This is a genomic window from Leifsonia sp. RCC_180 (genome assembly GCF_058138205.1).
Genome location: NZ_CP200340.1, coordinates 1,181,584 through 1,295,090, shown reverse-complemented (window position 1 = coordinate 1,295,090; position 113,507 = coordinate 1,181,584). Strand labels below are relative to the sequence as shown.

At 69.9% G+C, this 113,507-nt stretch carries 110 protein-coding genes and 2 riboswitches (2 of these 112 only partly in view); of the genes, 67 read left to right on the top strand and 43 right to left on the bottom strand.

The annotated features are described in order from the left end of the window. The 3 genes from AB7E03_RS06370 to AB7E03_RS06360 form a co-directional block, all read right to left on the bottom strand. A protein-coding gene (locus AB7E03_RS06370; protein ID WP_489940310.1) for a hypothetical protein crosses the window boundary here: on the bottom strand, positions 1-779 show its 5' portion. The gene continues 64 nt to the left of window position 1, outside the view; 779 of the gene's 843 nt are visible here — the first part of the coding sequence; it begins with the start codon at positions 777-779; its stop codon lies off the left edge, out of view. A gap of 189 nt (positions 780-968) precedes the next feature. Then, the gene (locus AB7E03_RS06365) at positions 969-1,322 is read right to left on the bottom strand and encodes an antibiotic biosynthesis monooxygenase family protein (protein ID WP_489940308.1); all 354 of its coding nucleotides are present in this window, start codon (positions 1,320-1,322) and stop codon (positions 969-971) included. Between the two features lie 9 nt (positions 1,323-1,331). Continuing rightward, complete coding sequence (locus AB7E03_RS06360) at positions 1,332-1,883, bottom strand: sugar O-acetyltransferase (RefSeq protein WP_489940306.1); 552 nt, start codon at positions 1,881-1,883, stop codon at positions 1,332-1,334. Between the two features lie 110 nt (positions 1,884-1,993). Here AB7E03_RS06360 and AB7E03_RS06355 point away from each other — a divergent pair, with 110 nt between their 5' ends. Continuing rightward, the gene (locus tag AB7E03_RS06355; protein ID WP_489940304.1) at positions 1,994-2,455 is read left to right on the top strand and encodes a DUF8821 family protein; all 462 of its coding nucleotides are present in this window, start codon (positions 1,994-1,996) and stop codon (positions 2,453-2,455) included. A gap of 15 nt (positions 2,456-2,470) precedes the next feature. Here AB7E03_RS06355 and AB7E03_RS06350 read toward each other — a convergent pair whose 3' ends face one another. The 4 genes from AB7E03_RS06350 to AB7E03_RS06335 form a co-directional block, all read right to left on the bottom strand. Beyond that, a complete protein-coding gene (locus tag AB7E03_RS06350; RefSeq protein WP_489940302.1) occupies positions 2,471-3,148 on the bottom strand; it encodes an alpha/beta hydrolase family protein in 678 nt (225 codons plus the stop codon). A 311-nt stretch (positions 3,149-3,459) separates the two neighbouring features. Then, positions 3,460-4,146 (bottom strand): MgtC/SapB family protein, encoded by a 687-nt coding sequence (locus AB7E03_RS06345; protein ID WP_489940300.1) that lies wholly within the window; start codon positions 4,144-4,146, stop codon positions 3,460-3,462. 48 nt (positions 4,147-4,194) lie between these two features. Continuing rightward, positions 4,195-5,607 (bottom strand): MFS transporter, encoded by a 1,413-nt coding sequence (locus AB7E03_RS06340; RefSeq protein WP_489940298.1) that lies wholly within the window; start codon positions 5,605-5,607, stop codon positions 4,195-4,197. 48 nt (positions 5,608-5,655) lie between these two features. Beyond that, positions 5,656-5,901, bottom strand: coding sequence for a hypothetical protein (locus tag AB7E03_RS06335; RefSeq protein WP_489940296.1), 246 nt, complete (start codon positions 5,899-5,901; stop codon positions 5,656-5,658). An 85-nt stretch (positions 5,902-5,986) separates the two neighbouring features. Here AB7E03_RS06335 and AB7E03_RS06330 point away from each other — a divergent pair, with 85 nt between their 5' ends. Together AB7E03_RS06330 and AB7E03_RS06325 are read left to right on the top strand one after the other, a co-directional pair. After that, the gene (locus AB7E03_RS06330; RefSeq protein ID WP_489940294.1) at positions 5,987-6,364 is read left to right on the top strand and encodes a DUF7882 family protein; all 378 of its coding nucleotides are present in this window, start codon (positions 5,987-5,989) and stop codon (positions 6,362-6,364) included. 1 nt (position 6,365) lies between these two features. After that, on the top strand, positions 6,366-6,689 hold the full coding sequence (locus AB7E03_RS06325) for a DUF7882 family protein (protein ID WP_489940292.1): 324 nt from the start codon (positions 6,366-6,368) through the stop codon (positions 6,687-6,689). 23 nt (positions 6,690-6,712) lie between these two features. On the opposite strand, the gene AB7E03_RS06320 is transcribed toward AB7E03_RS06325, so the two are convergent. The 4 genes from AB7E03_RS06320 to AB7E03_RS06305 are packed head-to-tail and all read right to left on the bottom strand — an operon-like array spanning position 6,713 to position 11,851. Then, positions 6,713-7,648 carry an NADP-dependent oxidoreductase gene (locus tag AB7E03_RS06320; protein ID WP_489940290.1) on the bottom strand — a complete coding sequence of 312 codons (936 nt, stop codon included), beginning with the start codon at positions 7,646-7,648 and terminating at the stop codon, positions 6,713-6,715. Positions 7,649-7,694: 46 nt separating this feature from the next. Beyond that, positions 7,695-8,888: an NYN domain-containing protein gene (locus tag AB7E03_RS06315; protein WP_489940288.1), complete on the bottom strand. Its 1,194-nt coding sequence runs from the start codon at positions 8,886-8,888 to the stop codon at positions 7,695-7,697. A 24-nt stretch (positions 8,889-8,912) separates the two neighbouring features. After that, positions 8,913-10,328, bottom strand: coding sequence for an aspartate aminotransferase family protein (locus tag AB7E03_RS06310; protein WP_489940286.1), 1,416 nt, complete (start codon positions 10,326-10,328; stop codon positions 8,913-8,915). A 26-nt stretch (positions 10,329-10,354) separates the two neighbouring features. Continuing rightward, on the bottom strand, positions 10,355-11,851 hold the full coding sequence (locus AB7E03_RS06305; RefSeq protein ID WP_489940284.1) for a CoA-acylating methylmalonate-semialdehyde dehydrogenase: 1,497 nt from the start codon (positions 11,849-11,851) through the stop codon (positions 10,355-10,357). A gap of 151 nt (positions 11,852-12,002) precedes the next feature. On the opposite strand from AB7E03_RS06305, the gene AB7E03_RS06300 reads away from it, so the two are divergent. Then, positions 12,003-13,610, top strand: coding sequence for a PucR family transcriptional regulator (locus tag AB7E03_RS06300; protein ID WP_489940282.1), 1,608 nt, complete (start codon positions 12,003-12,005; stop codon positions 13,608-13,610). A 74-nt stretch (positions 13,611-13,684) separates the two neighbouring features. Here the strand turns inward: AB7E03_RS06300 and AB7E03_RS06295 are convergent, their stop codons facing one another. Further along, a complete protein-coding gene (locus AB7E03_RS06295; RefSeq protein WP_489940280.1) occupies positions 13,685-15,100 on the bottom strand; it encodes an NAD(P)/FAD-dependent oxidoreductase in 1,416 nt (471 codons plus the stop codon). A 154-nt stretch (positions 15,101-15,254) separates the two neighbouring features. Between AB7E03_RS06295 and AB7E03_RS06290 the strand changes: the two genes are divergently transcribed. The 5 genes from AB7E03_RS06290 (at position 15,255) to AB7E03_RS06270 (ending at position 21,762) form a co-directional block, all read left to right on the top strand. Then, complete coding sequence (locus AB7E03_RS06290) at positions 15,255-16,286, top strand: LacI family DNA-binding transcriptional regulator (RefSeq protein ID WP_489940278.1); 1,032 nt, start codon at positions 15,255-15,257, stop codon at positions 16,284-16,286. Between the two features lie 272 nt (positions 16,287-16,558). Then, positions 16,559-17,863 (top strand): ABC transporter substrate-binding protein, encoded by a 1,305-nt coding sequence (locus tag AB7E03_RS06285; protein WP_489940276.1) that lies wholly within the window; start codon positions 16,559-16,561, stop codon positions 17,861-17,863. A 92-nt stretch (positions 17,864-17,955) separates the two neighbouring features. After that, on the top strand, positions 17,956-18,939 hold the full coding sequence (locus AB7E03_RS06280; RefSeq protein WP_489940274.1) for a carbohydrate ABC transporter permease: 984 nt from the start codon (positions 17,956-17,958) through the stop codon (positions 18,937-18,939). After that, on the top strand, positions 18,932-19,771 hold the full coding sequence (locus AB7E03_RS06275) for a carbohydrate ABC transporter permease (RefSeq protein WP_489940272.1): 840 nt from the start codon (positions 18,932-18,934) through the stop codon (positions 19,769-19,771). Before AB7E03_RS06280 ends, AB7E03_RS06275 begins: the two co-directional genes overlap by 8 nt. Before the next feature lie 62 nt (positions 19,772-19,833). After that, a complete protein-coding gene (locus AB7E03_RS06270) occupies positions 19,834-21,762 on the top strand; it encodes a glycoside hydrolase 5 family protein (protein WP_489940270.1) in 1,929 nt (642 codons plus the stop codon). Between the two features lie 88 nt (positions 21,763-21,850). On the opposite strand, the gene AB7E03_RS06265 is transcribed toward AB7E03_RS06270, so the two are convergent. From AB7E03_RS06265 to AB7E03_RS06245, 5 genes are all read right to left on the bottom strand, one after another. Beyond that, positions 21,851-22,210 (bottom strand): DUF488 domain-containing protein, encoded by a 360-nt coding sequence (locus AB7E03_RS06265; protein ID WP_489940268.1) that lies wholly within the window; start codon positions 22,208-22,210, stop codon positions 21,851-21,853. A 61-nt stretch (positions 22,211-22,271) separates the two neighbouring features. Then, on the bottom strand, positions 22,272-23,201 hold the full coding sequence (locus tag AB7E03_RS06260) for a PfkB family carbohydrate kinase (RefSeq protein WP_489940266.1): 930 nt from the start codon (positions 23,199-23,201) through the stop codon (positions 22,272-22,274). Further along, positions 23,194-24,228 (bottom strand): ADP-ribosylglycohydrolase family protein, encoded by a 1,035-nt coding sequence (locus AB7E03_RS06255; protein WP_489940264.1) that lies wholly within the window; start codon positions 24,226-24,228, stop codon positions 23,194-23,196. The genes AB7E03_RS06260 and AB7E03_RS06255 overlap by 8 nt, the downstream gene beginning before the upstream one ends. Continuing rightward, positions 24,225-24,647 (bottom strand): iron chaperone, encoded by a 423-nt coding sequence (locus tag AB7E03_RS06250; RefSeq protein ID WP_489940262.1) that lies wholly within the window; start codon positions 24,645-24,647, stop codon positions 24,225-24,227. The genes AB7E03_RS06255 and AB7E03_RS06250 overlap by 4 nt, the downstream gene beginning before the upstream one ends. Before the next feature lie 70 nt (positions 24,648-24,717). Further along, positions 24,718-26,199 (bottom strand): MDR family MFS transporter, encoded by a 1,482-nt coding sequence (locus AB7E03_RS06245; RefSeq protein ID WP_489942871.1) that lies wholly within the window; start codon positions 26,197-26,199, stop codon positions 24,718-24,720. Positions 26,200-26,402: 203 nt separating this feature from the next. Here AB7E03_RS06245 and AB7E03_RS06240 point away from each other — a divergent pair, with 203 nt between their 5' ends. Further along, positions 26,403-26,864, top strand: a complete 462-nt coding sequence (locus AB7E03_RS06240) for an SRPBCC domain-containing protein (protein ID WP_489940260.1) — start codon at positions 26,403-26,405, stop codon at positions 26,862-26,864. Further along, the gene (locus AB7E03_RS06235; protein ID WP_489940258.1) at positions 26,861-27,178 is read left to right on the top strand and encodes an ArsR/SmtB family transcription factor; all 318 of its coding nucleotides are present in this window, start codon (positions 26,861-26,863) and stop codon (positions 27,176-27,178) included. The genes AB7E03_RS06240 and AB7E03_RS06235 overlap by 4 nt, the downstream gene beginning before the upstream one ends. Positions 27,179-27,239: 61 nt before the next feature. Here AB7E03_RS06235 and AB7E03_RS06230 read toward each other — a convergent pair whose 3' ends face one another. The 7 genes from AB7E03_RS06230 to AB7E03_RS06200 all read right to left on the bottom strand — a co-directional run bounded on the left by AB7E03_RS06230 (position 27,240) and on the right by AB7E03_RS06200 (position 33,656). Continuing rightward, positions 27,240-27,458: a hypothetical protein gene (locus AB7E03_RS06230; RefSeq protein WP_489940256.1), complete on the bottom strand. Its 219-nt coding sequence runs from the start codon at positions 27,456-27,458 to the stop codon at positions 27,240-27,242. Positions 27,459-27,500: 42 nt separating this feature from the next. Then, entirely contained in the window at positions 27,501-27,908 is a 408-nt protein-coding gene (locus tag AB7E03_RS06225) for a hypothetical protein (RefSeq protein WP_489940254.1), read from the bottom strand. A 170-nt stretch (positions 27,909-28,078) separates the two neighbouring features. Next, entirely contained in the window at positions 28,079-29,221 is a 1,143-nt protein-coding gene (locus tag AB7E03_RS06220; protein ID WP_489940252.1) for a cysteine desulfurase family protein, read from the bottom strand. Further along, positions 29,218-30,072 (bottom strand): carboxylating nicotinate-nucleotide diphosphorylase, encoded by an 855-nt coding sequence (gene nadC, locus AB7E03_RS06215; protein ID WP_489940250.1) that lies wholly within the window; start codon positions 30,070-30,072, stop codon positions 29,218-29,220. Before nadC ends, AB7E03_RS06220 begins: the two co-directional genes overlap by 4 nt. Then, entirely contained in the window at positions 30,066-31,634 is a 1,569-nt protein-coding gene (nadB, locus tag AB7E03_RS06210) for an L-aspartate oxidase (protein ID WP_489940248.1), read from the bottom strand. Before nadB ends, nadC begins: the two co-directional genes overlap by 7 nt. A gap of 1 nt (position 31,635) precedes the next feature. After that, the gene (nadA, locus tag AB7E03_RS06205) at positions 31,636-32,931 is read right to left on the bottom strand and encodes a quinolinate synthase NadA (protein WP_489940246.1); all 1,296 of its coding nucleotides are present in this window, start codon (positions 32,929-32,931) and stop codon (positions 31,636-31,638) included. After that, on the bottom strand, positions 32,928-33,656 hold the full coding sequence (locus AB7E03_RS06200; protein ID WP_489940244.1) for an NUDIX hydrolase: 729 nt from the start codon (positions 33,654-33,656) through the stop codon (positions 32,928-32,930). The genes nadA and AB7E03_RS06200 overlap by 4 nt, the downstream gene beginning before the upstream one ends. A 234-nt stretch (positions 33,657-33,890) precedes the next feature. Continuing rightward, positions 33,891-33,988, top strand: a riboswitch (glycine riboswitch). 1 nt (position 33,989) lies between these two features. Further along, positions 33,990-34,090: riboswitch (glycine riboswitch) on the top strand. 65 nt (positions 34,091-34,155) lie between these two features. Between AB7E03_RS06200 and gcvT the strand changes: the two genes are divergently transcribed. The 3 genes from gcvT to gcvP are packed head-to-tail and all read left to right on the top strand — an operon-like array spanning position 34,156 to position 38,657. Further along, positions 34,156-35,349 carry a glycine cleavage system aminomethyltransferase GcvT gene (gcvT, locus tag AB7E03_RS06195; protein ID WP_489940242.1) on the top strand — a complete coding sequence of 398 codons (1,194 nt, stop codon included), beginning with the start codon at positions 34,156-34,158 and terminating at the stop codon, positions 35,347-35,349. A gap of 2 nt (positions 35,350-35,351) precedes the next feature. Then, positions 35,352-35,726 carry a glycine cleavage system protein GcvH gene (gcvH, locus tag AB7E03_RS06190; RefSeq protein WP_441781793.1) on the top strand — a complete coding sequence of 125 codons (375 nt, stop codon included), beginning with the start codon at positions 35,352-35,354 and terminating at the stop codon, positions 35,724-35,726. A gap of 15 nt (positions 35,727-35,741) precedes the next feature. Further along, positions 35,742-38,657, top strand: a complete 2,916-nt coding sequence (gcvP, locus tag AB7E03_RS06185; protein WP_489940239.1) for an aminomethyl-transferring glycine dehydrogenase — start codon at positions 35,742-35,744, stop codon at positions 38,655-38,657. Positions 38,658-38,766: 109 nt separating this feature from the next. Here the strand turns inward: gcvP and AB7E03_RS06180 are convergent, their stop codons facing one another. Continuing rightward, entirely contained in the window at positions 38,767-39,561 is a 795-nt protein-coding gene (locus AB7E03_RS06180) for a CPBP family intramembrane glutamic endopeptidase (protein WP_489940237.1), read from the bottom strand. 231 nt (positions 39,562-39,792) lie between these two features. On the opposite strand from AB7E03_RS06180, the gene AB7E03_RS06175 reads away from it, so the two are divergent. From AB7E03_RS06175 to AB7E03_RS06165, 3 genes are all read left to right on the top strand, one after another. Beyond that, a complete protein-coding gene (locus AB7E03_RS06175) occupies positions 39,793-41,583 on the top strand; it encodes an ABC transporter family substrate-binding protein (RefSeq protein WP_489940235.1) in 1,791 nt (596 codons plus the stop codon). Positions 41,584-41,780: 197 nt separating this feature from the next. Next, on the top strand, positions 41,781-43,313 hold the full coding sequence (locus AB7E03_RS06170; protein WP_489940233.1) for an ABC transporter permease: 1,533 nt from the start codon (positions 41,781-41,783) through the stop codon (positions 43,311-43,313). Beyond that, positions 43,313-44,323 (top strand): ABC transporter permease, encoded by a 1,011-nt coding sequence (locus tag AB7E03_RS06165; RefSeq protein ID WP_489940231.1) that lies wholly within the window; start codon positions 43,313-43,315, stop codon positions 44,321-44,323. Before AB7E03_RS06170 ends, AB7E03_RS06165 begins: the two co-directional genes overlap by 1 nt. 32 nt (positions 44,324-44,355) lie before the next feature. On the opposite strand, the gene AB7E03_RS06160 is transcribed toward AB7E03_RS06165, so the two are convergent. Next, on the bottom strand, positions 44,356-44,982 hold the full coding sequence (locus tag AB7E03_RS06160; RefSeq protein ID WP_489940229.1) for a PH domain-containing protein: 627 nt from the start codon (positions 44,980-44,982) through the stop codon (positions 44,356-44,358). A 68-nt stretch (positions 44,983-45,050) separates the two neighbouring features. Between AB7E03_RS06160 and AB7E03_RS06155 the strand changes: the two genes are divergently transcribed. The 3 genes from AB7E03_RS06155 to AB7E03_RS06145 all read left to right on the top strand — a co-directional run bounded on the left by AB7E03_RS06155 (position 45,051) and on the right by AB7E03_RS06145 (position 49,557). Next, positions 45,051-46,910, top strand: coding sequence for an ABC transporter ATP-binding protein (locus AB7E03_RS06155; RefSeq protein ID WP_489940226.1), 1,860 nt, complete (start codon positions 45,051-45,053; stop codon positions 46,908-46,910). Positions 46,911-47,005: 95 nt separating this feature from the next. Next, positions 47,006-48,931 (top strand): translational GTPase TypA, encoded by a 1,926-nt coding sequence (typA, locus tag AB7E03_RS06150; RefSeq protein ID WP_489940224.1) that lies wholly within the window; start codon positions 47,006-47,008, stop codon positions 48,929-48,931. 158 nt (positions 48,932-49,089) lie between these two features. After that, entirely contained in the window at positions 49,090-49,557 is a 468-nt protein-coding gene (locus AB7E03_RS06145; RefSeq protein ID WP_489940222.1) for a hypothetical protein, read from the top strand. A gap of 24 nt (positions 49,558-49,581) precedes the next feature. Here AB7E03_RS06145 and efeB read toward each other — a convergent pair whose 3' ends face one another. The 3 genes from efeB to efeU are packed head-to-tail and all read right to left on the bottom strand — an operon-like array spanning position 49,582 to position 53,071. Next, positions 49,582-50,928 carry an iron uptake transporter deferrochelatase/peroxidase subunit gene (gene efeB, locus AB7E03_RS06140; protein ID WP_489940220.1) on the bottom strand — a complete coding sequence of 449 codons (1,347 nt, stop codon included), beginning with the start codon at positions 50,926-50,928 and terminating at the stop codon, positions 49,582-49,584. 14 nt (positions 50,929-50,942) lie between these two features. Next, positions 50,943-52,160 (bottom strand): iron uptake system protein EfeO, encoded by a 1,218-nt coding sequence (efeO, locus tag AB7E03_RS06135; RefSeq protein WP_489940218.1) that lies wholly within the window; start codon positions 52,158-52,160, stop codon positions 50,943-50,945. Positions 52,161-52,198: 38 nt separating this feature from the next. Further along, positions 52,199-53,071 (bottom strand): iron uptake transporter permease EfeU, encoded by an 873-nt coding sequence (gene efeU / locus AB7E03_RS06130; RefSeq protein WP_489940216.1) that lies wholly within the window; start codon positions 53,069-53,071, stop codon positions 52,199-52,201. Positions 53,072-53,171: 100 nt separating this feature from the next. Here efeU and AB7E03_RS06125 point away from each other — a divergent pair, with 100 nt between their 5' ends. The 4 genes from AB7E03_RS06125 to AB7E03_RS06110 all read left to right on the top strand — a co-directional run bounded on the left by AB7E03_RS06125 (position 53,172) and on the right by AB7E03_RS06110 (position 56,548). Next, on the top strand, positions 53,172-53,552 hold the full coding sequence (locus AB7E03_RS06125; RefSeq protein WP_489940214.1) for a hypothetical protein: 381 nt from the start codon (positions 53,172-53,174) through the stop codon (positions 53,550-53,552). Positions 53,553-53,586: 34 nt separating this feature from the next. Next, a complete protein-coding gene (fdxA, locus tag AB7E03_RS06120) occupies positions 53,587-53,907 on the top strand; it encodes a ferredoxin (RefSeq protein ID WP_441781807.1) in 321 nt (106 codons plus the stop codon). 18 nt (positions 53,908-53,925) lie between these two features. Next, positions 53,926-55,044 carry a succinyldiaminopimelate transaminase gene (gene dapC, locus AB7E03_RS06115; protein ID WP_489940212.1) on the top strand — a complete coding sequence of 373 codons (1,119 nt, stop codon included), beginning with the start codon at positions 53,926-53,928 and terminating at the stop codon, positions 55,042-55,044. 247 nt (positions 55,045-55,291) lie between these two features. Continuing rightward, on the top strand, positions 55,292-56,548 hold the full coding sequence (locus AB7E03_RS06110) for a citrate synthase (protein ID WP_489942870.1): 1,257 nt from the start codon (positions 55,292-55,294) through the stop codon (positions 56,546-56,548). A gap of 44 nt (positions 56,549-56,592) precedes the next feature. Here the strand turns inward: AB7E03_RS06110 and AB7E03_RS06105 are convergent, their stop codons facing one another. After that, complete coding sequence (locus tag AB7E03_RS06105; protein ID WP_489940210.1) at positions 56,593-59,199, bottom strand: penicillin acylase family protein; 2,607 nt, start codon at positions 59,197-59,199, stop codon at positions 56,593-56,595. Positions 59,200-59,276: 77 nt separating this feature from the next. Further along, positions 59,277-59,900 (bottom strand): SACE_7040 family transcriptional regulator, encoded by a 624-nt coding sequence (locus AB7E03_RS06100; protein ID WP_489940208.1) that lies wholly within the window; start codon positions 59,898-59,900, stop codon positions 59,277-59,279. 120 nt (positions 59,901-60,020) lie between these two features. Between AB7E03_RS06100 and AB7E03_RS06095 the strand changes: the two genes are divergently transcribed. From AB7E03_RS06095 to AB7E03_RS06060, 8 genes are all read left to right on the top strand, one after another. Beyond that, positions 60,021-61,628 (top strand): carboxyl transferase domain-containing protein, encoded by a 1,608-nt coding sequence (locus tag AB7E03_RS06095; protein ID WP_489940206.1) that lies wholly within the window; start codon positions 60,021-60,023, stop codon positions 61,626-61,628. A 20-nt stretch (positions 61,629-61,648) separates the two neighbouring features. Next, positions 61,649-63,811, top strand: coding sequence for an acetyl/propionyl/methylcrotonyl-CoA carboxylase subunit alpha (locus AB7E03_RS06090; RefSeq protein ID WP_489942869.1), 2,163 nt, complete (start codon positions 61,649-61,651; stop codon positions 63,809-63,811). Then, a complete protein-coding gene (locus AB7E03_RS06085; protein ID WP_489940204.1) occupies positions 63,808-65,040 on the top strand; it encodes an acyl-CoA dehydrogenase family protein in 1,233 nt (410 codons plus the stop codon). The genes AB7E03_RS06090 and AB7E03_RS06085 overlap by 4 nt, the downstream gene beginning before the upstream one ends. Positions 65,041-65,146: 106 nt before the next feature. Further along, complete coding sequence (locus tag AB7E03_RS06080; protein WP_489940202.1) at positions 65,147-65,917, top strand: CoA transferase subunit A; 771 nt, start codon at positions 65,147-65,149, stop codon at positions 65,915-65,917. Beyond that, the gene (locus tag AB7E03_RS06075) at positions 65,914-66,561 is read left to right on the top strand and encodes a CoA transferase subunit B (protein WP_489940200.1); all 648 of its coding nucleotides are present in this window, start codon (positions 65,914-65,916) and stop codon (positions 66,559-66,561) included. Before AB7E03_RS06080 ends, AB7E03_RS06075 begins: the two co-directional genes overlap by 4 nt. Beyond that, on the top strand, positions 66,558-67,106 hold the full coding sequence (locus AB7E03_RS06070; RefSeq protein WP_489940198.1) for a MaoC family dehydratase: 549 nt from the start codon (positions 66,558-66,560) through the stop codon (positions 67,104-67,106). Before AB7E03_RS06075 ends, AB7E03_RS06070 begins: the two co-directional genes overlap by 4 nt. Further along, positions 67,103-67,924 (top strand): HpcH/HpaI aldolase/citrate lyase family protein, encoded by an 822-nt coding sequence (locus AB7E03_RS06065; protein ID WP_489940196.1) that lies wholly within the window; start codon positions 67,103-67,105, stop codon positions 67,922-67,924. The genes AB7E03_RS06070 and AB7E03_RS06065 overlap by 4 nt, the downstream gene beginning before the upstream one ends. A 147-nt stretch (positions 67,925-68,071) precedes the next feature. Next, entirely contained in the window at positions 68,072-69,232 is a 1,161-nt protein-coding gene (locus AB7E03_RS06060; RefSeq protein WP_489940194.1) for an aldo/keto reductase, read from the top strand. A gap of 47 nt (positions 69,233-69,279) precedes the next feature. Here the strand turns inward: AB7E03_RS06060 and AB7E03_RS06055 are convergent, their stop codons facing one another. Next, positions 69,280-69,864 carry a TetR/AcrR family transcriptional regulator gene (locus AB7E03_RS06055; protein ID WP_441781819.1) on the bottom strand — a complete coding sequence of 195 codons (585 nt, stop codon included), beginning with the start codon at positions 69,862-69,864 and terminating at the stop codon, positions 69,280-69,282. Between the two features lie 184 nt (positions 69,865-70,048). On the opposite strand from AB7E03_RS06055, the gene AB7E03_RS06050 reads away from it, so the two are divergent. Further along, entirely contained in the window at positions 70,049-71,407 is a 1,359-nt protein-coding gene (locus AB7E03_RS06050; protein ID WP_489940191.1) for a M16 family metallopeptidase, read from the top strand. A 35-nt stretch (positions 71,408-71,442) separates the two neighbouring features. After that, the gene (locus tag AB7E03_RS06045; RefSeq protein ID WP_441781821.1) at positions 71,443-72,045 is read left to right on the top strand and encodes a histidine phosphatase family protein; all 603 of its coding nucleotides are present in this window, start codon (positions 71,443-71,445) and stop codon (positions 72,043-72,045) included. Positions 72,046-72,073: 28 nt separating this feature from the next. On the opposite strand, the gene AB7E03_RS06040 is transcribed toward AB7E03_RS06045, so the two are convergent. After that, entirely contained in the window at positions 72,074-72,568 is a 495-nt protein-coding gene (locus tag AB7E03_RS06040; RefSeq protein ID WP_489940189.1) for a GNAT family N-acetyltransferase, read from the bottom strand. Positions 72,569-72,620: 52 nt separating this feature from the next. Here AB7E03_RS06040 and dapB point away from each other — a divergent pair, with 52 nt between their 5' ends. After that, positions 72,621-73,427, top strand: coding sequence for a 4-hydroxy-tetrahydrodipicolinate reductase (gene dapB / locus AB7E03_RS06035; RefSeq protein WP_489940187.1), 807 nt, complete (start codon positions 72,621-72,623; stop codon positions 73,425-73,427). Between the two features lie 16 nt (positions 73,428-73,443). Continuing rightward, positions 73,444-73,911 carry a tetratricopeptide repeat protein gene (locus tag AB7E03_RS06030; RefSeq protein WP_489940185.1) on the top strand — a complete coding sequence of 156 codons (468 nt, stop codon included), beginning with the start codon at positions 73,444-73,446 and terminating at the stop codon, positions 73,909-73,911. Positions 73,912-73,937: 26 nt separating this feature from the next. On the opposite strand, the gene AB7E03_RS06025 is transcribed toward AB7E03_RS06030, so the two are convergent. The 4 genes from AB7E03_RS06025 to AB7E03_RS06010 form a co-directional block, all read right to left on the bottom strand. Then, positions 73,938-74,834: a TIGR01777 family oxidoreductase gene (locus AB7E03_RS06025; protein WP_489940183.1), complete on the bottom strand. Its 897-nt coding sequence runs from the start codon at positions 74,832-74,834 to the stop codon at positions 73,938-73,940. A gap of 18 nt (positions 74,835-74,852) precedes the next feature. Continuing rightward, positions 74,853-75,278, bottom strand: a complete 426-nt coding sequence (locus AB7E03_RS06020; RefSeq protein WP_489940181.1) for an OsmC family peroxiredoxin — start codon at positions 75,276-75,278, stop codon at positions 74,853-74,855. Positions 75,279-75,390: 112 nt separating this feature from the next. Next, positions 75,391-75,897: a DUF4395 family protein gene (locus AB7E03_RS06015; RefSeq protein ID WP_489940179.1), complete on the bottom strand. Its 507-nt coding sequence runs from the start codon at positions 75,895-75,897 to the stop codon at positions 75,391-75,393. Further along, the gene (locus AB7E03_RS06010; protein ID WP_489940177.1) at positions 75,884-76,324 is read right to left on the bottom strand and encodes a TlpA family protein disulfide reductase; all 441 of its coding nucleotides are present in this window, start codon (positions 76,322-76,324) and stop codon (positions 75,884-75,886) included. Before AB7E03_RS06010 ends, AB7E03_RS06015 begins: the two co-directional genes overlap by 14 nt. A gap of 78 nt (positions 76,325-76,402) precedes the next feature. On the opposite strand from AB7E03_RS06010, the gene dapA reads away from it, so the two are divergent. The 13 genes from dapA to dapF all read left to right on the top strand — a co-directional run bounded on the left by dapA (position 76,403) and on the right by dapF (position 90,116). Next, positions 76,403-77,380 (top strand): 4-hydroxy-tetrahydrodipicolinate synthase, encoded by a 978-nt coding sequence (gene dapA / locus AB7E03_RS06005; RefSeq protein WP_441781829.1) that lies wholly within the window; start codon positions 76,403-76,405, stop codon positions 77,378-77,380. A gap of 74 nt (positions 77,381-77,454) precedes the next feature. Beyond that, the gene (locus AB7E03_RS06000) at positions 77,455-79,131 is read left to right on the top strand and encodes a ribonuclease J (RefSeq protein ID WP_489940174.1); all 1,677 of its coding nucleotides are present in this window, start codon (positions 77,455-77,457) and stop codon (positions 79,129-79,131) included. 86 nt (positions 79,132-79,217) lie between these two features. Next, positions 79,218-79,709, top strand: coding sequence for a GNAT family N-acetyltransferase (locus tag AB7E03_RS05995; protein WP_489940172.1), 492 nt, complete (start codon positions 79,218-79,220; stop codon positions 79,707-79,709). Between the two features lie 70 nt (positions 79,710-79,779). Continuing rightward, positions 79,780-82,623 carry an FtsK/SpoIIIE family DNA translocase gene (locus tag AB7E03_RS05990; RefSeq protein ID WP_489940170.1) on the top strand — a complete coding sequence of 948 codons (2,844 nt, stop codon included), beginning with the start codon at positions 79,780-79,782 and terminating at the stop codon, positions 82,621-82,623. Positions 82,624-82,632: 9 nt separating this feature from the next. Then, positions 82,633-83,256 (top strand): CDP-diacylglycerol--glycerol-3-phosphate 3-phosphatidyltransferase, encoded by a 624-nt coding sequence (pgsA, locus tag AB7E03_RS05985; protein WP_441781833.1) that lies wholly within the window; start codon positions 82,633-82,635, stop codon positions 83,254-83,256. Then, positions 83,243-83,749, top strand: a complete 507-nt coding sequence (locus tag AB7E03_RS05980) for a CinA family protein (protein WP_489940168.1) — start codon at positions 83,243-83,245, stop codon at positions 83,747-83,749. Before pgsA ends, AB7E03_RS05980 begins: the two co-directional genes overlap by 14 nt. Positions 83,750-83,907: 158 nt before the next feature. Continuing rightward, positions 83,908-84,219 carry a helix-turn-helix domain-containing protein gene (locus AB7E03_RS05975; RefSeq protein WP_441781835.1) on the top strand — a complete coding sequence of 104 codons (312 nt, stop codon included), beginning with the start codon at positions 83,908-83,910 and terminating at the stop codon, positions 84,217-84,219. Between the two features lie 82 nt (positions 84,220-84,301). Beyond that, complete coding sequence (locus AB7E03_RS05970; RefSeq protein WP_489940166.1) at positions 84,302-84,526, top strand: DUF3046 domain-containing protein; 225 nt, start codon at positions 84,302-84,304, stop codon at positions 84,524-84,526. Positions 84,527-84,697: 171 nt separating this feature from the next. Then, positions 84,698-85,771: a recombinase RecA gene (recA, locus tag AB7E03_RS05965; protein WP_441781837.1), complete on the top strand. Its 1,074-nt coding sequence runs from the start codon at positions 84,698-84,700 to the stop codon at positions 85,769-85,771. Positions 85,772-85,802: 31 nt separating this feature from the next. Continuing rightward, the gene (locus AB7E03_RS05960) at positions 85,803-86,582 is read left to right on the top strand and encodes a regulatory protein RecX (protein WP_489940164.1); all 780 of its coding nucleotides are present in this window, start codon (positions 85,803-85,805) and stop codon (positions 86,580-86,582) included. Between the two features lie 60 nt (positions 86,583-86,642). Further along, a complete protein-coding gene (gene miaB, locus AB7E03_RS05955) occupies positions 86,643-88,271 on the top strand; it encodes a tRNA (N6-isopentenyl adenosine(37)-C2)-methylthiotransferase MiaB (RefSeq protein ID WP_489940162.1) in 1,629 nt (542 codons plus the stop codon). A 5-nt stretch (positions 88,272-88,276) separates the two neighbouring features. Further along, positions 88,277-89,227, top strand: a complete 951-nt coding sequence (gene miaA / locus AB7E03_RS05950) for a tRNA (adenosine(37)-N6)-dimethylallyltransferase MiaA (protein WP_489940160.1) — start codon at positions 88,277-88,279, stop codon at positions 89,225-89,227. 10 nt (positions 89,228-89,237) lie between these two features. Then, a complete protein-coding gene (gene dapF, locus AB7E03_RS05945; RefSeq protein ID WP_489940158.1) occupies positions 89,238-90,116 on the top strand; it encodes a diaminopimelate epimerase in 879 nt (292 codons plus the stop codon). Positions 90,117-90,140: 24 nt separating this feature from the next. On the opposite strand, the gene AB7E03_RS05940 is transcribed toward dapF, so the two are convergent. After that, positions 90,141-90,758 (bottom strand): class I SAM-dependent methyltransferase, encoded by a 618-nt coding sequence (locus AB7E03_RS05940; protein ID WP_489940156.1) that lies wholly within the window; start codon positions 90,756-90,758, stop codon positions 90,141-90,143. Positions 90,759-90,813: 55 nt separating this feature from the next. On the opposite strand from AB7E03_RS05940, the gene hflX reads away from it, so the two are divergent. From hflX to AB7E03_RS05920, 4 genes are all read left to right on the top strand, one after another. Beyond that, positions 90,814-92,349 carry a GTPase HflX gene (gene hflX / locus AB7E03_RS05935; protein WP_489940154.1) on the top strand — a complete coding sequence of 512 codons (1,536 nt, stop codon included), beginning with the start codon at positions 90,814-90,816 and terminating at the stop codon, positions 92,347-92,349. A 224-nt stretch (positions 92,350-92,573) separates the two neighbouring features. Further along, positions 92,574-93,584 carry a methylenetetrahydrofolate reductase gene (locus AB7E03_RS05930; RefSeq protein WP_489940152.1) on the top strand — a complete coding sequence of 337 codons (1,011 nt, stop codon included), beginning with the start codon at positions 92,574-92,576 and terminating at the stop codon, positions 93,582-93,584. Then, positions 93,581-95,941, top strand: a complete 2,361-nt coding sequence (gene metE / locus AB7E03_RS05925; protein WP_489940150.1) for a 5-methyltetrahydropteroyltriglutamate--homocysteine S-methyltransferase — start codon at positions 93,581-93,583, stop codon at positions 95,939-95,941. The genes AB7E03_RS05930 and metE overlap by 4 nt, the downstream gene beginning before the upstream one ends. A 77-nt stretch (positions 95,942-96,018) precedes the next feature. After that, positions 96,019-96,369, top strand: a complete 351-nt coding sequence (locus AB7E03_RS05920; protein WP_489940148.1) for a metallopeptidase family protein — start codon at positions 96,019-96,021, stop codon at positions 96,367-96,369. Between the two features lie 77 nt (positions 96,370-96,446). Here AB7E03_RS05920 and lexA read toward each other — a convergent pair whose 3' ends face one another. Then, positions 96,447-97,127 carry a transcriptional repressor LexA gene (lexA, locus tag AB7E03_RS05915; protein ID WP_489940146.1) on the bottom strand — a complete coding sequence of 227 codons (681 nt, stop codon included), beginning with the start codon at positions 97,125-97,127 and terminating at the stop codon, positions 96,447-96,449. Positions 97,128-97,373: 246 nt separating this feature from the next. On the opposite strand from lexA, the gene AB7E03_RS05910 reads away from it, so the two are divergent. The 11 genes from AB7E03_RS05910 (at position 97,374) to AB7E03_RS05860 (ending at position 107,351) form a co-directional block, all read left to right on the top strand. Continuing rightward, positions 97,374-97,754, top strand: coding sequence for a LysM peptidoglycan-binding domain-containing protein (locus tag AB7E03_RS05910; protein ID WP_489940144.1), 381 nt, complete (start codon positions 97,374-97,376; stop codon positions 97,752-97,754). A gap of 72 nt (positions 97,755-97,826) precedes the next feature. Next, complete coding sequence (locus AB7E03_RS05905) at positions 97,827-98,984, top strand: histidinol-phosphate transaminase (protein WP_489940142.1); 1,158 nt, start codon at positions 97,827-97,829, stop codon at positions 98,982-98,984. Continuing rightward, complete coding sequence (gene hisB / locus AB7E03_RS05900) at positions 98,981-99,583, top strand: imidazoleglycerol-phosphate dehydratase HisB (RefSeq protein ID WP_489940140.1); 603 nt, start codon at positions 98,981-98,983, stop codon at positions 99,581-99,583. The genes AB7E03_RS05905 and hisB overlap by 4 nt, the downstream gene beginning before the upstream one ends. Continuing rightward, a complete protein-coding gene (hisH, locus tag AB7E03_RS05895; protein ID WP_489940138.1) occupies positions 99,580-100,221 on the top strand; it encodes an imidazole glycerol phosphate synthase subunit HisH in 642 nt (213 codons plus the stop codon). Before hisB ends, hisH begins: the two co-directional genes overlap by 4 nt. A gap of 68 nt (positions 100,222-100,289) precedes the next feature. Further along, positions 100,290-101,036 carry a bifunctional 1-(5-phosphoribosyl)-5-((5-phosphoribosylamino)methylideneamino)imidazole-4-carboxamide isomerase/phosphoribosylanthranilate isomerase PriA gene (gene priA, locus AB7E03_RS05890; RefSeq protein WP_489940136.1) on the top strand — a complete coding sequence of 249 codons (747 nt, stop codon included), beginning with the start codon at positions 100,290-100,292 and terminating at the stop codon, positions 101,034-101,036. Then, entirely contained in the window at positions 101,020-101,886 is an 867-nt protein-coding gene (locus AB7E03_RS05885) for an SseB family protein (protein ID WP_489940134.1), read from the top strand. Before priA ends, AB7E03_RS05885 begins: the two co-directional genes overlap by 17 nt. A 47-nt stretch (positions 101,887-101,933) precedes the next feature. After that, on the top strand, positions 101,934-102,152 hold the full coding sequence (locus AB7E03_RS05880; RefSeq protein WP_489940132.1) for an SCO4848 family membrane protein: 219 nt from the start codon (positions 101,934-101,936) through the stop codon (positions 102,150-102,152). Positions 102,153-102,156: 4 nt separating this feature from the next. Beyond that, positions 102,157-102,723, top strand: a complete 567-nt coding sequence (locus AB7E03_RS05875; RefSeq protein WP_489940130.1) for an HhH-GPD-type base excision DNA repair protein — start codon at positions 102,157-102,159, stop codon at positions 102,721-102,723. 119 nt (positions 102,724-102,842) lie between these two features. Continuing rightward, positions 102,843-106,421 carry a TM0106 family RecB-like putative nuclease gene (locus AB7E03_RS05870; protein ID WP_489940128.1) on the top strand — a complete coding sequence of 1,193 codons (3,579 nt, stop codon included), beginning with the start codon at positions 102,843-102,845 and terminating at the stop codon, positions 106,419-106,421. Between the two features lie 47 nt (positions 106,422-106,468). Further along, positions 106,469-106,876: a helix-turn-helix transcriptional regulator gene (locus AB7E03_RS05865; protein WP_489940126.1), complete on the top strand. Its 408-nt coding sequence runs from the start codon at positions 106,469-106,471 to the stop codon at positions 106,874-106,876. Between the two features lie 52 nt (positions 106,877-106,928). Beyond that, complete coding sequence (locus AB7E03_RS05860; protein WP_489940124.1) at positions 106,929-107,351, top strand: VOC family protein; 423 nt, start codon at positions 106,929-106,931, stop codon at positions 107,349-107,351. 104 nt (positions 107,352-107,455) lie between these two features. On the opposite strand, the gene AB7E03_RS05855 is transcribed toward AB7E03_RS05860, so the two are convergent. Genes AB7E03_RS05855 through AB7E03_RS05845 form a run of 3 tightly spaced genes read right to left on the bottom strand, consistent with a single transcriptional unit; the run spans position 107,456 to position 110,042 of the window. Then, entirely contained in the window at positions 107,456-108,406 is a 951-nt protein-coding gene (locus tag AB7E03_RS05855) for a ferredoxin family protein (RefSeq protein ID WP_489940122.1), read from the bottom strand. Next, the gene (locus tag AB7E03_RS05850) at positions 108,403-109,791 is read right to left on the bottom strand and encodes a cupin domain-containing protein (RefSeq protein ID WP_489940120.1); all 1,389 of its coding nucleotides are present in this window, start codon (positions 109,789-109,791) and stop codon (positions 108,403-108,405) included. Before AB7E03_RS05850 ends, AB7E03_RS05855 begins: the two co-directional genes overlap by 4 nt. Further along, positions 109,791-110,042 (bottom strand): BatC protein, encoded by a 252-nt coding sequence (locus AB7E03_RS05845; RefSeq protein ID WP_489940118.1) that lies wholly within the window; start codon positions 110,040-110,042, stop codon positions 109,791-109,793. The genes AB7E03_RS05850 and AB7E03_RS05845 overlap by 1 nt, the downstream gene beginning before the upstream one ends. Positions 110,043-110,251: 209 nt before the next feature. Between AB7E03_RS05845 and AB7E03_RS05840 the strand changes: the two genes are divergently transcribed. Genes AB7E03_RS05840 through AB7E03_RS05830 form a run of 3 tightly spaced genes read left to right on the top strand, consistent with a single transcriptional unit; the run spans position 110,252 to position 112,898 of the window. After that, complete coding sequence (locus AB7E03_RS05840) at positions 110,252-111,199, top strand: MetQ/NlpA family ABC transporter substrate-binding protein (protein WP_489940116.1); 948 nt, start codon at positions 110,252-110,254, stop codon at positions 111,197-111,199. Continuing rightward, positions 111,199-112,242, top strand: coding sequence for a methionine ABC transporter ATP-binding protein (locus AB7E03_RS05835; RefSeq protein WP_489940114.1), 1,044 nt, complete (start codon positions 111,199-111,201; stop codon positions 112,240-112,242). The genes AB7E03_RS05840 and AB7E03_RS05835 overlap by 1 nt, the downstream gene beginning before the upstream one ends. Then, the gene (locus AB7E03_RS05830) at positions 112,239-112,898 is read left to right on the top strand and encodes a methionine ABC transporter permease (protein ID WP_441781864.1); all 660 of its coding nucleotides are present in this window, start codon (positions 112,239-112,241) and stop codon (positions 112,896-112,898) included. Before AB7E03_RS05835 ends, AB7E03_RS05830 begins: the two co-directional genes overlap by 4 nt. Before the next feature lie 13 nt (positions 112,899-112,911). On the opposite strand, the gene AB7E03_RS05825 is transcribed toward AB7E03_RS05830, so the two are convergent. Next, positions 112,912-113,507, bottom strand: the 3' end of a protein-coding gene (locus AB7E03_RS05825) for a citrate synthase (protein ID WP_489940112.1). Its footprint extends 655 nt past the window's final position; 596 of the gene's 1,251 nt are visible here — the last part of the coding sequence; its start codon lies off the right edge, out of view; its stop codon occupies positions 112,912-112,914.

The following is a 113,507-nucleotide window of genomic DNA, read 5'->3' as shown; positions in this document are numbered from 1 at the left end:
AGCAGGGCCGACGCATCCTGCTCGACCGCCGCATCCCTCATCGTCCGCGCCGCCGATTCGAGCGCGTCGAGCTGAGCGATCAGTGCCTGAGCCGGTGTCAGTCCGCCGGCCAGCACGTGCTCGGCAGCCCACTCGGCGGGCAGCGCGAGGTAGGCCCGCAAGGTGTCGGGAAGGTAGACGGTCGCCGCCACCCGCACGATCACTTCCGGCTCGCCCGACCCGGCCACCCGCGGAAGGGTGTCGGCGAGGAGCTCACCGATCCGGCCGACGGCCGCCACGGCCTCGTCCGGGATACGGCGCCCGACGCGCGCGGCGAGGGTCAGCAGGTCGCGTGCGAGGTTGGCATCGTCGACGTGGATCTCGGAGCCGGGCGGCAGGATGCCCAGCGTCTGCAGCGCACGCGCCGATACCGCCGACTCTTCGGCGGCGCGAACGGCCAGGCTGGCGACGAGCTGCGCAAACGCCGTCAGCCATTGACCGAGCGGGATAGTGCGGGTCGAGAGCGAGACCGTTCCGTAATGCTGCTCGACCTCTGCAGTCCATCGAGGTCCCGGCTCCCACCGGAGGGACAGCGCCTCGGTCTGGCCGGACAGCCGCACCCGGGTGATGGCGCCGGGGCGGTGGGCGATCCGGTCGGACAGGGAGCGAGTGCGCTCGACCGAGAGGGCGCTGGAGGCGACGTCGGCCGGGAGCGAACGCGTGACGCTGTCGATGAGTTCACGCAGGAGCGACTCCGCGTCGGAGTCCGTCACCGCCCTGCTCAGCCTGTCCAGCTCCATACGTGTGCTCCATGCCTGACCCGCTCATCCAAGCACGTCCGACGCGTTTGGAGAACACTGGCTGTGTCCTTCTCGGCCGCCGCTCGGAAGCCCGGTCGAGATTCGGCACGAATGTCGACTTTCGGGGCGCGAGTGTCGACATTCGTGCCGAATCCGCATCCTGAAACAGGAGCGCGGCGGGAGCGCGCGTCAGCCGGGCAGGCGCGCCGACTCCGGCACGTGCTCCAGGCCGAGCCCGGGCTGGCCGTAGGTGCTGAGCACCTGGCCGATGACCACGCGGTAGGGGCCGATCCATCTTTCGTGGAGACGCTTCGCCTCGCGGTGCGTGTCCATCCCGATCAGCTCGTGCAGCGCCTCCAGGCTGCTCCAGTAGTAGACCTCGGAGTGCAGGCCGGTCTCCGGGTTGTGCCACGACTCTTCGCCGAGGAAGCCGGGGATGACGCGGGCTCGCTCGGCGATCTCATCGTTGAGGCGGTGGAAGTCGTCGTCGTACGGCTTCGTCTCGAAGATGAAGGTGGAGGTGTACACGGCCGGGCTGCTCATGACGCGATCCTAGTCAGCGTCGGCCCAGGTGCGGCGGACGGCCGCCTTCGTCCCGGCGACGAGGCTCTGCGGCGGCACGTCGTCGGCCACGACCGCGCCGGCGGCGATGACCGAGTCGCGGCCGATGGTCACCCCGGGCAGGATGGTCGCGCCCGCGCCGATCCACACGTTCTCTTCGACGTGGATGGGGCCGCCGGTCAGCCACACGCGCCGGTCGTCGGTGTCTACCGGGTGGCCGACGGTGATGAAAGTCACCTTCGGCGCAACCATGACGCGCTCGGCCAGCCGGATGCCCGCGTAGTCGAGGAACGTGCAGTTCTGGTTGATGAACACCCGATCGGCGAGGTGCAGGTTGCGGCCGTGGTCGGTGAAGAACGGAGGGTAGATGGTCGTCCGCTGCGGCAGGGGAGCGCCGAGGATCTGCTCGAACAGGGCCGCCTTGCCGGCGTCGTCGTCGAACGGCAGCACGTTGAGCCGCGACGTCAGCGCGGTCACCTCCAGCACCCGCTCGGACATCGCCTGGAACTCGGGACTGTGGATGCGCATGAGCAGCTCGGACACCCCACCGATCCTGGACCGCCGCCGGCGCGGGGGATAGCGGACACGCCCGCGCGACCCCGATCGGCGCCGCACGGTACGGTTGGTCCGAACACCGCATCCCGGGAGGTCCCATGCCGTACGTCGTCGACTTCGAGAACGTCTCCACCACCGGGCTGGAGTCCTCTCCGGTCCCGGACGCCCTTGCCGGCCTGCGCGCGAACGAGGCGCGCTACTACCGCAACAAGTACGACCACACGTTCACGGTCGGGACGGCTGCGGAGGAGGCGGATGCGGTCGAGCGCGTGGCGCACATCCTCAAAGAGGAGCGCGACATCGTCATCGCGTCCCGGCCGCTCGAGGCGACGGACTTCGAGGTCGACGGCATCCACATGACCTACGTCTTCTACGCGTCCGGCCTGTCCATCAACGTGATGTACACGTTGGCCGAGGGCGGGAAGCGCGCGGTCGGGTTCAAACTCTCCGACGGGATGGATGTGCCCGACGAGCTGTCGACCTTCAAGTTCGCCCGCCAGAAGTCGAAGCTCGCGGGCACCATCCGCGGTTCGTACTTCGTCATCAAGGGCGAGTACTGACGGCGACTGACCGTCTTAGACCAGAGCGAGGACGAACTCGGCGACCGTCGACGTGACGAGGTCGCGGACGCCGGCCGCGCCGAGTGGCGACGCCTTGGGCACCTTCATGCCGTGATCGGCCCCAGGAACCTCGACGATCCGGATGCGGTCCGACGGCCCGACCGCCGGGCTGACGACCGCCGCACTGACGGCCTCCGCACTGACGGCCTCCGCACTCCCGAACGTGTCGCCTCCGCCCTGCACCACCAGCACCGGGACGACCGGCGCCAGCAGCTCCGCCAACCGCGACTTGTCGGGACTCCCCGGAGGGTGGAGCGGGAACGCGAGGCACACCACTCCCGTCGCCCCGATCTCGTCCGCGGTGCGGCAGGCGACGCGGGCGCCCGCGCTGCGGCCGCCCGTCACCAGCGGCAGGCCACCCGCGAGGTCGCGAACCGCCGGTGCGGTCTCGCGCCAAGCGATGTCGAGGGTCGCAGGCCTCGCCGCGACCCGCTTCCCGGCAACCCGCCACGGCTGTTCGTAGCGCACGACGGTGATGCCCTGTGCGGGCAGCCGGGACGCGAGAACGGACAGGTCCACGGCGTCGATGCCCCCGCCCGCACCGTGTCCGAGCCACAGCACGGCACGGGCGCCGTCGGCGGCGGCTACCGTCAGCCGCCCCGGCCCGACGGAGGTGGGAATGTCGACCTGCATGCGCCCGACGCTACTCGACTCCGCCCTCCGCCTCTTGATTCCGGCGCCGCGCGGGCGGACCATGGAAGTGGCGAAGCGGGCGCCACGGGTCGGATGGGGATGATCACGATGGTCGCGGACTCACAGGTGTGCAGAGTGTGCGGAGGGCCGATCTCCGCGGAGCGGCGGCTGATGCCGACGTCCCGGGGGAGCTGGGCGGTGGTGACGGTTCCAGTGGGCTGCCGGAATCCGCTCTGTCCGCTGTCGACGACGCAGCAGCGCACTGCTCCGCCCAGCAGCGCCACACTGGTCGCCTGAGCCAGTCGCCTCCCTCACTGCACGAGCGGCCCCGTGTGCACGCTCGTCACGCCGTCGAGGACAGTGAGCTCGGCGACCAGCCGCTGAGTGTCGGACGCGCTCGCGCGCACCCGCACACCGAGTTCAACCCGGTCGGTTCCGGCGATGCTGCGCAGGTCTCCGACGTGGGTCCGCGCGTCTGACGCCGTGCACACCTCCAACACGCGGGTGAGCGCGTTGCCCGCGCGTTCCGCCTGGATCGTGACCAGCGTCCCGGAGGTGCGGCGCAGCAGCCGTTCGGCGGTCGGGAGCGTTCCCACGGCAACGAGGTGAAGTGCCGTCCCGGCCAGGGCGATGATGGGCAGCCCCGCCCCGCACGCCATCCCGACGGCTGCCGTCACCCAGATGGATGCCGCCGTCGTCAGTCCCACCACGTTGCCGCGGTTGACGAAGATCACGCCGGCTCCGACGAAGCCGATCCCGGTCACGACCTGCGCGGCGATCCGGGACGGGTCCGTCGTCTCGAGCCCGAGCGGCGCGAACCCGTAGGCCGAGACCAGCGTGAAGAGGGCGGATCCCAGGCCGACCAGGATGTGCGTGCGCAGTCCCGCGCTCTTCAGCCGTCGCTCCCGCTCGATCCCGATCACGGCAGACAGCACGAAGGCGAACAGGAGCAGCAGCAGTTCTGTCACCAGTTCGGTCCCGCCCAGCCAGAGCGCCATGGGGGGATTGTAGGTGCGGCGACTCCTGCCGCGCACCGGTGATCTGCGTCAGCCCGCCGCCGGCTCCGCGGCCGACGCCGCCGCGCGAGGCCCCCGTGGGCGCACGAACACGAGCAGCGCGAGGTGCACGACGGACAACGTCGATGCGACGGCGACCACAGCGAGCCAGCTCGCGGCGGTGGTCCCGCTGCTGAACAGCAGGCCCAGCACGGTCGTCGCAACAATCGCGCCGATGTAGCGGGAGGTCTGGAAGATGCCCGCAGCGACGCCGCTGTCCTCCGGGCGCGCCGACGCGTACAGCGCCTGATTCATCCCGATGCTGACCACGCAGTAGGGGATGCCGAGGGCGGCCGTGAGGAGCAGCACGACCCACGGCGCGGTCGTCGCGGCGGCGACCGCCAGCAGGGCGGCTCCGGCCACGAGCGCGATGGCGCCGGTGATGAGCGTCGGACGCAGCCCGAGCGACTCGATCGCCCGCGCCGCCAGGGGCGTCACGACGATCGTGACGGCCGCCAGCGGGAACATCAGGAGACCTGCGACGCCCGCGGAGTAGCCGCCGTGGGTCTGCAGGTACTGCGGCAGGCCGAAGAACGCCGAGTAGTAGACCACGTTGAAGATCGCGAACGACAGGTACACCATCAGCAGCCGGCGGTTCTTCGCCAGAAGTCGCAGGTCGAGGAACGGGTGGGACGTGCGCAGTTCCCGCCAGACGAAGAGCGCCGCGGCGACCACGCTCAGCGGCAGCAGCCACCACAGCGGCTGCGGCCGCAGGTCGAGGAGGAACACCAGGAGAGACGTGAGCGTGGCGATGAACAGCAGGATGCCGGGGATGTCCGACTCGATCAGGGTGCGTCCGAGGGAGGTGCGCGCCCGCGCGGCGTCGCGGGGGGCGAACAGCCAGCAGCCCACGAACGCGATCAGCGCGAGCGGAACGTTCACCCAGAAGATCGACTGCCAGCCGAGGAACGTGATCAGCGCGCCGCCGAGGACCGGTCCGATGGCGGCCCCGGAGGTGTTGGCGATCTGGATGCGGCCGAGCAGCCGCGGGGTGCCGACGCCCGACCCCTTCGACAGCGGGCGAAGCATAGCGATCGCGGACGGGAAGGCTGTCGCCGTCCCGATGGCGAGCGCCACCCGGCCGGCGCACACGGCGGCGAACGACCCGGCGAACGGGGTGATCGCGCAGGCGAGCGCCACGACGAGCATCCCGAACAGGAAGAGCCTGCGGGGGCCGAAGCGGTCCGCCAGCCGGCCCATCAGCGGCTGGCCGGCCGCCGAGGCCAGGTAGAAGGAGGTGATGACCCAGGTGACGGCGGTCACATCCACCCGGAAGTCGTGCTGCAGCGGCACCAGCGCCACGGCGATCATCGACGAGTTGAGCGGGTTGAGGAGCGTGCCGAGGCTGAGCACGGCGACCGCTGCACCCGTGCGGCGGCGCGGCGATTCGTCGGAGGGAGTCACTCCGGCAAGGCTACCCGCGCCGAAAGGGCCGACGGCCGCTGGAGGTGATCAGTCGGCCAGGTCCTGGGTGGTCACGGGGACGGTGGAACGGTACGGATAGGCCGGCATCGAGGAGTACTCCTCCTCGTCGGCCAGCTCGTACACGTCGTAGGCGAGTGCACCGGCGAACGTGGTGGCGACGCGGATCTCGCCCGGCGGACAGCCGCCGATCAGCGGTACGACCACGACGCTGTCGAGGGTCCGGCCGTCCTCGTAGAGGAGGGCCGCTTTGATGGTTCGCGTAAGAGCGTCCATGACCGGACTTTACTTCGGCGCGCGGGGGCTGGACTTGACGGCGCGCGGTCGTTTGGAGAAAGTGATCACACGAGGAGGGAGACGCGTGGGAACGCTGATCTACGACGGTGCCGACGGCTTCACGTTCGACGACCGGGTGCTGGCACACCTGCAGGCGGTCATCCAGACCAAACTGCGGCGCCGAGAGGGGTTCCTCCTCATCTGGACGGACCGCACGGCGGGGGCGGACGGCATCCTGCGCTCGATCTGGCTCGACCCGTCGATCTCGGTGCAGTTCGTCTTCGCCGGCCCGACGCTCCCTGAGCTGAACCGCGACTGGCTCACCCTGCTCAGCGAGCGCGCCAACAGCAACTCCGGGCTGATGCTCGAAGACGACCTGCGCGCCGAGATCCGGGAAGAGGTCCCGCAGGGCAGCTACCGCGCGAGCAAGTCGAGGAACGGGAAGCGGCAGGACGGGGCGTGAGGTGGGCACCCTCATCTACGGCTACCTCAACCGGGAGTACGAGTTCGACGATCGAACGTTGTCGCACGTCAAAATGGCGATCGTCACGAAGCTCCGGAGGCACGAGAGCTTCCTCCTGAACTGGCAGGTTCCCGCCGACCGCGGCGGGGGCCGGATCAGCCTGTGGATCAGCCGCGAGGTGCCGATGGCGTTCCTCTTCACCAGCAACAGGCCGCCGAAGCTCAACGAGCGGTGGATGGAGGCGCTGCTCCGGTCCAGTCAGCGCACGGGAGGCATGGTCGTCATCTCCGAGGCGGAGGCCGAACAGGGCGCACGGGAGCACTGACCCCGGCATTCGCCTCCGCCGGTTCAGGCGAGCAGCGCGAGCTTGCCGCCCGGGTGCCCCTCCTTCAGGTACGCGAGTGCCTCCGGTGCCTCGGCGAGCGGATACGTGCGCGCGATGGGCACTTGCAGCCGGCCGCTGCCCGCGAGCTCGAGGAGGCGCCCGCGGACCGAGTCGCGGTATGCCTGGCTTTCGGGCTGGGCGCCGAAGACGGCGAGGAATCCCTCCTGCTCGGCCCGCTTCGCGTCGACGATCGTGACGATCCGCAGCCGGTCGGGGACGAGCTCGAGCGAGACGTCGATCGCCTCGGTGGTGCCGACGGTGTCGAGCGCCGCCGCGATCGGTCCCTGGGCCGCCTCGGTCGCGCGCTCGGCGAGGCCCGGACCGTACGCGATCGGCAGCCCGCCGAAGCGGCGCACGCGCGCGAAGCTCGCCTCGCTGGCGGTGCCGACCACGCGGACGCCCAGTTCCGCCGCTTGCTGCAGGATGCTGACGCCGACCGCACCGGACGCGCCGTGGACCAGGATGGTCTCGCCCGCGTGGACGTCGGTCACCTCCAGCATCTGCGCTGCCGTGCTCCCGGCGAGCAGCAGGTTCGCCGCCTCCTCGTCGGCCAGGCGGGCGGGCTTCGCGAACACATCCTTCGCGGGGACGGTGACCTCGGTCGCGTAACCGCCCTGGACGCGGAACGCCACGACCTCGTCGCCGACGGCTCCACCGCCGGAGGCGATCTCGGTGTCGGGTCCGACGGCGGAGATGGTGCCGGCGACCTCGTAACCGATCGGCGCGGGAAGCTCCAGACCTTCGCGCGGCGCCGAGACGTGCTTGTAGTCGGCGGGGTTCACCCCAGCAGCCCGGACCGCGATGGTCACCTCGCCCGTTCCGGGTTCAGGGATGTCGACCTCCGCGAACTCCCACTTCTCCGGTCCGCCCCACTCGGTTGCTCTCCACTGTCGTGCCATACCCGCAGTCAACTCCCGCTGTCTGAATTCCGGCTCAGGACGCGGCTCAGGATGCGGAGACCGGGTCGGCGGCCCGTCCGCTGTGCCGGGCGCGCCGCGTGCGCGTCGGCGCGAGGCGCAGCATCTGCGCCGTCGAGCTGTCGTCGAGCTCGACGAGGTCGCTGCGCGACTTGATGAAGTCGCTGAACGAGCGGTAGCCGAGGGCCTTCTCGCTGAAGGAGGGATCCATCCGCTTCATCTGGCCCTTCACCGTGGAGCTGTGCAGCCACGGCGAGTCGTCCTTCTCGTGTCCGAGCTGCATCGCCCGGGCGAGGAGCCGCGTCGCGACGTGCTGCGGGTCTTCGACCTGCTCTTCGCCGCCTTCTTCCTCGCTCTCGACGGGAGTCGACCGCCGGCGACCGCCGCGCTTGGCGCGCGTGGCCGGTTCGGCGGTCTCCTCGCCGGGCGCGGCTTCCGTCGGCGCGGATTCCTGGTCCGTGCCCACGGCGGCTGCAGTGTTCTCGGCTGCGCCGGCACTTTCGGCCGGCTCCTTCGCGGCCTTCCGGCTGCGGCTGCGGGTCGGGGCCGCGACCGGTGCTGCGGACTCGGCCGCACCCGCGCCGGCTGTGCTCGCCGCCGCCTCGCTGCCTTCGACCTCGCCGATCTCCAGCTCGTCGGCGTCGGCCGCCTCGTCCCGGGCGATCCCGGGCAGGTCGTCGTAGCTGACGAACTCGTCGCACGCCGCAGCGAGCGACTTCGCGGTGGAGCCGGCCACGCCGATCCCGATCACGTACCGGCCGAGGCGCTTCACCCGCTGGGCCAGCGGGACGTAGTCCGAATCGCCCGCGACGATCACGACGTGCGTCAGCTCGGGCAGGCGGAACAGGTCCTCGACCGCGTCGACGGCGAGCCGGATGTCGGCCCCGTTCTTCGCATAGGCGGCGGCGGGGAAGAGCTGGACCAGGTCCACCGCCCGGCCGACCAGCTGACCGCGGTACTCGGCGTTCACCGCCGACGACCAGTCGGCGTACGCCCGGGTCAGCACCAGGGTGCCGAACGACGAGGCGAAGTCGATGACGGCGCCGAGGTCGACGCGCGCATCGGCCAGCTTCTCCGCGAAACCGGCCTTCGGGGCGCTGGAACTCGACTTGGGCCGGTCGCGCATGTACGTGCCGCGGCCATGCACCTGGTCGTACCGCGAGATGATGATGTTGTCGAAGTCGATGTAGACCGCGACGCGGCCGTCTCCAGGTTCACTCATGGTGCCACGATATCCCGGGCCGGGTCAGGCGCGGACGTAGCGGTCGGCCACCTCCAGTGCCGCGTCGATCGCCGCGAGGCCCCGCCGCAGCTCGTCCTCGCTGATCACCAGCGGCGGCGCAACGTGGATGCGGTTGAAGTGGGTGAACGGCCACACTCCGGCCGCTTTGCACGCCGCGGCCACTTCGGCCATCGGTGCGGCGTCCGCTCCTGCCGCGTTGAACGGCACCAGCGGCTCACGCGTCGACGGATCGCGGACCAACTCCAGCGCCCAGAACAGACCGCGGCCGCGGACCTCGCCGAGCGACGGATGCCGCGACAGCCACGACCGCAGCTCCGGCTCCACGACGCGCGAGCCGAGGTCGCGCACGCGCTCCAGGATGCCGTCCCGCTCGAACACGTCGAAGGTGGCGACGCCGGCGGCGCAGGCGAGCGGATGCCCGGAGTAGGTGAGCCCGCCCGGGAACGCGACGTCGTCGAAGTGGTCGGCGATCGCATCCGAGATGACCACACCGCCGAGCGGCACGTAGCCCGAGTTGACACCCTTGGCGAAGGTGATGAGGTCGGGAACGACATCGAACGCATCCACGGCGAACCACTCGCCGATGCGCCCGAACCCGACCATGACCTCATCGGCGATGTAGACGATGCCGTAGCGGTCGCAGAGTTCACGGACGCCCGCGAGATAGCCCGGCGGAGGGACGAGCACGCCGTTCGTGCCGACCACCGTCTCGGCGATGATCGCGGCGATGGTGCCCGCTCCCTCCAGCACGATCACGTTCTCGAGGTGCTCGAGCGCGCGCTGCGTCTCCTCCTCGGGCGTGGCCGAGTGGAAGGCGCTGCGATACGGGTACGGGCCGAAGAAGTGGGCGACGGACGGGTCGCTCGGCTCGTTCGGCCAGCGACGCGGGTCACCGGTCAGCGCGATCGCGGTCGCGGTGCCGCCGTGGTAGGAGCGGTACATCGACAGCACCTTGCGCCGGCCGGTGACCAGGCGTGCAAGCCGGACGGCGTACTCGTTCGCATCCGCGCCCCCGTTCGTGAAGAACACCCGGTTCAGCGAGCCGGGCGCCACCTCGGCGATGCGCCGGGCGAGCTCTCCGCGCACGTCGTTCGCCATCGACGGCTGCACGGTGGCGAGCCTCCCGGCCTGCTGCTGGATGGCCGCGACGAGGTCGGGATGCTGGTGGCCGAGGTTCAGGTTGACCAGCTGCGAGCTGAAGTCGAGGTACGCGTTGCCGTCGTAGTCCCAGAACGTCGAACCCTCGCCCGCCGCGATCGGCAGCGGGTCGATCTTCGCCTGGGCGCTCCACGAGTGGAAGACGTGGCCGCGGTCGTCGCGGCGTACCTGGGCCTCGGCCGCGGCATCCCCGAACGGATGCTCGACGCCGTGCCGGTCGGTGTAGCCGGTGCGCGTGGAGGTGTGGATGGTGTCGGTCATGTCTGCCCCTTCAGGAGTTCCGGTGCTCAGGAGTTGCCGGGGAACGCGAGCTCGATGCGCGAGTGCTCCGGGTCAGGCCAGCGCGTGGTCACGACCTTGCTGCGCGTGTAGAAGTGGAACGATTCGGGTCCGTAGATGTGCGAGTCGCCGAACAGCGAGTTCTTCCAGCCGCCGAACGAGAAGGCACCGACCGGGACGGGGATGGGCACGTTGATGCCGACCATCCCGACCTCGACCTCGAACTCGAACCGGCGGGCGGCGCCGCCGTCGCGGGTGAACAGGGCGACGCCGTTGCCGTACGGGTTGGCGTTGATCAGTTCGATCGCCTCCTCGAACGTGTCGACGCGGACGACCGACAGCACCGGTCCGAAGATCTCGTCGTCATACGCCTTCATGCCCGGCTTCACGTGGTCGAGGAGACTGACCCCGACGAAGAAGCCGTCACCGTCGAACGGCCGCTGCGTGCCGTCCTCGACGACCGTCGCGCCCTCGGCGGCCGCACCGGTGACGTAGGAGGCGACCTTGTCGCGGTGCTCGCCGGTGATCAGCGGGCCCATCTCGCTCTGAGGGTCGGTGCCCGGTCCGATGCGGAGCGCGGCGAGGCGGGACTGGATGGCCGGCACCAGCCGGTCGCCCACGTCGCCGACCGCGACCAGCACGCTGACCGCCATGCAGCGCTCGCCGGCGGAGCCGTACGCGGCGGAGACGGCCGCATCCGCGGCGGCGTCGATGTCGGCGTCCGCCAGCACCACCATGTGGTTCTTCGCGCCGCCGAGCGCCTGGACGCGCTTGCCGGTGGCCGAGGCGCGCTGGTAGATCGAGCGGGCGATCGGGGTGGAGCCGACGAAGCTGACCGCCGCGACATCCGGCGAGTCGAGGATGGTGTCCACCGCCTCCTTGTCGCCGTGCACGACGTTCAGCACGCCGTCGGGGAGACCGGCCTCGCGGAACAGCTTCGCCAGGAAGACGGAGGCGCCCGGATCCTTCTCGCTGGGCTTCAGCACGACCGTGTTGCCGCACGCGATGGCGCTCGCGACCATCCACAGCGGCACCATGACGGGGAAGTTGAACGGGGTGATGCAGCCCACCACGCCGACCGGCTGCTTGACGCTGTGCACGTCGACACCGGTCGAGACCTGCTCGCTGTACTCGCCCTTCAGCTTGTCGATCAGTCCGCTGGCGAACTCGACGTTCTCGAGGCCACGGCCGATCTCGCCGGCGGCGTCGGACAGCACCTTCCCGTGCTGGCTGGTGACGATGGCCGCGAGTTCGTCCGTGCGCTCGGTCAACAGGTGGCGGAGGCGGAAGAAGACGTCGGCGCGCTTGGTGAGGCTGGTCGCCCGCCAGGCCGGGAAGGCGGCCCGAGCGGCGGCGATGGCGCGCTGAGTCTCGGCCGCATCGGCGAGGGCGACGTCGTGCTGGCGCTCGCCGGTGGCCGGGTCGAACACCGGCCCCGTGCGCAGGTCGGCGGAGTGCTCGGCGGGTGTCTCCACGCCGGCGATGAAGTGACGGATCAGGGCCACGGGGATCCTCCTCGAGGTGCGCCGGACGGATTGCCCGGCAAAGTCAGTAGGCTTGCCTCCCCATGATCACAGAGCGGAGGCGGGAACAGCGATGCCAGATCGTCGCGACCCGGCAGCGGGTCGAACAGTTCGTCCGGAGGCGTCTGTCACGGTGACGACCGTGCTCCCCTCGGTGCTCCCGTCGGTGCGCGAAGTGCTGCGGATGGAGCCTGTGGCCGTGGCGCTCCCCGAGGTGCTGACCGGACGTGAGCGATTGGATGCGCCGGTGCGCTGGGTGCACGTGGCCGAGACCGCAGAGGCCGCGCGGCTCGGCTCCGGAGGCGAACTGCTGCTGGCGACGGGAGTCGGCTGGCCCGCCGACGAGGCGGCCCTCCGCCGGCTGGGACGGGTGCTCATCGACGCCGACGTCGCCGGTCTCGTGCTGGAGCTCGGGCCGCCGATGCCGGTGGCGCCGGCCGCCCTCGTCGAGGAGTTCGCGGCGGCAGGGTTGCCCTTCGCGGTGCTGCATCGGGAGGCGCGGTTCGTCGCCATCACGGAGGCGGTGCACTCTCGGATCATCGCCGAGCAGATGGCCGCGCTTCGGGCGCGGGACGACATCCACGCGTTATTCACCGATCTGAGCCTGCGCGGGAGCCCTGCAGACTTCATCGTGGAGCAGGCGGCGCGGGTGCTCGGCTCGCCCGTGGTGCTGGAGGACACGAGTCATCGCGTGATCGCGGCGGGCGGGCTCGCGGCGGGCGGCGAAGCGGAGCTCGCGGACTGGGAGCAGCGCTCTCGCGCAGCCCATCGTGCGGGCGGCGACGGCTGGACGATCGTGCCGGTCGAGGCGCGCGGGATGCGCTGGGGGCACCTCGTCGGGCTTGCCGGAGAACCGCATCCCGCAGGCCGGTCGAACGTGCTCGAGCAGGCGGCGGTCGCGCTGGCGCTCAGCCGGCTGTCGGACCGCGACGAGGACGAGTGGACGCGCCGCAGCCACGATGCGCTGCTCGCGGCCCTGCTCGGCCGGCGGTTCGCCGCCGAGGGAGGCGTGACCGCGCGGTTCGAGGCCGCGGGCTTCCCGATCGCCGGTCGGCCGGTGGTCGGCGTCGCCATCCGGCTCCGGTCGGGCACCCTGCCAGTGTCGGCCGCCGCACGTGCCGTGGAGGCGGCGCACGCGGGAGGCGCGGACGCGGTCGCCGGGCGGCATCCTGAACAGGCGGGGACGCTGGTCGTCGCGGTCTCCGTGCGCCCGGGCCGACGGCTGGGCGACGCCGCGTTCGAGGTGATCGCGGAGGCGGCCTCGTCCGCCCGGCTCGACGACCCCGCGTCGGTCGTCGCGATCGGGTCGGACGCTCGGGGCATCACCGGGCTGTTGTCGTCGCTGGAGGAGGCGGTCGAGCTGGCGGCCGGAGCCGCGGCCCCCGCCGAGGCCCGCCTGGGCCGCCGGCCCGTGGTGCAGCGCGTGCAGCACCGTCCGCTGCTCCGTCTGGTCAACGCCCTCGGAAGCGATCCGCGGATGCTGGAGCACACCGAGCAGATGCTGCGTCCGCTCATCGAACACGACCTCGCCACCGACGGTGACCTGATCGAGGTGCTGCGCGCCTACCTCACCCACCCCGGCAACCGGACACGCGCAGCGGCCGCGAGCCACCTGTCCCGGTCGGTGTTCTACCAGCGCATCGCCCTCATCGAGGAGCTGCTCGGGATGGACCTGGACGACGGCGAGACCGTCGCGGCGCTCCACGCCGCCGTGCTGGCGCGCGGCCGCACCTCCACCTGACACGCGTCGAGTGGTCCCGACATGCCGTTAAGGGCAGGTGCGTGACGGCATATCGGGACCAGCGGATGGGCGCGTCAGGAGTCGAAGCCGAGGCCGACGGCGTCGAGCGTGCGTAGGAAGACGTTGCGGCGGCCCGCATTGTGGTCCGCCGCGTCGAGCGACCAGCGGGTCAGGTTGATCCCGAGGGATGCTGCGGGCTCGGGCGGGAACGGGATCGGCCGCGTCCGCACCATCTCCAGCTCGGTGCGCTCAGTGGTCCGCCCGGCCAGGAGGTCCAGCATGACCTTCGCGCCGAAGTGGGTCGCCGCCACCCCGAGCCCGGTGTAGCCGGCGGCGTAGGCGACGCGTCCCTCCCGCGCCGAACCGAAGAAGGCGCAGAACCGGCTGCAGGTGTCGATCGCGCCGGCCCAGCGGTGCGTGAAGGTCAGGCCCTCCAGCTGCGGGAACGTCGTGAAGAAGTGCGCGGCGAGCCTGCGGAAGGTCGCCGGGCGGTCCTCGTATGAGGCGCGCACGCGGCCGCCGTAGTGGTAGACCGCGTCGTAGCCCCCGAAGAGGATGCGGTCGTCGGCGGTGAGCCGGTAGTAGTGGAACTGGTTGGCCGAGTCGCCGATGCCCTGCCGCCCCTCCCACCCGAGGGATGCCCGCTGGGACGCGTTGAGCGGCTCCGACATCAGCACGTAGTCGTAGACGGGCACGGTGGCCAGACGGTTCCGGCGCAGCAGGCTGGGGAAGACGTTCGTGGCGAGCGCCGTGCGCTTCGAGCGGAGGGTTCCGGTCGGCGTCTCAAGGACGGTCCCGTCGCCGATCGACTCCACGGGACTGTGCTCGAAGATCTCGACCCCCGCGTCCGCGCACGCCCGGGCCAGGGAGCGGGCGAGCTTCGCCGGGTGGACGAGCGCCGAATCCCGCCGCCGCAGCAGTCCCGCCTCGTAGGTGGGGGAGTGGACGAGGGCGCGCATCGCGTCGCCGCCGAGGAATTCCGCGTCAGGGCCTGCGGCCTCTCGCAGCCACTCCACCTGGTGCGGTTCGGTCGCGACGTCGAAGGCGCCGTTGCGCTCGAACCCGGCGTCGAGCCCGAGCTCAGCGATGGTGGACTCGATCTCGTCCAGGTTCACCATCCCGAGCCGCTGGAGTTCGTCGAACTCGCCGGGCCAGCGGGTGCGGCCGTTCTCCTCGCCGTGGGTGAGGCTGGCCTCGCAGAAGCCTCCGTTGCGTCCGGATGCCGCCCAGCCGATCCGCTTCCCCTCCAGCAGCACGACGCGGGCCGACGGGTCCTCGCGTTTCGCGAGCAGCGCCGTCCACAGGCCGGTGTACCCGCCGCCGACCACAGCCAGGTCGCAGCCGATGTCGCCGCGGAGGCGGGGGTAGTGGTCGCCGGGGGCATCCTCGGTCCAGAACACCGCCTGACGGCTCGGCGCGAGCGCGTGCCGTACGATCGCGTCGTCGGGGCGGTGCCGTTCGAACACCGTGCTGGTCCGGGAGGGGCTCACGCCCACATTCTGCCGGAAGGCGGCTCGGCCGTTCGTCGCGAAAGGCGCCGGGCTCCGGCCATTCCGTCCGGCCCGAACACCCTGAGAGGGTCCGAGGGTGCACCGAACGGCCGAACAAGTAGTGTTGGCCGCGCAGCAGGAAAGGGAGGCGGCCGTGAACCACGGAGCGGGACGCGTCACCATCGCGGGCCTGGCCGACCAGCTGGGACTGTCGAAGGCGTCGGTGTCGTACGCGCTCAACGGCCTGCCCGGTGTGAGCGACGAGACGCGCTTGCGCGTGCTGGCGCTCGCCGAAGAACTGGGATGGCATCCCAGTTCGTCCGCCCGGGCGCTCTCCCGAGCACGCTCGGACACGATCGGCATCGTGCTGCGGCGCGACCCGGGGCTCCTCGGCGCCGAGCCGTACTACATGAGCCTGCTCGCGGGGGTCGAGAGCGAGCTAGCCGAGACGGGCCAGTCGCTGCTGCTGCGGATGGTCGGCGGTGATGCCGGCCAGGAGGTCGCCGCGTACCGCCGCTGGAGTGCGGAAGCTCGGGTGGACGGCGTGATGCTGTTCGACATCACCTTCGACGACCCGCGCCCCAGGCTGCTCGAGGACCTCGGCCTCGCGTTCGTGCTGCACGGCAACCGCGAGGCGGTCGCACCGGGGAAGGTGCTGCTGTACGACGCCGCTGCGGACGCGCGGATGCTGGTAGCGCACCTCGCCTCCCTCGGCCACCGGCACGCACTCCACATCGCGGGGCCCGCCGAGTTCGAGCACGAGCAGGACCGCCGCGACTCGGTCGCCGCCGCCGGGCACGAGCTCGGCCTCGAGTTCGTGTTCGCCACCTCCGACTACTCGATGGAGGCGGGGGAGCGGGTGGCGACGGAACTGGTGCGCGACGATCCGGGGATCACGGCGGTGCTCACCTCCAACGACCTGCTCGCCCTGGGCGCACAGACGGCGCTGAACCACGCCGGGCGCGAGGATGTGGCCATCGTCAGCTGGGACGACTCCCTGCTCTGCCGGCTCGGGACGCGACCCATCACGGCCCTCGACCGCTACCCGGAGGAGCAGGGGCGGCGCTCCACCCGGCTGCTGCTCGACCAGTTGGCGGGGACGCCCGCGTTCGACCGCCGCGCGCGGCCGAGCCAGCTGGTGCCGCGCGGGACGAGCCTCCCCGCGCCCCAGCACGCGTCGCGCTGACGCGCGCTCGCACCTCGCGCCTGGCGCCTCGCGCCCCCGCCGAACCGTGACATCTCGTCACCACTCGCGTCACATTTGCACAACGACTCACGGCTCGCGGCGGCCAGGGGCCCCAGCACGCGAGGGGAGCGAGACCCACCGGTATACCCTCGGACGAGGCGAAGTCAAGGATTGACACCTGAACCGGTTAAGTTAGGCTCAGCGTGGCGCTCCCGCGCTCGGCTCTCGCACCAGAGCCGGGATCGCCCCCATCAAGAGACGAAGGAGTCACAATGAGGAAACGCGCCATCGCCGTCGCGGCAATAGCCGCTGCGGTCTCGCTCGTGGTCGCGGGCTGCAGCAGCTCGGGATCCGGAGGGTCGTCCAGCGGGGCGACCATCACCTACTGGGCCAGCAACCAGGGGACGAGCCTCGCCAATGACAAAGAGGTGCTCACTCCGGTCCTGAACGACTTCACGAAGCAGACCGGTATCAAGGTCAAGCTCGAGGTCATCGGCTGGAACGATCTGCAGACGCGCATCCAGACCGCCGTCACCTCCGGCCAAGGCCCCGACGTGCTCAACATCGGCAACACGTGGGCCGCGTCCCTCCAGGCGACGGGTGCATTCCTGCCGTTCGACGACGCCAACATGAAGGCGATCGGCGGCAGCGACAAGTTCGTGAAGACCGCTCTTGAGACCGGTGGCGTGAAGGGCAAGCCCGTCACGAGCGTCCCGCTGTACGGCCTCGCCTACGGCCTGTACTACAACAAGAAGATGTACGCGGACGCCGGCGTCCAGCCGCCGACGACGTGGGAGGAGCTGGTCGCTGCGGCGAAGAAGCTCACCACCGGCAGCCAGTACGGCTTCTCGCTCGCAGCGGGCAGCTACACCGAGAACGTGCACTTCGCGTTCATCAACTCCGCCCAGAACGGCGGCGAGTGGTTCGACAGCAAGGGCAACCCGACGTTCGACACCCAGCCGAACATCGACGGCATCAAGCGCTACCTCGACCTGATGCAGACCGACAAGGTCGTCAACACCTCCAACGCGCAGTACGACAACGGCGTCCAGGCGGTCAACGACTTCGCCACGGGCAAGGTCGCGATGATCCTCAGCCAGAACAACGCGGACTCGTCGATCGTCGCCAACGGCATGAAGAACGACCAGTACGGTGTCGTGCCGTTCCCGGCTCCGGACGGCGGTGAGAAGGTGGCCAGCCACGTCGCCGGCATCAACCTCTCGGTCTTCAAGAACACCAAGCAGAAGGATGCGGCGCTCAAGTTCGTCAAGTACATGACGAGCGAAGACACCCAGACCACGCTCGGCAAGCCGTACTCGACCCTCCCGGTGCTGAACGACGCGAAGCCCAACTTCACGGACAACGCCGAAGAGGCCGCGACGTTCCAGAAGATCTACAACGACATGTCCAAGCCGCTTCCGCTGGTGCCGGCCGAGGACCAGTTCGAGAACACGGTCGGCAAGGCGATGAACGACATGTTCGCCAAGATCGCCACCGGCAGCACCGTCTCCGACGCCGACATCAAGACGGCACTGAAGAACGCGCAGGACCAGGTCAAGCAGTCGCTCGGCGGCTGATCCGCTGATGCCCCGCTCGCCGGGCGGGACGAGGAGCCCCTGATCGGCCTTCCCGTCCCGCCCGGTGACCAGCCACACCTGTAAGGAGACTCATGTCGACGACGACAGACGTCCGCGGCCCCGCACAGACCGTGCCGGTCCCCGCAGCCCCTCCGGCGCCGAAGCGCCGCCGCCCGAAGGGATGGTGGCTGCCGTTCGTCCTGCTGGCACCGGCCATCATCTTCGAGCTGCTCATCCATGTGGTCCCGATGCTCACGGGCATCTGGATCAGCTTCCTCCAGCTCACCAAGTTCTACATCGCGAACTGGGGCGAGGCCCCGTTCGTCGGTCTCAAGAACTACGCGGTGGCCCTCGACTTCAGCGGCTCCACCGGTGCGGCTCTGCTGAGTTCGTTCTTCGTGACCGTGGGCTTCACCATCCTGGTGGTGGGCCTGTCCTGGGTGTTCGGGATGGCCGCGGCCGTCGCACTGCAGGGCCGGTTCCGGGGGCGCGCGTTCTTCCGCACCCTGTTCCTCGTGCCGTACGCGCTGCCGCTCTACGCCGGCATCATCACCTGGAAGTTCATGTTCCAGAAGGACACCGGCGCGATCAACAACTTCTTCTTCGACACCCTCGGGTTCTCGGGGGACAAGCCATTCTGGCTGATCGGCAACAACGCTTTCTGGGCGATCGTCATCGTCGCGATCTGGCGGTTGTGGCCGTTCGCGTTCCTGATGCTGATGGCCGGCCTCCAGTCGATCCCGGCCGAGGTCTACGAGGCCTCAGCGGTCGACGGGGCGAAGCCCTTCCGCCAGTGGCACGCGATCACCCTTCCCATGCTGCGGCCGGTCAACTCCGTGCTGCTGCTGGTGATGTTCCTGTGGACCTTCAACGACTTCAACACGCCGTACGTGCTGTTCGGGAGCACCGCGCAGCCGGCCTCCGGAGACCTGATCTCGTTCCACATCTACAACGCCTCGTTCCTGACCTGGAACTTCGGCTCCGGCGCCGCGATGAGCGTGCTGCTGCTGATCTTCCTGCTGATCGTCACCGGAATCTATCTGCTCGCCGTGAATCGGAGGAACCGCAATGCGTGAGACCACCTCTTCCCACGTCTTCCGGTGGGTCACCGTCGCGGTGCTGACCGTCTTCACGGTCGTCCCGCTGTGGGTCATGGTCACGTCATCCATGAAGCCGTTGTCCGAGGTGCAGGCCTCCTTCACCTGGTGGCCGCAGAACATCACCTTCCAGCCGTTCATCGACATGTGGTCGACCGTGCCATTGGCCTCGTACTTCGTGAACAGCCTCATCGTGTCGAGCGCCGCCACGCTGATCTCGCTGGTCATCGCGGTGTTCGCCGCGTACGCGGTGTCGCGCTATCGGTTCAAGGGCCGGAACGTGTTCACCACGACCGTGCTCTCGACGCAGATGTTCCCGGGCGTGCTGTTCCTGCTCCCGCTGTTCCTCATCTTCGTCAACATCAACCAGGCGACCGGCATCCAGCTGGTGGGCACCCGTTGGGGGCTCATCATCACGTACTTCACGTTCGTGCTGCCCTTCTCGATCTGGATGCTCGCCGGCTACTTCGACGGCATCCCGCGCGACCTCGACGAGGCCGCGAAGGTGGATGGCTCCGGCCCGATGGGCGCGCTCTGGCACGTCGTCCTTCCGGCGGCTCGCCCGGGACTGATCGCTGTCGCGATCTACTCGTTCATGACCAGTTGGGGAGAAGTGCTGTTCGCGTCCGTGATGACGACGGATGAGAACCGGACGCTCGCGGTCGGGTTGCAGCTGTACTCCACGCAGACGAACGTCTACTGGAACCAGATCATGGCGGCGTCGCTGGTCGTCTCCATCCCGATCGTCGTCGCGTTCCTGCTGCTGCAGCGCAACTTCGTCGCCGGTCTCACGGCCGGCGCGGTGAAGTGACGCCTGCCGCGTCCCGCTTCGCCTCCTCTTAACGCTTCTCGTTCCCTCGTGTGAAAGGCATCATGGATCGCCCCTCCCCGGTCTTGCAGGTCGACGACGCCCCGGTGGTGTGGCTCGGCGCCAACTTCTGGTCGCGCACCGGCGGCCCGCTGATGTGGACCCGCTACGACGCCGCCATCGTGCGCCAGGAGCTGCGCGTGCTCGCGGAGCACGGCCTGAACATGACGCGCTCCTTCTTCTACTGGCCGGACTTCCATCCGACGCCGGACTCGCTCGACGAGCAGTGCGTGGCCAACTTCGCCGACTTCCTCGACGCGCACGAGGAGATCGGGATGACGACGGTCCCGACGTTCCTGGTCGGACACATGTCGGGGGAGAACTGGGATCCAGCGTGGCGCGAGGGCCGCGACCTGTACCGCGACGTCTGGTTCGTCGGGCGGCAGGCCTGGTACGTGCGGGAGCTGACGGCGCGGTTCGCCGCGCATCCCGCCGTCGCCGGCTGGTTGCTCACCAACGAGGTGCCGATCTACGGCGGCGAGGCGCCGCGTCCCATCGTGGATGCGTGGGCGTCGCTGCTGGTGAACGCGGTGCGCGCGGGCGGCGGCACTCAGCCGGTCGCCGTGGGCGACGGCGCATGGGGCATCGAGACGACCGGGCACGACAACGGCTTCTCGGTGCGCGACATCGCGGAGTTCACCGACTTCATCGGCCCGCACGTGTACCGGATGGAGACCGACCAGACCCGGCAGCACCTCAAGGCGGCGTTCATCGCTGAGCTGTCGGCGACGCACGGCCTCCCGGTGATCATGGAGGAGTTCGGGCTCACCAGCGACTTCGTGTCGGATGCGGGCGCCGCAACCTACTACCGGCAGCTGCTGTACTCGACGCTGCTGGCGGGAGCGACCGGATGGATCGCGTGGAACAACACCGACTACGACGACCTCGCCGACCAGCGGCCGTACTCGCACCATCCCTTCGAGATGCACTTCGGCATCACCGACCGGAACGGCGCGCCCAAGCCTCCGCTGCGCGAGCTCGCGCGATTCGCCGCCGACCTCGCGGCGATCGATCTGCCGTCCGTGCGGCGTGCGGCGGTGGATGCGGCGCTCGTCGTGCCGTCGCACCTCGCCGAGGACTACCCCTTCACTCAGGAGGAGGAGCGCGCCCACATCGTCGTCACCGGCGAGCAGGCGTACGTCGCGGCTCATGAGGCGCACATCCCCGTCGCCGTCGTGCGGGAGAAGCGGGACGGCGGGCTACCGACCGGATACGGCCTGTACCTGCTTCCCTCGGTCAAGCAGCTGTGCGCGACCTCGTGGGAGCAGCTGGTCTCGCTCGCAGGCGGCGGGGCGACCATATATGCGTCGTACTCGCACGGAACGAGCGGCGTGCAGCGCGGGCCCTGGTGGGCACACACCGAGGAGCTGTTCGGGGTGCGGATGGACAGCGCGTACGGGCTTGCTGCGCCGGTCACGGACGACACCGTGGTCCTGCGGTTCACGGAGTCGTTCGGGCCGCTCGGCGCGGGCACCGAACTGACCTTCGCGGCCGCAGGCAACGAGAACGGGCGCACCTATCTGCCGGTGCGGCCGACCTCGGGACGTGTCGTCGCGGTGGATGCGCACGGGCGGCCCGCCCTCGTCGTCAACGAGCACGGGGCGGGGCGCGCGGTGCTGTGCACGTATCCCCTCGAGTTCTTCGCCTCCGCACAGGCGCGGGTGAACCCCGAACAGACCTGGCGGCTGTACGACGCGCTGGCCGGGGTGGCGGATGTCGAGCGCGACGTGCGGCTGGAGGACCCCCGGGTGTTCAGCGACGAGCTGGTGCACGAGGACGGCCGCCGCTTCGTCTTCTTCGTCTCGCAGCACGAGAGCCCGGTGACCGTTACGCCGTCGGTGGCGGGCGAACTCCGCACGCTCGACGGCGAGCCGGCGCCCGACGTCCCGCTGAACCCCTACGGCGTAGCCGTCCGCCTCCTCACCCAGGACTGACCGTGCCCCGTCCAGCCATCGTTTCCTCACAAAGTACGGCTCCCAGCGGCGTGTCGGCCGCATTTTGTGAGGAGGCGATTGCTGCGGGTCAGGGGTGGGCGGCGAGGTACTGCTTCAGGACGGTGCCGTGGTCGAGTTCGGGGTCGCGCGCGCCGACGAGGAGGGTGACGGTGGGATGCTCGCGGCCGATGTCTCGCAGTTGCGCCACGGCGGGGTTGGCGTCGAGCTCCTTGTCGTAGCGGATGCGGAACTCATCGAACACTTCGCCCTCCACGGCCGGGTCGTTGTGGAACCAGCGGCGGAGCTCGGTCGAGGGTGCCACCTCCTTGAGCCACAGATCGAGGGCGGCGCGCTCCTTGCTGATGCCGCGCGGCCAGAGCCGGTCGACGAGCACCCGGTAGCCGTCCTCGGGCGCGGCCGGGTCGTAGATGCGCTTCACGATGAACACGGATGCCTCCTCGGCTCGTTCGCGCCGTCGTCGGCGGCGTGGGACCAGTGTGACCCCGGGGTCAGCCCGCGGCCAGCAGGGCGTCGGTCTCGGCGGCCGTCGGTGCGGTCGCCGGTCCCTTCCGGGTGACGGCGATGGCCGCGGCGGCAGCGGCTCGGCGGGCGGCATCCATGGGCAGGGCGCCACGCGTGAGGGCCGCGGCCAGGACGCCGCCGAAGGCGTCGCCCGCGCCTGTCGTATCGACGGCTTTGACGGGAAAAGCCGGGATGTGCGCCGGAGCCGGATCGCCGGTGGCGACCCAGCATCCCGAGGCCCCGTCCCTGACCACGGCGACACCGCCGTCCCGCAGCATCCCGCGCAGTGCGCCCGCCGCAGGGGCGGGATGCGCGTGGGCGCGCAGGATCCGCGCCTCCCGGGCGTTGGCGGTGAGCACGTCGGTCCGCCGCAGCATGGCCTCGAGCAGCTCCGAGTCGAGCGAGCCGACCAGGGGAGACGGGTCGAACACGACCCGGGTCTCCGGCCCGAGGTCGGCCAGCCACCCCGTGACCGCCGGGCCGGAGCCGGGGTGCGCGAGGCTGTACCCGGAGGCGTAGACGACGTCACCGGGATGCGGCTGGACCGCATCCAGGTCGGCGCGGCTCAGCATCCCCTCGGCGCCGGGCGCGGTGACGAAGGTGCGTTCGGCTCCGGCGTCGACCAGCACCACGCAGTACCCGTTGTCGACGGTCTCCAGCGGCGGGTTCGACACCGTGATGCCTTCGCGCCACAGCGCCTCGGCGACGGCCTCGCCGAACGGGCCGGTGCCGGAGCGCCCGGCGAAGACAACCTCGGCGCCGTCGCGAGCCGCCGCAGCCATCACGTTGAAGCCACCGCCGGCCGTCATCCCTGCAGACGACGCAAGGACGTCGCCGCCGTGCTCGGGCAGCGCATCCACGGTCAGGAGGAGGTCGACGACGACCGTCCCGGTGAAGATGAGGCGTCCGTCAGCCATGTCGTCTCCTCAGTTCGAGCAACCCGTCGACCAGGGGTTCCAGGTCCAGGGCGTTGACCCGGCGGATGGTGTCGAGCGCCGTGTGCGGCCAGGCGGCCGCTCCCGTCGCGCCCAGCACAGCGCCGGCCATGGCGGCGATCGTGTCGGTGTCGCCGCCGAGGGAGGCGGCGCGGCACAGGGTGTCCCAGGCGGAGTCCGGGTCGGGGTGCGCTGGCTCGCTCCCGGCCACCGTCACGGCGACCAGTGCCAGGGCCGCGACCACCGACTCCTGCGCGGCGACGGAGGTGCCGACCACCTCGGCGAGGGCGTCGTCCTGATCGCGTGGGGCGCGGTCCAGAAGGAACGGGATGGACCACTCCAGCCGCGCGGCGATGTCGCCGCCGGCGACCCAGTGTCCCCGCAGGGCGCCCTCGCGGGCTGCTGCGACGGCGACATCCAGCGCCTCTGGTGCGTCCGCGCCGTCGATTCCGGCGCTGACGGCCGCGCCAACGGCGGCCGCGCCGGCGATGCCGATGCCGGTGTTGTGGGTCAGGGCGCTCACCGCGACGACGGCGTCGACGAATCCCGTGAGCGGTTCGACGGGCACCGCGATGCCCACGGGCGTGATGCGCATGGCCGCGCCGTTCGTCGCGCCGAACCGTCCGGCCTCCTCGGGTGGCATGCCATCTTGCAGCCGTTGGAGGGCGGCGCGGGTGCTCGGGCCGAGAAGGTCGAGCGAACCGCGCGCCTCCATCGCCCGCTCCCAGGTCAGCAGTTCGGACGCGAGAACGGCCGGCCGCACGGTTCCGCCGCCGTCGATGAGGAGCCGCGCGACCAGCACCGCCTGCTCGGTGTCGTCGGTGATGGAGCCTGCCGGCATCCCCGCGGCGATCTGCTGGTGCGGGCCGGCGGCGACGAGTCCGCGGATGCGCCCGTGGTCGGCTTCGATCAGCCGCCGCGACATCGACTGGGTCGGCATCCCGAGGGCGTCGCCGAGCGCCAGGCCCTGAAAAGCGGCGAGGGCCCGGGTGCGTGCGGTGTCCCTCACTGCGGCGCCTGGGGTGTCTGGGGCGCCTGAGGTGACTGGGGCGCCTGAGGTGTCTGGGGCAGGCCGAGTTCTCGCAGGCGGACGTCGAGGATCAGGCGCAGGGTCGCTTCGCTCAACGGCTGGTTCGGTGGGAAGTGGATCGTTGCGCCGGTAATGGTCCCTTCCGGGAGGGTTCCGGCAAGCTCGGAGGCGGCGGGCGGGCTCATGAGCAGGAGACTGCATTCGCGTGACGTCACCGAGAGGCCGACGAGCGCCTTCCCGTTCACCCGAAAGGTCGGGACCCGGTAGCTGATCACCTGCTCTGATTCGGGAACGATCGCGGCGATCCGGTCGCGAACGGTCCGGAGGGCTGCTCCGAATGGTTCGCCGATCCGGTCCAGGTACTCCTCGACCGTGTCCGCCTCGACTCCGCGCGCCATCGCGACTCCTTCCGTCGCTGACCAGTCTGCCGTGACGGAGCGGGCCGTGGAACTCCCTCCTGCCGAAGCCCTAGTGCGCGAAGGCCGGCTCGTCGGAGGCGGAGTCGGCGGGCTTGCGCATGAAGAACGACCCGACCACCGCGAAGAGGGAGATGATCGCCCCGGCCATGAATGCGGCGCGGATGCCTCCCGCTTGGGCGGCGTCGATCCCGGCTCCACCTGCCGCGAGCGCGGTCGACTGCAGGGTGAGCACGGCGATGAGGAGTGCCGTGCCCGCTGCGCCGCCGACCTGCTGGATCGTGCCCAGGATGGCGCTGCCGTGCGAGTACAGGTGCGGAGGCACCGCCCCGAGGCCCGCAGTGAACAGCGGGGTGAACATCATCGCGAGCCCGAGACTCATCACGACATGTGCGGCGATGACCAGGCCGACCGGGGTGTGCTCGGTGACCATGGTCAGCGACCACAGCACGAGGCTGACCAGGATGGACCCCGGCACGACGAGCACGCGCGGACCGTACCGGTCGTAGAGCCGCCCAACGAACGGCGCAGCGAGCCCCATGATGAGCCCGCCGGGCAGCAGGATGAGACCGGTCGACAGCGTGTCGAGGTGCAGCACGTGCTGCAGGTACAGTGGGAGCACGATGATCACGCCGAACATCGAGGCGGTCGTGATCGCCATCAGCACGATCGAGATCGTGAAGATCGGGAACGTGAAGGTCCGCAGGTCGAGCAGGGCCCGATCCTTTCGCTGCAGGAGCAGCTGACGCAGGATGAAGGCGGCGAGGCCGACGACGCCGACCGTCAGGGAGCCCCACAGCATCAGTGGGCTCGCGGACGCCCCGCCGGATTCGCCCGAGAGCGTCAGCCCGTAGACCAGCCCGCCGAATCCGAACGCCGACAGGATCACGGAGAGCGTGTCGATCTTCACCTTCTGGGTCTCGGTGACGTTCTCGACGAAGCGCATCCCGATCAGCAGCATCGCGAGCGCGATGGGCAGGACGATCAGGAAGATCCAGCGCCAGTCCAGGAAGTTGAGGATGAGCCCGCCGATCGCCGGGCCGATGGCCGGTGCGACCGAGATGACGATCGAGACGTTGCCCATCGTGCGCCCGCGCATCGCCGGCGGCACGAGCGTCATGAGGGTGGTCATCAGCAGTGGGATCATGATGGCCGTGCCGGACGCCTGGACGACGCGCGCCGCGACGAGCACGAGGAACCCGGGCGCGAGGGCCGCGGACAGCGTGCCGAGCGAGAACAGCGCCAAGGCGGCGATGAACATCTGCCGCGTGGTGAACCGCTGCAGCAGGATGCCGGTGATCGGGATGACGACCGCCATGGTCAGCATGAAGGCCGTCGACAGCCACTGCGCCGCGAGGGCGTCGACGTGGAGGTCGTCCATCAGCTTCGGGATGGCGACCGCCATGATCGTCTCATTGAGGATCACGACGAACGTGGCGGCCAGGAGCAGCCAGATCACACGCTGGTCGCGCGGCGCGATGCGCGGCTCAGCGGCGGATTGCCGCAGGGCTTCTCCGGCGTCGATCGACGGCACAGGTGAGGTCTTCTCAGTCACCGGTCCAACCTATCGAGAGGCACCGACATCGTGGGTGTCGTCCGTGTGAACTGTGGAGAAGTTCGCTGTCCGCAGAAGCGGGGAATAGAACAACAAATGCAACCGGGGGGTTGCACTACAACGTGGTCATGTGCAACTCTGGGGTTGCGCAGGAGCGCGAAATCCCGTTGAGAGGAAGCACCATGACCGAGAACCCGGCGTCGATCGTCGACAACGAGGCGCTCACCGTGCGCCGCACCATCCACATCGCCGCACCGATCGAGAAGGTGTGGTCGGCCGTGACCGAGCCCGAGCACATCTCCCGCTGGTTCGGCAGCACTGTCCTCGACGGGTCGGGCCCTGGCGCACGCGGAACGATGACCTTCGAGGGTTACGGCGCCATCCCGATCCTGGTCGAGGATGTGGAGGCGCCGCAGCGCGTGTCGTATCGCTGGGGCGAGGTCGAATCGTCGACCGTCTTCACCTTCACCCTCGCCCCCATGGGGGACGGGACGCAGCTCACGGTCGTCGAGACCGGCTTCGAGCGGGCGAAGGACCCTGCGGCCGAGCTGGCCGACCACGCCACCGGCTGGGTCTCGGAGCTCGACAAGCTGGTCGCCCTCCTGGAGACCAGCGCCGTGGGGGCGACCGGCAGCGGCGCATGACCACCGACACGCTGGTCCCTGTGTTCGCCGCGCTCGGCGACGACACCCGCTGGTCCATCCTGGAGGCGCTCGGCGAGGGTGAGGCGTCCGCGTCCGCCTTGGCGGAGCGCCTCCCGGTGAGCCGGCAGGCCATCGCCAAGCACCTGGTCGTGCTGCAGGCGGTCGGGCTGGTGGAGACGGTCCGCGTCGGCCGTGAGGTGCGGTACCGGGTGCTCGGCTCCGAGCTCAGTGCGACAGCGCAGCGACTGGACAGCATCGGCGCCGAGTGGGACCGCCGTCTGGTCGCGATCAAGCAGATCGCCGAGACCCTCTGAACCTTGGAGTGAGCACGGGAGGCGTCCCGCTCATGAGGCCCACATCGGGACTCGCCGTGCCTCAGCGACCGAGCCCCACCCGGTCGACACGACGGTGGTAGCGCATCCCCGCGATGCCGCCCAGGATGGCGCCGCCGAGGCTGACGATCGCGACGACGATCGCCGTGATGATGCCCGTGACGGTCACCGACCCTTCATTGAGAGGGATGCGCGGGAAGCTGTTCAGGTTGCCCAGGATGTTGTACTGGCTGCCGAGAATCAGGCTCAGCACCGCCACCACCACCGCGATGATGACGGCCCACAGCCAGACGGCGATGCCTTGCTACGCTCCGTCGAACCGCGCCATCCGGCCGGCGACGTAGCCGCCGCAGTAGTACGCGACGAACAGGATGACGGCGAGCGCGATGGCGCCGACGATCCCGACGGTGGAGGCGTTGGCGTTGGCCTGGTCGACGGCGTTGTCGGCACTGCCGCCCGCTGCGCCGAGGCCGACGGCGGCGCCGGCCGCCGCGACGACCGCGGTCAGCAGGACCGCGTTGCCGGTGGCGGTCAGCCAGCCGAAGAAGGCCGAACCGAACTTCATGCCGCCGAACTCGCTCTTCTCGCGCTCGATCACGTCGTTGCGGAGGGTGTGGCTGCGGTCGACGGGAACAGCGGCTCCGTCGGCGTCGTGGTCGTAGGCGGCTTCGCCGGGCTGCCGGTGCTCCGGCGGTGGTGTCGGGTCGGTCATGGCGTCCTCTTCCCTGTGTCCCGCCTTCAGCGGGGTGCGGTCAGTTGAGAGGGACGCTAGGCGGCGCCGAGAGGCGGGCACAGGCGGTTGATTTCCTAGACGGGCGAGAGGATGCTTGCCGCACTCGGTGCCGCGGTGTCTTTGAGCATTCCTGAAAAAAGGACCCTCGGTCACCGCCCGAGTTGCGCCACCGTCCGCACCGCGTCGGCGACCGCCGGAGCGACGCTCGCCAGCTGATCAGCGGACATTTCCGGCCCCCAGGAGAACCGAACCGCGGTTCGTGCGACGTCCTCCGGGTACCCGAGCGCGAGCAGCACGTGCGATGCGTCCTCACTTCCCGCAGCACAGGCGGAGCCGCTGGAGGACACGACCCCGCGCCGTTCCAGTTCGAGGAGCACCGCCTCGCCGTTCGTTCCAGCGAACACGAAGGAGGCCGACCCGGGGAGCCGCGAGGTCGGGTGACCGGTGAGGGATGCGCCGGGCGCCTCCTCCAGCACGGCCGCGATGAACGCGTCCCGAGCCTCCGTCGCTGCCGCCGCGCGCGCATCCAGCCCTTCCGCCGTCAGCCGTACAGCCGTCGCCAGCGCGACCGCCCCGGCCACGTTCTCCGTCCCGGACCGCCGCCCCCGCTCCTGACCACCGCCGTGGATGACCGGCTCCAGCGGGATGCGCCCGCGCACGTACAGCGCACCGACACCCTTCGGCGCCCCCAGCTTGTGGCCCGAGATGCTCAGCGCGTCCACTCCGAGCGCTCCGACGTCCAGCGGCAGCCAGCCGGCGGCCTGCACCGCATCCGTATGAAAGGGGATGTCGTGCTCGTGCGCGAGCGCGGCGAGCGTCGCGATCGGCTGCACCGTGCCGACCTCGTTGTTGGCGAGCATCACGCTCGCGAGCGTGGTGTCCGGCCGCAGGGACGCGGCGAAGTCGTCGGGCGACACCATCCCGTCGCGGCCCACCGGCACGTACGTGACGGAGAACCCGTGCACGCGCACCAGGTAGTCGACCGACTCCAGCACCGCTTCGTGCTCGATCCGGGTCGTAACGATGTGCCGGCCGCGGGGATTCGCCAGCGCGATCCCTTTGACGGCCAGGTTGTCCGCCTCCGTTCCTCCGGAGGTGAACGTGATCTCGGACGCCCGGCAGCCGAGCCAGGCGGCGACCGCAGCACGCGCGTCCGCCAGCCCGCGCGCGGCAGACTCGCCGACGGCGTGGTGACTGGACGGGTTGCCGAAGTCGCCCGTCAGGTACGGCCACATCGCCTCCAGCACCTCCCGGCGAACCGGGGAGGTTGCGGCGGCGTCCAGGTAGATCACTCGACCACCACGTCCAGTCCCAGGTCGAGCGAGCGGACGCTGTGGGTGAGCGCGCCGGAGGAGATGACATCCACCCCGGTCTCGGCGATGTCGCGCACGGTCGCGAGGCTGACGTTGCCGCTCGCCTCCACGATCGCCCGGCCCGCGACCAGCGCGACACCCTCGCGCAGCTGTTCGAGCCTGAAGTTGTCGAGCATGATGGTGTCCACCCCGGCGGCGAGGACCGGCTCGATCTGGTCCATCCGGTCGACCTCGACCTCCAGGTGGGTGGTGTGCGAGAGCTGCTCGCGCACCCGCAGCAGCGCATCCGTCACCGAGAGGCCGGTCTGCGCGGTGAGGACCGCCAGGTGGTTGTCCTTCGCCATGACCGCGTCCGAGAGGGAGTAGCGGTGGTTGTGGCCGCCGCCGGAGCGCACGGCGTGCCGCTCGAAGGCGCGCAGCCCGGGCGTCGTCTTGCGCGTGTCGACGATGCGGGCGGAGGTGTGGGCGACCTCGGCGACGAAGGCCGAGGTGAGGGTGGCGATGCCGCTCATCCGCTGGGTGAAGTTGAGGGCGACCCGCTCCGCCTGAAGCACCGACCGGGCCGGGCCCTCGACCGTGGCGAGGGCGTCCCCGGCCTCGAACCGGCCGCCGTCGGGGAGGTGCAGCGTCACCGCGATCGCCGGGTCGGTGAGGGTCATCGCCGCGGCGAACACCTCGCCGCCGGCGAACGTTCCTGGCTCGCGGGCGACCAGCCGCGCGGTCGCTCTCGCCTCCTCGGGGATGAGCAGCTGGCTGGTCACGTCGCCCCAGGGTGCGTCCTCGACGAGGGCGGCCTGGACGGCGGTGTGGATGAGCTGGCGGGTCAACATGCGGCAGGCACCTCTGTGCGGGTCGGCTGAGCGGGGTCAGCGACGAGAACGGCGTGGGGGAGGAGGACGGTGTGGACGGGCGCGCCCGTGCCCGTCAGCGGGAAGTCGGACCGGAAGTGCGCCCCGCGCGACTCCTCACGCGTGAGCGCTGCGGCGACGACGAGCCGGCCGAGTGTGAGGAGGTTGGCGTCTTCACCCGGTTCCTGGTCGGCGGTCGCGGCCAGCTCGGCCGCGGCCTGGGCGAGGCGCGCCCCGTCGCGGTGCACGCCGGCGGCCTCCCACATCAGGCTGCGCAGCCGGTCGCGGTCGAAGGAGAGGGTCGCCGGATACGCGGCCGCGAGACGCGCGTCGTCGACCACCGCACCCTCCCGAACCCAGGCGGGCGCATCCTGCCACGGCTCGTCGATCGACTCGGCGGCCCGGTGAGCGAAGACCAGGCCCTCCAGCAGCGAGTTCGAGGCCAGCCGGTTGCCGCCGTGCGCGCCCGTGCAGGCGACCTCGCCGACGGCGAAGAGCCCCGGCACGGTGGTCCGTCCGGCGGTGTCGGTGACGACCCCGCCCATCGCGTAGTGCGCAGCGGGCGTGACGGGGATGGGCTCCCGCCCCCAGTCGTAGCCCGCGGCGCGCGAAGCGGCGTCGATCGTGGGGAAGCGTCGCGCGAGGAACGCCGCGCCGAGCGCCGTCGCATCCAGCAGCACCGGACGCCCGCCCTGCGCCGCCATCTCGACCGCGATGCCGCGGGCGACCACATCGCGGGGGGCGAGTTCGGCATCCGGATGCACGTCGAGCATGAAACGCTCACCCGCCGCATTGCGCAGCACCGCACCTTCGCCGCGGACCGCCTCGGAGATCAGGAAGGACCCGCCGTCGCCGGCGTGCAGCGCGGTCGGATGGAACTGCGTGAACTCCAGGTCGGCGAGGGCGGCCCCGGCGCGCCACGCGGCGGCCACCCCGTCGCCGGTCGCGACCTCGGGGTTGGTCGTGTGCGCGTACAGCTGGCCCCAGCCGCCGGTCGCAAGCACCACCGCGTCCGCGTCCACGGTCAGCGGCGACCCGTCGACCAGCAGGCGCACTCCGGCGGCACGTCCGTCGCGGACCACCACATCGCTCAGGAACGCGGCCTCGATGGCCGGGATGCGCGCAGCCGCCAGCGCCTCGGCGAGCGCCCGCTCCAGCTCGGCGCCCGTCGCATCCCCTCCGGCATGCAGTACCCGGGCGGAGGAGTGCGCGGCCTCGAGCCCCCGGGCGAGCGTGTCGCCGTCGCGGTCGAAGGCAGCGCCGCGAGCGATCAGCTCGCGCACCCGGTCCGGGCCGTCGAGGCAGAGCGCCTCCACCGCCTCCCGCACGTTCAGCCCTGCCCCCGCACGCAGCGTGTCGGCGATGTGCGCGTCGACGCTGTCGTCCGGGAACAGGGCGGCGGCGATCCCGCCCTGCGCGTACCGGGTGCTCCCGGTGGTGAGCGCCGCCTTGGTCACGACCGTGACGTCATGCCCGAGCGCCTGCGCGCGGAGTGCCGCGGTCAGCCCCGCGATGCCGCTTCCGACCACCACGACGCGGCTCATGTCACGCCGCCATCGTCGTGTCGGGACGCGCGGCGAGCATCCGCTCGAGTGCCACCCGGGCCGGCTCTGCGACCGACGCGGGCACGCTCACCTGGTTGACGACCTCGCCACGGACCAGACCCTCGAGTACCCAGGCGAGGTAGCCGGGGTGGATGCGGTACATCGTCGAACACGGGCACACCACCGAGTCGAGGCAGAAGATCGTGTGCTGCGGATACTGCGCCGCCAGCCGCTGCACCAGGTTGATCTCGGTGCCGATCGCGAACGTCGAACCGGCGGGCGCCGCCTCGATCGCCTTCACGATGTAGTCGGTCGAGCCGTACTCGTCGGCGGCATCCACCACATCCATCGGGCACTCGGGGTGCACGATCACGCGCACGCCCGGGAACTCGGCGCGGGCGTGCTCGATCTGCCCGACGGTGAAGCGCTTGTGCACCGAGCAGAAGCCGTGCCAGAGGATCACCTGGGCCTCCTGAAGAGTGGATGCGTCGGTCCCGCCCCACGCCTTGCGCGGGTTCCACAGCGGCATCCGCTCGATCGGCACGCCCATCGCCTTCGCGGTGTTGCGACCGAGGTGATGGTCGGGGAAGAAGAGGACGCGCTGTCCCCGCTCGAACGCCCACTGCAGCACGGTGGCGGCGTTGGACGACGTGCACACGATGCCGCCGTGCTCGCCGCAGAACGCTTTCAGCGCAGCGGACGAGTTCATGTAGGTGACCGGGATCACGGGCACGCGGCCCTCGGCGTCGGGCTCGGTGCCGTACAGCTCCTCCAGCTGCTCCCAGCACTCCTGCACCGAGTCGAGGTCGGCCATGTCGGCCATCGAGCAGCCGGCCGCCAGGTTCGGCAGGATGACGCGCTGGTCAGGGCGGGAGACGATGTCGGCGGTCTCCGCCATGAAGTGCACGCCGCAGAAGACGATCGCCTCCGCCTCCGGCCGGGCCTTCGCGGCGTTCGCGAGCTGGAACGAGTCGCCGATGAAGTCGGCGTACTGCACGACCTCGTCGCGCTGGTAGAAGTGGCCCATGACGGCGACGCGGTCGCCCAGGGTGGCCTTGGCGGCGCGGATACGGTCGCCCAGTTCGACGGCCGATGCGGTGCGGTACTCCTCCGGCAACTCGCCCTGGCGGGGCGCGTCGGCCGGGATCGGGTCGGCCATGGATGCGCCCGGCCCATAGGAGGGGAGCAGGCTGTCGAACTCCCACGGAGCCTGCACCAGGTCGGGGGTGCAGGTCTCGCCGTCGAGCTGACCCGACGCGATGAGCCCGATGGTGGTGTCGACCGAGGCGATAGTCATGCGTTTCTTCCTTCGAACGGATGCTGCTGGCGGGGGAGCGGCCCCGCGTCGGCGAGGTCGATCTGGTCGTTGTAGCGGTACAGCCGCGGCGGCCGGTGCGGCGTGCCGGTGAGGTATTCGTCGGTCGCGACGACGGGGCCGGAGCCTTCGATCGTGCGGCGGAAGTTGGCCGGATCGAGGGCCTTGCCGAGCACGGCCTCGTGCACCGCGCGCAGCTGGGCCAGCGTGAAGCGCTCGCCGAGGAACGCGTGGGCGATGCGCGAGTACTCCATCTTCGTGCGCAGCCTCCACAAGGCGTACTGCACGATGACCGTGTGGTCGAAGGCGAGCTCGGGGAGGTCGTCGGCCGGGAACCAGCGGACGTTCTCCCCGACGCTGGCGCGCTCGGCCTCCTCGCTGCGGACCAGGGCCCAGTAGACGACGGAGACGACGCGGTCGGCGCCGGGGGAGCGGTCGGCGTCGCCGAAGGCGTAGAGCTGCTCCAGGTAGCTGGGGGTCAGCCCCGTGGTGTCGTTCAGAGTGCGGGCGGCGGCGTAGGCCAAGTCTTCGCCGACCCGGAGCGGGCCACCGGGAAGCGCCCAGCGGCCCTCGAACGGCTCCCGGATGCGGCGGACCAGCGGCAGCCAGACCTGCGGCAGGCCGGTGGTCTCGTCGTCGTTGCGCAGGGCGAAGATCACCGTCGACACGGCGAGGATCGCGCTCGCGCGTTCGTGTCGTGCGGTCATGGCCCGCTCCTCGCCTAATGGTCAATCTGACTCTAACTGTCACCCATCTTAGTGTCATATCGACCAGAACGCCAAGCGGAGCATCCAGTGGTCGCAACACGCCGTCTCGCAGGCGGTCGACACGGCGTGTTGCGACCACTCGATGGAGCGGCGGCGCGCGATCGCCGCGGGAGGGAGCGCCGCGCGACCGAACCGGATATGCTGGCCGGACATCCAACTGAATACTGGGCCAACGAGGTCGATGCGGGAGAGCCGTGCACGCGTGAGCGGGCCGGCACCGAAGGAGCAATCCTCCCCGACAATCTCTCAGGTACGCGTACCGCATCGGACTGGCCACTCTGAAAAGCAGGACGGCGCCCGCCGTTCTCGCCCACGGTGAAAGCCGCCATCCCACGGGATGCGGTGAAACTCTCAGGCCGGATGACAGAGGGGGAGTTCTTCCCGGGAGCGGCGACGCCCCCGCAGCCCCCGGCCGGATGGCCGGCGAATCGGAGAACTCATGACCTCGCAACAGACCCCGCCGGACGGATCGACGCCCGGCGAACGTCTCTCCCCGCTCCACGACGTCCACACCGCCGCGGGCGCCTCGTTCACGGACTTCGCCGGCTGGCAGATGCCCGTCCGCTACTCCTCCGATCTAGCAGAGCACCACGCCGTCCGCACCGCCGCGGGCCTCTTCGACCTGTCGCACATGGGCGAGATCGTCCTCATCGGCCCGGAGGCCGGGCAGGCGCTCGACTACGCCCTCGCGGGCAAGCTCTCGGCGCTCGCCACCGATCAGGCGAAGTACAGCCTCCTGCTCTCCCGCTCCGGCGGGATCGTGGACGACCTCGTCGTCTACCGCACGGGCGACGACCGCTACATGGTGGTCGCCAACGCCTCCAACCGCGACGCCGTCGCCGAAGAGCTGCGCGACCGCACGGCGCCGTTCGACGTCGAGGTGTTCGACGAGTCCGACGACATCGCCCTGATCGCGGTGCAGGGCCCGGCCGCGCTGTCCATCCTCCTCGCCACCCCCGGGCTCTCGGCGGACGCCGGCGCCCTCGGCGGCGCGGACTTCGGCGAGCGCCTCTCCGCCCTCAAGTACTACTGGTCGCTCCCGGCCGAGTTCGAGACGCATCCCGTGCTCATCGCCCGCACCGGCTACACCGGTGAGGACGGCTTCGAGCTCTATGTCGCGCCCGACAACGCCCGTGCCCTGTGGGATGCGCTCACGGAAGCGGGCACCGAGCAGGGCCTCGTCCCGGCCGGTCTCGCCAGCCGCGACACCCTGCGCCTGGAGGCAGGGATGCCGCTGTACGGTCACGAGCTCGGCCCCGACACCATGCCGGCGCAGGCGGGCCTCGGCCGCGTCGTCAACCTCGCCAAGGACACCGACTTCGTCGGCCGCTTCGCCAGCGAGGAGGGCCCGCACCCGGACGCCCGCGTGCTCGTCGGACTCACCGGCGAGGGCAAGCGCGCCGCCCGCGCCGGATACCCCGTCTTCGCCCACGACGAGACGTCGGGGGAGGACGCCGAGGTCGGCGTCGTCACCTCAGGCGCGCTGTCTCCGACCCTCGGCATGCCCATCGCCATGGCGTACGTCGCCCCCCGCTTCGCTCGGGAGAACACGTCGCTCCAGGTGGATGTGCGCGGCACGCGCCTCCCCTTCACCGTCACCGCCCTCCCCTTCTACAGCAGAAAGAAGCGCTAGCCATGGCCGCAGAACGAGACCTGAAGTACACCGCAGAGCACGAGTGGCTCCTGGTCGAGGGCGATGTCGCGACCGTCGGCATCACGTCCTACGCGGCCGAGAAGCTGGGCGACGTCGTCTTCGTCGAGCTGCCGGAGGAGGGAAGCGACGTCACCGCCGGGCGCGTCGTGGGCGAGATCGAGTCGACCAAGTCGGTCGGCGAGCTGTTCGCGCCGGTCGACGGCACGGTCGCCGAGGCGAACGCTGCAGTGGTGGATGCGCCGGAGCTCGTGAACTCCGACCCCTTCGGCGAGGGCTGGCTGGTGAAGGTGAAGTTCACCCAGCTCCCCGACGACCTGCTGAGCTACGACGAGTACGCCGCACTGACCGGCGAGTAAGGTTCCGACACCTCCATGACCGACCTCTTCCCTACGCGTCACATCGGCACCGATACGGACGCGCAGAGCACCATGCTGTCCGCGATCGGCGCAGCGTCCTCCCGCGAGTGGGCCTCCGTCGAGGAGCTCGTGGCTGCCGCAGTCCCGGACTCCATCCGCGTGGATGCTGACCGCGCGCCCGCACTGCCCGAGCCGATCGGGGAGCGCGCCGCGATCCGCGAACTACGCGCCATCGCCGCCCGTAACACGGTGAACCGCAGCCTCATCGGCCTCGGCTACTACGGCACGATCACTCCCGCCGTCATCAAGCGGAACGTGCTCGAGAACCCGGGCTGGTACACCGCATACACGCCGTACCAGCCGGAGATCTCGCAGGGCCGGCTGGAGGCGCTGATCAACTTCCAGACCATGGTGTCCGACCTGACCGGGCTCGACACGGCGAACGCGTCGATGCTCGACGAGGGCACCGCGGTGGTCGAGGGGATGCTGCTGGCACGTCGCGCATCCAAGGCGAAGTCGTCCACGTTCGTGGTCGACGCCGACACGTTCCCGCAGACGCTCGCCCTGCTGCGCAACCGGGCGGAAGCGGTCGGCATCCAGCTGGCCGTGCTCGATCTGGCGAGCCTGCCGGCCGACGCCCCCGAGCTGAGCGACGCGTTCGGCCTCTTCGTCCAGTACCCCGGCGCCTCCGGCCGGGTGTGGGACCCGAGTGCCGTCATCCGCACCTCCAAGGACGCCGGCGCGGTCATCGTGGCCGCCGCCGACCTGCTCGCCCTCACGCAGCTCCGCGCCCCCGGGGAGCTCGGAGCGGATGTCGCAGTCGGCACCACCCAGCGCTTCGGCGTTCCGATGGGCTTCGGCGGCCCGCACGCCGGTTACATGGCGGTCCGCAAGGGACTCGAACGCCAGCTCCCCGGCCGCCTGGTCGGTGTGTCGCAGGATGCGGTCGGCAAGCCCGCCTACCGCCTGACCCTGCAGACGCGCGAGCAGCACATCCGCCGCGAGAAGGCGACCTCCAACATCTGCACCGCTCAGGTGCTGCTCGCGGTGATGGCCGCGATGTACGCGGTCTACCACGGGCCTGCCGGCTTGCGCGCGATCGGACGCCAGGTGCACCTGTCGACGGCCGGAGTCGCCGGGGCGCTCCGCGCATCCGGTGTCGAGGTCGTGTCGCGGTCGTACTTCGACACCCTCCAGGTCGAGGTGGATGACGCAGCCACCGTCGTCGCCCGGGCGCACGACCGCGGTCTGCTGCTCCACGCGACGGATGCCGGGCTCGTCTCGCTGAGCCTCGACGAGGAGTCGGCGGCCGACCTCCGAGACGGCACCTTCCCGCTCGCCGACCTCATCGAGGTGCTCGGCGGTACGGTCGATGCCGAGTTCTCCGTCGACCTGGCGGGGGAGCCGTCCTTCGACTCGGGGCTCGCCCGGGAGTCGGGATACCTCACGCATCCCGTGTTCAACACCCACCACTCCGAGACCGCGATGATGCGCTACCTGCGCCTGTTGCAGGACCGCGACTACGCGCTCGATCGCGGCATGATCCCGCTCGGCTCGTGCACCATGAAGCTGAACGCGGCGACCGAGATGGAGGCCGTGACCTGGCCCGAGTTCGCGGCACTGCATCCCTTCGCGCCGGCCGCCGATGTGGCCGGATCGCTCGAGCTGATCGACCAGCTGGAGAGCTGGCTGGCGGACGTCACCGGCTACGACACCGTCTCCCTGCAGCCCAACGCGGGCAGCCAGGGCGAGCTCGCGGGCCTCCTCGCGATCCGCGGCTACCACCGCTCGCGCGGCGACCTGCAGCGCACGGTGTGCCTCATCCCACAGTCCGCCCACGGCACCAACGCCGCCTCGGCGGTGCTCGCAGGGATGAGCGTGGTCGTGGTCGCGACCGACGAGCTGGGCAACGTCGACCTCGACGACCTGCGCGCCAAGATCGCCGAGCACGCCGACAGCCTCGCCGCGCTCATGATCACCTACCCGTCGACGCACGGGGTCTACGAGCACGACGTCGTCGCCATCACCCAGGCCGTGCACGATGCGGGCGGACAGGTCTACGTCGACGGCGCCAACCTCAACGCCCTGCTCGGCTACGCACGGTTCGGAGACTTCGGCGGCGACGTCAGCCACCTCAACCTGCACAAGACGTTCTGCATCCCACACGGCGGAGGTGGCCCGGGTGTCGGCCCGGTGGCGGCCAAGGCGCACCTCGCGCCCTTCCTGCCTGGGCATCCTCTGGCTCAGGATGCGACGCATCCGCTCGCAGGCGGCGGCCGTGTCGAGCACGGCGGCGCCCCGGTGTCCGCCGCGCCCTACGGCAGCCCGAGCATCCTCCCGATCAGCTGGGCGTACGTCCGGATGATGGGCGCGGAGGGGCTCAAGGATGCGACCGGCGCTGCCGTACTCGCGGCCAACTACGTCGCAGCCCGGCTCCGCGAGCACTTCCCGGTGCTCTACGCAGGGGAGGACGGCCTGGTCGCGCACGAATGCATCCTCGATGTGCGCCCGCTCACCGAGCGCACCGGCGTGACCGTCGACGACGTCGCCAAGCGGCTCATCGACTACGGCTTCCACGCGCCGACCATGTCGTTCCCGGTCGCCGGCACCCTCATGGTGGAGCCGACCGAGAGCGAAGACCTGGCCGAGCTCGACCGCTTCGTGGCCGCGATGGTCGCGATCCGCGCCGAGGCGGACGCGGTGGCGGCGGGGGACTGGCCCTCCGACGACAACCCGCTGCGCAACGCCCCGCACACCGCAGAGTCGGTCGTCTCCTCCGACTGGAGTCACCCGTACTCCCGTGAGCAGGCCGTCTACCCGGTGCCTGCCCTCGTCCGCACCAAGTACTGGCCGCCGGTCCGCCGCATCGACCAGGCCTACGGCGACCGCAACCTCTTCTGCGCCTGCCCGCCCCCCGAGGCGTTCGCCTGACCCCGTTTCCCAAGCCAACAGGTCCTCAGTTTTTCGCATCCTGCGCGGCGTGTCGCCTGAAAAACTGAGGAACTGTTGGCGGGGGTTGAGGGGAGTGGAATAGAGAGGGCTAGGCGAAGACGGACGGCCACCACGCGACGGCGAGGGGATAGCCGACGAACGAGACGATGTCGATGATGGTGTGCGCGATCACGAGCGGCATCACCCGGCCCCAGCGCGTGTAGCACCAGCCGAAGACGACGCCCATCACGGCGTTGCCGACGAACGGACCGAAGCCCTGGTAGAGGTGGTAGCTGCCGCGCAGCACCGCCGCCGCCAGAATGATCGTCCACTTTCCCCAGCCCAGCTGCCGCAGTCGGGTGAACAGGTAACCGACGACGATCACTTCCTCCTGAAGCGCCGCACGCAGCGCCGCGAGGATGAGCACCGGCACCGTCCACCAGTGCGCGTCGAGGGTCGATGCTTCGACCGTCACCGTGATCCCGAGCAGCCGCGTCACCGCGTAGAAGAGGATGCCCGGCACGCCGATGACGAGGAACAGCAGCCCGCCGCCGGCGAGGTCGCGCACGGGCCGGGTCAGGTCGAGGCCGATGCGGTGGAAGCCGCTCCGCTGCGGCTGCCACAGCAGATAGACGACCAGCGCGACCGCGAACAGCGGGAACAGATTGCCCAGCACCTGATAGAGGAAGTCGAAGACCTCCCGGCTCGACTGGGCCGGATTCACCTCCGTCTTCTGATCGGCGAGGGGCGTGCTCTGGGTGGCGCGGTCGACGATGCTGACGATGGAGTAGACGGCCGACTGACCGAGCGAGAGGCCGAGGACGATCGCGATCTCCCACCACAACCGCTGCCGTGATCCGCGGTCGACAGGAGACTCGGCGGCCCAGGTCAACGCGTTGCTCATAGGGGCATCCTGCCAGGCCCCGCGGGAAACCACGGAAACGTTGCATTACGCGAACGATTCCATCGTTTTTGTGCGCTTCGTGCAGGAATCCACCGACTGAGTTACCACTCTGTAACGTTTTGTGCCCCTGTTTTGCAATCGCTGCCGACGATACCTAGGGTCATTCTTATCCCGCGCGGGACAGGCGCTCTCGCACGCTTGCACCGTCGCACACTTCGCACAGGAGGAACATTGCACATCAACGGAAGAAAGGTCAGGTACGGGCTCAGTGCTGTCGCCGTGGCAGGCGTCGCCGCACTCGCCCTGTCAGCCTGCACCACGTCCGGCAGCACCAACACCTCGTCCGCTGCCAAGGGCGGCACCGTGACGGTGGCGGTCGTCAACGACTTCACCTCGTTCAACTCGCAGACGCCGCAGGGCAACCTGGACACCAACGGCCAGGTCGGGTACCTGAACGGATCGTACGGAACCGGGTTCCAGTACATCGACAACAACTACAAGATCGTCCACGACGACAAGTTCGGCACATTCGAGAAGACCTCGGACGACCCGCTGACGGTCAAGTACACGCTGAACAAGGACGACAAGTGGAGCGACGGCCAGCCCGTCACCGCTGACGACATGATCCTCGCGTGGGCCATCGCCTCCGGCCACTACGACTCGGCGAAGTTCGACGCCGAGGGCAACGTCTCCAGCGGCACCCAGTACTTCACGATCGCGGGCTCGACCGCCGGTGTGGACGCGACCGACTTCCCGACGGTCAGCAACGACAACCGCACGATCACCCTCAAGTACGCCACCCCGTACGTGGACTGGGAGCTCGTGAACCCGATCGCGCAGCCCGCGCACATCGTGGCCAAGAAGGCGGGCCTCTCCTCGGCCGCCGACCTGACCAAGCTGCTGAAGGGCCTGCCGAAGGGCGACCCGGCGAACCCGGCTCCTGTCGACCCGACGCTGAAGAAGGCGGCGGACTTCGTCAACACCGGCTACGACGTGACCGCGTTCCCGACCGACAAGGACCTACTGGTCTCCTCCGGTCCGTTCGTCGTCTCCTCGTGGACCCCGGGTCAGTCGCTGACGATGACGAAGAACAAGTACTACGCCGGCGGCCTCAAGCCGAACGTGGACAAGATCGTCTTCCGTATCATCCCGGACGCGAACGCCCAGGTCACCGCTCTCCAGAACGGTGAGGTCGACATCATCAACCCGCAGGCGTCCGCCGACACGATCACCGCGCTCAAGCAGACCAGCGCGAAGATCCTGACCGGTGCGCAGGCGTCGTACGACCACCTCGACCTGAACTTCGGATCGCCGGTCTTCGCCGACGCCAAGGTTCGCGAGGCGTTCCTGAAGACGATCCCGCGTCAGCAGATCCTCGACTCGATCGTCACCCCGGTCGACTCGAAGGCCAAGGTCCTGGACTCGCAGATCTTCCTGCCGAACCAGGAGCAGTACGAGGGCAGCGTCAAGCAGAACGGCTCTGACAAGTACAGCAAGGTCGACATCGACGGCGCCAAGGCGCTGCTCGCCGGTGCCACGCCGACCGTCCGCATCCTGTACAACACGAACAACCCGAACCGTGTCGACGAGTTCCAGTCGATCGCGACCTCGGCCGCCAAGGCCGGCTTCAAGGTCGTCGACGCCGGCTCGCCCGACTGGAGCAAGCTGCTCCCGGGTGGCGACTACGACGCCTCGCTCTTCGGCTGGATCAGCCCGGGTGCAGGCACCACGCAGCTGCCGCAGGTGTTCGCCTCGCAGGGTGGCGGTAACTACAACCGCTACACGGGCACCAACGACCCGGCCCTCAAGTCGCAGACCACCCTGGACAAGGATGAGCTGACGAAGATCGAGTACCAGATCGACAAGAAGACCTTCGCCGACGGCTATGGCCTTCCGCTGTTCCAGCTCCCGGGTGTCTTCGCGACCACCTCGCGGGTTGACGGCATCAAGTACAACGGCGGGCAGTCCGGCCCGTTCTGGAACTTCTGGGAGTGGAACGTCAAGTCCTCCTCCTCGAAGTAACAACTCCGCAAGTGAGAGTGCCCGGGCGAACCCCGGGCACTCTCCCTGCGGCGGGGGCGTCGGTTTCTTGACCGACGCCCCGTATCATGTAGTCGGTGGACGCGATCCGTCCGCCCCGTGAGATACGCGCCTGGCGGCGAACCCCCTCCCGCCGCACCCGAAGTTCGGCGCGTCCTGTCAGTGAAGGTTTTGAACCTATGGCGAGTTTCATCCTGAGGCGCCTCCTGGTCTCAGTGCTCATCATCATCGCCGCTTCGTTCCTGATGTACATGCTGGTGGCCTACAGTGTCGACCCGCTCCAGGACCTGCGAAGCAGCAACTCCCCGAATAAGACGCAGCTCATCAACGCGCGCATCCAGCTCCTCCAGCTCGACGTGCCGCCGCCGCTGCGCTGGCTGCTGTGGCTGGGTGGTGCGGCCAAGTGCCTCATCCCGTTCGCCAACGCGTGCAACCTCGGCGCCACGGCTTCCAACGCCCAGGTGACCGACATCCTGCCTCAGGCCCTCGGGTCGACGGTCCAGCTGGTCACCTTCGCCCTGATCCTCGCGATCCTCCTCGGTGTGACCATCGGTATCGTCACCGCCCTTCGCCAGTACAGCGGACTCGACAACGTCGTCACGTTCTTCAGCTTCTTCCTGTACTCGCTTCCGGCGTTCCTCGTGGCCGTGCTCCTGAAGGAGTTCGTCGCCATCGGGTTCAACAACTTCCTCGCGCATCCGACGATTCCGTGGTGGATCGCCGTCATCATCGGCGTGGTCGCGGGCCTCATCTGGCAGTCGCTGATCGGCGGTGACCGAAGGCGGCGTCTGATCACCTTCGTGGTCTCCGCTGTGGCGACCGCCGGTGTGCTGCTGCTGATGTCGGCTACGAACTGGTTCCTCGTGCCGGGCCTCGGCCCGATCGTGATGATCCTCCTCATCGCCGCAACCGTGATCGGCGCGACCGCGCTCATCTCGGGGCTGCAGAACCGGCGTGCGCTCATCTCGGCGGCCATCGCCGGCGCGGTCAGCCTCGTCTGCTACTTCGCCCTGCAGCCGCTGTTCGACGTCTCCACGGTCGCGACCATCGTCATCCTGGCGATCGTGGCCATCGTCGTGACGCTGGCGATCGGCTGGTTCGTCGGCGGCTACGACCGCGGCCAGAACATGCGCATCGCCGTCATCGTCACGCTCGTGTCCGGCTTCCTGATCATCGTCGACCGCTTCATGCAGGCCTGGCCGCAGTACTTCCAGGACACGAACGGCCGCCCGATCGCGACCGTGGGCTCCTCGACCCCCGGGCTCGAGGGCGACATGTGGGTCACCGGACTCGACACGTTCACGCACCTGGTGCTGCCGACGATCGCGCTGCTGCTGATCTCGTTCGCGTCGTACACCCGCTACTCGCGGGCCGGGATGCTCGAGGTGCTGAACCAGGACTTCATCCGCACCGCGCGCGCGAAGGGCCTGCCCGAGCGGACCGTCGTGGTGCGCCACGCCTTCCGCAACATGCTGATCCCGATCACGACCCTCGTCGCCTTCGACGTCGGCGCGCTGCTCGGTGGTGCGGTCATCACGGAGCGGGTGTTCGCGATCCCCGGCATGGGCTCGCTCTTCAACGCCGGACTCCAGCGCGGTGACCTCAATCCGGTCATGGCCTACTTCCTGGTGATCGCGGCCATGGCGATCCTGTTCAACTTCCTGGCAGACCTCGCGTACGCCGCACTCGACCCGAGAGTGAGGGTCCGATAATGTCCGACAACACACCTATCGCCGACGAGCTGCAGGCGCCGAGTGCGCCTCCGGTCAGTCAGGGCAAGCTGGTCTGGAAGCGGTTCCGGTCGAACAAGGTCGCTGTCGCCAGCGCCATCCTGTTCATCTTCATCCTGATCTTCTCGATCTCGGCGATCGGCCTCGGGCCCATCCCCGGATGGTGGAAGTACAACTACACCGAGCTGAACCCGCAGGTGCAGCAGGGTTCGCCCAGCTTCGAGCACCCCTTCGGTCAGGACCGCATCGGCAAGGACTACTTCGCGCTGACCATGCGCGGCATCCAGAACTCGATCCTCGTCATGGTCGTCCTCGGCCTGATCGCGAGCGTCGTCGGTGTCGTCGTCGGGGCGGTGGCGGGATACTTCCGCGGCGTCGTCGACGCCATCCTGATGCGCATCACCGACGTGTTCATCGTCATCCCGGCGCTGGTGATCGGCTCGGTGGTCGGGCACGCGTTCGGCGGGCTCGGCGCCTTCTTCCTGGCCCTGATGCTCGGGTTCTTCTCGTGGATGGGCATCGCCCGACTGGTCCGCGGCGAGTTCCTGTCGCTCCGCGAGCGGGAGTTCGTGGAGGCGGCGCGGGTCGCCGGCGCCTCGGACAGCCGCATCATCTTCAAGCACATCCTGCCGAACGCGATCGGCGTCGTGATCGTCGCCTCGACCCTGATCATGGCCTCCGCCATCCTGCTCGAGACCGCGTTGTCGTACCTCGGCTACGGCATCCGGCCGCCGGACGTCTCGCTCGGCCTCCTGATCAGCTCCAACCAGTCGGCGTTCCAGACCCGGCCCTGGCTGTTCTGGTGGCCCGGCGCGTTCATCGTCACCCTGGCGCTGCTCGTCAACTTCGTCGGAGACGGCCTGCGCGACGCGTTCGACCCGCGCCATCGCCGGTTCAACCTGCGCAAGATGCGTGAGCAGGAGCCGGAGGACGGCGAAGGCGACGACCGCAGCCCCAGGACTGGAGCGGCCCTCGCGGAGGACGTGCTGTGACGACCGCCTCCGCCGCGCTGCTCCCGGGCCTGTCAGGCCAGGAGCAGTGCGGCGACGGTGGCCGCGAGCAGCACCACCAGCGCGACCAGCGCCGTGATGTGCCAGCGCACGGCGACCGGCGTCTCGTCGGCACGGCCGGCATCGATCGCGCCGGAGTCCTGCAGCATCGTCCAGCGGCGGCGGACCACCTCCGCCGCGGCACCGGACTCGGTGCCGAGCAGGTCGCCGGGGCGGCGCACGCTGTCCTCGACGCGCGGCCGGCCGAGGCGTCCCCGCGTCTCGTTGCGGGTGGCGCGGAGCGTGCTGCCGGTGCCCGGGGCGGGCGCAGCCCACACCGGGAAGCGGTGGCCGGGCGTGTACAGCGTCAGCGCGAACTTGGTGTCGACGGCGATCAGCGCCTCCCACGGGATGTGGACGGTGCGGGTCACGTTGACGACCGTGATGCCGTCGTCGGCGACCGTCAACTGCGGACGCCACAGCATCGCCCAGGCGACGAAGGCGAACAGCGCACCCGGCACGATGTACAGCAGACGGGCGTCGTGGACGCTCACCAGCAGGCCGACGGTCAGGGCGACAGCAGCCGCCCAGATCAGCACGGCAAGGACCCGGTTGAACCGGGACACGAAAACCTCGCGCTCGGCGGGGGAGACGTAGGGCATGGGTCCATGCTCTCATTCCGCTCGTTCTCCTCCGACGCAGAGCGCGCCCCCGAAAGGAACCACGAATCATGACCGAGACCAACCCGGCTCGGACGACGCCTGCGACCGGCGGCCCCGTCCTCGAGGTGAACGGCCTCTCCGTCGACTTCGGTGTGGACGGCGAGTGGGTGCCGGCCGCGAAGAAGCTCGACTACCAGATCAAGGCGGGCGAGGTCCTCGCCATCGTCGGCGAATCCGGCTCCGGTAAGAGTGCGAGCTCGATGGCGATCCTCGACCTCCTGCCGCAGAACTCCCGCGTGCGCGGCTCGATCAAGCTGGACGGCCGCGAGCTGACCGGCCTCAGCCAGCCGCAGATGCGCCGGGTGCGCGGACGCCAGGTCGCCGTGATCTTCCAGGAGCCGATGACGGCCCTGAACCCGGTGTACACGGTGGGCTTCCAGATCGTCGAGACCCTGCGCATCCACTTCGGGATGTCGCCCCACGAGGCCAAGGAGCGCGCGCTCGAGCTGCTCGCCATGGTGGAGCTGCCCGACCCGAAGAAGGCGTTCAACTCCTACCCGCACCAGCTCTCCGGAGGCCAGCGGCAGCGCGCCATGATCGCCCAGTCGATCTCGTGCGACCCGAAGCTCCTGATCGCGGACGAGCCGACCACGGCGCTCGACGTGACCGTGCAGGCCGAGATCCTGGAGCTGCTGCGCAGCCTCCGCGACCGGCTGGACAGCGCCATCCTGCTGATCACGCACGACATGGGCGTCGTCGCGGACCTCGCCGACAACATCGTCGTCATGCGCAAGGGCGACATCGTCGAGGCGGGCACCGTGGCGGACGTGTTCGCCAACCCGCAGCACCCGTACACGATCGCCCTGCTCGACGCCGTGCCGCACCTCGGCCAGCGCGAGGACGAGGAGATCGACACCACGGCCGCCCTCGCCGCGGGCACCGAGCACCCGGATGAGTCGTTCACCGAGCGCATCCGCGCCAACGAGCGCGCGGCCCAGGCCGAGCACGAGAGATCCGAGATGGATAGGCGGAAGGTGGTCGTCGACTTCCAGAACGTCGCCATCGAGTACCCGAAGCACGGGCGTGTGCCGGCCTTCCGCGCCGCCAGCGACATCGATCTGAAGATCCACGAGGGCGAGGTCGTCGGACTCGTGGGCGAGTCGGGCTCCGGCAAGACCACGCTCGGCCGCGCCGCGATCGCGCTGCTGCCCATCCACTCGGGCAAGCTCGTCGTCGCCGGTCAGGACATCAGCAAGCCGAGCCGGGATGAGATCCGCCAGCTGCACCGCAACGTCGGCATCGTCTTCCAGGACCCGTCGTCGTCGCTGAACCCGCGCCTCCAGATCTCCGACTCCATCGCCGAGCCGCTTCGCCTCGCGAAGAACCTCAAGGGTGCGGAGCTGTCGAAGGAGGTCGACCGTCTGCTCGACAGCGTCGAGCTGCCGCGCGCCTACCGCAGCCGGTTCCCGCACGAGCTCTCGGGCGGTCAGAAGCAGCGCGTCGGGATCGCCCGCGCGCTTTCGCTGAAGCCGCAGGTGCTCATCGCCGACGAGCCGACGAGCGCACTGGATGTGTCCGTCCAGGCCCGCGTGCTGCAGCTGATGCAGACGCTGCAGAAGGAGATGAACTTCGCCTGCCTGTTCATCACCCACGACCTCGCCGTCATCGACGTGCTCGCCGACCGCATCGCCGTGATGCACCACGGCCGGCTGGTCGAGGTGGGCACCCGTGACGAGATCCTCCGTTACCCGAAGGAGGCCTACACCCAGCGCCTCCTCGCTGCGGTGCCGCTTCCGGACCCGGAGCAGCAGCGGGCACGTCGCGCGCTGCGCCTGGAGCTGCTCGCGGCAGGCTCGGACGAGTCCGCGCCGCCGACCGTCGCGCCGGAGCCGCAGACCCCCGAGCCGCCTGTCGCACAGGGGCTGTAGCGCTCGCTGACAGCGGACACAGGAGAAGGGGAGCGGATCCAGGATAGAATGGACCGTTCCCCTTCTTCCTTCTGACGAGAGTCGAGTCTTCACGCATGTCCGAGAACGCCGTCGCCCGCCGCGACGATCTGCGCAATGTCGCGATCGTCGCCCACGTCGACCACGGCAAGACCACGCTGGTCGATGCCATGCTGAAGCAGACGAACTCGTTCGATGCCCACGCGCACGTCGAAGACCGCGCCATGGACTCCAACGAGCTGGAGCGTGAGAAGGGCATCACGATCCTCGCCAAGAACACGGCGATCTCGTACAACGGCAAGCACGCCCCGAACGGCCCGATCACCATCAACGTGATCGACACCCCCGGCCACGCCGACTTCGGCGGCGAGGTCGAGCGCGGCCTCTCCATGGTCGACGGCGTCGTCCTGCTGGTGGATGCGTCCGAGGGCCCCCTGCCGCAGACCCGCTTCGTGCTGCGCAAGGCGCTCGAAGCCAAGCTCCCCGTGATCCTCGCGGTCAACAAGACCGACCGTGGCGACGCGCGCATCGACGAGGTCGTCGGCGAGAGCCAGGACCTCCTGCTCGGTCTCGCGAGCGACCTCTCCGACGACGTGCCGGACCTCGACCTCGACGCGATCCTCGACGTGCCCGTGGTCTACGCCTCGGGTCGCGCGGGCGCTGCGAGCCGCAACAAGCCGGCCAATGGCGAGCTGCCCGACAACGACGACCTCGAGCCGCTGTTCGAGGCCATCCTCGAGCACATCCCGGCGCCGAGCTACGACCCGGAGGCGCCGCTGCAGGCGCACGTCACCAACCTCGACGCCTCGCCGTTCCTCGGTCGCCTGGCGCTCCTTCGCATCTTCAACGGCACGCTCCGCAAGGGCCAGACCGTCGCCTGGGTGCGTCACGACGGCGACGTGCACAACGTGCGGGTCACCGAGCTGCTGATGACCAAGGCGCTCGACCGCTACCCGGCCGAGTCCGGCGGTCCCGGTGACATCGTCGCCGTCGCCGGCTTCGCCGACATCATGATCGGCGACACGCTCGCCGACCCGGAGGACGTGCGTCCGCTGCCCGCGATCCACGTCGACGAGCCCGCCATCTCGATGACCATCGGCACCAACACGTCGCCGCTCGTCGGCAAGGTGAAGGGCCACAAGCTCACCGCCCGCATGGTCAAGGACCGCCTCGACCGCGAGCTGGTCGGCAACGTGTCGCTGCGCGTGCTCGACATCGGCCGCCCGGACGCCTGGGAGGTGCAGGGCCGCGGCGAGCTGGCGCTGGCCATCCTCGTCGAGCAGATGCGCCGCGAGGGCTACGAGCTCACCGTCGGCAAGCCGCAGGTGGTCACCAAGAAGATCGACGGCAAGACCCACGAGCCGTACGAGCACCTGACGATCGACGCCCCCGAGGAGTACCTCGGTGCGATCACCCAGCTGCTCGCCGCCCGCAAGGGCCGCATGGAGAACATGGCGAACCACGGCACCGGCTGGGTCCGCATGGAGTTCATCGTCCCGTCGCGCGGCCTGATCGGATTCCGCACCGAGTTCCTCACCACCACGCGCGGCACCGGCATCGCGAACGCGATCTCGCACGGCTACGACGAGTGGGCGGGCCACATCGTGACCCGCAGCAACGGCTCGATCGTCGCCGACCGGTCCGGTGTCGTCACCCCGTTCGCCATCATCGCCCTGCAGGAGCGCATGACGTTCTTCGTGAACCCCACCGAGGAGGTCTACGAGGGCATGGTGATCGGCGAGAACTCGCGCGCCGACGACATGGACGTGAACATCACCAAGGAGAAGAAGCTGACCAACATGCGTCAGTCGACCGCCGACAACTTCGAGTCGATGACGCCCTCGCGTCAGCTCACGCTCGAGGAGTCGCTGGAGTTCGCGCGCGACGACGAATGCGTCGAGGTGACGCCTGAGGCCGTGCGCATCCGCAAGGTCGAGCTGGATGCGACCGCGCGCGGCCGTGCCGCCGCCCGCCTGAAGCGTCAGGACGCCGCGGCGGTCTGACCCGCGGTACTGCTTCCCTCGTACGGAAGGAGAATCGGACGTTTCCCGTCCGAATCTCCTTCCGTACTGCCATGTGAAGGAGAATTCGGCCCGATTCTCCTTCGATACGCACGACATCGTGCAGCCTCCCGCTCGGGTCGGTCCATGAGAATGGGGGCATGAACCGCCGCATCCTCGCCGTCCCGCTCGTCGCCGTGTTGCTGCTCGGCGCGGCACCCGCCCTGACCGCCTGCAGCTTCCAGGGCGTCGTCAAGGATGTGTCCGGCGGCAATGTCGACATCGGCGGCACCTCGGTGCCGTCGGACTTCCCCAAAGAGGTCCCTCTCGCGAGCGGCGACGTCGTGCTCGGCGCGGGGCTCGGCTCGGGTGACGACAAGGTGTGGAACGTCACGGTGAAGGTCGATGGCGCTGACTCGTATACCGCGATCGAGAAGCAGTTGACCGACGCCGGCTTCAGCGGCGAGTTCGGCGCCCAAGGCCCGAAGGGCGGAGGCACGGGCACGTTCACCAACGGCACGTACGGAGTGCTCGTGGTCGTCACCGACGCCGGCAGCAACGGCTGGGTCGCCAACTACTCGGTGTCGAAGGGGATGGCCCCCAGCGCGACGCCGACGCCGAGCTCCTGAATACGGGCTCCTGAATACAGGACCCTACGCGAACAGCCCCGCCCCCACGTACGACCCTTCCTTCGCCCCGGGCGGCACCGCGAACACCCCGGAGCCGACGTGGCGTACGTACTCGTTCATCAGATCGTTCGCCGCCAGGCGCTGCTGGATCGGGATGAACTGCTTCCGCGGGTCGCGCTGGAAAGCGATGAAGAACAGCCCGGCGTTGAGCCGCCCCAGCTCGTCGTTGCCGTCGACGAAGTTGTAGCCGCGGCGCAGCAGCTGCGCTCCGGCGTTGGCGGTGGGATGCGCGAGCCGGACGTGCGAGTCCGGGTCGATCTTGGTGCCGCCGTCTTTCGCCAGCGCGAGGAAGTTCGGCTCGGTGAACTCGGTGCCGCCGGACAGCGGCGCCCCTTCGCCCTTGTCCCGTCCGATGATGCGCTCCTGCTCGCCGAGCTGCTGCCGGTCCCACGTCTCGATCACCATGCGGATCTTGCGGGCGACCAGGTACGAGCCGCCGTCCATCCACCCGGCGCCGTCTTCGTGCGCCGCCCACACGTAGTCGTCGACGACCGACTGGTCCTCCGACTTGATGTTGGCCGTACCGTCCTTGAAGCCGAACAGGTTGCGCGGGGTGACCTGAGCGCGCGAGGTGGAGGAGGTGCGGCCGAAGCCGAGCTGCGACCAGCGGATGGCGGCGCGGCCGAAGGCGATGCGCGACAGGTTCCGGATGGCGTGCACGGCCACCTGGGGGTCGTCGCTGCAGGCCTGCACGCAGAGGTCGCCGCCGGTGATGGGTGCAAGCAGCGCGTCGCCGGGGAACCGCGGGAGGTCGACCAGCGCGGCCGGGCGGTCGGACGCGATCCCGAACCGGTCCTCTCCGGTCGCGGACCGGAACAGCGTGGCGCCGAAGCCGAAGGTGAGCGTCAGCCCGCCGGGCGGCAGGTCGAGGGCCTCACCGGTGTCGTCCGGGGGAGCGTCGGTCGGGCCGGAGGCAGGGCCGTACTTGCCCGCCGGACGCCCCTGCGTCATCCGGGCCGCGGCTTTGGTCCAGTCCTGCAGCAGCTCGATCAGGCCGTCGCGGTCGAGGCCTGGGGACGTGTCGAACGCGGCGAAGTGGAGGCGGTCCTGCGCGGGCGTCGTGATGCCGGCCTGGTGCGCGCCGTAGAACGGGTAGGTGGATGCCGTCGAAGCCGTCGCACCGAGCACGGCACGGTCGACGCCGACGCCCGCAGCGGCACCCACCAGGCCGGCTCCGACGGTCGCTCCGGCAAGGCCGAGCATGCCGCGCCGCGACAGCCCGGAGCGCCCAGAGCCCCCAGAGACGCCGGGGCGCCCGGCGACCTCCTCGGTCTCCGGGCGTTCGGCGTCGGGACGCTGCTTGCGGCTCACTCTCGGGTTCGTCCTTACTTGACGATGATCGAGGTCAGCCGGCTGAGCGGCTCGCTGAGCGCGTTCACCTGGTCGGACAGCTGCTTGACCTGGTCGGTGGTGAGCTCGGTGTAGCTGACGAAGCCGTCGCCGGACGTGTACTGCGCGAGCGTGGTGGCGACCGTCTTGAATTCCGCATCGAGCTTGGCGACGACATCCTTGCCGCTGCTGCCCTTCTGCGAGGCGGTGTCGCGGACGACGCCGTACGCGACCTGGGCGCCCTCGAGGTTCGCCTGGAAGTCCTGCAGGTCCGTGTGTGAGAAGGCCTCCTCCTCGCCGGTGATCTTGGAACCTGCGACCTCCTCCATCAGGCCGATGGCGCCGTTGGAGATCTGGTCGATGGTGAGGGTGAAGTCCTTTGCATGCACGAGGTCGTACAGACGCTGGGTGTCGGCGACGAGCTTGTCGGCGAGCTGCGTGCGGGTGGCCGCGTCGGCCGGGGTGTAGCCGGCGGGTGCCCAGAGGTCCTTCTCGATACGGTGCCAGCCTGTCCACTCCTGGCCTTCCGCCAGGTCGGCCTCACGGAGGTCGAGGGCCGGGTCGAGGTCGCCGAACTGCTCGGCCGTCGGCTCGATCCGCTCGTAGAAGGATCGGGTGGAGGCGTACTGCGCGCGGGCGGCGGCATCGTCACCGCCGGCGTAGGCGGCCGCGAACGTCTTGGTGGCGGTCAGGAGCGCGCCGGACTGGTCCTTCACGTACCCGACGTAGTTGCTGACGGCCTGCGCGACCTGCTTGCTCTCGCTCTGCGTGACGGTCTTGCCCGACCCAGGGGTCACCGTGAAGGCGGCGACGTGGTTGGGCTGGCCGACCATCCCCTTCCGGCACGCCGAGAAGTAGTCTCCCTCGGCGAGCTGCACCACGTAGTTGACCGTGGTTCCGGGGCCGATGTTCTCCTTCTCGCCGACGATGCGCAGCTTGTCGGTCGCGAGGAGCTCGAACTCGTTGACGTCGGTCCCGCTGTTCGTAACCTGGAAGGTGATCGGGCCGGCCTTCGCCGTACTGGTCGAGACGGTGCATTTGCTGTCGGTCAGCGTGACCGCGATCGCCTCGTCGGAGGCCGTGGCCTGGTTCGGCACGCAGCCGGTCAGAGCGGCAGCGAGCGCGGCGGTCCCGGCGAGGGAACCGGCCACGGCGACCAGGCGGCGGCGGACCGGGCGGGCGGCGCGGGCGGCCACCGGGCGGAGTCGAGGCATGGGTGTACTGCGCTTTCTGTTCGGGTGCTGCGTGGGGTTCAGGAGGCGATGGGCGCGTGCTGCGACGCCGGCGCGGACGTGGGTGCCGGCGCGCTCGGCGCCGGCCGGGCGGACGCCCGGTGCTGGCGCACGTAGAAGTAGCCGACGACGGCGAGGTAGGCGACCCACGCCCCGACCTGGAGCCAGGTGGGCGACGGGTTGAAGTTGACGATGCCCGCCGCCAGGGTGCCGTACCAGCTGGAGGAGGGGATGGCGCCGCTGATGTCGTAGGCGTGGACCCCGCCCCCCGGGATCAGCCCGGCCTCCTGCAGGTCGCCGATACCGTAGGCGAGCACGCCGGCGGCGACCAGGATGAGGAACGCGCCGGTCCAGGTGAAGAACGCGCCGAGGTTGATCTTCACCATGCCGCGGTAGAGCAGGAACCCGAGTACCGCTGCGGTGGCGAGGCCGAGGAGCGCACCGACGGCGGGCTCCCAGCTGTCTCCGGTGCTCGCGACGGTCGCCCAGACGAAGAGGGAGGTCTCGATGCCTTCGCGCCCGACGCTCAGCATGGCGAGGAGCACCACGCCCCAGCCGGCGCCCACGAGCGCCGAGTCGAGCCGGCCGTGCAGGGTGGATTTCATGGAGCGGGCGGTCTTGCCCATCCAGAACACCATCCAGGTGACGAAACCGACGGCGACGATGGACAGCGAGCCGCCGAGGATCTCCTGCGCCTGGAAGCTCATCCCCATCGGTCCCCAGGTGAGGACCGCGCCGATGGCGAGCGGGATGATAAGGGCGATCGCGACGCCGATCCACAGCTTCGAGAGCACTTCGGTCCGGCCCAGCTTCACGACGTAGGCGACCAGGATGGTGACGATGAGCGCCATCTCGAGGCCTTCGCGGAGGCCGATCAGGTAGTTCGCGAGCACGGGGAACCTTGTCGTCGATCGAGGGATGTGGTTGGTAAGGCTAACCTTACCCACTCGACTGTAGATCACCCTTCTGAGAGTGTCCAGCTAGGATGCGAGGATGTTCAGCCGGATCGTCAGCGCCATCCTCCTCGTGCTGGCGGGAGCGGTGTTCGGAGCGATCGGTACGATCGCCCATCAGATCTCGGTGACCTGGGGCATCCCCATCCCGCTCGGGCTCATCGGGTCGCTGCTGGCGTTCACATCCCTGCTGCTCGGGCTCCGGCTCCTCGGCCACAGCCGCTTGCCGGCCCTCCTCGCCGCGCTCGGCGCGATCGTCGTCATCCTGCTGTTCACGCAGGAGAGCGGGGGAGGCTCTGTGCTCATCCCGAACAATCTCGCGGGGCAGGTGTGGCTGATCGGGCCGATCCTGATCGCCGCTGTCGTCGTCGCGTGGCCGGACGTCAGCGTCCGCCGTCCCGCAGTGAACGGCCTAAGCTAGAAGCACAGCTCCTCGTGAAGGGATCCGAACCACTGTGACCTATGTCATCGCTCTCCCGTGCGTCGATGTGAAGGACAGGGCCTGTATCGACGAGTGCCCCGTCGACTGCATCTACGAGGGCGAACGGTCGCTGTACATCCACCCTGACGAGTGCGTCGACTGCGGCGCCTGCGAGCCGGTCTGCCCGGTCGAGGCGATCTACTACGAGGACGACCTGCCCGAGGAGTGGAAGGACTACTACCGCGCCAACGTGGAGTTCTTCGACGACATCGGCTCGCCGGGCGGCGCCGCGAAGGTCGGTGTGATCCAGAAGGACCACCCGCTGATCGCAGCCCTTCCTCCGCAGGCCCACTGACCGTGACGGCCCACTGACGTGGCGCTGCAGCAGCTCCCGGACTACCCCTGGGACCAGATGGTGCCGTACGCCGAGCGCGCGCGGTCGCACCCTGGCGGCCTGGTGGACCTGTCGATCGGGTCGCCGGTCGACCCGACGCCCGACCTCATCCGTGAGGCGCTCGCCGAGGCGACGGATGCGCACGCCTACCCGCAGACCGTCGGGACGCCCGCCCTGCGCGAGGCGATCGTCGACTGGTTCCAGCGGCGCCGCGGCGTGCGCGGACTGACCGTCGACAACGTGCTGCCGACCATCGGCTCGAAGGAGCTGGTGGCGCTGCTGCCCTTCATGCTGGGACTCGGGGAGGGCGACATCGTCGTCCACCCGCGCGCGGCCTACCCGACCTACGCGATCGGCGCCTCGATCGCAGGGGCGACCGCTCTCGCGAGCGACGACCCGGCGGAGTGGCCCGAGGGCACGCGCCTGGTCTGGCTGAACTCTCCGGGAAATCCGGACGGTCGCATCCTGTCGGTCGCCGAGCTGCGGGCCGCCGTCGCGCGGGCCCGGGAGCTCGGCGCGTACATCGCGAGCGACGAGTGCTACGCCGAACTCGGCTGGGAGGCGCCCTGGGATGCCGACCGTGTCCCGAGCATCCTCGACCCCCGGGTGATCGGGCAGAACCGCGAGAACGTCCTCGCCGTGTACTCGCTCAGCAAGCAGTCGAACCTCGCCGGGTACCGTGCGGCCTTCGTCGCCGGGTGCCGGTCGATCATCGACCGCCTGGTGAACGTCCGCAAGCACGCGGGGCTCATGCTCCCGGCGCCGCTGCAGGCCGCGATGGTGACCGCCCTGGGCGACGAGGAGCATGTGCAGGCGCAGAAGGCGCGGTACCGCGCGCGGCGCGAACTGCTGAAGCCGGCGCTTGCGGCAGCCGGGTTCCGGATCGACCGGAGCGAGGGCGGGCTGTACCTGTGGGCGACGGAGGGACGCGACGCCTGGGAGAGCATCGGGCGCCTCGCCGACCTCGGGATCCTGGCCGGTCCGGGCCACTTCTACGGGGAGTTCTTCCCGCAGCACGTCCGCCTATCGCTCACTGCGACCGACGAGCGGGTCGCCGCTGCGGCGGAGCGGCTGCGATCCTTTGGAGAGTCCCTCTAACGCCTTTCCGCGCTCTTTGACCGATGCCACAGTTGTCGCCGACGTTCGTTAGGCTGTACCGGCAGGCCCGTGAGCGCACGGCACTGTGCAGCGCTGCCACAACCGGCGCGCAAGACCCCGACTATCCCCACCAGGAGGCGTTGTGAGCGGACTCGGCACCGAAAACACTGGCACCGAGAAGGCCCCGAACCAGGCGGAGGGCTCTGTCGAGGCGGGATCGGCGGAGGCCGAACTCGCGACGGCCTCGCTGACCTACCCGGGTGGCGTCGCCGAGTTCCCGATCCGCCCGAGCGTCGACGGCGCGTCGAGCATCGACTTCTCCTCGTTGACCAAGCAGACCGGGCTCACCAGCCTCGACTACGGCTTCGTGAACACCGCGGCCACGCGCTCGTCCATCACGTACATCGACGGCGAGCAGGGCATCCTGCGCTACCGCGGGTACCCGATCGAGCAGCTGGCCGAGAACTCCACCTTCCTCGAGGTCGCGTGGCTGCTCATCCACGGTGAGCTGCCGACGCCTTCGGAGCTGTCGGAGTTCGACGAGCGCATCCGTCGGCACACGCTCCTCCACGAGGATCTGCGCCGCTTCTTCGACGCGCTCCCGCACGACGCGCACCCGATGTCGGTGCTGTCGAGCGCCGTCTCCGCACTGTCGACGTTCTACCAGGACTCGCTCAGCGTCAGCGACCCGGAGCAGGTGGAGCTCTCCACCATCCGGCTGCTCGCCAAGCTCCCCGTCATCGCGGCGTACGCGCACAAGAAGAGCCTCGGCCAGGCGTTCCTCTACCCGGACAACTCGCTGAGCTTCGTGGACAACTTCCTGCGCCTCAACTTCGGCACGCTCGCCGAGCCGTATGAGGTGAACCCGGTGTTGTCGCGGGCCCTGGAGCGTCTGCTGATCCTCCACGAGGACCACGAGCAGAACGCCTCCACCTCTACGGTGCGCCTCGTCGGTTCCACCCAGGCGAACCTGTTCGCCTCCGTCTCGGCCGGCATCAACGCGCTCTACGGCCCGCTGCACGGCGGCGCGAACGAAGCGGTGCTCCAGATGCTCGCCGGCATCCGCGACTCGGGCGAGAGCGTCCAGAAGTTCGTCGAGCGGGTGAAGAACAAGGAGTCCGGCGTCAAGCTCATGGGCTTCGGCCACCGGGTCTACAAGAACTTCGACCCGCGCGCCAAGCTCGTCAAGCAGTCGGCCGACGAGGTGCTCGAGGCGCTCGGCGTGCACGACCCGCTGCTCGACATCGCCAAGGAGCTGGAGGAGGTCGCGCTCGCCGACCAGTACTTCGTCGACCGCAAGCTCTACCCGAACGTCGACTTCTACACGGGCGTGATCTACAAGGCCATGGGCTTCCCGACGCGGATGTTCACAGTGCTCTTCGCGATCGGCCGGCTGCCGGGATGGATCGCGCACTGGCGCGAGATGAACCTCGACCCGCAGACCAAGATCGGGCGCCCGCAGCAGCTGTACGTGGGCTCGCCGGAGCGCGACCTCGGTCGCTGACCCGCGTCGCTGACCCGCGTCGCTGACCCGCGTCGCTGACCGCGTCAGCGGGGCGGACGCAGGGTGAGCGTCTGGGCGGCGGCGTGGCGCACGGCCGCGGCGGTGAAGGGCCACGGGCGGGTCTTCCCGGCGGCCCACAGGTCTGTCTGGTCGGTGTAGTGCGCGTCGAACGCGTGGCCGGACGCTCCGGTGAGGTTGACCCAGGTGCTCGCGTCGAAGCGGCTGAGGTCGATGACCATCCGCATCGAGGGCAGGCGCGAGACTGCGTAGCCGACCGAGGCGTCCCATCCCGTGGCGTCCACGACGGCCGACCCTCCGCCGACGTGCCAGGGGCCGCGGTTGAACAGCCACTCGATCGGCGCGACACCCGACTCCCCGAGGCTGGCGTTCTTCAGCGTCAGCGTGTGGATGCGGTCCCAGCGCCACGCGGAGGTGTCGTCTCCGAGCAGCTTCCGCGCGGTGCCCCAGGCGCGGTCGGCCGCGTAGGCGAGCATCGAGTCGCGGTCCGAGGTGCCGAGGTCCGAGTCCGCCCACCACGAGGAGTCGGGCTGCGACACGAGTGAGCCTACGACGGAGAACCAGCGGTCGCCGCCCGTCGGCGCCGTCGCCACGGGGAGCTTGCGGCCGAACATGTCGTGCAGGAGCTCCTTCCAGAACACGGCGAAGTACGCGGCGGCAGCGCTGTCCGCGTCGTCGCGGTAGTCCCAGTTCTCGAGGAGCCGAGCGGCCCGCTGCAGGTCGGCGGACGCATCCGGCTTGTCGGCGACCTCCCGCAGCACCGGGACGACGGCGGCCGCGTTGGCGTCGTAGGCGTCGGATTGGATGGCCGACATGTCCTTCGCGGCCACCTTCTTCCCGGCGCCGAAGAGGCCGCTGAGCCGCAGCTCGATCTGGTTCGCGCGGTAGCCGAGGTCCCAGTCCGCGGTGATGAGCTGCGGGAATCCCGGCCCGACCGCTGCGTTGTTGGCCGTCACGATGTAGCCGGAGGGCGGGTCGAAGACCGACGGCAGCTGGTCGAAGGGGATGGTCCCGGTCCAGGCGTACTGACTGCTCCAGCCGGGCATCGGGATCGTGCCGTTGCCTCCGGTCCGGATCGGGATGAGGCCGGGCGCTTGATAGCCGATGTGCCCATCCACGTCGGCGTAGACCAGGTTCTGCGACGGCACCTGGAACTGCTGGGCTGCCGCTCGGAAAGCGGTCCAGTCGCGCGCGGCGTCGAAGGCGAAGATGGCGTTCGCGGTCGTGCCCGGCGTCAGGGCCGTCCACGCGAGCGAGATCTGGAACTGCTGCGCGGGAATACCGAGCTTGCCCGCCTGGTCTTTCGCGATCGTTGCGTAGGCATCGCCGATGTTCGTCACGATCGGCCCGTGCAACGTCGAGCGGACGGTGATCGTCACATCAGCACCTCCGGCGACGCGGATGCGCTCGGTGCGCTTCTGAAGCGGCACCTGCTTGCCGTCGTACTCGTAGGTGTTTCCGGTCACCTTCTCGACGAACAGGTCGGCGACGTCGGGCCCTAGGTTGGTGAAACCCCAGGAGATGCGGTCGTTGTGCCCGATGACGATGCCGGGGAAGCCGGAGAAGCTGAAGCCGGCGACGTCGAACGGACACTTCGGGCCGACGGCCGTACAGTGCAGGCCCATCTGATACCAGACCGAGGGGAGGGCGGCGCCGAGGTGCGGGTCGTTGGCCAGCAGCGGTTTGCCGCTCGCGGTGTGCGCTCCGCCGACGACCCACGAGTTGGAGCCGATGCCGTCGCCCGCAGGCCCCATCAGCTGGGGGAGTGCTTGGACGCTCGCGGCGAGTTGCTCGAGCCCGGACGCGTACTGCGCGGGGTCGACAGCGGCCGAGGCGCTGTCCTCCGCACTGCCCGAGGACGCGGCCGCGCCCGGTTGCGCATCCGGAGTCACCGTCCGTGGGCTCCCACCACCGAGGTCGGTGATCGTCGGATGGGTCGTGTACGAGTAGCCGGGATGCAGTTCGGCCACCTGCTCCGGCTTCAGCTTGGTGGCGAGCAGAGCGCGATCGACCTCCTCTTCGAGGTTGGACCGGAGGTCCCACGCCATCGCCTTCAGCCAGGCGACCGAGTCGGCGGGGGTCCACTGCTGCGGCGTGTACGACGGATTCTGCAGCCCCAGCACCGCGTATTCGAGCGACAGCTCGGCGCCGGAGTGCTGCTTCAGGTAGGCGTTCACGCCGTCCGCGTAGTCCTGGTAATACCGCAGGGAGGTCGGATCGAGGAGCTTCACCTCCTGCTCGGCGACGCGACGCCAGCCGAGCGTGCGGATGAAGGTGTCCGTCGGCACCTGGCTTGCGCCGAACATCTCGGACAGCCGGCCGGAGGTGACGTGGCGACGGAAGTCCATCTCCCAGAAGCGGTCCTGCGCGTGCACGTATCCCTGGGCGCGGAACAGGTCGTCGGCCGTTGAGGCGTAGAGCTGAGGCACGCCGGCGTCGTCGCGGTACACCGTGACCGGCTGCGTGAGGCCGGGCACGTCGACTGAGCCGGAGGTCTGAGGGAACGAGCGCGTGACGGTCCACACGCCGATACCGCCGGCGACGACGACGAGGACGAGAAGTACGGCGACCACTCCGCCGATCACCCGCAGAACCCGATGGTGCCGTCTGAGTCGGGGGGTGTCGTCGCCCACGTCACTCCTTCGCCGGGTCGGGGTACGCCGTCTTCTGGACACTATCCCATGGGCCCGACGGCGGTGCGGGTGGTGTTTCAGGGCGCGGTCAGCGCGGCCCATGCCATCCGCTCGAGCACCGGGCGCACCGCGTCGGGAGCGACCTGGTGCGTGCCAACGCGGGCGGTGTACGGCGTGGAGTTCAGAAGGCCGAACGTTCCCTGAACCCGGACGCGCAGTTCGTCGTCGACGAGCCGGGGATGCAGTGCTCCGAGCTCGCGCATCCACACCTCCACGTAGCGACGCTGAAGCCGGCGCACCTGACGGCGGGCGCTATCGGTGAGGGAGTCGAGGTCGCGGTCCTGGACGCGGATGGTGTCCGGCTCGCCGAGCGCGAAGTCGATGTGAAAGCCGATCAGGGACTGCAGGGCCGCATCGGCATCCACCGCCGTCTGCTCCACGGTTTCGCCGCCGGCGAGGAGGCGCTCGCTGACCCCGACGAGCAGCGCTTCGAGCACCGCCTGCTTGGAGGCGAAGTGCCGGTAGACCGCCGGCCCGCTGACGCCGACCGCAGCGCCCAGGTCTTCGATCGAGACGCCGTTGAAGCCGCGCTCGGCGAACAGCCCGGCGGCCGCTTCGAGCAGAGCGGCACGGCGGTCGGCTTTCGCCTGACTGCGCTGCGTCGGGCGCTCGAGCGGAGCGGCGGGGTCGAGCTGGGTCATCGTCCTCGATGGGGTGTCGGCCGGTTTCCGGCGGTGCTGGACTTTTCGGTTAATGAACACTAACCTAAAAATCGAGTTAGTGACCACTAACCGAATGTCGACGACGACACACGGAGCAGTATGCCGACCCTGACCAGCGAGGCGTCCGCCACGGACACCCGGTTCGAGCAGAACGACGCCGCCCAGCGCGAGCTCGTCGCCGATCTGCGGCGACGGCTCGCCGTGGCGGCTGCGGGCGGCCCCGAGCGCGCCCGCGAGCGGCATGTGGCGCGCGGCAAGCTCCTCCCGCGCGACCGCATCGACGCGCTGCTCGACGAGGGCAGCCCGTTCCTCGAACTCGCCCCGCTCGCAGCGACCGGGATGTACGGAGACGAGAGCCCGGCCGCCGGCGTCATCGCCGGCATCGGGATGGTCGCCGGGCGCCACGTCATGGTGGTCTGCAACGACGCGACCGTCAAAGGCGGCACCTATTACCCGATGACCGTGAAGAAGCACCTGCGAGCGCAGGAGGTGGCGCTGGAGAACCGCCTCCCGTGCATCTACTTGGTCGACTCGGGCGGCGCCTTCCTGCCCATGCAGGACGAGGTCTTCCCCGACCGCGACCACTTCGGCCGCATCTTCTACAACCAGGCGCGGCTCTCGGCCGCCAAGATCCCGCAGATCGCGGCCGTGCTCGGCTCGTGCACCGCGGGCGGCGCCTACGTGCCCGCGATGAGCGACGAGACGGTGATCGTGCGCAACCAGGGCACGATCTTCCTCGGCGGACCGCCGCTCGTGAAAGCCGCGATCGGCGAGATCGTCACTGCGGAGGATCTCGGCGGCGGCGACCTCCACGCCCGTACTTCGGGAGTCGTCGACCACCTCGCCGAGGACGACGAGCACGCCCTCGCGATCGTCCGAGACATCGTCGCCACGCTCCCGGCGCCCGCCGAGCCTGCGTGGACCGTCGCCGAGACGGTTCCACCGGCAGCCGACCCCGCCGAGCTGTACGGGGTCGTCCCCGTCGACGTACAGGCCCCGTACGACGTGCACGAGGTCATCGCGCGGATCGTCGACGGCAGCGGATTCCACGAGTTCAAGCCCGAGTACGGGACGACGCTGGTGACCGGCTTCGCCCACATCCACGGGCATCCCGTCGGCATCGTCGCCAACAACGGCGTGCTGTTCAGCGAGTCGGCGCTGAAGGGCGCCCACTTCATCGAACTCTGCGACCAGCGCGGCATCCCGCTGCTCTTCCTGCAGAACATCTCCGGGTTCATGGTCGGCCGCGACGACGAGGCGGGCGGTATCGCCAAGAACGGCGCCAAGATGGTCACCGCCGTCGCGACGACCCGGGTGCCGAAGCTCACGGTCGTGATCGGCGGCTCCTTCGGCGCGGGCAACTACTCCATGTGCGGCCGTGCGTACTCACCGCGGTTCCTGTGGATGTGGCCCGCCGCCCGCATCTCGGTGATGGGCGGCCAGCAGGCATCGAGCGTGCTCGCGACCGTCAAGCGTGACCAGCTGGAGGCGCGCGGCGAGGAGTGGTCCGCCTCCGACGAGGACGCCTTCCGGGCGCCGATCACGGCGCAGTACGAAGAACAGGGCAACCCGTACTACTCCACGGCGCGACTGTGGGACGACGGCGTGATCGACCCCGCGGACACCCGCACCGTGCTCGGACTCGCGCTCGACGTCGTCTCCCGTTCGCCGCTCCCCGACACGGCCTTCGGGCTCTTCCGGATGTGATCGCCGTGACCTCGACGCCCGTGACCTCTACCCCGTTCCGCACCGTGCTCGTCGCCAACCGCGGCGAGATCGCCTGCCGCGTCATCCGCACATTGCAGCGCCTCGGCATCCGCTCGGTGGCCGTCTACAGCGACGCCGACCGCGAAGCGCCGCACGTCGCGCTCGCCGACGTCGCGGTCCGGCTCGGCCCGGCCGCCGCGCGCGAGAGCTACCTGAACGTCGACGCGATTCTGGATGCGGCCCGCCGCACCGGCGCGGAGGCCGTGCACCCGGGCTACGGGTTCCTGTCCGAGAATCCGGCGCTCGCCGAGGCGTGCGAGCGCGCCGGCATCGTCTTCGTCGGCCCGGGCGTGCACGCGCTCGAGGTCATGGGCGACAAGATCACGGCAAAGCACGCGGTCGCCGAGCACGACGTCCCCACCATCCCGGGCATCGCGGAGCCGGGGCTGAGCGACGACGACCTCATTGCGGCCGCCGAGCGCATCGGCTTCCCCGTGCTGGTGAAGCCCTCGGCGGGCGGCGGCGGCAAGGGCATGCAGGCGGTGCATGCGGCCGCAGATCTGCCGGAGGCGCTGCGCGCCGCCCGGCGCGTGGCCGCCGCGGCCTTCGGAGACGACACGCTGTTCCTGGAACGCCTGGTCGCATCCCCGCGCCACATCGAGGTGCAGGTGCTGGCCGACCAGCACGGCGGCATCGTCCACCTGGGGGAGCGCGAGTGCTCGCTGCAGCGCCGCCACCAGAAGGTGGTCGAGGAGGCACCGTCGCCGCTGCTGGATGCCGTGACGCGGGAGCGCATCGGCGAGGCGGCCTGCCGCGTCGCCGCCAGCGTGGGCTACGTCGGGGCCGGGACGGTCGAGTTCCTGGTGTCCGCGGACGCGCCGGACGAGTTCTTCTTCATGGAGATGAACACGCGGCTGCAGGTCGAGCATCCCGTCACCGAGCTGGTCACCGCTGTGCGCGGCGTGCGGGGCGTGGACCTCGTGGAGCAGCAGTTGCGGATCGCCGCGGGGGAGCGGCTCCCCTTCGCCCAGACCGACCTCACGCTGCAAGGCCACGCCGTCGAGGCGCGTGTCTACGCCGAGGACCCGGAGCGCGGGTTCCTTCCGGCCGCCGGCCAGGTGCTCGCGCTGCGACAGCCGCGCGGCGAGGGCATACGGGTCGACAACGGCATCGCGGCGGGCATCCCGATCGTCACCGACTACGACCCGATGCTCGCGAAAGTGATTGCGTGGGGCGAGGACCGTCGCGAGGCGTTCGCACGCCTGCGCGGCGCCCTCAGCGGGACGAGCATCCTCGGTGCCGTCTCCAACCTCGCCTGGCTCGTGGGCCTCGTCTCCGACGACGACGTGATCGCCGGGCGGATGGACACGACCCTCATCGACCGGCGTTTCTCGGACCTCGAGCCGGTTCCTGTCACGGAACAGGAGCAGGTCGCGGTGGCGCTGCTGGCGCACCACCACCGGTGGGCCGAGAAGCCCGCTGTCGGTGCGCTCTGGGCGGCGCCGACGGGATGGCGGCTCGACCGGGCGCGTCCCGTGCGCTACGACGTCGACGGTGTGACCGTGACTGTTTCCGGGGCAGGGGAGGATGCGGTCGTCAGCATCGTTCGGGAGCCGGAGGCCGAGGGCGCCGAAGCGCGTCACGCCTCCCTGCGTCTGCGCGAGCCGGACGTCGCCGGCGAGCCCGCGGTCGCCCTGCTCGACCTCGACGGCGAGACGATCCGTTACGACCTCGCCCGTGACGGCTCGACCGTCTGGCTCGCCCGCAACGGCCGGTCGCGACCGCTTCGCCTGCGCGACCGCGCCACCCGGCTCGCCGAACGGCTCGCGGCCGTCGACCGCGGCACGCTCGCCGCGCATCCCGAGCTCCGCTCGCCCATGCCCGGGACCGTCGTCGCCGTGCCCGTCGAGGCAGGAGCGCGCGTCGAGGCAGGCGACACCGTCGTCGTCGTCGAAGCGATGAAGATGGAGCACCGCCTGGTGGCCCCGGTCGCCGGAACGGTATCCGTGCACGTCGCACCGGGCGACCTCGTCCGGCTCGACCAGCTCGTCGCCCGTGTCGACGCGGACGAGGACGCATCCACTCCCTCCACCACCGAAGTGCCGCCCCTGCAGGCGGACGCGACGCCGGCACAACCGGCCGCCGCAAGAGAAAAGTCACCACAAGAGACAGGACCCGCATGACCATGCAGATGACCCGACCCGGCACGACCGGCGGACGCGCTGCCGCCGCCGACACCGACATCGCCGGCTTCCAGCTCACCGACGAGCAGCGCCGCCTCCGCGACGAGGTGCGCGACTTCGCCGACACCGTCGTCGCCCCCGCCGCCTACGAGTACGACACCAAGCGCAGCCTCCCGTACGACATCATCGCCGAGATGGGACGGATGGGCCTGTTCGGCCTGCCCTTCCCGGTCGAGTACGGCGGACAGGGCAAGGACTACCTCTCGCTCTGCCTAGCCGTCGAGCAGCTCGGCCGGGTGGACCAGTCCATCGGCGTCACCCTGGAGGCCGGCGTCGGTCTCGGCGTCATGCCGATCTACCGCAGCGGCACCGAGGAGCAGAAGCAGGAGTGGCTGCCTATGCTCGCGCGCGGCGAAGCACTCGCCGGGTTCGGGCTGACCGAGGCGGAGGCCGGGTCCGACGCCTCCGGCACCAAGACCACGGCCGAGCTCGTCGACGGCGAGTGGGTCATCAACGGCACGAAGCAGTTCATCACCAACTCCGGCTCCGATATCACGCGGCTGGTCACCATCACCGCCGTGACCGGCGAGTCGACGCGCGCCGACGGCTCGCGCAAGAAGGAGCTTTCGGCCATCATCGTGCCGACCGGGACGCCCGGGTTCGTGGCCGAGCCGGTGTACGACAAGGTCGGATGGCACACCTCCGACACGCACCCGCTGACGCTCACCGACGTCCACGTCCCCGAGGCGAACCTGCTCGGGGAGCGCGGCCGCGGCTACGCCAACTTCGTCGAGACGCTCGACGAAGGGCGCGTCGCGTTCGCTGCGCTGTGCACCGGCGCCGCCCAGGGATGCCTCGAGGAGGCCATCCGCTACTCCCAGAGCCGCAACGTGTTCGGGCGCCCGATCGGCTCCAACCAGTACATCGCCTTCAAGATCGCGCGGATGCAGGCCCGGGTGCACGCGGCACGACTCGCGTACTACGACGCCTGCTTCAAGCTGATGGCCGGCAAGCCGTTCAAGCTGGAGGCGTCGATCGCCAAGCTCACCGCGAGCGAGGCCGCCATGGACAACGCTCGGGATGCGACGCAGATCTTCGGCGGCTACGGCTTCCTGAACGAGAACCCCGTCGCCCGGCACTACCGCGACTCGAAGATCCTGGAGATCGGCGAGGGAACCACCGAGGTGCAGCTCATGGTGATCTCCCGCGCGCTGGGCTTCACCGCCTAACCTGAACGCACACGCCGACAGCTCCTGAGTTTTTCGACCGCCAGGCGGCGTGTCGAGCGAAAAACTCCGGAACTGTTGGCTGGGACCTCGACGAGGAGGAGGACGGATGATCGACAAGACGGTCGCCACCGCGGCGGAAGCGGTCGCGGACATCCCGGACGGGAGCACGCTCGCCGTCGGGGGGTTCGGGCTGTGCGGCATCCCGAGCGGGCTCATCCAGGCTCTGCTCGACGCGGGCGTCACCGACCTCGAGGTCGTAAGCAACAACTGCGGCGTCGACGACTGGGGGCTGGGGCTGCTGCTCGCCGAGCGGCGCATCCGCAAGATGGTCAGCTCGTACGTCGGCGAGAACAAGGAGTTCGCGCGCCAGTTCCTGTCCGGCGAACTGGAGGTCGAACTCACGCCGCAGGGCACGCTCGCCGACAAGCTGCGCGCGGGCGGCGCCGGCATCCCCGCCTTCTACACGCCTGCGGGCGTTGGCACCCAGATCGCGGCAGGCGGCCTGCCCCGGCGCTACGCGGCCGACGGCTCGGTCGCCGTTGCCAGCGAGCCGAAGGAGGTAAGGACCTTCGACGACGCCGAGTACGTGCTGGAGCGGTCCCTACGCCCCGACTTCGCCCTGGTGCACGCCGCGAAAGGCGACCGGCACGGCAACCTCGTCTTCCACGCGGCGGCCATGAACTTCAACCCCCTGGCCGCGATGGCCGGCCGCATCACGATCGCCGAGGTGGAGGAGCTGGTCGAGCCGGGCGAGCTCGACGCTGGCGCGGTGCACTGCCCGGGGATCTTCGTGCAGCGGGTGGTGCACGTGCCGTCGGTCGAGAAGCGGATCGAGCGGCGCACGGTCGCAGCTGCCACCGAGGGGAGCGCCCGATGAGCCTGTCACGCACCGAACTCGCCGCCCGGGTGGCCCGCGAACTCGAGAACGGCCAGTACGTCAACCTCGGGATCGGGATGCCCACGCTCATCCCGAACTACATCCCGGAGGGCGTCGAGGTCATCCTCCACTCGGAGAACGGTGTGCTCGGCGTCGGCCCGTATCCGGCCGAGGACGCGGTCGATCCCGACCTCATCAACGCGGGCAAGGAGACCGTGACCGTGAACCGCGGCGCCGCCTTCTTCGACTCGTCGCTGTCGTTCGGGATGGTGCGCGGCGGCCACGTCGACCTGGCCGTCCTCGGCGCCATGGAGGTCTCAGAGACAGGCGACCTCGCCAACTGGATGATCCCCGGCAAGATGGTGAAGGGGATGGGCGGAGCAATGGACCTGGTGTTCGGCGCCAAACGCCTCATCGTGATGATGGAGCACGTGGACAAGGAGGGCCGTCCGAAGATCCTCCGCGAGTGCTCCCTCCCGCTGACCGGCACGGGATGCGTCGACCGCATCATCACCGACCTCGCCGTCATCGACGTGACCGGCGACGGGCTGGTGCTCCGCGAGGTCGCGCCGGGCGTGACCGTCGACGAGGTGGTCGCCGCGACCGGCGCGCCGCTTCGGGTGGAGCTGGAGGAGGCGGCATGAGGGAGATCGAGCAGCGCGGGCTGTACTACGAGGAGTTCGAGCCGGACACCCGCTACCTGCACCGGCCCGGACGCACCGTGACCGAGGCCGACAACGTGTTCTTCACGACGCTGACCATGAACACGCAAGCGCTGCACCTCGACGCCGCCTGGTCGGCGCGGCAGCCGTTCGGGGAGCGCCTGGTGAACTCCATGTTCACGCTCGCGACGATCGTGGGCGCCTCGGTGACACAGCTCACCCAGGGCACCATCGTGGCGAACCTGGGCTTCAGCGAGGTCGCGTTCCCGCATCCGCTGCACCACGGCGACACGCTGTACTCGGAGACGGTCGTGCTCGCGAAGCGGCTGTCCGCCTCCCGCCCCGGCCAGGGCATTGTGACGCTGGAGCACACCGGCCGGAATCAGGACGGCGTGGTGGTCGCGACCGCCACCCGCCAGGTCATGGTGTGGTGCCGGGATGCGTCGCCCGCGGGCACGGTCGACGACCCCGCGGCGGATGCAGACGCCCTCGACCCGGGAGCATCGGCGCCGGACGGCATCCTGTGACCGAAACCGTCGCTCCGGTCTTTCCGTGGGGGCCGGCCCTGCTGTTCTGCCCGGCCGACCGGCCCGAGCGCTATGCGAAGGCGCTGGAGCGGGCGGATGCGGTGATCATCGACCTGGAGGACGCCGTCGACCCGGCGCGACGATCCGGGGCGCGGGAGGCGCTGGTCGCCTCCGACCTCGACCCGTCGCGCGTGATCGTGCGGGTGAACCCCGCCGGGAGCGACGACCACGACGCCGACGTGTCGGCGCTGGCCGCGACACCGTACCGCGCGGTCATGCTCCCGAAGGCGGAGCGGGTCTCCGACTTCGCGGCGCTCGCCGACTACGACGTGATCGCCCTCTGCGAGACGGCGGCCGGGGTCGTGGCGGCGCCCGCGCTCGCGCAGGCGCCGGGCGTGCTGGCCCTGATGTGGGGTGCGGAGGATCTGGTCGCGTCGCTCGGGGGAACCTCGAGCCGGGATGCGTCCGGCCGCTACCGGGACGTCGCCCGGTACGCGCGTTCGGCGGTGCTGCTTGCGGCCGGGGCGGCCGGTGTGCACGCCGTGGACACCGTCCATCTGGACATCGCCGACCTCGACGGACTCGCGGCCGAAGCGGAGGATGCGGTGGCCGTCGGATTCGCGGCGACCGCGTGCATCCATCCCGGTCAGGTCGAGACGATCCGTGCCGCGTACCGGCCCGATCCTGCCGAGGTGGAGGCCGCGCGGACGCTGCTGGCGGCCGCGGAATCAGCGGGCGGGGGAGTGTTCCGCCACGACGGCCGGATGGTCGATGGACCGGTGCTCGCGCACGCCAGAGCGGTGCTCCGCCGTTCGTGATGAAACTGTGACCTAGCTTTCCTCCGAGGTTCACCCGTTTCGTCATTCGCCTGTCGGAGGCGTGTCGTACGCTGCAAGTGTTCAATCAGAAGTTCAGGGTTGTCGAATCGATTCGAGGGCCGTAGAACTCAGGGGAAGGGGGAAGACATGCCACAGCTGCTTCCCCTGCGTCTCCTGGAGACAGTCGGTCTCCGCGCGAGCGCCGAGACGCGTGCCGCGCGCGCGGCAGAACGGCCGAACGCGGCCGGTACCGGTGCCTCGAGTACCGATGCCCCAACCGCGAGTGCCGACGTCGCGGATCGCGACCTCGCGCGTGCCGGGACGGCCGATCCTCCCACGGGCGTGATCGACATGGACCCGGCGATCGCCACCACCGGACCGCTCTCGATCATCGCTCCCCGTCGCATCGGCGAGAGCGACCTCGCGGTGTACCCGCTGTCGCTCGGCGCAAGCGTCTTCGGCTGGACGGCCGACGGCGACACCTCCCTCGCCATCCTCGACCGCTTCGCCGACCTCGGCGGCAACTTCATCGACACGGCCGACAGCTACGTCGGCGGCCGGAGCGAGGTGCTCATCGGCAAGTGGATGCGCGAGCGCGGCATCCGCGACCGCATGGTCGTCGCGACCAAGGTCGGCCGGCACCAGGAGAACCCGGGTCTCGGCTCCGTCAGCGTCGTGCGCGCGGTGGAGGCGTCGCTGGAGCGGCTGCAGACCGACCGCATCGACCTGCTGTACTTCCACGAGGACGACCCGGAGACGCCGCTGGAGGACAGCCTGGCGACAGCCGAGTGGCTGATCGAGAGCGGCAAGGTGCGCTACCTCGCCGCATCCAACTTCACGGCCGATCGCCTGATCGAGGCGCGCATCCTCGCGTCGTCGGGGCTGCCGAAGTTCGTCGCCATCCAGACCCAGTACAACCTGATGCACCGCACCGAGTTCGAGAGCGCGCTACGCATCGTCGCCGCGGCCCAGGGGCTCGCCGTCATGCCGTACTACGCGCTGGCGAACGGGTTCCTGACCGGCAAGTACCGCACCAAGGGCGACCTCACGGCAGGTGCGCGCAGCGTGCGGGCGTCGGCCTACGTCAACCGGCGTGGGCAGCGCGTGCTCACGGTGCTCGACCGGATCGCCGCGGAGCACTCGGTCGCGCCGGCGAGCATCGCGCTCGCGTGGCTGCTCGCCAAGCGCACGATCGCGGCGCCCGTGGCGAGCGCGAGCCGGCCGGAGCAGGTGGACGCCCTCATGGCGGCCGCGGGCATCCGCCTCACGCGCTCGCAGATGCTCGACCTCGACCGAGTCTCCGAGTAGCGCGCGGCGCCCGGCGCATTGGCGGCGGGGAGCGCTGCTCGAGCGGGCTACGCCTCCGCGAGGATGCGGTCCAACGCGCGGTGCAGCGCGGCGCCGGCGGCGACCGGGTCGCCCACGTAGCCGCCGGCGAGCGCGCCGTCGCGGGCGAGGATGAGGTCGTCGGCCGCATCCCCGGGGCGGGGGTGCCCGATCTGGCGGAACAGCTCTTCGATGCGTCCGGCGTACCAGTCGCGGTGAGCCGTAACGGCGACCCGGACCGGGTCGGTCTCGTCGGCGAACTGGGCGGCCGCGTTGATGAACGGGTCGCCGTGGAAGCCCGGGTCGACCGCATCCTGGTTGATCGCGTCGACGAGCGCGCGTGCGATGTCGCGCGGGTCGTCGTGCTTCGCTTCCTGCTCGGCGAACCACTCGCGGACCTGGCGGTCGCGGCCCTCGACGTAGGCGATGATCAGGAGGTCCTTCGACCGGTAGTGCTTGTAGAACGTCGCCTTGGTGACACGCGCGCCCGCGATGATCCGGTCGACGCCGACGGTGTGGATACCCTCTTGGTAGAAGAGCTGATCCGCCGTGGCGAGGATCTTGACCTTCGACGGCGCGGGCGGCCGGATGGTCGCTCGGGCACTTACGACCATCCGGACGACTCCTTCTGCTGGGGAGACCTGCAAGGCCTCCGGCGTATGTTCTGGGGCCACCGGGCTCCGGCGCAGGGGGTGCCGGCCCCGGTGGCTCCCCTCAGTATACCCGTAGACAGACCAGTCTGTTTGTCCGCAATTTCCCAGACCGGTGGCGGAGTCGGTCTGGCGTAGGGTGGAAGAGATGAACAGCGCAGTCGACCTTCCGCTCGGTATGGCCGACCTCACCTTCGCTGCGTCCGGCGAAGCGCTGGTCCGTCGAACCGTACTCCCAAGCGGCATCCGCATCCTCAGCGAACAGGTTCCCGGCGCCCGCAGCGCCACGCTCGGCTACTGGGTGGCCGTCGGCTCGCGAGACGAGAGCGAGGGGCACGCCGGGCACCCCGGCACGCTCGGCTCGACCCACTTCCTCGAGCACCTCCTCTTCAAGGGCACGAAGACGCGCACCGCGCTCGACATCGCCGTGAGCTTCGACTCGGTCGGCGGCGAGCACAACGCCATGACGGCCAAGGAGTACACCTGCTACTACGCGAAGGTGCAGGACCGCGACCTCGCCATGGCCGTCGAAGTCATCGGTGACATGCTGACCTCGTCGGTGCTCGATCCCGCCGAGTTCGAGAACGAGCGCGGTGTCATCCTCGAAGAGCTGTCGATGGCCGAAGACGACCCGGGTGACGTCGCCAACGAGCGGATGTTCCGCGCGGTCCTGGGGGAGCATCCACTCGGCCGTCCGATCGGCGGCCGCCCTGACACCATCCGCGCCGCCACCCGCGACCGGGTCTGGGAGCACTACCGCGCCAACTACCGCCCGCAGGACCTCGTCGTGACCGCGGCGGGCGCCGTGGACCACGACCTCCTGGTCGCCGGAGTCGAGAGCGCCCTGACGTCGGCCGGTTGGGACCTCGACCTCGCTGCCGCCCCGGTGGCTCGCCGCGGTTCTTCCCCGGCGCCGATCGAGCGCGGCAGCGCCATCGTCACCGTGGAGCGCCCCACCGAGCAGGCGAACCTGCTGATCGGGATGCCGGGCCTCCTCGCCACCGACGAGCGCCGCACCACGATGAGCGTCCTCAATTCCGTCCTCGGGGGCGGGATGTCCAGCCGGCTGTTCCAGGAGGTCCGCGAGCGGCGGGGCCTCGCGTACGCGGTCTACTCCTTCTCCGGCTCCTACTCCGACGCCGGTGTCTTCGGCCTGTATGCCGGATGCGCGCCGGCGAAGGCGCGCCAGGTCGCCGAGTTGATGCTCGACGAGCTTAAGCGACTCGCCTCCGGCGGCGTCACCGCGGACGAACTGCGCCGCGCCGTCGGCCAGCTCTCCGGCGGGGCCGCGCTCGCCCTCGAGGACTCCGACACCCGCATGTCCCGGCTCGGCCGGGCAGAGATCACCCTCGGCGAGTTCGCCGATCTCGATGAGAGCCTCCGCCGACTGCACCTCGTCACCGCCGACGACGTGCAGGCCCTCGCCGCCGACCTGGCGGGCCGGCCGGTCTCCATCGCCGCGGTGGGGACGCTGACCGACGACGTGTTCGCCGGTCTCGTCCCCTGACCCGCCTTCCATCCGTTCCACCTGAAAGGTCCAACGTGCCCCATTACCTCTACCTCGTGCGCCACGGCGAGCAGCAGGATGCCGAGCACGGTCTTCCGGACGGCCCGCTCTCTCCGCGGGGCAAGCGTCAGGCGCAGCTCATCGCCGAGCGGTTGAGCGGCATCCCGTTCACGGCGATGTACCACTCGCCGCTCAATCGGGCGACCGAGACCGCAGCGATCATGGCCGAGCGGATGCCTGCGCTGGTTCCGCAGCCGTCGAGCCTGCTGTTCGACTGCATCCCCTCGGGGCCGACGCCCGACATGCCGAAGGCGTTCGAGTCGTTCTTCGGCCCGGTCACCGAGGCCGAGATCGAGGCGGGGCGCGCTCAGATGGAGGACGCGGTCCACGAGTTCCTGACTCCTGCGATCGGAGACCGGCACGACCTGCTGGTGACGCACAACTTCGTGATCGGCTGGTTCGTGCGTCACGTGTTCGACGCTCCGGCCTGGCGTTGGCTGGGGCTGAACCAGGCGAACTGCGGGCTCACGATCATCCGGGTGCGATCCGCGAAGCCGCCGGTGCTGGTGGTGCACAACGACCTCGGCCATCTGCCGGTCGAGCTGCGCACCGGCCTCCCGGAACTCCAGCCGGTCTGACGCGTCGCGTGTGGGGCAGGAGCGCGGCTCAGGTGAGCTGCTTGCGGAACCAGTCCGTCGCGTTCGGGTTGTCGTTGTACGGCTGGATGGGCTCGTAGCCGTGCGTGCGGTAGAGGCCGCCGGCGGCCTCCAGACTCGCGTTGGTGTCGAGCACGATCTCGGTGGCGCCGAATCCGCGGGCGCGATGCTCCAGCTCGGCGAGGATGGCACGGCCGAAACCGTTCCCGCGACGCGACGGCGGCACCCACAGGTGCTTGATCTCGTAGCGCACGACCGGCGGGCCCTCCTCACGCTCCGCGAGCGGGATGGGCAGTTCACGGATGCCGCCGCAGCCGACCTCGGCGCCGTCGTCGTAGGCGAGCAGGAAGACGCCGTTCGGCGCGACGAACTGCCCGGGGTCCGGGAAGGAGGTCCTGTAGGCGCCCTGCACGGTCGGGAAGGTCTCGGCACGCTCGGCGAAGTAGTCGGACAGCATGCGATGGGCGGTCGCGTCGGTGACGGCGACGTCTGCGAAAGACACCATCGGCCCAGCGTATCCCCGACGGGTGCCCAGGCCCCGCAGGTAGGCTGGGGGAGTGAGCATTCGCGTGGCCGTCGCCGGAGCGACCGGAAAACTGGGAAGCGTGGCGGTGCGCCTCATCGAGCAGGCGGACGACCTCGAACTCGTGGCGCAGCTCGGCTCGCGCTCGCCGCTGGAGGACATGCTGGGCGCCGATGTGCTCGTCGACATGACGCTGCCGCAGGTCAGCCCGGGCATCGTCGCCTTCGCGGTCGACCACGGCCTCCGCGTGCTGGTCGGGACCTCCGGCTGGTCGGCGGACCGCATCCTCGACCTGGAGCGACGGGTCGCGAAGAACGAGGGCACCGGAGCCGTCGTCATCCCGAACTTCTCCCTCGGCTCCGCCCTCGGCACCGCCTTCGCCACCGTCGCAGCACGGTTCTTCGACTCGATCGAGATCGTGGAGGCGCACGGCGCGGGCAAGACGGATTCCCCCTCCGGCACCGCGGTGCGCACCGCCGAGCTGATCGGCGCCGCCCGGGCGGCGAAGGGGCCCGTGGAGGCCCCGCACTCCGACCAGCGCGCCCGCGGGCAGCAGGTGGCGAGCGTGCCCATCCACAGCCTCCGCATGCGCGGCGTCGTCGCCCAGCAGCAGGTCATCTTCGGCGGAGTGGGGGAGCAGCTGACGATCCGGCACGACACGGTCGGCTCGGAGGCGTACGAGACCGGCATCCTGCTGGCGCTGCGCGCCGCCGCCACGGCGACCGGCGTCACCGTCGGCCTCGACAAGCTCATCGACCTCGGGATCGCGGAGCCGAACGGCGAACCGCCCCGGCGCACGGTGCGCGACGCCGGGGACGACGGCACGGACCCGGCCCGATGAGAAGGCGGCAGCGCGCATGAGGAACCGACTGGCCGCCATCGTCATGGCGATCATCCTGCTGGTCTACCTGGTGCTGGCGGGGCAGCGGGCGGTGATGCTGATCGCGACCGGTGAGGGGATCGCGATCGCCATGGGCGTCGCGCTCCTGGTACTGCCGATCGTCGCGGCGTGGGCGATCGGGCGTGAGCTGCTGTTCGGCGCGCGCACCGAACGGCTCGTGCGACAGCTGGATGCGGAGGGCGGCCTCCCCGTGGAGGACCTCCCGACCCGGGTCAGCGGTCGTCCGCTGCGCGATGCGGCGGACGAGCAATTCCCGCAGTACCGCGCCGAGGTGGAGGCTGCTCCGGAGAGCTGGCGGGCGTGGTTCCGGCTCGGGCTCGCTTACGACGCGTCCGGAGATCGCCGTCGCGCGAGGGCAGCGCTCCGTCAGGCGATCCGGCTGGAGCGCACGAGAGTCGCCTCGGGCGATACCCCGGCCCATTAGGCGAGCTGCCGCTTGGCACGCTGCGACTAGGCGGCGCGCACCTCCACGAGGCGGTCCATAGCGTCTTCGACCGTCGGATCGCGGAAGGCGAAGCCGTCGGCGAGCAGCTTCTCTGGGACGACCAGCTGATCGGCGAGCAGCAGCTCGCGCCCCGCCTCCTGCAGTGCCAGTTCGATGGCGAACTTCGGGACGGGGACGAAGTACGGGCGTCTCACCGCCTGGGCGAGCGCTCGCACCACCTCGCCCGCGGTCGCCGGGGTCGGTCCGGCGATGTTCACCGGGCCTTCGAGGGTCGACATGAGCAGATGGATGAGCGCCGCCGCTTCGTCGTGCAGGCTGACCCAGGGCCAGTGCTGGCGTCCGCTTCCGAGCGGGCCGGCGAGGCCGGCCTTCGCGATCGGAAGAAGTGGCGTGAGCGCACCGCCCCGGCCGATCACGACGCCGGTGCGGGCGAACGCGACACGCGTCGCCGTGGGGGCCAGGCGCGCGGCCGCTTCCCAGGCGTCCACGACGTCGGTGAGGAAGCCGCGGCCCTTGCTCGCCGACTCGGTCAGTTGCTGGCCGGGCCGGTCTCCGTAGTAACCGACCGCCGACCCGCTCACGAAGACGCGGGGCGGATCGTCGGCCCGACGCATCCCCTCGGCCAGGGTGCCGGTCGCCTGCAGCCGGGAGGAGAGGATGCGCCGCTTGGTCGCTCGTGTCCAGGGCAGGTGCTGCAGCGAGCTGCCCGACAGGCCGATCACCGCGTCCGCCCACTCGAACAGGTCGACGTCGACCTGGCGTTCCTCCGGCGACCAGCGGAACTCGTCCGGTGAGCCGGGGTCGTGCCGCACCAGTCGCCTGGTCTCGTGGCCCGCGGCCGCGAGCTGGGCGCGGAGTTCGCTGCCGATCATGCCGGAGGATCCGGCGAGGAGCACCCGCATGTCGCTAGCGTCCCGGACTCAGGAGAGGGACGCGTCGAGGGTGATCGGGATGCCGACCAGCGCGCGCGAGACGGGGCAGGTGCGCTTCGCCTCATCGGCGAGGCGCTGGAAGTCCTCCTCGGACAGCCCGGGCACCGTGGCGACGACCTGCAGGTGGCTGCCGGTGATGCCCTGCGCCGGGTCGAACGTCACGGCGGCGGTGGTGCGGATGCTCTCCGGAGCGTTGCCGAACTGCGCCAGAACGTTCGAGAACGCCATCGAGAAGCAGGCGGCGTGCGCTGCTCCCAGCAACTCCTCGGGCGTGGTGACCTCGGCGCCGCCCTGCGAGCGGGCCTTCCAGTTCACGTCGAGTTCCGCGGCGTGCGACGAGTCGAGCGTGACGGTGCCCGAGCCGCTCGTGAGATCGCCGTTCCAGACGGTGGTGGATTCGCTCGTGACTGCCATGGAGACCTCCTAGGGATGCCCGGGCCGCCGAGCGCGGCCGGGCCCGACCCACACTACTGACCGGGTCCGACACCGTCACCGGGCGTTCGGCGGATTCCCGGCTGGGGCGTGTTCAGGCATCCGCGCGGCGGCGGATCAGGCGCGCCCGCACAAGCAGGAGGTACAGCTGACAGCCCAAGCAGTAGGCGAAGACCGCGTTGAGGAACGCGGCGGCGAAGGCGAGCGCCGCGGCGATCGGAAGGGCCAGTGGCACGCCGGCGAGGTGGAGCACGAGCCCGAGCCCGGTGACGAGGAGCCCGACCGCCTGGGCGAACGTCGGGGGAGCCGGATCCTCCAGCTCGGACGGAGCAGCGAGACGCGGGCGGACGAAGCGGCGGAAGAGCACGCCGTAGGGATGCCGCCGCACCCCGGCGAAAGCGCCCCAGGCGAAGAGCAGGGCAATGGCGAGGAGCAGCACGAAGGCGGCGACGGTCGCCCCGACGAGGGAGAGGAACAGGTCGGCGAGGAGGAGCACTGCGGTGATCCCGGCGCCGAACCGCGGCGATCGGGGATCGATTCCGGCGGCGGTTGCGGCGGCTCCGGCGGTCCCGGCGCTCACCGTGGGGTCAGGCTGTGGCATGGTCGCTCCCGAGGATGGTGTGGAGGGTGTCACGGACGGCGTCCGGGCGTGCGGCGCCGCCGATCCGGGCGCGAACGGCGCCGGACGCGTCGAGCACGAGAGTGGTGGGGGTCTGGAGGATGCCGAAACGGCCTGCGAGGTCTGGCCGGCTCGTGAGGTCCACCTCCACATGGCGCACGCCGTCGAGGTCGTCCGCGGCGGCACCCAGAACCCGGGCGGTGGAACGGCACGGTGCGCAGAAGTCGGTCGAGAACTGCAACAGCGTCGCCCGCGGGCCGAACGCTTCGGCCGCGACATCGGCCGGGGTGACCGTCTCGCCCGGACGGGCCGCACGCACGCGGCCCGAGGTCGCACGCCAGGCGACGCCTGCCGCCGTCACGACGGCGACGAGCCCGAGCAGGATGCCGAGCGCCGCGAATCCGTTCACAGCCGGGAGGCTACGCCGCAGTTCTCCCCAGCGCAGCGAATGTGTCGCCCCGTGACGGCGACCCGATAGCCTGGAACCATGGCTGCTCACCAGAACCCGTTCGGCCAGGTGCTCGTCGCCCTGGTCACCCCGTTCACCGCCGACGGCGAAGTGGACTGGGCGGCGGTCGAGAAGCACATCGACGACGTGATCCAGGCGGGTGCCGACGGCATCGTCGTCACTGGGACGACCGGCGAGACTTCCACGCTGACCGACCCCGAGAAGCTGCGCCTCGTCGAGGTCGGCAAGTCGGTGGCCGACGGCCGCGCCAAGATCATCACCGGTGGAGGCTCGAACGAGACGGCCCACGCCATCCAGCTGTACCAGCACAGCGAGAAAGCCGGCGCCGACGGCGTCATGGTCGTCACGCCGTATTACAACAAGCCGACGCAGGCGGGCATCCTCACGCACTTCCGGATGATCGCCGACTCCACCGACCTGCCGGTCATCCTCTACGACATCCCGGGCCGCACCGGGGTCCCGATCAAGTACGAGACCATCCTCCGGATCGCCAAGCACCCCAACGTGCTCGCGATCAAGGATGCGAAGGGCGACTTCAGTGAGGTGAGCCGCGTGCTCAACCAGACCGACCTGATGTACTTCTCGGGCGACGACGCCAACGTGCTGCCGCACCTCGCCATCGGCGCGAGCGGGCTCATCGGCGTGACGGCGAACATCGCCCCGACGCCATACCGGCAGATCGTCGACGCGGTGAACGCAGGCGACCTGGCCACGGCCACGGCGGCCCACATGAAGCTGGAGCCGCTGGTGCGCGCCGTGATGACGCACGTGCCCGGTACAGTGGCCGCGAAGTACATCCTCCACGGCCTCGGCCGCATCTCGAGCCCCCGCGTGCGACTGCCGCTCGTCGGGCCCGAGGAGTGGGAGGCCGCCCAGATCGAGGACGAGCTCGACCTCGTCAAAGACATTCCCGGCGTCGACTTCTCCAACTTCCGCCCAGACCGCAACGCGGCCGCGGGCGGAGCGCTCCCGAAGATCGCCGGGACCACACGCTGACGGCCGCACGAGCGGCCGAGAAATAGGGCGGGTGCGCGAAGCCCCGCTGCCAGAACACAGAAATAGGAGGGCACATGCCCATCTCCGTCGCCGAGCCTCCTGCGCTCGAACCTGGAACACTCCGTATCATCCCCACCGGCGGCCTGGGGGAAATCGGCCGCAACATGACCGTCTTCGAATACGAGGGCAAGCTCCTCATCGTCGACTGCGGCGTGCTCTTCCCGGAGCAGGACCAGCCGGGCGTCGACCTGATCCTCCCCGACTTCTCGCCGGTACGCGACCGACTAGACGACGTGGTCGGCGTCGTGCTGACGCACGGCCACGAGGACCACATCGGCGCCGTCCCCTACCTGCTGCGACTGCGCCGTGACATCCCGCTCATCGGATCGGGCCTGACTTTGGCCCTCGTGGAGGCGAAGCTCAAGGAGCACCGCATCCAGCCGTACACGCTGACGGTGAAGGAGGGGCATGTCGAGCAGTTCGGCCCGTTCTCGCTCGAGTTCGTCGCGGTCAACCACTCCATCCCGGATGCGCTCGCCGTCGCGATCACGACACCGGCGGGCGTCGTCCTCCACACGGGCGACTTCAAGATGGACCAGCTGCCGCTGGACGACCGGATCACCGACCTGCGCGCCTTCGCCCGGCTGGGGGAGAAGGGCGTCGACCTCTTCCTCGCCGACTCCACGAACGCCGACGTGCCCGGATTCACCCCGCTGGAGCGCTCGATCGGCCCGGTGCTCGATACCGTCATCGCCCGAGCGCCCCGCCGGGTGATCGTCGCCAGCTTCTCCAGCCACGTGCACCGGGTGCAGCAGGTGCTCGACGCGGCGGCCGCCAACGGCAGGCGCGTGGCGCTGCTGGGCCGCTCGATGGTCCGCAACATGACCATCGCCGCCGACCTCGGCTACCTCAAGGTGCCCGAGGGCGTGCTCATCGACTACAAGAAGGCCGCCGACCTTCCCGACGACCAGATCGTCTACATGTCGACCGGGTCCCAGGGCGAGCCGATGGCGGTGCTCGCGCGGATGGCGAACCTCGATCACCAGATCGAGGTCGGCCACGGCGACACGGTCATCCTCGCCTCCAGCCTCATCCCGGGCAACGAGAACGCGGTGTACCGCGTCATCGACGGGCTCACCAAGCTCGGCGCCAACGTCGTCCACAAGGGCAACGCCAAGGTGCACGTCTCGGGCCACGCGGCCGCGGGCGAGCTGCTCTACTGCTACAACATCCTGAAGCCGAAGAACGTGATGCCGGTGCACGGCGAGTACCGCCACCTGGTGGCCAACGCACGGCTCGCGATGGACACCGGCGTGCCGGAGGAGAACACGATCCTCGCGGAGGACGGCTCCGTCATCGACCTGCGCGACGGTCTCGCTCGTGTGGTGGGCCAGCTGGACCTCGGCTTCGTCTACGTCGACGGCTCCAGCGTCGGCGAGATCACCGACGCCGATCTGAAGGACCGTCGCATCCTCGGCGAGGAGGGCTTCATCTCGATCATCGTCGTCGTGGAGGCCGCGACCGGACGCATCGTCACCGGGCCCGAGGTCCACGCCCGCGGTTTCGCGGAGGACGACGCGGTGTTCGACACCGTGAAGCCGAAGATCGCCGCGGCTCTCGCGGAGGCCGCCCAGAACGGTGTCCGCGATTCCCACGCGCTCTCGCAGGTCGTGCGCCGCACGGTCGGCCGTTGGGTCAACACGAGCTACCGGCGGCGTCCGATGATCGTCCCGCTCGTCATCGAGGCCTGAGTTCGGGGCCCGATCTCGGGGCCCGATCCAGCACTTCCGCCAGGAACGTTACCCGCGGGAAACACGGCCGCGGGTAGCGTTCGTGCATGAACTCGTTCCGCATCCGTCCGGCCACCCGGCAGGATGCGCGCGTGCTCGCGGACATGCTGGTAGAAGCCGCCAACTGGAATCCGGTACGTGCGCGGTCCCGGCTGACGGTGCTCGACGACCCTGCAGTCCGGCACTACGTGGTCGGCTGGCAGCGCCCCGGCGACTTCGGCTGCGTGGCCGAGGACGCGAGGGGCGTCGCCGTCGGCGCGTGCTGGGCGCGGCTCTTTCCGGCGGACCACCCGGGGTACGGATTCGTCGCTGCCGGGGTGCCAGAACTCACCCTCGGCGTGTATCCGCAGTGGCGCGCCCAGGGCGCGGGTCGATCACTCCTGCGGGAACTCGGGCGCACGGCCGCCGCGCGCGGGCATGCGCGGCTCAGCCTGAGCGTGGAGCGGGCGAACTTCGCCCAACGTCTCTACCTGAGCGAGGGGTACGTGATCGTCGCCTCCCGGGACGGCGCCGACACGATGGTGCGCACGGTCCGCTGACGGGGCCGATTTTCCACAAAGCAGGCGCGGGAACCGCGTGATGACAGGGGTACGACGTACCGTTGATCCCATGGCCACGAGCACCAAGTCGAATTCCCGCGCCCGGGGCTCCGGTCGCGGCGGGTCGACCGCGCGCAAACCGGCGTCGAAGACCGTTCCGCAGAAGACGGTCGCCTACCCGGCAGCTGACGCGGGTCCCAGTCCGCTCATCCGGGGCTGGATGGGGTTGGCGCACCTCACGGGCGCTGCCTTCCGTGCGCTCGGTCCTGAAAAGCTCAGCAAGGAGGAGCGCCGCGACGGCTTCCCCTTCTTCCTGGTGCTCCTGGCGATCGCAGGCGCGGTCGTGGAGTGGTTCCTCATCAACGACCAGGTGGCCCGGACGCTCGACGCCTGGACCTTCGGCGGGCTGTTCGGGCGGGTCGCGTTCGCGCTCCCGGTCGTCATGGTGCTGTTCGCCGCCTGGCTGTTCCGGCATCCGAGCTCCGTACACGACAACACGCGCATCGGTATCGGTCTGAGCATCCTGCTTCTCATGGTCTCGGGCCTGTGCCACCTGTTCAGCCCGCATCCTTCGCCGAGCGACGGCATGGCCGCCCTCGCTCAGGCCGGCGGCGTTCTCGGCTGGCTGATCGCCGCGCCGCTGTCCCTGGTCATCACACCGTACGGCGCGGGCGCGGTCGTGATCCTCCTGCTCATCCTGAGCCTCTTCATCATCACCAAGACGCCGCCCAACAAGCTGCCCGCGCGCATCCGCGAGCTCTACGCCTACCTCTTCGGTGCCCAGTTGCCGACGGAGGACGAGCGTCTGGAGGCGAAGGAGTCCGCGAAGGGCGCCAAGTCGAAGCAGGTCGAACTCGACGGCATCGACGACGAGGCGGAGCCCGAGGCGAACCTCCCTTGGTGGCGGCGCAACAAGTCGCAGCGCGAAGAAGACCCGGACTACGGTGACGCGCCCGCGGACGGCCTGACCGATGTGTTCGGCGCGGGCGGGCGCGGCAAGGGCGAATTCGCGACCGCGCTCGAGCCCGACCCGGCCAGCGACCACTACAACACCGAGGTGCTGAGCGAGCTCGCTCACGCGGAGGACGCGCTGCAGCGATTCACGGGCGAGCAGCCGCCCACCGCGGTGGCGCCCCTTCCGCCCATGACCGGGACGCCGGGCGCGCCGGCGGTGCTGCCCGGCTTCCCTGCCGGCTCGGCGGTCGTCGATGAATTCGACGAGGAAGCCGCGGCTCCCGCCCTCCCGCAGCCGACAGCCCCGTACAACCTGCCGTCCGCCTCCATGCTCTCCGCCGGAACGCCCGCGAAGACGAGGTCGGGCGCGAACGATGAGATCGTCGCGGCGATCACCACCGTTCTCACACAGTTCGGGGTGGATGCGAAGGTCACCGGGTACTCGCGCGGGCCGACGGTCACCCAGTACGAGATCGAGCTGGGCCCGGGCGTCAAGGTGGAGCGCGTCACCGCGCTGAGCAAGAACCTGTCGTACGCGGTCGCCAGCAATGAGGTCCGCATCCTCTCGCCCATCCCGGGCAAGAGCGCGATCGGCGTCGAGATTCCGAACAGCGACCGTGAGATCGTCTCGCTCGGTGACATCCTCCGCTCGCCCGCGGCCGCCAAGAGCACCCACCCGATGACGATCGGCGTCGGCAAGGACGTCGGCGGCGGCTTCGTCGTCGCCAACCTGGCGAAGATGCCCCACCTCCTCGTGGCGGGCTCCACCGGCTCCGGCAAGTCGAGCTTCGTGAACTCGATGATCACGAGCCTCTTGATGAGGGCCAAGCCGTCCGAGGTGCGGATGGTGCTCATCGACCCGAAGCGGGTGGAACTGACCATCTACGGCGGCGTCCCGCACCTGATCACGCCCATCATCACGAACCCCAAGAAGGCAGCGGAAGCGCTGCAGTGGGTCGTGAAGGAGATGGACATGAGGTACGACGACCTCGCCAGCTTCGGCTTCCGCCACATCGACGACTTCAACAAGGCCGTCATCAACGACGAGATCGTGCTGCCCGCCGGGAGCGAGCGCAAGCTCAAGCCCTACCCGTACCTCCTGGTCGTGGTCGACGAGCTCGCCGACCTCATGATGGTCGCTCCGCGAGACGTGGAGGACTCGATCGTCCGTATCACGCAGTTGGCGCGCGCGTCCGGCATCCACCTGGTGCTCGCGACGCAGCGGCCGTCGGTGGACGTCGTCACCGGCCTCATCAAAGCCAACGTCCCCTCGCGGCTGGCGTTCGCGGTCACCAGTGTCACCGATTCCCGCGTCATCCTCGACCAGCCCGGAGCCGACAAGCTGATCGGACAGGGCGACGGGCTCTTCCTGCCGATGGGTGCCTCGAAAGCGATCCGCGTGCAGGGCGCGTGGGTCAACGAGGACGAGATCCAGAAGGTCGTCCAGCACGTCACCCGTCAGGCGCAGCCGGAGTACCGGCAGGACGTCACGGTCAGTGCCGAGAAGAAGCAGATCGACTCCGACATCGGCGATGACCTCGACCTTCTCTTGGCGGCCGCGGAGCTCGTGGTGTCGTCGCAGTTCGGGTCGACGTCCATGCTGCAGCGCAAGCTCCGAGTGGGCTTCGCCAAGGCCGGCCGACTGATGGATCTGCTCGAGTCGCGGGAGATCGTCGGTCCGTCCGAAGGATCCAAGGCGAGGGATGTGCTGGTGACGGCGGAGCAGCTGCCGCAGGTGCTCGCGCGCCTGCGCGGTGAGGAGCCGCCGGCGGGTGCGCCCGCAGCGGCGGCGCCCGCAGCGGCGGCGCCCGCAGCGGCAGCAGCGTCGGCGTCTGGCCCCGCGATGACGGACGACGAGGACCGCTACGGTGCCGATCCGGTCGCTGAGATGACCGCGGGCTATCCTGAGGTCGAGGGCGATCCGGACGAGGACGCCTGGCAGCTGACCGGCAGAGAGTAGAAGACCGCGATGTCGGTGCCCGACACGCCTCCGCCCGCCGCGGCGGACGGCGGAGCAGACCGTGTGAGCAACTGGAACCTGCCCAACGCGATCACGGTGGTGCGCATCCTGCTCGCCCCGCTGTTCGTCTGGATGCTGCTCGCCGATGGCGGCGACGACGGCTGGCTGCGCTGGGCGGCCGCTCTGCTCTTCATCCTCGCGATCGCGACCGACGGCGTGGATGGCGCCCTGGCCCGGCGTAAAGGTCTGGTCACCGATCTCGGAAAGCTGCTCGACCCGATCGCCGACAAGGTGCTCACCGGGGGAGCGCTGATCGCCCTGTCGATCCTGCAGGAGCTTCCCTGGTGGGTGACCATCGTCATCCTGGTCCGCGAGGTGGGCATCACGATCTACCGCTTCGTCGTCATCCGCCAGGGCGTCATCGCGGCGTCGCGCGGCGGCAAGATCAAGACGATCGTGCAGTCCGTCGCCATCTCCTTCGCGCTCGTACCGCTCTGGACGATCTTCGGCGATTGGATCTTCTGGGTGAACGGCATCCTCATGACCGCCGCGGTCATCCTCACCGTCTGGACGGGGCTCGACTACCTCTGGCAGGCCTGGAAGGGACGAAGGGCGAAGCGTGCGCTCGCCTGAGTCCTCGGCCACTGTCGCGGTCGTCCGGACTCTGATCGATCGGGGGCTGACGGTCGCCGTGGCGGAGTCGCTGACCGGCGGCCTGGTGACGGCCGAGCTCACCGGCGTCCCCGGCGCGTCGGCCGTGGTGCTCGGGGGAGCGGTGGTCTACGCCACGGAGCTGAAGCACACGCTGCTCGGAGTGGACGCCGACCTGCTGGCGGCCGAAGGTCCGGTGCACCCGGAGGTGGCATGTCAGCTCGCCTCGGGCGTACGCGAGCGCCTCGCGGTGGGAGGGCGGCCGGCCGATCTCGGTGTCGCCACCACGGGTGTCGCGGGTCCCGACCCGCAGGGAGGACGGCCCGTGGGCACGGTGTACGTCGGAATCGCGTCGTCCGAGGGGGCGCGGGCCGTCGCTCTCGAGCTGTCCGGTGACCGCGACGCGATCCGTCGCGAGACCGTCGCGGAGGCCGTGCGGGCGCTCGCGTCGGAGCTCGGCATAACAGTCGTTTGAGTCTCCCGGATTACCGCGGGAATACGCGGTGTTTCGGTCTCGTTACACCTGCTGCATTCACAAGAAAAGCCCAGTAGCCCTCGATATCGTGGAGCGCAGGGATGCGGTACATTCGTATCCCATCGATACGTCGGCAGGGTAAGAGAGGGAGGCTCCGAATGATTCTTGTACGTCAGGAAATAGGCGACGTGCTCAGGGACTTCCGCCTGCAAAAGGGTCGTACGCTCCGACAGGTCGCCAGCAAGGCCAGCGTCGCGCTCGGGTACCTCAGCGAGGTCGAGCGCGGTCAGAAGGAGGCGTCGAGTGAGATCCTCGCCTCGGTGGCCGACGCGCTCGAGACACCGGTGTCGGTGATCATGCGCGAGGTCGGCGACCGGATCGCGGTGCTCGAAGGTCTCGAGCCGGTGATTCCGGACACGGTTCCGGACGAGTTCGTCACGGCGATGGATTCCGACCTGGTCGCCCGCTGATTCCCAACGCTCACGAGGACGCCCCGCTGATGCGGGGCGTCCTTCGTTTTCTCATCCATCCGTTCTCCTGAAGTAAGGACCCATGAAGCTCAGCGAGTTCCAGCGAGCCGTCTCGGACGAGTTCGGCAGCACCTACGGTCAGGCGCTGCTGACCGACCTCGTCATCGGCGAACTGGGCGGACGCACGGCCTCGGAGGCGCTCTCCGCCGGCCTTCCGCCCCGCGAGGTGTGGCTCGCGCTGTGTAGGGAGACGGGCGTGCCCTCCTCGCACTGGTACGGCGCCGGCAAACCCGCGCCCAAACGCTGATCGCACCGCGACACGCCGGTTCGAACCCCTCGAAGATATGTTCGGATCTGGCTAGACTTCTTCACAACGGCAGTCGAAAACCGGTTGTCCACAGATGCGCGTCCCTCGCTTCGAGTGTCGGACGTCCCTCCTAGAGTCGAACCGAAGCGAAGCCCACGAAGGAGAACCGTAATGCCATCACCTGCAGACCGCGAGAAGGCCCTGGAAACAGCCCTCGCGCAGATCGACCGCCAGTTCGGCAAGGGCTCCGTCATGCGGCTGGGCAGCGACGAACGCGCCCCTGTCGAGGTCGTACCGACCGGATCGATCGCGCTGGATGTCGCGCTCGGCATCGGTGGTCTGCCGCGCGGCCGCATCATCGAGATCTACGGCCCGGAGTCGTCGGGTAAGACCACTCTGACGCTGCACGCGATCGCCAACGCACAGCGCGCCGGTGGTATCGCGGCCTTCATCGACGCCGAGCACGCGCTCGACCCGGAGTACGCCCGCAAGCTCGGCGTCGACATCGACGCCCTGCTGGTCTCGCAGCCCGACACCGGTGAGCAGGCGCTCGAGATCGCCGACATGCTCGTCCGAAGCGGCTCCATCGACCTCATCGTCATCGACTCCGTCGCGGCCCTCGTGCCCCGCGCTGAGATCGAGGGCGAGATGGGTGACTCCCACGTCGGCCTCCAGGCGCGCCTCATGTCGCAGGCGCTCCGCAAGCTGACCGGTGGCCTCAGCCAGACGAACACCACGATGATCTTCATCAACCAGCTGCGCGAGAAGATCGGCGTGTTCTTCGGCAGCCCCGAGACGACCGCCGGCGGCAAGGCGCTCAAGTTCTATGCGTCCGTGCGACTCGACATCCGTCGTATCGAGACTCTGAAGGACGGCACCGACGCGGTGGGTAACCGCACCCGCGTCAAGGTGGTCAAGAACAAGATGGCGCCGCCTTTCAAGCAGGCCGAGTTCGACATCCTCTACGGCGTCGGCATCTCTCGCGAGGGCAGCCTGATCGACTTCGGTGTTGAGCACGCGATCGTGAAGAAGTCGGGTGCCTGGTACACCTACGAGGGTGACCAGCTCGGTCAGGGCAAGGAAAACTCGCGTAACTTCCTGATCGCGAACCCCGACATCGCCGCAGAGATCGAGCAGAAGATCAAGATCAAGCTCGGAATCATGGCCGACCCGAACGCTGTGGCGGAAGAGCCGTCGAACGTCGGATCCATCGAAGACAAGCTGAAGGCTCGCAAGGGCGCGTGATCGTGCCGTCCGCCTCCCGAAGGGAATCCTCGTGGTGGTGAAGTTCCCGTCCTCGTCCGAGGACAACGCGGGCGACGGATCGTCGCGCGACGGAGCAGAGGAGCAGGAGCGGCTCGCTCCCGTTACTCCACTCCGCCGTGCGGCGCCCGCCCGGCGTCGAGATGGCGACGATCATCCGTCGCGCGGCGGTGGCACCCGGCCGGTGGCCGAGCTGCCCGGTGGCGCGGGGTGGAACAACACCTGGGGCTCGGAGTCCCGTGCGCTGGCAGCGTCACCCGTCGCGGCGGAGGACGACGAACAGGATGACGAGGCCATCCGGCAGGCGCGCAAGACCAACGGGCTCGCGATCCGGCAGCTGGCCCGTCGGGGCATGTCGCGCTGGGAGCTCGAGCAGCTCCTGAACAAGCGCGAGATCGATCCGGAGGTCTATGGTCCCGAGCTCGATCGGCTCGAAACGCTCGGCGTGATCGATGATGCGTCTCTCGCCGCGACGCTCGCCTTCACCCAGCACAGCCGCAAAGGACTCGGCCGCACCGCGATCCAGCAGGATCTCGCACGCAGGCACATCGATCCGGAACTCATCGAGGCGGCCCTCGCCGACATCGGTGAGGACGATGAGCTCGATCGCGCCACCGAGCTCGCCGTGAAGCGCATCGGCCAGCTGTCGTCGTACGACGATGAGACGGCCCGGCGCCGGTTGCACGGGTTTCTGGCACGCAAGGGGTACTCCTCCAGCGTGATCCGTCAGTCGATGGATGCCGCGTTCGCCGGGCGGCGGTCGCGCGGCGGCTCGGGCGTCCGATTCCAGTGAGCGGCACGGCGGCCCACGGGTCGTCGGGCGGCCCACGGAAAACGTAGACTTGTCGCCATCATGAGCATCCTGGAACAGCGCAGCGTCATCGAGCCCTCCGAGGCCGCGGTCCGTGCCGATGGCCGGGCGCGCACCTACGAGGTGCGCACCTTCGGCTGCCAGATGAACGTGCACGACTCCGAGCGGCTCAGCGGGTCGCTCGAAGCGGCCGGCTACGTTCCGGCGAACGGCGAAGAGGCGGACATCGTCGTCATCAACACGTGCGCCGTACGCGAGAACGCCGACAACAAGCTGTACGGCAATCTGGGCCACCTCGCAGGCGTGAAGCGGCGTCACGAAGGCATGCAGATCGCGGTCGGCGGCTGCCTCGCCCAGAAGGACAAGAACGTCATCCTCGAGAAGGCCCCCTGGGTCGACGTCGTGTTCGGCACCCACAACATGGGCGCCCTCCCCAGCCTCCTGGAACGCGCCCGCCACAACGATGCGGCCGAGATCGAGATCCTCGAGTCCCTCGAAACCTTCCCGTCGACACTCCCGACGAAACGCGACTCGTCGTACTCGGGATGGGTGTCCATCTCGGTCGGCTGCAACAACACGTGCACGTTCTGCATCGTCCCGTCGCTGCGCGGCAAGGAGAAAGACCGCCGCCCGGGCGACATCCTGGCCGAGATCCAGGCGCTGGTCGACGACGGCGCCATCGAGGTCACGTTGCTCGGACAGAACGTCAACTCCTACGGCGTCGAGTTCGGCGACCGGCAGGCCTTCGGCAAACTGCTCCGCGCCGCCGGCACGATCGACGGGCTCGAGCGCATCCGCTTCACAAGCCCGCATCCCGCCGCCTTCACCGACGACGTGATCGACGCGATGGCCGAGACGCCGAACGTCATGCCGCAGCTGCACATGCCGCTGCAGTCCGGCTCCGACCGCATTCTCCGCTCCATGCGGCGCTCGTACCGTTCGGAGAAGTTCCTCGGCATCCTCGACCGGGTCCGGGCGAAGCTGCCGGACGCGGCCATCAGCACCGACATCATCGTCGGCTTCCCGGGCGAGACCGAGGAAGACTTCCAAGAGACCCTCCGCGTCGTCGAGGCCGCGCGCTTCGCCTCCGCCTTCACCTTCCAGTACTCCATCCGCCCGGGAACCCCAGCGGCGACCATGGAGGAGCAGGTGCCGAAGGAGATCGTTCAGGAGCGGTACAACCGGCTCATCGCCCTTCAGGAGCGCATCTCCGAGGAGGAGAACCGAGCGCTCATCGGCCGGGAGGTCGAGCTCCTCGTCGCCAACGGCGAAGGGCGGAAGGATGCCGACACCCACCGCCTCAGCGGGCGCGCCCGTGACAGCCGGCTCGTCCACTTCGAGGTCCCGGCCGGGTCCGAGATCCCGCGCCCCGGCGACGTCGTCACCGTGCGGGTGACGCAGGCGGCTCCGCACCACCTCATCGCCGACTCCGCCGACGGTGAGCCGCTGCGGATCCGGCGCACCCGCGCGGGGGACGCCTGGGACCGGGCCGAAGCCGAGTCCTGCGCCGTCCCCGCACACGGTGGTGCCTCGACCGCAGAGGCGGGACGTGTCTCCCTCGGCCTTCCGACCCTACGCGTCGGCGTGCCGGCCCTCCGCACCCGCGAGCCGCTGACGTCGCCCGGCGTCGGCACGATGCCCATCTACGACCCGACGGACGGGCAGCGCTGAACCCGGTGCCCGCCCTGCCGCTCGTCGCCATCGTCGGGTCGACGGGAACCGGCAAGACCGACCTCTCGCTCGCCCTCGCAGACGCCCTCCGCACGCGGGGCCAATCGGCCGAGGTCGTCAACGCCGACGCGATGCAGCTGTATCGGGGCATGGACATCGGCACGGCCAAGCTGCCGTCCGACGAGTGGCGCGACATCCCGCACCACCTCTTCGATGTGCTCGACGTGACCGACGAGGCGACCGTCGCCCGATACCAGCCCGAGGCCCGCGGGACCATCGAAGCGATACTCGATCGCGGCGCGGTCCCCATCCTGGTCGGCGGTTCGGGTCTCTACGTCTCCAGCGTCCTCTTCGACCTTCAATTTCCCGGGACCGATCCGGAACTTCGCGCCCGGCTCGAAGCCGAGCTCACCCAGCACGGACCGGGGATGCTCTTCCAGCGATTGGCCGAGCGCGATCCCGACGCGGCCCGCCGGATCGGATCGCGCAACGGCCGGCGCATCGTCCGCGCCCTCGAAGTCGCCGAGCTGACCGGAACGTCCGTCAGCGGAGAGCTGCCCGAGGAGCCTCGGCTCTGGCACGAGCCGTCAGCGATCGTCGGCCTCGCAGCGCCGCGGGAGCAGCTCGTCGAGCGGCTCGACGCCCGAGTGGAGCGGATGTGGGCGGACGGCCTCCCCGCAGAAGCGGCCGCACTGATCCCGCGGGGCATCGACGACGGCGTCACCGCTCGTCGCGCCATCGGCTACGCGCAGGCACTCGCAGAGCAGCGTGGCGAACTGTCCCGCGTGGAGGCGATCGCGCAGACGCAGCAGCTGACCCGTCGTTACGCTCGTCGCCAGGTCAGCTGGTTCAAGCGCTACCCGGGCATCCACTGGCTCGACTACGACGCCCCGGATCTGGTGGATGCGGCGCTGACGATCGTCGACACAGCGGGAGCCCCTCCCACCGGTCGCTAGGCTGGAGACCATGGCGACCATCCACTTCACCAAGGGTCAGGGCACCGGCAACGACTTCGTGCTGTACTCCGACCCGGAGGGACGTCTGCCGCTCACGGCCAGCCAGATCGCCGAGATCTGCGACCGTCACTTCGGCGTGGGTGCCGACGGCGTGATCCGCGCCGTCCGCTCGGCGCATCTCCCGGAGGGTGAGGCCGCGCTCGCGGAAGACGACGCCGCGACCTGGTTCATGGACTACTACAACGCCGACGGGTCGCCCGCCGAGATGTGCGGCAACGGCATCCGCGTGTACGTGCGCTACCTGCTGGAGAGCGGGCTGGCCGAACTCCCGGAAGGCGGGACGCTGGCGATCGGCACCCGCTCGGGCGTGCGCGACGTGCAGCGCAGCACGACCGGTTTCCAGGTCGACCTGGGCCGCTGGGACCTCGCCGGCGGCGAGCCGCTCGTCCGCGCGAAAGAGCTCCCCGTCGCCCGCCCGGGGCTCGGCATCGACATGGGCAACCCGCACGTGGTCGTCGCCGTCGCCGATGACGACGAGCTGGATGCTGCCGACCTCTCCTACATCCCGCACCTGGAGCCGACTCCAGAGCACGGGGCGAACGTCGAGTTCGTGGTGCCGCGCGAGCCGCTCGTGAAGGACGGCGTCGGCCGCATCCGCATGCGCGTGCACGAGCGCGGCAGCGGCGAGACCCTGTCCTGCGGCACGGGCGCGGCGGCTGCGGCTCTCGCTGTCCGCTATTGGGCCGGTGAAGGCGCCCCGAACCAGTGGCGCGTGGATGTGCCGGGCGGCACCGTGGGCGTCCGGATGTTCCCGACGGAGGATGGCGAGCACGTCGGTCTCTCCGGCCCCGCCGAGCTCGTCTTCACCGGCACCCTAGACCTCGCCTGACCCTCTATCCTGCCGGCGAGCCGGTCAGGCGTCGGCGTGGGAGCGGGAGCGGAGCACGCGGTAGCCCTTCGAGGTGGCCACCCGGGCGGTGGTCAGCTCGGGGAAGGTACTCTGGATCCACCGGTGCAGCGAGTCGCTGCCGAGGTTGCGCTGCACGACGAGCCACGCGTCCGATCCCGGCTCGAGCCGAGGAAGCCAGCGCTCGAGGATGTTGTGCAGCTCGTTCTTGCCGACGCGGATCGGCGGGTTCGACCAGATCGTCGTAAACCGCACGTCATCGGGAACATTATCGGGCGTCACCGGGTTTACATTGGTGAGGCCGAGCTTCTCTGCATTCCTGCGGACCAGATCCAGAGCTCGGTTGTTGACGTCGACGGCCCAGACCGTCGCATGAGGGGATTCGAGAGCAAGTGTGAGAGCCAGCGGCCCCCAGCCGCAGCCGAGGTCGAGGAACTGACCCCCGGGCGGCGGTGAGGGGACATGGTCCAGCAGCACTCGCGTGCCCATGTCGACGCGCTCGGGGCTGAAGATCCCATTAGCTGTCACCAGCTCGTAGGTCTGACCGGCGAGGTGCGCGGTGAACGGCCGCAGGTTCATCTCGCTCTCGGGCGCCGAGGAAAAGTAGTGATCTCCGCTGGCCATAAGCAGACCGTACAGGACACGAACAAACTAGGGTTAACCCGGATCGGGGAACTGAATGACTGATAAGACCGACATCCGCGAACACGACGCAGACGACGTGGTCGCGCGCGTGCTCGCCACCGAGGGGAACCGCGCGAGCGTGACGCTGTTCGGCGCCGCCGGGTCCTCGCGGGCGCAGGCGCTGCAGAGCGACGCCGTCGACGGCGGCAACCACGACGGTGAGCAGTTCGACCGTGAGGAGCGCGCGGCGTTGCGCCGCGTCTCCGGGCTGTCGACCGAACTGCAAGACGTCACCGAGGTCGAGTACCGGCAACTCCGGCTGGAGAATGTGGTGCTCATCGGCGTGTACTCGCAGGGCTCCCTGCAGGACGCCGAGAACTCGATGCGGGAGCTTGCTGCACTGGCCGAGACGGCCGGAGCCGCGGTGCTGGACGGACTGCTGCAGCGCCGTCCGCATCCCGACCCCAGCACCTACCTCGGCCGCGGCAAGGCGGAAGAGCTGGCGGGCGTCGTCGCCGCGCTCGGCGCGGACACCGTGATCGCCGACACGGAGCTTGCCCCGAGCCAGCGCCGTGCGCTGGAGGACGTGGTGAAGGTGAAGGTGATCGACCGCACGGCCGTGATCCTCGACATCTTCAGCCAGCACGCCAAGAGCCGCGAGGGCAAGGCGCAGGTCGAGCTCGCGCAGCTCGAGTACCTGCTGCCGCGTCTGCGCGGCTGGGGCGAGTCGATGTCCCGCCAGGCCGGTGGCCAGGTGGGCGGCGCGGGCGCCGGCATGGGTTCGCGTGGTCCAGGTGAGACGAAGATCGAGCTGGATCGTCGCCGCATCCACACCCGCATGGCCCGGCTGCGCAAGCAGATCGCCGGTTTCAAGCCGGCACGGGAGGCGAAGCGGGCCAACCGCAACCGCAACTCGGTGCCCTCTGTGGCGATCGCCGGCTACACCAACGCCGGCAAGTCGAGCCTGCTGAACCGCGTGACCAAGGCCGGCGTGCTGGTCGAGAACGCGCTGTTCGCGACGCTGGATGCGACGGTCCGCCGCAGTGTCACCGCCGACGGCCGCCTGTACACGCTCGCCGACACCGTCGGCTTCGTGCGCAATCTGCCGCATCAGCTGGTGGAGGCGTTCCGCTCGACACTGGAGGAGGTCGCCGACTCCGACGTCATCCTGCACGTCGTCGACGGGTCGCACCCGGATCCGGCTTCGCAGCTGGCGACCGTGCGCGACGTGATCGGCGAGGTGGGCGCCCGCGACATCCCGGAGATCGTGGTCTTCAACAAGGCCGATCTGATCCCCGCTGACGAGCGGCTGGTGCTGCGAGGGCTGGAGCCTGGCGCGATCTTCGCGTCGGCCCGGACCGGCGAGGGCATCGACGAGGTGCTCGCCGCCATCGCGCGGCTGCTGCCGGATCCGTCCCTCGAGGTGGAGCTGGTGGTGCCGTACGACCGCGGCGACCTGATCTCCGCTCTGCACGAGCGGGGCCGGGTCATCTCGACCGAGTATGTGGAGGAGGGCACCCGCGTCACCGCGCGGATCATGCCCGAGTACCACGCGGCGTTCGAGCCGTTCGAGGTCACCCCGGCGAAGTAAGCGCGACGCAACACGAGAAGGGCCGGACGGCCGTCTGTGTCACTGGATGACGCGGGCGATTCCGTCCGGCCTTTCGCGTTGCTAGATTGCCTGACAACGTCACGCGGGCGACCGCCGACGTTGGTGCGACAGCCGAGCCCGGCACCCGCCCGTGTGAACCCCGCCCTGTGAGAGCAGGAGCGGAGTGTCGCCGTGCCGCTGTCCGACCACCATCCGAGGAACCCATGAGCTGTACTGAGGCCCGGTTCTCTTTCGAGCTGTACCCGCCGCGCACCGAGCGCGCCGCGACGGCGCTCCCGGGCACGATCGACCTGCTCGCTGCGACGCGGCCCGACTTCATCTCGGTGACCTACGGCGCCGGCGGCTCCTCCCGGACGGCCTCCCTCGACGTGCTCCGCTACATCCTGGAGCACACGGACGTGAGCGCGATGGCGCATCTCACCTGCGTCGGGTCGTCGCACGAGGAGGCGCACCGGCTGATCCGCGACTTCCTGGATGCGGGCGTGCGCCGCTTCCTCGCCGTGCGCGGCGACCCGCCGGCGGACCTCCCGGAGGGCGAGGACGGCATCGGCGACATCCGCACGACCGCGGAGCTCGTGCAACTCATCCACCGGGTGCAGGCCGAGCGCGCCCCCTACGGCGAGCTGCTCGTGCCGGAGCTGCAGGCGCAAGCCGTTCTCGAGCACCGTGAGCACGTGCAGATCGCCGTCGCCGCCTTCCCGAACGGCCACCCGTCGTCCCACTCGGTCTCGCAGGACATCGACGCCCTGCTTGCCAAGCAGGCCGCCGGCGCCAACCTCGGGATCACCCAGCTGTTCTTCCACGCGGAGGACTATCTCCACTTCGCGCAGCGGGCCGCCGAGGCGGGCGTGACGTTCCCCATCCTGCCGGGCATCATGCCGGTCACGAGCCCTGCCCGCCTGAAGCGGATGCTGGAGCTGAGCGGGGAAGACCTTCCCAGCGACCTCGCCATCGAGCTGGAGGTCGAGCCCACCGACGAGGGCCGGCGGGAGATCGGCATCGCGTGGGCGGCGCGGCTCGGCCAGCGGCTGCTCGAGGGCGGCGCCCCCGGCCTCCACCTGTACACGTTCAACCAGCATGAGGCGGTGCTGTCTGTCCTCGACCGCATCGGCGGCCTTCCGCCCGCCGCGCCCGCCGCATCCACCCGCGCTTCATCCACCCGTGCTTCATCAACCACCCCGCCGAAACCGGCCACTGCAAAGGAACCAGCATGAGCAACACGACCCCCGCTTCGGCCCGCCCCGCGTTCCCGGTGGGCACCATCATCGGCTACCCGCGAATCGGGCGTCGCCGCGAGCTCAAGAAAGCCGTCGAGGCTTTCTGGGCCGGCAGCATCGACGCGGACGGGCTGGAGGCGACGGCCGCCGGGTTGCGCGCGGCGACCCGCGAGCGGCTGGCGGCGCTGGGGCTCGGACGCACCGATGCATCCATCCCGGAGAGCTTCAGCTTCTACGACCAGGTGCTGGATGCGGCCGTCACGGTCGGCGCGGTGCCCACCCGCTTCGCCGCCCTCGCTGACTCGACCGGCGCTGTCGACCTGGCCGGCTACTTCACGATCGCCCGCGGCGAGGGGGAGAACCCGCCGCTGGAGATGACCAAGTGGTTCGACTCCAACTACCACTACCTGGTGCCGGAGATCGGCCCGGCGACGGAGTTCCGGCTGGCCTCCGACCGCATCGTGCGCGAGTTCGAGGAGGCCCGCGAGGCAGGCTTCGTCACGCGCCCGGTGATCGTCGGACCCGTGACGTTCCTGCTCCTGAGCAAGCCGGCGGACGATGCGTCGGAGGGCTTCCGTCCGCTCTCCCGTCTCGCCGACCTGCTTCCGGTGTACCGCGAGCTCCTCGCACGACTGGCGGCAGCCGGCGCTCCGTGGGTGCAGCTCGACGAGCCGGCCCTGGTCAGCGAGAGCATCGACGAGCCGCGGGATGCGGTCCTCGCCGCCGTGCGGCAGACGTACGACCTGCTCGGCTCGGCGACCGACCGCCCGGCGATCTTCGTCGCCGCGCCGTACGGCAGCCTCGACGACGCCCTGCCCGCGCTCGCCACGAGCCCGGTGGAGGCGCTCCACCTGGACCTGGTGCGGGGAAGCATCCCCTCGGGCCTCGATGCGACCACCGCATCCGGCTTGTCGCAGAAGACTGTCGTCGGCGGCGTGCTCGACGGGCACAACATCTGGCGCGGCGATCTGGAGGCGGCGTTCGGCACGCTCACCGAGCTCCTGTCGCTGAGTCCAGAGGTCACCGTGTCAACCTCCACTTCGCTGCTCCACGTGCCGCACGACGTCGACGACGAGCCGGACCTGGATGCGCGGCTGACGTCATGGCTGGCCTTCGCCGACCAGAAGGTGGCCCAGGTCGCGGTGCTCGCCCGCGGGATCGTGGATGGGCACGAGGCGATCCAGGAGGAGCTCACGGCCGCGACGGCCGCCCTCGCCGACCGGGCGTCGGCGCCGGGCGTGCGCGTGCCGGCGGTGCGCGAGCGCGAGGCCGCTCTGACCGAGGCGGACTTCCGTCGCGGCGACTACGACGACCGGCTGGCCGCGCAGGACGAGGCGCTCGCGCTGCCGTTCCTGCCGACGACCACCATCGGCTCCTTCCCGCAGACGGCCGACATCCGCCGCTCGCGGGCGCAGCTCGCGGCAGGCCTCATCAGTGAGGCCGAGTACCTGGGGCGGATGCGCGACGAGATCAAGCGCGTCGTCGACCTCCAGGAGGAGATCGGGATCGATGTCATCGTGCACGGCGAGCCCGAGCGCAACGACATGGTGCAGTACTTCGCCGAGAATCTCGAGGGCTTCGCCGTCACCCGCAACGGTTGGGTGCAGTCATACGGCTCCCGCTGTACGCGCCCGTCCATCCTGTGGGGCGATGTCTCTCGTACGGCGCCCATCACGGTCGACTGGTCGGCGTACACACAGAGCCTCACCGAGAAGCCGGTGAAGGGGATGCTGACCGGCCCGGTCACGATCCTCGCCTGGTCGTTCGTGCGCGACGACCAGCCGCTGGGCGAGACCGCGAGGCAGGTCGCCCTGGCTCTGCGGGACGAGATCGCCGACCTGGAAGAGGCCGGCATCCGGGTCGTCCAGGTCGACGAGCCGGCGCTGCGCGAGCTGCTGCCGCTCAAGAAGGCCGACCAGGACGACTACCTCGAATGGTCGGTGGGCTCGTTCCGGCTGGCGACGTCCGGTGTCGCCGACCGCACCCAGATCCACACTCACCTCTGCTACTCGGAGTTCGGCGTGGTCATCGACGCGATCCGCAACCTCGACGCCGACGTGACCAGCATCGAGGCGGCCCGCAGCCGCATGGAGGTCGTGCACGACATCCAGCGTTCCGGGTTCGAGCACGGCATCGGGCCGGGCGTGTACGACATCCACTCGCCGCGGGTGCCGTCGGTCGAGGAGGTCACCGAGTTGCTGGAGACGGCGCTCAGCGCCATCCCCGGGCGGCAGCTCTGGGTGAACCCGGACTGCGGCCTGAAAACGCGCGGCTACGACGAGACGGTCGCGTCGCTGCGGAACATCATCGAGGCGACGCGCGGGGTGCGGGAGCGGGCGTCGGTCAGCGCCTGAATCGTCGCTCCTCGGTCTGACGCCGGCCCCGGTACGCGCACAGCGAACCGGGGCCGGCGCCGTGTGAGGATGACCACATGGTGTACATCTCGGACGGCGAATTCGAGCGGATGGTCGGCGACATCTTCGACGAGCTGCCGGACGACATGGTCGGGCCGGTGGAGAACGTTGCGATCCTCATCGAGGACCAGCCCGCGGGCGCCCGCCCGCGGCTGTTCGGGCTGTACAGCGGGCGACCGCTGACGCGCCGATCGGTGTACGGGTTCGGCGAGCTACCGGACCGGATCACGCTGTTCCGCAACAACCTCGAGGCGTCGGCGTCGACGGTCGAGGAGTTGCGTGCGCGGGTGCGGATCACCCTCGTGCACGAGATCGGCCACTACTTCGGCCTCTCCGACGAGCGGCTGCAGGAGCTCGGCTGGGCGTGACCGCGTCCGAGTCGTGAGTCGTTGCTGCTATTCCGGCCGGATGGTGACATCTGGTCACCACTCAGCGGGGGATCGGCTCAGACCGCGCGGAGGACCGCAACGACCTTGCCCAGCACCTGTGCGAAGTCGCCCAGGATCGGCTCGAAGTTCGAGTTCCGCGGCAGCAGCCAGGTGTGGCCGTCGCGTTGCCGGAAGACCTTGACCGTCGCCTCGTCGTCGAGCATCGCCGCGACGATGTCGCCGTTCTCCGCGGTGTTCTGCTGGCGGATGACGACCCAGTCGCCGTCGCAGATCGCCGCGTCGATCATCGACTCGCCGATGACCTTCAGCATGAAGAGCTCGCCGTTGCCGACGAGTTGACGGGGAAGCGGGAACACCTCGTCCACCTGCTGCTCGGCGGTGATCGGGATACCGGCGGCGATCCGCCCGACGAGGGGGACCATCGCGGCGTCGCCGACGGGGGTCTGGTTCTCGTAGTCCGGGGTCACCGAGGACGAGGCCGGCAGGTCGATCAGGATCTCAAGGGCCCGCGGACGGTTGGGGTCGCGCCGGAGGTATCCGCTCAGCTCCAGCTGGTTCAGCTGGTGCGTGACGGAGGAGAGGGAGGAGAGCCCGACGGCGTCTCCGATCTCGCGCATGCTCGGCGGATAGCCGCGCTGGCCGACCGACCGCTGGATGAAGTCGAGGATCGCCAGTTGCTTGTCACTCAGGTTCTTGCGGCGGCGGGTGCCTCCGCGGGCCTGGTTCTCGTTCGACACGGGAGTCCTCTCGTGACCTCGGCGACCTCCGGGATGCTCCCCGGCAGGAATGTCGGTGGTACCTGATCTGATGTTCTCAGACAGTCGAAACTGTATCCGCGTCGGGAAGGGAAGACAAACATGTGTTCGAGCGTGTCGCGAACTTTTCCCCGTAATTCCTCGGAAGAGGGCCGCTTGCGGATTCAGACATTCGAAGATACATTCGGAACACAGCTTCGCACCCGCGAGTCTGAGGAGGTCACGGCCATGAGTGCAGTACTGATGAGCGAGTCGGTTCCCACCCTTCGTGCGGTCCCGTCCCTGCCTGAGGGAGCGCGTGTTCGCCTGCGCCTCACGCGGCGTGGTCGCGCGGTGCTGTCGGCCCTGGTCGCGCTCCCGCTGGTCATCGGCGCGATGGTGTTCGCCCTCAACGGCGGAGGCGCGGTCGCGACCGGCGACCAGACGCACGTCGCCTTCCAGTACGTCTCGGTGCAGTCGGGTGACTCACTCTGGTCGGTGGCCGAGCGCATCGCGCCGAACGCCGACGCGCGCGACGTGATCGCCGACATCGTGTCGCTCAATGGTCTCGACTCCGCGGTCGTGTCGCCCGGGCAACAGCTCGCCGTCCCGACGAAGTACGCGCACTGACGAGTCCTTCCACGAATCGCCCTCGGCTCGTCACGCGGCGAAACCGCGGGGAGCGCTGACTACGATGAAACGGTGACTTCTCTCTCCGAGCTGCCGATCCGGGAGGACCTCCGCGGTCGCTCCCCGTACGGCGCTCCGCAGCGTCCGGTGCCCGTCGCGCTCAACGTGAACGAGAACACGCATCCGGTGCCGGAGGATGTCGCCGCCGACATCGTCGCTCGCGTCGCAGCGGCGGTTGGCGGGGTGAACCGCTACCCGGATCGGGAGTTCACCGAGTTGCGCGCCGCGTTCGCCCGCTACCTGGGTCACGGGCTGACGCCGGAGAACATCTGGGCGGCCAACGGCTCCAACGAGGTGCTGCAGCACATCCTCCAGGCCTTCGGCGGACCCGGGCGCACCCTGCTCGGCTTCGCGCCCACCTACTCGATGTACCCGCTGCTGGCCTCGGGCACAGGCACCGGCTACCTCACCGGCGGCCGCGACGCCGACTACGAGCTCTCTCCCGAGACGGCAGTCGCCGAGATCCGTCGCACCGACCCGGACATCGTCATCCTCTGCTCCCCGAACAACCCCACGGGAACGCCGCTCGGCCTCGACACCATCGAAGCGGTGTACGACGCCGCCCGGGGGATCGTCGTGGTGGACGAAGCGTACGCCGAGTTCATGCCCGAGGGCGAGCTCTCCGCTCTGACCCTCCTTCCCGGCCGCCCGCGACTGCTCGTGTCACGGACCATGAGCAAGGCATTCGCGTTCGCCGGCGCCCGCGTCGGCTACCTCGCCGCGGGCCCGGCCGTGAACGATGCCCTGCGCCTCGTCCGCCTGCCGTACCACCTGTCCGCGCTCACGCAGGCGGCGGCCCTGGGCGCTCTCGCGCACTCCGACGAGATGCTCGCGACCGTCGGCGAGATCCGCGGGCAGCGCGACCGGCTGGTGTCCGAACTCGCACGCCTGGGATACACACCGCACCGCAGCGGGAGCAACTTCGTCCTGTTCGGCGGCGTGGCCGACCCGCACGCGACCTTCGAGGCCCTCGCCGAGCGCGGCATCCTCATCCGCGACGTCGGGATCCCGCACCACCTGCGGGTCACCGCCGGCACCGAGGCCGAGACCACCGCATTCCTCGAGGCGCTGGCAGCGCTCGGCCGTCCGGGCGCGGACGCCGCGGCCGACACCGCCGCCGACCCGGCCCCGGAGAGGGTGCAGGACGCCCCGGTAGACTCGGACGCATGACGAATCGCGCCGCCACGGTCACGCGGGAGACCAGCGAGTCGAGCATCGAGCTGAGCCTCGACCTCGACGGCACGGGCACCTCCGACATCCAGACGAGCGTCCCCTTCTACGACCACCTGCTGACCGCATTCGCCAAGCACTCGCTCACCGATCTGCGCATCCGCGCCACCGGCGACACCGACATCGATGTGCACCACACGGTCGAAGACATCGGCATCGTGCTGGGGCAGGCGATCCGGGAGGCGCTCGGCGACAAAGCCGGCATCTCGCGCTACGGCGATGCCCTCGTTCCGCTCGACGAGGCCCTGGTGCAGGCGGTCGTCGACATCTCCGGGCGTCCTTACCTCGTGCACACCGGCGAGCCGGCCGGTTTCGAGCTGCACCTGATCGGCGGGCACTTCACGGGCTCGATGGTGCGCCATGTCTTCGAGGCGATCTCGTTCAACGCGCGCATCACGACGCACATCACCGTCGTCGCCGGCCGCGACCCGCACCACATCGCCGAGGCGGAGTTCAAGGCGTTCGCGCGCGCGTTCCGACAGGCGAAGGCGTTCGATCCGCTGGTGAGCGGCATCCCCTCCACCAAGGGGGCGCTGTGAGCGAGGGGAACAAGCCGGATGTCGTCGTATTCGACTACGGGACGGGCAACGTCCACTCGGCCGTCAAGGCGCTCGAAGCCGCCGGAGCGAACGTCGAGCTGACCGGCAACCGGCGACGTGCGCAGGAGGCCGACGGCCTCCTCGTGCCGGGCGTCGGAGCCTTCACCGCCGTCGCCGAGGCGCTCCGCGCATCCCACGGCGACGAGGTCATCGACCGACGGCTCGCGGGCGGTCGCCCCGTGCTCGGCATCTGCGTCGGCATGCAAGTCATGTTCGAGCGCGGCGTCGAGAACGGCCTCGAAACCGAGGGGCTGGGGGAGTGGCCGGGGACGGTCGACCTCATCCGCGCCGAGGTCGTGCCGCACATGGGCTGGAACACGGTGCGGGCCCCGGATGACTCCACGCTGTTCGCGGGGCTTGCGGACGAGCGCTTCTACTTCGTCCACTCGTACGCGGCCCAGGACTGGACCCTGGAGCCGTCGGGGCCCTTCCCTAAGCCGAAGGTGACCTGGGCCGATCACGGAGCGCCGTTCGTCGCCGCGGTCGAGAACGGCCCGCTGAGCGCGACGCAGTTCCACCCCGAGAAGTCGGGGCAGGCGGGCATCCAGCTGCTCCGCAACTGGGTCCGCTCGCTCTAGCCGTCCGCTCGCTCCAGCCCGGCGCTCGCCACTTTCGTCCGCTCGCGCACCGACATCCAAGGAACCCCATGACCGATTTCATCTCCACGCCCCGACTCGTCCTCCTTCCGGCGGTGGATGTCGCCGACGGCAAGGCAGTCCGCCTCACGCAGGGTGAGGCCGGCAGCGAGACCAGCTACGGCGACCCGGTGGATGCGGCGGCCGAGTGGGCCGAGGCGGGCGCCGAGTGGATCCACCTGGTCGACCTGGACGCCGCCTTCGGTCGCGGCGAGAACCGCTCGCTGCTGCGCAAGGTCATCCACGAGGTGCACGGCGTGAGCATCGAGCTCTCCGGCGGCATCCGCGACGACGACTCGCTGAAGCAGGCGCTCGACGCCGGCGCCACCCGCGTCAACCTGGGCACGGCGGCGCTGGAGAACCCCGAGTGGGCGGCCAGCGCGATCAGCCAGTTCGGCGAGGCGGTGGCCGTGGGCCTGGATGTTCGCGGCACGACCCTTGCGGCCCGCGGCTGGACGCGCGAGGGCGGCGACCTGTGGGAGGTCCTGGACCGGCTCGAGGACGCCGGCTGCGCGCGCTACGTCGTCACCGATGTCACCAAGGACGGCACCCTGCGCGGCCCGAACCTCGACCTGCTGCGTCAGGTGCTCGACCGCACCGAGCGTCCGGTCGTCGCCTCCGGCGGCATCTCCAACCTCGACGACATTGCCGCTCTGCGCGAGCTGGTGCCGCTGGGGCTGGAAGGCGCCATCGTCGGCAAGGCGCTCTACGCCGGCGCGTTCACACTTCCCGAGGCGCTGGATGTCGCCGGGCGCTGACGACGTGGATCCGGCATCCGGCCCGTCGCGGTCGGATCCTTCCGAGCACGGGCCCAGTGACGAGGGCGCTGCCCGGCTCGCGGGCTTCGCCGCATCCCTCGCCGACTCCGCCGGCCAGCCGTGGGAGGGGCGGGCATTCGACGACAACCCGTTCGGCGACGACGACGGGTCGGCGCCTCCGGCCCTGCTCGGCGCGCTGGCGGCGTTCCGCGCGGGCGAGGCCGGCCCGGATCGGGTCGTGGATGCTCTGCGCGAGTCCCGGCTGCTCATCCCGCTGATCGCCGAGCTCGGTGAGGAGGGCGAGAACGACGCCGGGATGCTCGTCGACAAGACTCAGGAGCTGTCGATCGTGCGGGTGGCCGGCCCGGACGGTCGCACGGTACAGCCCGTGTTCTCGTCGGTGACCGCCATGCAGGCGTGGAATCCGGCCGCCCGGCCGGTGCCTGCGCAGGGTCGCCGCGCTGCGCTCGCGGCTGCAGCCGAAGGCACCGAGCTCATCGTGCTCGACCCGACGTCCGAGACGGAGTTCGTGCTCCGCCGGCCCGCGGTGTGGGCGGTCGCGCAGGGGACGCCGTGGCTGCCGAGCGACCGCGATCCTCTGGTCGGCGAGGCGTTCCGCGCATCCATCGCTCCGGAGCTCGGGGTGCACGAGGTCCACCTGGTCGCGGGCGACCCGGCGAGCCGTCTGGCCGGCGAGGAGCTGGTGGTGCGGCTGTCGCTCGCCGCCGGGCTCACCCGCGAAGAGCTGGATGCGATCCTCGCCCGGCTCGCCCAGCGCTGGGCGAACGACGACGTGATCGCCACACGCGTCGACTCCCTCCGCGTGCAGCTGGTCGCCTCCGCCGATTGATGCGGCGGACGGCGACGGCTCGCGCCGCCGCCTAGGCTGGAGGGACCATGACCGTCTTCGCCGCCATCGTGCTGTTCCTGAACGCCGTATTCAACGTCTTCGCCTGGCCGCGGTTCTTCACCCGTGTCCGGAAGGATGCGCGGGCGCGGGATGCCGCCGGTCGCGCGACCCCGTTCCTCGTCGTGCACGCCGTGCTCCTCGGGGTCGCGCTGCTGCTGGCGGTGCTGTCCACTGTGGCGGGCATCCTGCTGCTGGTGGCAGGCTGAGGGGATGGCCCTCAACATCACCGGCGACGCGGAAGCCGACGCCCTCCTCGACCAGTCCCCGTTCGCCCTCCTGACCGGGATGCTTCTCGATCAGCAGGTGCCGATGGAGACAGCCTTCGCGGGCCCGGCCAAGCTGCGCGACAGGCTCGGCTCGCTGGACCCGGCGACCCTGGCGGCGACCGATCCGGAGAAGCTCGCCGAGGTCATGAAGCAGACTCCGGCGGTCCACCGGTTCCCCGGCTCCATGGCGGGCCGGGTGCAGGCGCTCGCCGCCGCGATCGTCTCGGAGTGGGGTGGGGACACCGCCGCGATCTGGACGCAGGGCGACCCGGACGGGGCCGAGGTGCTGCGCCGGCTGAAGGCGCTGCCGGGATTCGGCGAACAGAAGGCCAAGATCTTCCTGGCGCTGCTGGGCAAGCGGAAGGGCCTCCAGGCGGCGGGGTGGCAGGACGCGGCCGGCGACTACGGGCTGGACGGCTATCGTTCGGTGGCCGACATCGTCGACGCCGATTCGCTCACGCGGGTCCGGGAGCACAAGCGCGCCGTGAAGGCGGCTGCGAAGGAAAAGTGATCACAGGCGGACGCCGGTCCGCCGTTTCCGGCCGGGCCTGTGGACAACGGCCCGCTGTCGGTGGTCGCCGATAGTCTCGCAGAGCGGATGGCCGATCGTCCGCACGAAGGGAGGTCGCCGTGTTCCTGCTCGACGGGATCATCGTCACGAGTGCGAGCGACCTCACCGAGGCGTCGAAGTGCGAGTTCGCCTTCCTCCGCACGGTGGATGTGAAGCTCGGTCGCCTCGAGAAGACCGAAGAGGTCCAAGATCCGATGTACGTGCGGTCGTCGCGCATGGGCGACGAGCACGAGCACCGCATCCTGGAGCGCTATCGCGAGCGGTTCGGTGCGGGCGTCGCGGAGATCGAGCGGCCGACGCCGCTTACGGCGGAGTCGCTCGCGGAGGCGGTGCGACAGACGGCTGACGCCTTCGCGCGCGGTGCTGAGGTGGTGTTCCAGGCGACCTTCTTCGACGGATCGTTCGTGGGTTTCGCCGACTTCGTCGTGCGACTGCCGGACGGGCGATATCGGGTGCAGGATTCCAAGCTCGCCCGTAGCGCCCGGGTCACGGCGCTGCTCCAGCTGGCGGCGTACGCCGAGCAATTGCGCGGCATGGGCGTCGACGTGGACGACACGGTCGAGCTTCTGCTGGGCGACGGCTCCGTCAGTGAACACTCCTTGAGCGACATCGAACCGGTGTACCGCAAGCGGCGCGCGCGGCTGCTGACGATCATCGCCGAGCACGTCGCTGACGACGGACCGGTGGCATGGGGAGACCCCCGCTTCACGGTCGACGGCCGGTGCGACACGTGCGACGCGGAGGTGCAGGCGGCACACGACGTCCTCCTGGTGGCCGGGATGCGGGTCACGCAGCGCGAGCATCTTGTCGCCGCGGGCATCGGCACCATCGACGCGCTCGCCGCATGCACGGGGCCGATCGACGGCATCCCGGAGGGAACGCTCGACGGGCTGCGCGAGCAGGCGCGGCTGCAGTTGCAGGCCGAGCCGGGCACCCCGCCGCCGGTCCGGGTGTTCAACGCACCGGTTCTCGCGGTTCTACCGCATCCGAACCCGGGCGACATCTTCTTCGACTTCGAAGGCGACCCGCTCTACACCGAGGGTGCGGGTGAGCGCTGGAACCTCGACTACCTGTTCGGCTTAGTGGACGACGCGGAGCAGTTCACCGCGTTCTGGGCACACGACTTCGCCGCAGAGCGCGTGGCACTCGAGGCGTTCCTGGCTTACGTTCGCGAGCGGCGAGCCCAGTACCCGGGCATGCACATCTACCACTACGCCGCCTACGAGCAGACGCACCTGCTCGCGCTGGCCGCCCGGCACGGGGTCGGCGAGGAGGAGGTCGACGCACTCCTTCGTGAGAACGTGATGGTCGACCTGTACCCGCTGGTGCGCAAGGCGGTTCGTGTGGGCTCGCGGTCGTATTCGATCAAGAAGCTCGAGCCGCTCTACATGGGCGACGAACTGCGCGAGAGCGATGTCACCAACGGCGCCGACTCGATCACCGAGTACGCGAACGCGCGCGATCTCATCGCTCTCGGCCGGCTGGATGAGGCACAGCCCCTGCTCGACGACATCGGAGAGTACAACCGGTACGACTGCGTCTCGACGCTCCGCTTGCGCGACTGGCTGCTCGCCCGGGCAGCCGAGAACGGCATCCCGATCGGGTCGGTGCCGATGGAGGAGCTCGAGGCGGCGACCGAGGAGTCGCCCTTGCGGGCCGGGCTCCTCGCCTTCGCGGGCGATCCTCTTGATCCGCACCGCAGCGGCGACCGCCGGGCCATGGCCTTGGCGGCGGCGGCCATCGACTTCCACCGGCGTGAGCAGAAGAGCTTCTGGCAGTCGCACTTCGCGCGGCTGATCCAGCCGATCGAGGAGTGGGGCGAGACGCGCGACGTCCTGGTGGTGGAGAAAGCCGTCGTGTTGCGCGACTGGTACCTCGACGAGGGGCAGCGGGTGGAGCGGCGCGAGCTCCTGCTGTCGGGCGCGTGGGGCGCCGGAAGCGCCGTGCGCGTCAGCGAACGAGGCGGGCCGTACCTGGTCTACGAATACCCGGGGCCGTTCCGGCAGCCGAGGGCGCAGCCCGGAGCGCGGGCAACGCGCACCGTGGCCGTCATCGAGGCGCTTCCGGACGGGTCGATCGTCGTGCGCGAGACGCTTCCTCCAGAGATTCCGCCCTACCGTGACCTTCCCAGCGCGCTCACTCCCGCGGCGCCGCCCGACTCGCGTCGGCTCGGGGAGGCGATCCGCGAGTGGGGCACCGCGCTCCTGATCGCTCGGCATCACGAGACCTGGCCGGTCGACGCGACGATCGACCTCTTGCGACGGACACCGCCGCGGACCCGGTCCGGCGCACTGTCGGATCGTGTCGCGAGCGACGGAGGCGGCCCGATCGATGCCGACGGCCCGATCGATGCCGACGGCCCCATCGACGCCGTCGTCGCGAGCCTGCTCGACCTCGACCGGTCCTACCTTGCGGTCCAGGGCCCTCCCGGCACGGGCAAGTCGTACCTCGGCGCCCACGTCATCGCACGGCTGGTCAGCGACCACGGCTGGAAGGTCGGCGTGGTCGCGCAGTCGCACGCCGTGGTCGAGAACCTGCTCGACCGCGTGATCGCCGCCGGGCTCGACGCGGCGATGGTCGGGAAAGTGCCGAGCGGGGGAGCGGGTGGCGCGGCGAGCGGGGTGAGCAAGCCCGACGATGCGGCTGCAGAGCCGGAGGAGTCCGCTTCGCACCGGTTCACACCGCTTGCGGCCAACGGGCACCTCGAGTTCGCCGACGTCAACGAAGGCCACGGGTTCGTGCTCGGCGGCACGGCGTGGGATTTCGCGAATCCGGCGCGCGTACCACGCGACAGCCTCGACCTGCTCGTCGTCGACGAGGCGGGGCAGTTCTCGCTGGCGTCGACGATCGCCGTCGGCGTCGCATCCAAGAACCTCCTGCTGCTCGGCGACCCCCAACAGCTTCCGCAGGTGAGTCAGGGCCGGCATCCCGAACCGGTGGACGGGTCGGCCCTCGGCTGGGTCAGCGACGGGCACGATGTGCTCCCGCCGGAGTACGGCTACTTCCTCGCCGAGACGCGGCGCATGCATCCGGCGCTGGCCGCCGCGGTGTCGAGGCTGTCGTATGAGGGCAAGCTACGGGCACACGCGTGCGCGTCCGAACGGGAGCTCCGCGGGGTCGTGCCGGGCGTGCATCCCGTACCCGTGCTGCACGTCGGCAACTCCACCGCGTCTCCCGAAGAGGCGGAGGCGGTCGTCGAGCTGGTCCACGACCTGGTCGGGCGCTCCTGGAGCGACGAAGCGGCCGGGCGTGACGATCAGCCGCTCGGCGAGGACGACATCATCGTGGTGACCCCCTACAACGCGCAGCTTGCAGAAGTGCGAGCGCTTCTCGACGCGGCAGGCTATCGCGGAGTGCGCGTCGGGACGGTGGACAAGTTCCAAGGGCAGGAAGCGGCCGTCGCCATCGTGAGTCTGGCGGCATCGTCCGCGGTGGATGTTCCGCGCGGGATGTCGTTCCTGCTGATGAAGAACCGGCTGAACGTCGCGATCTCGCGGGCCAAATGGGCCGCGTACCTGGTCCACTCGCCAGAGCTCACGGAGTTCCTGCCGACGACTCCGGCCGGGGTGACCGAGTTGAGCGCCTTCATCCGTCTCGTGGAGGGTGCGGAGCAGCCGGCGCCGGTGGTGGTGGGCTAGCGGAACGGGCCTGCCGCCGGCACGGCCCACGATGTTACGCTCGACGCGTGTCACCGGAAGAGCTGCAGACGCTGGCGCACCTGCGCCGCGCCCGGGACCTCATCGACCGCGACTACGCGAAGCCGCTCGACGTCCCGATGATGGCCGCGCGCGCCTTTATGTCGCCCGCGCACTTCTCGCGCCAGTTCCGTGCGGCCTACGGCGAGACGCCCTACAGCTACCTCATGACGCGACGCATCGAACGGGCGATGGCCCTGCTCCGCGGCGGGATGAGCGTCACCGACGCCTGCATGGCGGTCGGGTGTACGTCGCTCGGATCGTTCAGCGCGAAGTTCAGCGAGATCGTCGGGCTGACGCCCAGCGAGTACCGTTCCCGCGAGCACGCGGCGGTGCGCGCGATGCCCGACTGCATCGCCCGGCAGCGGACGCGCCCGGTCCGATCCCGTGCCGTCTGACCTGAGCAGTTTTGGAGAAGCGGCGCCGTTCCGGGGTTCCTAGAGTCGACTCATGACCGTTTCACTTCAGTACTCACAGATCACCGTCCTCGACCCCGAAGAGTCGCTCGCGTTCTACCGCGACGCCCTCGGCCTCGACGTCATCCAGGATGTCGCCTCCGGCGACCACCGCTGGATCACCCTGGGGGTGGCCGGCGACGAGAACGCCGCCGTCGTCCTCAGCGACCCGCACGCCGGCCGTTCGCGGGCTGACGGCGACGCCCTCCAGGAGCTCGTCGTCAAAGGCTCGATGAGCCCGATCGTGTTCCGCACCGACGACCTCGACTCGGCGTTCGAGCGCGTCCGCGCCGCCGGCGCCGAGGTGCTCCAGGAGCCCATCGACCAGCCGTGGGGCCCGCGGGACTGCGCGTTCCGCGACCCGTCCGGCAACATGGTCCGTATCCTCCAGTCCGCCCCGGCGAAGCAGAACGCCTGACCCGAGATTCGGCACGAATGTCGACTTCGGCGCCGCTGGAGTCGACATTCGGCACGAATGCCGAGGGGCGGCGTCCTGAAACAGGACGGGAGTCATGACGCGGGTCAGGAGCGCGCGACGGAGACCGGGACGAACTCTCGCACCGGGTGCGCGATCGTGGCGGCGCAGGTGCTCAGCATCGGCTCCGAGAGCCGCTCGCCGACTTCGACCGTGAGGCGATCGTCGCCGTGCGCGAGGGCGACCGTCCAACCGTGGGGATGGGGGTGCTCGCCCAACACGCGGAACGCACCGATCCGGTCGTCTCCGGTTTCGGCGCGGGCGAACGCCTCCGCCGCCTGTGCGACGGTCGAAAGCGACGTGCGACCGCGCAGCAGTTCGGGCACCACCCGGCCGGCCGCATGCTGCTCCACGACCGTCGCTGCGTCGTCCGCGCGCACCCGGCCGTAGAGCAGGCCCTCGGGGAACACCACCATGGTGGCGGCGAAGCGGTCGCCGCCGAGGTGCGAGCACTCCCAGGTGAGCTCGGGATGCACGGCTGCCAGCGCCTCCACGACCGGCCGCCCGCGGACCGCGCAGCACTGGTCGTGCCGGGCGTGCGTGCAGACGGCGTAGATCGGGGCGTCGCTGGGTTCGCCGGCGGTGCCGTCGAGCGGAACCGTCAGAAGCTCCGCGGGATCGTCGACCCGGCCCCATCGAATGCTCTCGGTACCGGGGCGCGCATCCACCAGTGCCCACCGCCACGACGACTGGTCGCGGCGAAGCGGTGCGCGCAGGCGGGTGCGACGGATGGCCAGCGGCCGGATCGCCGCCTCCTCCGCCCGCGCGACGATGCGGGCGCCGAGCGCCGGATCGAGCGCCGAGTCGAAGAACGCGTGGCGTCCCCATCCGCTCTCCAGCTCCACCAGCAGCCAGCGCTCGCCGAGGCCGGCGGTCCCGGGAAGCGGGTCGCCGCGATCCAGCGCCCGGTCGCTGCACGGCAGCCAGTCGACGACTACGCCCGCGTCGGTCACGTTCGCGTCGGTCACACCCGCGTCGGTCACGTACGCGTCGGTCACGTCGCCGTCGCGGTGCCGAAGTCGGCGGTGGCGCTGCGCTCGCCGTCGGAGGAGACGCCCGCCTCGTCGTCCGGGTCCACGTCCGCGACGCTCTCGGCCTGCCCGGTCCCGTCCGCGAGGTCCACGTCCGCGCCGCGAGCACCTACGACCACGACTACGCCTTCGCGCACGAGTCGCCGGGCGACCACGACTGCCGATGACCCGTCGAGGGGCAACTCGCCGACCACGACCGCCCGCCCGTCGAGCAGGCGCTCCACGGCAGCGCGTGCGGCGATCGGAAGGCTCACCTTCTTGGTGGGAAGCCGCACGGTCACGGTCTCCACCTCCGCCGTGACGTCCGGCCGCAGGCCAGACCGCGCAACGACGGTCGTCGTGGCCGACAACTCGTCCGCCGCAGCGATCGTCGCAAGCGGGCGCACCGGCGCCGGCGGCGAGTCCGACCGCTGCCGCCGGCGCAGACTCTGCGCGACCGCTGCTGCGACCTCCGCTCGGGCAGCCGGGTCGCTGAGCGCCGCGATCAGCGCCTCCACTGTGTCCGCGACCACCGGCGCCACCGCCGAGGGGTCACCCGGGTCGAAACCGAGCGGTAGGGAGGACCGCAGCTCCGCGGTGTCCGCCGCGCGCGCGATCGCCTCCCGCACCACATCGTGGCGCGTGTACGCGGCCACCCCGATGGTCAGGTGCACCGAGACACCTCCCAGCGCCTCCGCGGAGTGGATCCACCCGCGCGGCAGGTACAGCGCGTCCCCCGGGCGGAAGATCTCGTCGATCGCCGGCGCCTCCGAAGCGCGCGCGGCGACCGCCTCGCGGTGGTCGCTCCACGGCTGATCCCGCAGCGGGTCGACGTGCACCGGTTCGTGGATGCGCCAGTGCTTCTCGCCCGCGATCTGCAGCACGAACACGTCATGCACGTCGTAGTGCGGGTCGAAGCCCCGAGAGGAGGCGGGGGTGATGTACGCGTTCACCTGCGCGGGATGTCCGAGCTCGCCAGCCAGCAGGCGCGTGAACTCGGCGATCGCCGGCCACGTGCGGTGCAGGCCCTGGAGGACGAGCGTCGCACCGTTCGCGAATTCGGACAGCACCTTGGCGGAATCGAGCTGGTCGCCCACCTCGGCACCGAAGCCGCCCGGACCGGTGAAGCGAGCGGACGGCAAGACGTCGCCCTCCTTGGCCATCCGCACGAAGGGCGTGCGAAGCGCACGTGAGGAGACCAGCTCATCCACCGCGGCAATGCTGAACAGGTCCGAGAAGTCCTGCTGAAGGTCGGCCGCCCGCGTGAACAGCGGCCGCCGGCCCCAGTAGTCCGCCGCGAACTCGTCCCGACCGATGGGCAGGCAGCGCGAAAGCGCGGGCCGGTTTCCCGGCCCGCGCCCGTCCGTCGCCATCAAGCGGACCCGTCGGCTCCGCCGTCGTGGCCGCCCGCGTTGGCGCCGCCGTCCGCGGTGCCTTCGCCCGCCGAGCCGTCGGCTCCGCCGTCGTGGCCGCCAGGGTTCGCTCCGCCGTCCGCGGGGCCTTCGCCGGTGGCCGAGCCGTCGGCTCCGCCGTCGTGGCCGCCGGCGTTCGCTCCGCCGTCCGCGGGACCTTCGCCGCCTCCGACCGCGTCGGTGCTGATGTCGTCGTCGTTGATGTCGCTCATTCCATCTCCGTCTCGCTCCACTGGCGTCCGCCTGGCGGCCGACGCCCCTCACATTACGCGTGGCCGGTGACGACCGTAAGAGCGCGCGAATGAACGCCGTGCGTCACATTTCGCAAGACGTTTTGACCCGTGTCGGAGGCTCGGGGGAGGCTCTTCGTGAGCCGCCACCCGTCCGCCGGCACATCCCCCTTCACAAGAGAGGCACAGCCATGTCCGACGCCACCCCGCCCACCCCCGCCCTGCCGGAGAAGCCGAAGCGCTCCCGCACCGGCCTGTTCGTCGGAATCGGCATCGCCGTCATCGCCGTCATCGTCGCGGTCGTGCTTGTCGTCGTGAACGTGGCGGGCTCCGGCTCCGCCACGGCGAAGTCGGTCACCGTGAAGATCGGCACGACCGAGGCGTCCTCCCCGTACTGGGCCGTGCTGAAGAAGGAGGCGGCGAAGGAAGGGATCACCATCCAGACCGTCAACTTCCGCGACTACACGCAGGCCAACCCCGCGCTCGCCGATGGTCAGCTCGACCTGAACCTGTTCCAGCACCTGCAGTTCCTCGCCAACTACGACGTGCAGGCGAAGCAGAACCTCGTGCCGATCGGCGCGACCCTCGTCGTCCCGCTTCCGCTGTACTCGACCAAGTACAAGAACATCGATGACATCCCGCAGGGCGGCACGGTCGCGATCCCCAACGACCCGACCAACCAGGCGCGTGCGCTCCTCGTGCTGCAGAAGGCCGGCCTCCTGAAGCTGAAGAACGGCGGCAGCACCCTGGCGACCCCCGCTGACATCGACGCGACCGCCTCCAAGGTCAAGGTCATCCCGGTGGATGCGGCCCAGACCGCACCGGCGCTCAGCTCGGCCGACGCCGCCATCATCAACAACAACTACGCCCTGACCGCGGGCATCGACCCGAAGTCCGCCCTGTTCCAGGACGACCCGAAGTCGTCGACCGCCGAGCCGTACATCAACGCCTTCGTCGCCCGCGACAAGGACAAGGACAACAAGACCTACCTGAAGATCGCGGAGCTGTACCACACCAAGGCCGTGACGGATGCTGTCCTCGCGGAGTCGAAGAACACCGCCGTGATCGTCAAGCGCGACGGGTCAGAGCTCCGCGGCATCCTCGACGACCTGAAGAAGACCATCAAGGCGGCGCAGTAGTGCCCGAACGCGACACCGCGGGCGCCATCATCGAGTTCCGCGGCGTCACCAAGAGCTTCGGCTCGGGTGACGCCGCGGTTCCGGCCGTCGACCGGCTCGACCTGACGATTGCCCGGGGCGAGATCTTCGGGATCATCGGGTATTCCGGTGCAGGCAAGAGCACGCTCGTCCGCCTGATCAACGCGCTCGAGCATCCCTCCGCCGGCGCCGTGATCGTCGACGGCCGCGACCTCACGACGATGAAGGAGCGCGAACTACGCCGCGTCCGCGCGGGGATCGGCATGATCTTCCAGCAGTTCAACCTGTTCCGGTCGCGGACGGTCTTCGGCAACGTCGCCTACCCGCTCAGGGTGGCCGGCTGGCCCGCGGACAAGCGGAAGCAGCGGGTCGCCGAGCTCCTCGCGTTCGTCGGGCTCACCGACAAGGCCTGGAGCTATCCCGACCAGCTCTCGGGCGGCCAGAAGCAGCGCGTGGGCATCGCCCGGGCGCTAGCCACCAACCCGGACATCCTGCTCGCCGACGAGGCCACCAGCGCGCTCGACCCGGAGACGACCTCCGACGTGCTCGCTCTGCTGAAGCGCGTCAATCGCGAGCTCGGCGTCACCATCGTCGTCATCACGCACGAGATGGAGGTCGTGCGCTCCATCGCCGACCGCGTCGCCGTGCTCGACGCCGGACGCGTGATCGAGTCGGGCAGCGTCTTCGAGATCTTCTCCGATCCCAAGACCACGACCTCGCAGCGGTTCGTCGGCACGGTGCTGCGCAACCAGCCGGGGGAGGCCGACATCGAACGCCTCCGGGGCAAGCACTCCGGGCGCATCGTGTCGGCGCGCATCCACGACGACGGCAGGCTCGGCTCGGTGCTGTCGGATGCGGTCGGGCGGCACAACGTTCGCTTCGAGATCGTCTACGGCGGCATCTCGGCGCTGCAGGGCCGCTCGTTCGGCAGCCTCACGCTCGAACTGCTCGGCGAGCCGGCCGACGTGGATGCACTCATCGCCGACCTCCGGGCCGTCACCGAGGTCGAGGAGGTGGCCGCATGACCGACTGGTCGACCCTGTGGCCGGTGTACCTGGAGTCCATCGGGCAGACACTGTGGATGGTCGTCGCGACCCTCGTCCTCGGTGGCATCCTCGGACTGGCGCTCGGCGTGCTGCTCTACACCACCCGCCGAGGCGGGCTGCTCGAGAACCGCGGCCTGTTCACCGTCCTGAACGTCGTCGTGAACTTCATCCGGCCGATCCCGTTCATCATCTTCATGACGGCGATCGCGCCACTCACGCAGCTGGTGCTCGGCACCTTCCTCGGCACTCCCGCGGCCATCTTCCCGATGACCATCGCTGCGACCTTCGGGATCTCGCGGATCGTCGAGCAGAACCTCGTCACCATCGAGCCGGGCGTCATCGAGGCGGCGCGTGCGATGGGATCGAGCCCGTGGCGGATCATCACGACCCTGCTCATCCCGGAGGCCCTCGGGCCGCTCATCCTCGGCTACACGTTCATCTTCGTCGCGATCGTGGACCTGTCGGCGATCGCCGGCAGCATCGGCGGCGGCGGCCTGGGCGACTTCGCGATCTCGTACGGCTACCAGCGCTACAACTGGGCCGTCACGTGGATCGCGGTCATCACGATCGTCGTGCTGGTGCAGGCCGCGCAGTTTCTCGGCAACTGGCTGGCGCGGAAGGCGCTGCGCCGCTGAGCGCTGCGGCGGATCAGGTGCCGGTGTAGCGGCCGACGGGACGCAGGCGCAGCGGCGGCTGCGCGTACTCGTCGAGCGCGTGCACCATCCAGCCGACGGTTCGCGCCGTGGCGAAGACGACCTCGCCGGCGTCGTCGCGCATCCCGGTCGCCAGCGCAACCGCGCCGAGCGCGAGGTCGACGTTGGGATGCGCTCCGGTGCGATCCGCGATCACGCGGGAAGCGGCATCCAGCGCCGCCGAAACGACGGCGTGCCGGTCGTCGGCGGCGAGCATCCCGAGCAGGATGCGTGCCCGCGGGTCGCCGTCGGGGTAGAGCGGCTGGCCGAAGCCCGGCACCGGCCCGTGCGTGGCGAGGACAGCATCCGCGACAGCGCGCGCCGGGTCATCGCCCGAGACCACCCGTTCGAGCAGACGGTACGCGGCGCGGCTCGCGTTGCCGTGCAGCGGTGAGTCGAGCGCGCCGAGACCGGCGACGACGACGCCGTACGGGGTGGCCCGCGCGGACGCGGCGGCGCGGGCGGCGAGGGTCGAAATGGGGATGTCGTGATCGAGCAGCAGCACGAGCGCGGCGTTGAGGAGCGCGAGGTCGGCCTCCGTCGGGGCGGTCG

Coding starts and splice junctions, on each gene's coding strand:
- AB7E03_RS06365 (WP_489940308.1), bottom strand. CDS start 1,322: ATGAGCAGCCCGGCCGTGTACACCTCCACCTTCATCTTCGAGACGAAG.
- AB7E03_RS06355 (WP_489940304.1), top strand. CDS start 1,994: ATGCCGTACGTCGTCGACTTCGAGAACGTCTCCACCACCGGGCTGGAG.
- AB7E03_RS06350 (WP_489940302.1), bottom strand. CDS start 3,148: ATGCAGGTCGACATTCCCACCTCCGTCGGGCCGGGGCGGCTGACGGTA.
- AB7E03_RS06345 (WP_489940300.1), bottom strand. CDS start 4,146: ATGGCGCTCTGGCTGGGCGGGACCGAACTGGTGACAGAACTGCTGCTG.
- AB7E03_RS06335 (WP_489940296.1), bottom strand. CDS start 5,901: ATGGACGCTCTTACGCGAACCATCAAAGCGGCCCTCCTCTACGAGGAC.
- AB7E03_RS06320 (WP_489940290.1), bottom strand. CDS start 7,648: ATGGCACGACAGTGGAGAGCAACCGAGTGGGGCGGACCGGAGAAGTGG.
- AB7E03_RS06315 (WP_489940288.1), bottom strand. CDS start 8,888: ATGAGTGAACCTGGAGACGGCCGCGTCGCGGTCTACATCGACTTCGAC.
- AB7E03_RS06310 (WP_489940286.1), bottom strand. CDS start 10,328: ATGACCGACACCATCCACACCTCCACGCGCACCGGCTACACCGACCGG.
- AB7E03_RS06285 (WP_489940276.1), top strand. CDS start 16,559: ATGAGGAAACGCGCCATCGCCGTCGCGGCAATAGCCGCTGCGGTCTCG.
- AB7E03_RS06280 (WP_489940274.1), top strand. CDS start 17,956: ATGTCGACGACGACAGACGTCCGCGGCCCCGCACAGACCGTGCCGGTC.
- AB7E03_RS06275 (WP_489940272.1), top strand. CDS start 18,932: ATGCGTGAGACCACCTCTTCCCACGTCTTCCGGTGGGTCACCGTCGCG.
- AB7E03_RS06270 (WP_489940270.1), top strand. CDS start 19,834: ATGGATCGCCCCTCCCCGGTCTTGCAGGTCGACGACGCCCCGGTGGTG.
- AB7E03_RS06260 (WP_489940266.1), bottom strand. CDS start 23,201: ATGGCTGACGGACGCCTCATCTTCACCGGGACGGTCGTCGTCGACCTC.
- AB7E03_RS06250 (WP_489940262.1), bottom strand. CDS start 24,647: ATGGCGCGCGGAGTCGAGGCGGACACGGTCGAGGAGTACCTGGACCGG.
- AB7E03_RS06240 (WP_489940260.1), top strand. CDS start 26,403: ATGACCGAGAACCCGGCGTCGATCGTCGACAACGAGGCGCTCACCGTG.
- AB7E03_RS06235 (WP_489940258.1), top strand. CDS start 26,861: ATGACCACCGACACGCTGGTCCCTGTGTTCGCCGCGCTCGGCGACGAC.
- AB7E03_RS06225 (WP_489940254.1), bottom strand. CDS start 27,908: ATGACCGACCCGACACCACCGCCGGAGCACCGGCAGCCCGGCGAAGCC.
- nadC (WP_489940250.1), bottom strand. CDS start 30,072: ATGTTGACCCGCCAGCTCATCCACACCGCCGTCCAGGCCGCCCTCGTC.
- nadB (WP_489940248.1), bottom strand. CDS start 31,634: ATGAGCCGCGTCGTGGTGGTCGGAAGCGGCATCGCGGGGCTGACCGCG.
- nadA (WP_489940246.1), bottom strand. CDS start 32,931: ATGACTATCGCCTCGGTCGACACCACCATCGGGCTCATCGCGTCGGGT.
- AB7E03_RS06200 (WP_489940244.1), bottom strand. CDS start 33,656: ATGACCGCACGACACGAACGCGCGAGCGCGATCCTCGCCGTGTCGACG.
- gcvT (WP_489940242.1), top strand. CDS start 34,156: ATGACCTCGCAACAGACCCCGCCGGACGGATCGACGCCCGGCGAACGT.
- gcvH (WP_441781793.1), top strand. CDS start 35,352: ATGGCCGCAGAACGAGACCTGAAGTACACCGCAGAGCACGAGTGGCTC.
- gcvP (WP_489940239.1), top strand. CDS start 35,742: ATGACCGACCTCTTCCCTACGCGTCACATCGGCACCGATACGGACGCG.
- AB7E03_RS06180 (WP_489940237.1), bottom strand. CDS start 39,561: ATGAGCAACGCGTTGACCTGGGCCGCCGAGTCTCCTGTCGACCGCGGA.
- AB7E03_RS06170 (WP_489940233.1), top strand. CDS start 41,781: ATGGCGAGTTTCATCCTGAGGCGCCTCCTGGTCTCAGTGCTCATCATC.
- AB7E03_RS06165 (WP_489940231.1), top strand. CDS start 43,313: ATGTCCGACAACACACCTATCGCCGACGAGCTGCAGGCGCCGAGTGCG.
- AB7E03_RS06160 (WP_489940229.1), bottom strand. CDS start 44,982: ATGCCCTACGTCTCCCCCGCCGAGCGCGAGGTTTTCGTGTCCCGGTTC.
- AB7E03_RS06155 (WP_489940226.1), top strand. CDS start 45,051: ATGACCGAGACCAACCCGGCTCGGACGACGCCTGCGACCGGCGGCCCC.
- typA (WP_489940224.1), top strand. CDS start 47,006: ATGTCCGAGAACGCCGTCGCCCGCCGCGACGATCTGCGCAATGTCGCG.
- AB7E03_RS06145 (WP_489940222.1), top strand. CDS start 49,090: ATGAACCGCCGCATCCTCGCCGTCCCGCTCGTCGCCGTGTTGCTGCTC.
- efeO (WP_489940218.1), bottom strand. CDS start 52,160: ATGCCTCGACTCCGCCCGGTGGCCGCCCGCGCCGCCCGCCCGGTCCGC.
- AB7E03_RS06125 (WP_489940214.1), top strand. CDS start 53,172: ATGTTCAGCCGGATCGTCAGCGCCATCCTCCTCGTGCTGGCGGGAGCG.
- AB7E03_RS06100 (WP_489940208.1), bottom strand. CDS start 59,900: ATGACCCAGCTCGACCCCGCCGCTCCGCTCGAGCGCCCGACGCAGCGC.
- AB7E03_RS06095 (WP_489940206.1), top strand. CDS start 60,021: ATGCCGACCCTGACCAGCGAGGCGTCCGCCACGGACACCCGGTTCGAG.
- AB7E03_RS06085 (WP_489940204.1), top strand. CDS start 63,808: ATGACCATGCAGATGACCCGACCCGGCACGACCGGCGGACGCGCTGCC.
- AB7E03_RS06080 (WP_489940202.1), top strand. CDS start 65,147: ATGATCGACAAGACGGTCGCCACCGCGGCGGAAGCGGTCGCGGACATC.
- AB7E03_RS06075 (WP_489940200.1), top strand. CDS start 65,914: ATGAGCCTGTCACGCACCGAACTCGCCGCCCGGGTGGCCCGCGAACTC.
- AB7E03_RS06070 (WP_489940198.1), top strand. CDS start 66,558: ATGAGGGAGATCGAGCAGCGCGGGCTGTACTACGAGGAGTTCGAGCCG.
- AB7E03_RS06060 (WP_489940194.1), top strand. CDS start 68,072: ATGCCACAGCTGCTTCCCCTGCGTCTCCTGGAGACAGTCGGTCTCCGC.
- AB7E03_RS06055 (WP_441781819.1), bottom strand. CDS start 69,864: ATGGTCGTAAGTGCCCGAGCGACCATCCGGCCGCCCGCGCCGTCGAAG.
- AB7E03_RS06050 (WP_489940191.1), top strand. CDS start 70,049: ATGAACAGCGCAGTCGACCTTCCGCTCGGTATGGCCGACCTCACCTTC.
- AB7E03_RS06040 (WP_489940189.1), bottom strand. CDS start 72,568: ATGGTGTCTTTCGCAGACGTCGCCGTCACCGACGCGACCGCCCATCGC.
- AB7E03_RS06030 (WP_489940185.1), top strand. CDS start 73,444: ATGAGGAACCGACTGGCCGCCATCGTCATGGCGATCATCCTGCTGGTC.
- AB7E03_RS06025 (WP_489940183.1), bottom strand. CDS start 74,834: ATGCGGGTGCTCCTCGCCGGATCCTCCGGCATGATCGGCAGCGAACTC.
- AB7E03_RS06020 (WP_489940181.1), bottom strand. CDS start 75,278: ATGGCAGTCACGAGCGAATCCACCACCGTCTGGAACGGCGATCTCACG.
- AB7E03_RS06015 (WP_489940179.1), bottom strand. CDS start 75,897: ATGCCACAGCCTGACCCCACGGTGAGCGCCGGGACCGCCGGAGCCGCC.
- dapA (WP_441781829.1), top strand. CDS start 76,403: ATGGCTGCTCACCAGAACCCGTTCGGCCAGGTGCTCGTCGCCCTGGTC.
- AB7E03_RS06000 (WP_489940174.1), top strand. CDS start 77,455: ATGCCCATCTCCGTCGCCGAGCCTCCTGCGCTCGAACCTGGAACACTC.
- AB7E03_RS05995 (WP_489940172.1), top strand. CDS start 79,218: ATGAACTCGTTCCGCATCCGTCCGGCCACCCGGCAGGATGCGCGCGTG.
- AB7E03_RS05990 (WP_489940170.1), top strand. CDS start 79,780: ATGGCCACGAGCACCAAGTCGAATTCCCGCGCCCGGGGCTCCGGTCGC.
- pgsA (WP_441781833.1), top strand. CDS start 82,633: ATGTCGGTGCCCGACACGCCTCCGCCCGCCGCGGCGGACGGCGGAGCA.
- AB7E03_RS05975 (WP_441781835.1), top strand. CDS start 83,908: ATGATTCTTGTACGTCAGGAAATAGGCGACGTGCTCAGGGACTTCCGC.
- AB7E03_RS05970 (WP_489940166.1), top strand. CDS start 84,302: ATGAAGCTCAGCGAGTTCCAGCGAGCCGTCTCGGACGAGTTCGGCAGC.
- recA (WP_441781837.1), top strand. CDS start 84,698: ATGCCATCACCTGCAGACCGCGAGAAGGCCCTGGAAACAGCCCTCGCG.
- miaB (WP_489940162.1), top strand. CDS start 86,643: ATGAGCATCCTGGAACAGCGCAGCGTCATCGAGCCCTCCGAGGCCGCG.
- dapF (WP_489940158.1), top strand. CDS start 89,238: ATGGCGACCATCCACTTCACCAAGGGTCAGGGCACCGGCAACGACTTC.
- AB7E03_RS05940 (WP_489940156.1), bottom strand. CDS start 90,758: ATGGCCAGCGGAGATCACTACTTTTCCTCGGCGCCCGAGAGCGAGATG.
- hflX (WP_489940154.1), top strand. CDS start 90,814: ATGACTGATAAGACCGACATCCGCGAACACGACGCAGACGACGTGGTC.
- AB7E03_RS05930 (WP_489940152.1), top strand. CDS start 92,574: ATGAGCTGTACTGAGGCCCGGTTCTCTTTCGAGCTGTACCCGCCGCGC.
- metE (WP_489940150.1), top strand. CDS start 93,581: ATGAGCAACACGACCCCCGCTTCGGCCCGCCCCGCGTTCCCGGTGGGC.
- AB7E03_RS05920 (WP_489940148.1), top strand. CDS start 96,019: ATGGTGTACATCTCGGACGGCGAATTCGAGCGGATGGTCGGCGACATC.
- AB7E03_RS05910 (WP_489940144.1), top strand. CDS start 97,374: ATGAGTGCAGTACTGATGAGCGAGTCGGTTCCCACCCTTCGTGCGGTC.
- hisB (WP_489940140.1), top strand. CDS start 98,981: ATGACGAATCGCGCCGCCACGGTCACGCGGGAGACCAGCGAGTCGAGC.
- priA (WP_489940136.1), top strand. CDS start 100,290: ATGACCGATTTCATCTCCACGCCCCGACTCGTCCTCCTTCCGGCGGTG.
- AB7E03_RS05885 (WP_489940134.1), top strand. CDS start 101,020: ATGTCGCCGGGCGCTGACGACGTGGATCCGGCATCCGGCCCGTCGCGG.
- AB7E03_RS05880 (WP_489940132.1), top strand. CDS start 101,934: ATGACCGTCTTCGCCGCCATCGTGCTGTTCCTGAACGCCGTATTCAAC.
- AB7E03_RS05875 (WP_489940130.1), top strand. CDS start 102,157: ATGGCCCTCAACATCACCGGCGACGCGGAAGCCGACGCCCTCCTCGAC.
- AB7E03_RS05860 (WP_489940124.1), top strand. CDS start 106,929: ATGACCGTTTCACTTCAGTACTCACAGATCACCGTCCTCGACCCCGAA.
- AB7E03_RS05850 (WP_489940120.1), bottom strand. CDS start 109,791: ATGGCGACGGACGGGCGCGGGCCGGGAAACCGGCCCGCGCTTTCGCGC.
- AB7E03_RS05845 (WP_489940118.1), bottom strand. CDS start 110,042: ATGAGCGACATCAACGACGACGACATCAGCACCGACGCGGTCGGAGGC.
- AB7E03_RS05840 (WP_489940116.1), top strand. CDS start 110,252: ATGTCCGACGCCACCCCGCCCACCCCCGCCCTGCCGGAGAAGCCGAAG.
- AB7E03_RS05830 (WP_441781864.1), top strand. CDS start 112,239: ATGACCGACTGGTCGACCCTGTGGCCGGTGTACCTGGAGTCCATCGGG.